The organism is Streptomyces sp. NBC_00388 (assembly GCF_036061255.1).
GTDB lineage: Bacteria > Actinomycetota > Actinomycetes > Streptomycetales > Streptomycetaceae > Streptomyces.
Genome location: NZ_CP107948.1, coordinates 341,279 through 453,610, shown reverse-complemented (window position 1 = coordinate 453,610; position 112,332 = coordinate 341,279). Strand labels below are relative to the sequence as shown.

General features: G+C 70.1%; 105 protein-coding genes, 4 pseudogenes and 1 riboswitch (1 of these 110 running past the window's edge). Of the genes and pseudogenes, 50 read left to right on the top strand and 59 right to left on the bottom strand.

All coding sequences use genetic code 11. From position 1 onward, the window contains the following. Positions 1–9: 9 nt before the first annotated feature. The 9 genes from OG917_RS02160 (at position 10) to OG917_RS02120 (ending at position 11,080) form a co-directional block, all read left to right on the top strand. The gene (locus tag OG917_RS02160) at positions 10–1,902 is read left to right on the top strand and encodes a hypothetical protein (RefSeq protein WP_328315772.1); all 1,893 of its coding nucleotides are present in this window, start codon (positions 10–12) and stop codon (positions 1,900–1,902) included. A 62-nt stretch (positions 1,903–1,964) separates the two neighbouring features. After that, the gene (locus tag OG917_RS02155; RefSeq protein ID WP_328315771.1) at positions 1,965–2,963 is read left to right on the top strand and encodes an aldo/keto reductase; all 999 of its coding nucleotides are present in this window, start codon (positions 1,965–1,967) and stop codon (positions 2,961–2,963) included. Positions 2,964–3,021: 58 nt separating this feature from the next. After that, positions 3,022–4,041 carry an HAD-IIA family hydrolase gene (locus tag OG917_RS02150; protein WP_443059051.1) on the top strand — a complete coding sequence of 340 codons (1,020 nt, stop codon included), beginning with the start codon at positions 3,022–3,024 and terminating at the stop codon, positions 4,039–4,041. Positions 4,042–4,218: 177 nt separating this feature from the next. Continuing rightward, positions 4,219–4,794: a hypothetical protein gene (locus OG917_RS02145; RefSeq protein WP_328315769.1), complete on the top strand. Its 576-nt coding sequence runs from the start codon at positions 4,219–4,221 to the stop codon at positions 4,792–4,794. Between the two features lie 247 nt (positions 4,795–5,041). Continuing rightward, complete coding sequence (locus OG917_RS02140) at positions 5,042–5,806, top strand: (5-formylfuran-3-yl)methyl phosphate synthase (protein ID WP_328315768.1); 765 nt, start codon at positions 5,042–5,044, stop codon at positions 5,804–5,806. A gap of 8 nt (positions 5,807–5,814) precedes the next feature. Next, entirely contained in the window at positions 5,815–7,224 is a 1,410-nt protein-coding gene (locus OG917_RS02135) for an aldehyde dehydrogenase family protein (RefSeq protein WP_328315767.1), read from the top strand. Continuing rightward, positions 7,221–8,315 carry an NAD(P)-dependent alcohol dehydrogenase gene (locus OG917_RS02130; RefSeq protein WP_328315766.1) on the top strand — a complete coding sequence of 365 codons (1,095 nt, stop codon included), beginning with the start codon at positions 7,221–7,223 and terminating at the stop codon, positions 8,313–8,315. The genes OG917_RS02135 and OG917_RS02130 overlap by 4 nt, the downstream gene beginning before the upstream one ends. 176 nt (positions 8,316–8,491) lie before the next feature. Next, complete coding sequence (locus tag OG917_RS02125; RefSeq protein ID WP_328315765.1) at positions 8,492–9,397, top strand: class I SAM-dependent methyltransferase; 906 nt, start codon at positions 8,492–8,494, stop codon at positions 9,395–9,397. Between the two features lie 196 nt (positions 9,398–9,593). Beyond that, positions 9,594–9,688: riboswitch (TPP riboswitch) on the top strand. Positions 9,689–9,745: 57 nt separating this feature from the next. Further along, complete coding sequence (locus OG917_RS02120) at positions 9,746–11,080, top strand: purine-cytosine permease family protein (protein ID WP_328315764.1); 1,335 nt, start codon at positions 9,746–9,748, stop codon at positions 11,078–11,080. A 66-nt stretch (positions 11,081–11,146) separates the two neighbouring features. Here OG917_RS02120 and OG917_RS02115 read toward each other — a convergent pair whose 3' ends face one another. From OG917_RS02115 to OG917_RS02090, 6 genes and pseudogenes are all read right to left on the bottom strand, one after another. Next, complete coding sequence (locus tag OG917_RS02115; RefSeq protein ID WP_328315763.1) at positions 11,147–11,506, bottom strand: STAS domain-containing protein; 360 nt, start codon at positions 11,504–11,506, stop codon at positions 11,147–11,149. Further along, on the bottom strand, positions 11,503–12,759 hold the full coding sequence (locus OG917_RS02110; protein WP_328315762.1) for a PP2C family protein-serine/threonine phosphatase: 1,257 nt from the start codon (positions 12,757–12,759) through the stop codon (positions 11,503–11,505). Before OG917_RS02110 ends, OG917_RS02115 begins: the two co-directional genes overlap by 4 nt. After that, positions 12,759–13,568, bottom strand: coding sequence for an alpha/beta fold hydrolase (locus OG917_RS02105; protein ID WP_328321601.1), 810 nt, complete (start codon positions 13,566–13,568; stop codon positions 12,759–12,761). Before OG917_RS02105 ends, OG917_RS02110 begins: the two co-directional genes overlap by 1 nt. Positions 13,569–13,790: 222 nt before the next feature. Then, entirely contained in the window at positions 13,791–14,828 is a 1,038-nt protein-coding gene (locus OG917_RS02100; protein ID WP_443059050.1) for an iron-containing redox enzyme family protein, read from the bottom strand. 113 nt (positions 14,829–14,941) lie between these two features. After that, a pseudogene (locus tag OG917_RS30610) lies at positions 14,942–15,130 on the bottom strand (CDGSH iron-sulfur domain-containing protein); the annotation flags it as partial. Then, on the bottom strand, positions 15,114–15,803 hold the full coding sequence (locus OG917_RS02090; protein WP_328321599.1) for a HemK2/MTQ2 family protein methyltransferase: 690 nt from the start codon (positions 15,801–15,803) through the stop codon (positions 15,114–15,116). The pseudogene OG917_RS30610 and the gene OG917_RS02090, both read right to left, overlap by 17 nt. Positions 15,804–16,189: 386 nt before the next feature. On the opposite strand from OG917_RS02090, the gene OG917_RS02085 reads away from it, so the two are divergent. Next, on the top strand, positions 16,190–16,633 hold the full coding sequence (locus tag OG917_RS02085) for a hypothetical protein (protein WP_328315759.1): 444 nt from the start codon (positions 16,190–16,192) through the stop codon (positions 16,631–16,633). A 262-nt stretch (positions 16,634–16,895) separates the two neighbouring features. Then, positions 16,896–17,441: a hypothetical protein gene (locus OG917_RS02080; RefSeq protein ID WP_328315758.1), complete on the top strand. Its 546-nt coding sequence runs from the start codon at positions 16,896–16,898 to the stop codon at positions 17,439–17,441. Between the two features lie 362 nt (positions 17,442–17,803). Here the strand turns inward: OG917_RS02080 and OG917_RS02075 are convergent, their stop codons facing one another. After that, positions 17,804–18,010: a hypothetical protein gene (locus tag OG917_RS02075; RefSeq protein WP_328315757.1), complete on the bottom strand. Its 207-nt coding sequence runs from the start codon at positions 18,008–18,010 to the stop codon at positions 17,804–17,806. A gap of 587 nt (positions 18,011–18,597) precedes the next feature. On the opposite strand from OG917_RS02075, the gene thpR reads away from it, so the two are divergent. After that, positions 18,598–19,188, top strand: coding sequence for an RNA 2',3'-cyclic phosphodiesterase (thpR, locus tag OG917_RS02070; protein WP_328315756.1), 591 nt, complete (start codon positions 18,598–18,600; stop codon positions 19,186–19,188). Positions 19,189–19,734: 546 nt separating this feature from the next. Here the strand turns inward: thpR and OG917_RS02065 are convergent. Further along, entirely contained in the window at positions 19,735–20,103 is a 369-nt protein-coding gene (locus tag OG917_RS02065; RefSeq protein WP_328315755.1) for a VOC family protein, read from the bottom strand. 63 nt (positions 20,104–20,166) lie between these two features. Between OG917_RS02065 and OG917_RS02060 the strand changes: the two genes are divergently transcribed. Continuing rightward, positions 20,167–20,625, top strand: a complete 459-nt coding sequence (locus tag OG917_RS02060) for a MarR family winged helix-turn-helix transcriptional regulator (protein ID WP_328315754.1) — start codon at positions 20,167–20,169, stop codon at positions 20,623–20,625. 130 nt (positions 20,626–20,755) lie between these two features. Then, positions 20,756–21,406 carry an HAD family hydrolase gene (locus tag OG917_RS02055; protein WP_328315753.1) on the top strand — a complete coding sequence of 217 codons (651 nt, stop codon included), beginning with the start codon at positions 20,756–20,758 and terminating at the stop codon, positions 21,404–21,406. A gap of 129 nt (positions 21,407–21,535) precedes the next feature. Here OG917_RS02055 and OG917_RS02050 read toward each other — a convergent pair whose 3' ends face one another. After that, entirely contained in the window at positions 21,536–22,225 is a 690-nt protein-coding gene (locus tag OG917_RS02050; RefSeq protein ID WP_328315752.1) for a TetR/AcrR family transcriptional regulator, read from the bottom strand. Between the two features lie 180 nt (positions 22,226–22,405). On the opposite strand from OG917_RS02050, the gene OG917_RS02045 reads away from it, so the two are divergent. Beyond that, positions 22,406–23,347 (top strand): MBL fold metallo-hydrolase, encoded by a 942-nt coding sequence (locus OG917_RS02045; protein WP_328315751.1) that lies wholly within the window; start codon positions 22,406–22,408, stop codon positions 23,345–23,347. A gap of 112 nt (positions 23,348–23,459) precedes the next feature. On the opposite strand, the gene OG917_RS02040 is transcribed toward OG917_RS02045, so the two are convergent. Beyond that, entirely contained in the window at positions 23,460–24,584 is a 1,125-nt protein-coding gene (locus OG917_RS02040; RefSeq protein ID WP_328315750.1) for a hypothetical protein, read from the bottom strand. Between the two features lie 304 nt (positions 24,585–24,888). Beyond that, positions 24,889–25,491: a cysteine hydrolase family protein gene (locus OG917_RS02035; protein WP_328315749.1), complete on the bottom strand. Its 603-nt coding sequence runs from the start codon at positions 25,489–25,491 to the stop codon at positions 24,889–24,891. 490 nt (positions 25,492–25,981) lie between these two features. On the opposite strand from OG917_RS02035, the gene OG917_RS02030 reads away from it, so the two are divergent. Continuing rightward, a complete protein-coding gene (locus OG917_RS02030) occupies positions 25,982–26,845 on the top strand; it encodes a MerR family transcriptional regulator (RefSeq protein WP_328315748.1) in 864 nt (287 codons plus the stop codon). 74 nt (positions 26,846–26,919) lie between these two features. On the opposite strand, the gene OG917_RS02025 is transcribed toward OG917_RS02030, so the two are convergent. Further along, the gene (locus OG917_RS02025) at positions 26,920–27,150 is read right to left on the bottom strand and encodes a hypothetical protein (RefSeq protein WP_328315747.1); all 231 of its coding nucleotides are present in this window, start codon (positions 27,148–27,150) and stop codon (positions 26,920–26,922) included. Between the two features lie 277 nt (positions 27,151–27,427). Then, positions 27,428–27,622, bottom strand: a pseudogene (locus OG917_RS02020) (nuclear transport factor 2 family protein); the annotation flags it as partial. Between the two features lie 331 nt (positions 27,623–27,953). Between OG917_RS02020 and OG917_RS02015 the strand changes: the two are divergent. Beyond that, entirely contained in the window at positions 27,954–28,934 is a 981-nt protein-coding gene (locus tag OG917_RS02015) for a hypothetical protein (RefSeq protein WP_328315746.1), read from the top strand. A 169-nt stretch (positions 28,935–29,103) separates the two neighbouring features. Here OG917_RS02015 and OG917_RS02010 read toward each other — a convergent pair whose 3' ends face one another. Continuing rightward, positions 29,104–30,042 (bottom strand): ADP-ribosylglycohydrolase family protein, encoded by a 939-nt coding sequence (locus OG917_RS02010; RefSeq protein WP_328315745.1) that lies wholly within the window; start codon positions 30,040–30,042, stop codon positions 29,104–29,106. 154 nt (positions 30,043–30,196) lie between these two features. Next, positions 30,197–31,777: an FAD-dependent monooxygenase gene (locus tag OG917_RS02005; RefSeq protein WP_328315744.1), complete on the bottom strand. Its 1,581-nt coding sequence runs from the start codon at positions 31,775–31,777 to the stop codon at positions 30,197–30,199. Between the two features lie 56 nt (positions 31,778–31,833). Between OG917_RS02005 and OG917_RS02000 the strand changes: the two genes are divergently transcribed. Together OG917_RS02000 and OG917_RS01995 are read left to right on the top strand one after the other, a co-directional pair. Next, positions 31,834–32,556 carry a TetR/AcrR family transcriptional regulator gene (locus OG917_RS02000; protein ID WP_328315743.1) on the top strand — a complete coding sequence of 241 codons (723 nt, stop codon included), beginning with the start codon at positions 31,834–31,836 and terminating at the stop codon, positions 32,554–32,556. A 237-nt stretch (positions 32,557–32,793) separates the two neighbouring features. Further along, a complete protein-coding gene (locus OG917_RS01995; RefSeq protein ID WP_328315742.1) occupies positions 32,794–33,282 on the top strand; it encodes a hypothetical protein in 489 nt (162 codons plus the stop codon). Positions 33,283–33,697: 415 nt separating this feature from the next. Here OG917_RS01995 and OG917_RS01990 read toward each other — a convergent pair whose 3' ends face one another. The 3 genes from OG917_RS01990 to OG917_RS01980 all read right to left on the bottom strand — a co-directional run bounded on the left by OG917_RS01990 (position 33,698) and on the right by OG917_RS01980 (position 36,501). Beyond that, the gene (locus OG917_RS01990) at positions 33,698–34,381 is read right to left on the bottom strand and encodes a hypothetical protein (protein WP_328315741.1); all 684 of its coding nucleotides are present in this window, start codon (positions 34,379–34,381) and stop codon (positions 33,698–33,700) included. 444 nt (positions 34,382–34,825) lie between these two features. Then, positions 34,826–35,245 carry a rodlin gene (locus OG917_RS01985; RefSeq protein WP_443058897.1) on the bottom strand — a complete coding sequence of 140 codons (420 nt, stop codon included), beginning with the start codon at positions 35,243–35,245 and terminating at the stop codon, positions 34,826–34,828. A gap of 293 nt (positions 35,246–35,538) precedes the next feature. Continuing rightward, positions 35,539–36,501, bottom strand: a complete 963-nt coding sequence (locus tag OG917_RS01980; RefSeq protein WP_328315740.1) for an NADP-dependent oxidoreductase — start codon at positions 36,499–36,501, stop codon at positions 35,539–35,541. A gap of 131 nt (positions 36,502–36,632) precedes the next feature. Here OG917_RS01980 and OG917_RS01975 point away from each other — a divergent pair, with 131 nt between their 5' ends. Both OG917_RS01975 and OG917_RS01970 read left to right on the top strand, forming a co-directional pair. After that, positions 36,633–37,628: a GlxA family transcriptional regulator gene (locus OG917_RS01975; RefSeq protein WP_328315739.1), complete on the top strand. Its 996-nt coding sequence runs from the start codon at positions 36,633–36,635 to the stop codon at positions 37,626–37,628. 208 nt (positions 37,629–37,836) lie between these two features. Beyond that, positions 37,837–38,388 (top strand): EF-hand domain-containing protein, encoded by a 552-nt coding sequence (locus tag OG917_RS01970; protein ID WP_328315738.1) that lies wholly within the window; start codon positions 37,837–37,839, stop codon positions 38,386–38,388. 78 nt (positions 38,389–38,466) lie between these two features. On the opposite strand, the gene OG917_RS01965 is transcribed toward OG917_RS01970, so the two are convergent. Continuing rightward, complete coding sequence (locus OG917_RS01965; protein ID WP_328315737.1) at positions 38,467–38,661, bottom strand: hypothetical protein; 195 nt, start codon at positions 38,659–38,661, stop codon at positions 38,467–38,469. A 943-nt stretch (positions 38,662–39,604) separates the two neighbouring features. On the opposite strand from OG917_RS01965, the gene OG917_RS01960 reads away from it, so the two are divergent. Continuing rightward, positions 39,605–39,937 carry a helix-turn-helix domain-containing protein gene (locus OG917_RS01960; RefSeq protein ID WP_328315736.1) on the top strand — a complete coding sequence of 111 codons (333 nt, stop codon included), beginning with the start codon at positions 39,605–39,607 and terminating at the stop codon, positions 39,935–39,937. A gap of 174 nt (positions 39,938–40,111) precedes the next feature. Here the strand turns inward: OG917_RS01960 and OG917_RS01955 are convergent, their stop codons facing one another. The 12 genes from OG917_RS01955 to OG917_RS01900 all read right to left on the bottom strand — a co-directional run bounded on the left by OG917_RS01955 (position 40,112) and on the right by OG917_RS01900 (position 52,730). Beyond that, positions 40,112–41,323 carry an LLM class flavin-dependent oxidoreductase gene (locus tag OG917_RS01955; protein WP_328315735.1) on the bottom strand — a complete coding sequence of 404 codons (1,212 nt, stop codon included), beginning with the start codon at positions 41,321–41,323 and terminating at the stop codon, positions 40,112–40,114. Continuing rightward, the gene (locus tag OG917_RS01950) at positions 41,320–42,696 is read right to left on the bottom strand and encodes an NtaA/DmoA family FMN-dependent monooxygenase (protein ID WP_328315734.1); all 1,377 of its coding nucleotides are present in this window, start codon (positions 42,694–42,696) and stop codon (positions 41,320–41,322) included. Before OG917_RS01950 ends, OG917_RS01955 begins: the two co-directional genes overlap by 4 nt. 122 nt (positions 42,697–42,818) lie before the next feature. Beyond that, positions 42,819–43,760, bottom strand: coding sequence for a fumarylacetoacetate (FAA) hydrolase (locus tag OG917_RS01945; protein ID WP_328315733.1), 942 nt, complete (start codon positions 43,758–43,760; stop codon positions 42,819–42,821). 109 nt (positions 43,761–43,869) lie between these two features. Next, complete coding sequence (locus tag OG917_RS01940; protein WP_328315732.1) at positions 43,870–45,162, bottom strand: pyridoxal phosphate-dependent aminotransferase; 1,293 nt, start codon at positions 45,160–45,162, stop codon at positions 43,870–43,872. A 45-nt stretch (positions 45,163–45,207) separates the two neighbouring features. Continuing rightward, the gene (locus OG917_RS01935) at positions 45,208–46,857 is read right to left on the bottom strand and encodes an AMP-binding protein (protein ID WP_328315731.1); all 1,650 of its coding nucleotides are present in this window, start codon (positions 46,855–46,857) and stop codon (positions 45,208–45,210) included. Further along, entirely contained in the window at positions 46,857–47,978 is a 1,122-nt protein-coding gene (locus tag OG917_RS01930) for a Glu/Leu/Phe/Val dehydrogenase dimerization domain-containing protein (protein WP_328315730.1), read from the bottom strand. Before OG917_RS01930 ends, OG917_RS01935 begins: the two co-directional genes overlap by 1 nt. Before the next feature lie 48 nt (positions 47,979–48,026). Next, a complete protein-coding gene (locus tag OG917_RS01925) occupies positions 48,027–48,590 on the bottom strand; it encodes a type 1 glutamine amidotransferase (protein ID WP_328315729.1) in 564 nt (187 codons plus the stop codon). Continuing rightward, positions 48,587–49,405: an amino acid kinase family protein gene (locus OG917_RS01920; protein ID WP_328315728.1), complete on the bottom strand. Its 819-nt coding sequence runs from the start codon at positions 49,403–49,405 to the stop codon at positions 48,587–48,589. Before OG917_RS01920 ends, OG917_RS01925 begins: the two co-directional genes overlap by 4 nt. Beyond that, the gene (gene argC / locus OG917_RS01915) at positions 49,402–50,457 is read right to left on the bottom strand and encodes an N-acetyl-gamma-glutamyl-phosphate reductase (protein ID WP_328315727.1); all 1,056 of its coding nucleotides are present in this window, start codon (positions 50,455–50,457) and stop codon (positions 49,402–49,404) included. Before argC ends, OG917_RS01920 begins: the two co-directional genes overlap by 4 nt. Further along, a complete protein-coding gene (locus OG917_RS01910) occupies positions 50,454–51,302 on the bottom strand; it encodes an ATP-grasp domain-containing protein (protein WP_328315726.1) in 849 nt (282 codons plus the stop codon). Before OG917_RS01910 ends, argC begins: the two co-directional genes overlap by 4 nt. 1 nt (position 51,303) lies before the next feature. Continuing rightward, on the bottom strand, positions 51,304–51,489 hold the full coding sequence (locus OG917_RS01905) for a lysine biosynthesis protein LysW (protein WP_328315725.1): 186 nt from the start codon (positions 51,487–51,489) through the stop codon (positions 51,304–51,306). 89 nt (positions 51,490–51,578) lie between these two features. Next, entirely contained in the window at positions 51,579–52,730 is a 1,152-nt protein-coding gene (locus tag OG917_RS01900; RefSeq protein ID WP_328315724.1) for an isopropylmalate synthase, read from the bottom strand. A 261-nt stretch (positions 52,731–52,991) separates the two neighbouring features. Here OG917_RS01900 and OG917_RS01895 point away from each other — a divergent pair, with 261 nt between their 5' ends. Continuing rightward, positions 52,992–53,744, top strand: coding sequence for a maleate cis-trans isomerase family protein (locus tag OG917_RS01895; RefSeq protein WP_328315723.1), 753 nt, complete (start codon positions 52,992–52,994; stop codon positions 53,742–53,744). A 76-nt stretch (positions 53,745–53,820) separates the two neighbouring features. Here the strand turns inward: OG917_RS01895 and OG917_RS01890 are convergent, their stop codons facing one another. The 4 genes from OG917_RS01890 to OG917_RS01875 form a co-directional block, all read right to left on the bottom strand. Next, the gene (locus OG917_RS01890; RefSeq protein ID WP_328315722.1) at positions 53,821–54,510 is read right to left on the bottom strand and encodes a response regulator transcription factor; all 690 of its coding nucleotides are present in this window, start codon (positions 54,508–54,510) and stop codon (positions 53,821–53,823) included. 28 nt (positions 54,511–54,538) lie between these two features. Continuing rightward, positions 54,539–55,747 carry an IS701 family transposase gene (locus tag OG917_RS01885; RefSeq protein ID WP_443058896.1) on the bottom strand — a complete coding sequence of 403 codons (1,209 nt, stop codon included), beginning with the start codon at positions 55,745–55,747 and terminating at the stop codon, positions 54,539–54,541. A 399-nt stretch (positions 55,748–56,146) separates the two neighbouring features. After that, the gene (locus OG917_RS01880) at positions 56,147–57,388 is read right to left on the bottom strand and encodes an MFS transporter (RefSeq protein ID WP_328315720.1); all 1,242 of its coding nucleotides are present in this window, start codon (positions 57,386–57,388) and stop codon (positions 56,147–56,149) included. A gap of 86 nt (positions 57,389–57,474) precedes the next feature. Then, entirely contained in the window at positions 57,475–58,014 is a 540-nt protein-coding gene (locus OG917_RS01875) for an SDR family NAD(P)-dependent oxidoreductase (RefSeq protein WP_328315719.1), read from the bottom strand. A 166-nt stretch (positions 58,015–58,180) separates the two neighbouring features. On the opposite strand from OG917_RS01875, the gene OG917_RS01870 reads away from it, so the two are divergent. Next, complete coding sequence (locus tag OG917_RS01870) at positions 58,181–61,522, top strand: BTAD domain-containing putative transcriptional regulator (RefSeq protein WP_328315718.1); 3,342 nt, start codon at positions 58,181–58,183, stop codon at positions 61,520–61,522. Between the two features lie 108 nt (positions 61,523–61,630). On the opposite strand, the gene OG917_RS01865 is transcribed toward OG917_RS01870, so the two are convergent. From OG917_RS01865 to OG917_RS01855, 3 genes are read right to left on the bottom strand one after another with little or no spacing between them, the layout of a single operon-like run. Then, positions 61,631–62,878 carry an MFS transporter gene (locus tag OG917_RS01865; RefSeq protein WP_328315717.1) on the bottom strand — a complete coding sequence of 416 codons (1,248 nt, stop codon included), beginning with the start codon at positions 62,876–62,878 and terminating at the stop codon, positions 61,631–61,633. A 59-nt stretch (positions 62,879–62,937) separates the two neighbouring features. Then, positions 62,938–64,950: a PEP/pyruvate-binding domain-containing protein gene (locus OG917_RS01860; RefSeq protein ID WP_328315716.1), complete on the bottom strand. Its 2,013-nt coding sequence runs from the start codon at positions 64,948–64,950 to the stop codon at positions 62,938–62,940. Next, positions 64,947–66,311 (bottom strand): ATP-grasp domain-containing protein, encoded by a 1,365-nt coding sequence (locus tag OG917_RS01855; protein WP_328315715.1) that lies wholly within the window; start codon positions 66,309–66,311, stop codon positions 64,947–64,949. Before OG917_RS01855 ends, OG917_RS01860 begins: the two co-directional genes overlap by 4 nt. A 337-nt stretch (positions 66,312–66,648) precedes the next feature. Here OG917_RS01855 and OG917_RS01850 point away from each other — a divergent pair, with 337 nt between their 5' ends. Then, positions 66,649–67,938: a PAS domain S-box protein gene (locus tag OG917_RS01850; RefSeq protein WP_328315714.1), complete on the top strand. Its 1,290-nt coding sequence runs from the start codon at positions 66,649–66,651 to the stop codon at positions 67,936–67,938. Positions 67,939–68,055: 117 nt separating this feature from the next. Here OG917_RS01850 and OG917_RS01845 read toward each other — a convergent pair whose 3' ends face one another. Beyond that, on the bottom strand, positions 68,056–68,781 hold the full coding sequence (locus tag OG917_RS01845; protein WP_328315713.1) for a TetR/AcrR family transcriptional regulator: 726 nt from the start codon (positions 68,779–68,781) through the stop codon (positions 68,056–68,058). Positions 68,782–68,876: 95 nt separating this feature from the next. Here OG917_RS01845 and OG917_RS01840 point away from each other — a divergent pair, with 95 nt between their 5' ends. From OG917_RS01840 to OG917_RS01825, 4 genes are all read left to right on the top strand, one after another. Beyond that, positions 68,877–70,001, top strand: coding sequence for an FAD-dependent oxidoreductase (locus OG917_RS01840; protein WP_328315712.1), 1,125 nt, complete (start codon positions 68,877–68,879; stop codon positions 69,999–70,001). Between the two features lie 232 nt (positions 70,002–70,233). Continuing rightward, the gene (locus OG917_RS01835; RefSeq protein ID WP_328321596.1) at positions 70,234–70,827 is read left to right on the top strand and encodes a TetR/AcrR family transcriptional regulator; all 594 of its coding nucleotides are present in this window, start codon (positions 70,234–70,236) and stop codon (positions 70,825–70,827) included. Next, on the top strand, positions 70,824–71,666 hold the full coding sequence (locus OG917_RS01830) for an alpha/beta fold hydrolase (RefSeq protein WP_328315711.1): 843 nt from the start codon (positions 70,824–70,826) through the stop codon (positions 71,664–71,666). The genes OG917_RS01835 and OG917_RS01830 overlap by 4 nt, the downstream gene beginning before the upstream one ends. Before the next feature lie 582 nt (positions 71,667–72,248). Beyond that, positions 72,249–73,886: an NAD-dependent malic enzyme gene (locus OG917_RS01825; RefSeq protein ID WP_328315710.1), complete on the top strand. Its 1,638-nt coding sequence runs from the start codon at positions 72,249–72,251 to the stop codon at positions 73,884–73,886. Between the two features lie 161 nt (positions 73,887–74,047). Here the strand turns inward: OG917_RS01825 and OG917_RS01820 are convergent, their stop codons facing one another. Next, positions 74,048–74,626 carry a TetR/AcrR family transcriptional regulator gene (locus OG917_RS01820; RefSeq protein ID WP_328315709.1) on the bottom strand — a complete coding sequence of 193 codons (579 nt, stop codon included), beginning with the start codon at positions 74,624–74,626 and terminating at the stop codon, positions 74,048–74,050. A gap of 84 nt (positions 74,627–74,710) precedes the next feature. Between OG917_RS01820 and OG917_RS01815 the strand changes: the two genes are divergently transcribed. Both OG917_RS01815 and OG917_RS01810 read left to right on the top strand, forming a co-directional pair. Then, entirely contained in the window at positions 74,711–75,592 is an 882-nt protein-coding gene (locus OG917_RS01815; protein ID WP_328315708.1) for an SDR family oxidoreductase, read from the top strand. Between the two features lie 217 nt (positions 75,593–75,809). After that, complete coding sequence (locus tag OG917_RS01810; RefSeq protein ID WP_328315707.1) at positions 75,810–78,170, top strand: GH92 family glycosyl hydrolase; 2,361 nt, start codon at positions 75,810–75,812, stop codon at positions 78,168–78,170. A 145-nt stretch (positions 78,171–78,315) separates the two neighbouring features. Here the strand turns inward: OG917_RS01810 and OG917_RS01805 are convergent, their stop codons facing one another. Both OG917_RS01805 and OG917_RS01800 read right to left on the bottom strand, forming a co-directional pair. Continuing rightward, the gene (locus OG917_RS01805) at positions 78,316–79,491 is read right to left on the bottom strand and encodes an anhydro-N-acetylmuramic acid kinase (RefSeq protein ID WP_328315706.1); all 1,176 of its coding nucleotides are present in this window, start codon (positions 79,489–79,491) and stop codon (positions 78,316–78,318) included. Positions 79,492–79,597: 106 nt separating this feature from the next. Next, the gene (locus tag OG917_RS01800) at positions 79,598–81,160 is read right to left on the bottom strand and encodes a sodium:solute symporter (protein ID WP_328315705.1); all 1,563 of its coding nucleotides are present in this window, start codon (positions 81,158–81,160) and stop codon (positions 79,598–79,600) included. Positions 81,161–81,554: 394 nt separating this feature from the next. Between OG917_RS01800 and OG917_RS01795 the strand changes: the two genes are divergently transcribed. Further along, positions 81,555–82,502, top strand: a complete 948-nt coding sequence (locus OG917_RS01795; RefSeq protein WP_328315704.1) for a MurR/RpiR family transcriptional regulator — start codon at positions 81,555–81,557, stop codon at positions 82,500–82,502. A 301-nt stretch (positions 82,503–82,803) separates the two neighbouring features. Here OG917_RS01795 and OG917_RS01790 read toward each other — a convergent pair whose 3' ends face one another. Together OG917_RS01790 and OG917_RS01785 are read right to left on the bottom strand one after the other, a co-directional pair. Continuing rightward, positions 82,804–83,736 (bottom strand): LysR family transcriptional regulator, encoded by a 933-nt coding sequence (locus OG917_RS01790; protein WP_328315703.1) that lies wholly within the window; start codon positions 83,734–83,736, stop codon positions 82,804–82,806. Positions 83,737–84,507: 771 nt separating this feature from the next. Continuing rightward, complete coding sequence (locus OG917_RS01785) at positions 84,508–84,873, bottom strand: MerR family transcriptional regulator (RefSeq protein WP_328321594.1); 366 nt, start codon at positions 84,871–84,873, stop codon at positions 84,508–84,510. A 122-nt stretch (positions 84,874–84,995) separates the two neighbouring features. Between OG917_RS01785 and OG917_RS01780 the strand changes: the two genes are divergently transcribed. From OG917_RS01780 to OG917_RS01770, 3 genes are all read left to right on the top strand, one after another. Then, positions 84,996–85,901 carry an NADP-dependent oxidoreductase gene (locus tag OG917_RS01780; RefSeq protein WP_328315702.1) on the top strand — a complete coding sequence of 302 codons (906 nt, stop codon included), beginning with the start codon at positions 84,996–84,998 and terminating at the stop codon, positions 85,899–85,901. 290 nt (positions 85,902–86,191) lie between these two features. Next, positions 86,192–86,815 (top strand): TetR/AcrR family transcriptional regulator, encoded by a 624-nt coding sequence (locus OG917_RS01775; protein ID WP_328315701.1) that lies wholly within the window; start codon positions 86,192–86,194, stop codon positions 86,813–86,815. A 54-nt stretch (positions 86,816–86,869) separates the two neighbouring features. Then, entirely contained in the window at positions 86,870–87,730 is an 861-nt protein-coding gene (locus tag OG917_RS01770) for an NmrA family NAD(P)-binding protein (RefSeq protein ID WP_328315700.1), read from the top strand. 133 nt (positions 87,731–87,863) lie between these two features. On the opposite strand, the gene OG917_RS01765 is transcribed toward OG917_RS01770, so the two are convergent. Next, the gene (locus tag OG917_RS01765) at positions 87,864–88,607 is read right to left on the bottom strand and encodes a class I SAM-dependent methyltransferase (RefSeq protein WP_328315699.1); all 744 of its coding nucleotides are present in this window, start codon (positions 88,605–88,607) and stop codon (positions 87,864–87,866) included. Between the two features lie 306 nt (positions 88,608–88,913). Between OG917_RS01765 and OG917_RS01760 the strand changes: the two genes are divergently transcribed. The 4 genes from OG917_RS01760 to OG917_RS01745 are packed head-to-tail and all read left to right on the top strand — an operon-like array spanning position 88,914 to position 92,336. Then, positions 88,914–89,354: a MarR family winged helix-turn-helix transcriptional regulator gene (locus OG917_RS01760; RefSeq protein ID WP_328315698.1), complete on the top strand. Its 441-nt coding sequence runs from the start codon at positions 88,914–88,916 to the stop codon at positions 89,352–89,354. Between the two features lie 29 nt (positions 89,355–89,383). Then, entirely contained in the window at positions 89,384–91,141 is a 1,758-nt protein-coding gene (locus tag OG917_RS01755; protein ID WP_328315697.1) for an MFS transporter, read from the top strand. Between the two features lie 59 nt (positions 91,142–91,200). Further along, positions 91,201–91,767 carry an isochorismatase family protein gene (locus OG917_RS01750; protein ID WP_328315696.1) on the top strand — a complete coding sequence of 189 codons (567 nt, stop codon included), beginning with the start codon at positions 91,201–91,203 and terminating at the stop codon, positions 91,765–91,767. A gap of 59 nt (positions 91,768–91,826) precedes the next feature. Beyond that, positions 91,827–92,336: a YbhB/YbcL family Raf kinase inhibitor-like protein gene (locus OG917_RS01745; RefSeq protein ID WP_328315695.1), complete on the top strand. Its 510-nt coding sequence runs from the start codon at positions 91,827–91,829 to the stop codon at positions 92,334–92,336. Positions 92,337–92,794: 458 nt separating this feature from the next. Here OG917_RS01745 and OG917_RS01740 read toward each other — a convergent pair whose 3' ends face one another. The 5 genes from OG917_RS01740 to OG917_RS01720 all read right to left on the bottom strand — a co-directional run bounded on the left by OG917_RS01740 (position 92,795) and on the right by OG917_RS01720 (position 96,183). Beyond that, positions 92,795–93,412: a transglycosylase SLT domain-containing protein gene (locus OG917_RS01740; protein ID WP_328315662.1), complete on the bottom strand. Its 618-nt coding sequence runs from the start codon at positions 93,410–93,412 to the stop codon at positions 92,795–92,797. A gap of 1,315 nt (positions 93,413–94,727) precedes the next feature. After that, positions 94,728–95,036 carry a hypothetical protein gene (locus OG917_RS01735; RefSeq protein WP_328315694.1) on the bottom strand — a complete coding sequence of 103 codons (309 nt, stop codon included), beginning with the start codon at positions 95,034–95,036 and terminating at the stop codon, positions 94,728–94,730. A 171-nt stretch (positions 95,037–95,207) separates the two neighbouring features. Beyond that, positions 95,208–95,537, bottom strand: a complete 330-nt coding sequence (locus OG917_RS01730) for a deoxyxylulose-5-phosphate synthase (RefSeq protein ID WP_328315693.1) — start codon at positions 95,535–95,537, stop codon at positions 95,208–95,210. Between the two features lie 107 nt (positions 95,538–95,644). Continuing rightward, positions 95,645–95,797, bottom strand: coding sequence for a hypothetical protein (locus tag OG917_RS01725; protein WP_328315692.1), 153 nt, complete (start codon positions 95,795–95,797; stop codon positions 95,645–95,647). 14 nt (positions 95,798–95,811) lie between these two features. Beyond that, a complete protein-coding gene (locus OG917_RS01720) occupies positions 95,812–96,183 on the bottom strand; it encodes a winged helix-turn-helix transcriptional regulator (RefSeq protein ID WP_328315691.1) in 372 nt (123 codons plus the stop codon). A gap of 92 nt (positions 96,184–96,275) precedes the next feature. Between OG917_RS01720 and OG917_RS01715 the strand changes: the two genes are divergently transcribed. The 7 genes from OG917_RS01715 to OG917_RS01685 all read left to right on the top strand — a co-directional run bounded on the left by OG917_RS01715 (position 96,276) and on the right by OG917_RS01685 (position 103,672). Continuing rightward, positions 96,276–97,115, top strand: a complete 840-nt coding sequence (locus OG917_RS01715; protein WP_328315690.1) for an SDR family oxidoreductase — start codon at positions 96,276–96,278, stop codon at positions 97,113–97,115. Between the two features lie 333 nt (positions 97,116–97,448). Then, entirely contained in the window at positions 97,449–98,177 is a 729-nt protein-coding gene (locus OG917_RS01710) for a TetR/AcrR family transcriptional regulator (protein WP_328315689.1), read from the top strand. 213 nt (positions 98,178–98,390) lie between these two features. Continuing rightward, a complete protein-coding gene (locus tag OG917_RS01705) occupies positions 98,391–98,585 on the top strand; it encodes a ferredoxin (protein ID WP_328315688.1) in 195 nt (64 codons plus the stop codon). Continuing rightward, positions 98,582–99,820 carry an NAD(P)/FAD-dependent oxidoreductase gene (locus OG917_RS01700; RefSeq protein ID WP_328315687.1) on the top strand — a complete coding sequence of 413 codons (1,239 nt, stop codon included), beginning with the start codon at positions 98,582–98,584 and terminating at the stop codon, positions 99,818–99,820. Before OG917_RS01705 ends, OG917_RS01700 begins: the two co-directional genes overlap by 4 nt. Next, a complete protein-coding gene (locus OG917_RS01695) occupies positions 99,817–101,082 on the top strand; it encodes an NAD(P)-binding domain-containing protein (protein WP_328315686.1) in 1,266 nt (421 codons plus the stop codon). The genes OG917_RS01700 and OG917_RS01695 overlap by 4 nt, the downstream gene beginning before the upstream one ends. 124 nt (positions 101,083–101,206) lie before the next feature. Then, positions 101,207–102,433 carry a cytochrome P450 gene (locus tag OG917_RS01690; protein WP_328315685.1) on the top strand — a complete coding sequence of 409 codons (1,227 nt, stop codon included), beginning with the start codon at positions 101,207–101,209 and terminating at the stop codon, positions 102,431–102,433. Positions 102,434–102,706: 273 nt separating this feature from the next. Further along, the gene (locus OG917_RS01685; RefSeq protein WP_328315683.1) at positions 102,707–103,672 is read left to right on the top strand and encodes a phosphatidylinositol-specific phospholipase C; all 966 of its coding nucleotides are present in this window, start codon (positions 102,707–102,709) and stop codon (positions 103,670–103,672) included. A gap of 33 nt (positions 103,673–103,705) precedes the next feature. On the opposite strand, the pseudogene OG917_RS01680 reads toward OG917_RS01685, so the two are convergent. The 5 genes and pseudogenes from OG917_RS01680 to OG917_RS01660 form a co-directional block, all read right to left on the bottom strand. Then, a pseudogene (locus OG917_RS01680) lies at positions 103,706–104,400 on the bottom strand (IS5 family transposase). A gap of 41 nt (positions 104,401–104,441) precedes the next feature. Further along, on the bottom strand, positions 104,442–104,870 hold the full coding sequence (locus OG917_RS01675; protein WP_328315682.1) for a VOC family protein: 429 nt from the start codon (positions 104,868–104,870) through the stop codon (positions 104,442–104,444). Positions 104,871–105,233: 363 nt separating this feature from the next. Next, complete coding sequence (locus OG917_RS01670) at positions 105,234–106,091, bottom strand: class I SAM-dependent methyltransferase (RefSeq protein ID WP_328315681.1); 858 nt, start codon at positions 106,089–106,091, stop codon at positions 105,234–105,236. A 20-nt stretch (positions 106,092–106,111) separates the two neighbouring features. After that, positions 106,112–106,456, bottom strand: coding sequence for a VOC family protein (locus tag OG917_RS01665; RefSeq protein ID WP_328315680.1), 345 nt, complete (start codon positions 106,454–106,456; stop codon positions 106,112–106,114). Between the two features lies 1 nt (position 106,457). Continuing rightward, positions 106,458–106,637 (bottom strand): CopG family transcriptional regulator, encoded by a 180-nt coding sequence (locus OG917_RS01660; protein ID WP_328315679.1) that lies wholly within the window; start codon positions 106,635–106,637, stop codon positions 106,458–106,460. Between the two features lie 43 nt (positions 106,638–106,680). On the opposite strand from OG917_RS01660, the pseudogene OG917_RS01655 reads away from it, so the two are divergent. After that, positions 106,681–107,667: pseudogene (locus OG917_RS01655) on the top strand (IS5 family transposase). 77 nt (positions 107,668–107,744) lie between these two features. On the opposite strand, the gene OG917_RS01650 reads toward OG917_RS01655, so the two are convergent. The 4 genes from OG917_RS01650 to OG917_RS01635 form a co-directional block, all read right to left on the bottom strand. Beyond that, a complete protein-coding gene (locus OG917_RS01650; protein ID WP_328315678.1) occupies positions 107,745–108,731 on the bottom strand; it encodes a quinone oxidoreductase family protein in 987 nt (328 codons plus the stop codon). A gap of 131 nt (positions 108,732–108,862) precedes the next feature. Beyond that, a complete protein-coding gene (locus OG917_RS01645; protein ID WP_328315677.1) occupies positions 108,863–109,426 on the bottom strand; it encodes a GNAT family N-acetyltransferase in 564 nt (187 codons plus the stop codon). A 162-nt stretch (positions 109,427–109,588) separates the two neighbouring features. Further along, positions 109,589–110,317, bottom strand: a complete 729-nt coding sequence (locus OG917_RS01640; RefSeq protein WP_328315676.1) for an NUDIX domain-containing protein — start codon at positions 110,315–110,317, stop codon at positions 109,589–109,591. Then, positions 110,314–110,697: a DUF4406 domain-containing protein gene (locus tag OG917_RS01635; RefSeq protein WP_328315675.1), complete on the bottom strand. Its 384-nt coding sequence runs from the start codon at positions 110,695–110,697 to the stop codon at positions 110,314–110,316. Before OG917_RS01635 ends, OG917_RS01640 begins: the two co-directional genes overlap by 4 nt. Before the next feature lie 49 nt (positions 110,698–110,746). Between OG917_RS01635 and OG917_RS01630 the strand changes: the two genes are divergently transcribed. The 3 genes from OG917_RS01630 to OG917_RS01620 form a co-directional block, all read left to right on the top strand. Next, a complete protein-coding gene (locus tag OG917_RS01630) occupies positions 110,747–111,505 on the top strand; it encodes a DeoR/GlpR family DNA-binding transcription regulator (protein ID WP_328315674.1) in 759 nt (252 codons plus the stop codon). Positions 111,506–111,925: 420 nt separating this feature from the next. Then, the gene (locus OG917_RS01625) at positions 111,926–112,210 is read left to right on the top strand and encodes a polyprenyl synthetase (protein WP_328315673.1); all 285 of its coding nucleotides are present in this window, start codon (positions 111,926–111,928) and stop codon (positions 112,208–112,210) included. Continuing rightward, on the top strand, positions 112,203–112,332 hold the start of the coding sequence (locus OG917_RS01620) for a polyprenyl synthetase family protein (protein WP_328315672.1). It continues 926 nt past the right edge of the window; the window shows 130 of its 1,056 coding nt (coding positions 1–130); its start codon is at positions 112,203–112,205; its stop codon lies off the right edge, out of view. The genes OG917_RS01625 and OG917_RS01620 overlap by 8 nt, the downstream gene beginning before the upstream one ends.

Here is a 112,332-nt window from a genome sequence, read left to right as displayed (position 1 = left end):
GGTCGAATCATGGACGCAGAGATCACGCCTGTATCTCCCCACGCCTCCTTCACCGCCACCGCGGGCATGCTGCGCCGGGTAGCGCTCATGTTCGTACGGGACAGTGCTGCGCGCGCGTGGGAGGCGCAGAAGAAGCACCAAGCGCGTGACGGGAACAGCGAATACCAGCAGGATCACGGGTATCAGCTGCCCGAAGGGCGTACCGAGACGGACCTGGTTCGGCAGGTCAAGGAGCAGACGCGCATCCTTGCCGAGGAGTTCCCCGACCATGAGGACCTCGCCGCGCGCAGTGTCTCCTATGCCGACGGTTTCGCCGATCCCTCGACCGCTGCCCCCCAGCACTTCGAGAACCTGCAGGCGTTCCTGGAGGACCGCAACCGCGTCGACCCTTCAGCGCACCGGGGGCGTGGTACGGCCGAACTGATCTTCGACGGCGACCGGATCACCATCGACCTGCGCGGCAGCTCCACACGGGGGGACCCGCCGAGGGTGACAGCTCCCGGCTACCTCAGGGAAGTGGCCCGTCTGCTTGCCACTGCCCGGGCCGAGGGCCGCAGCCTGACGCACGCCGAGGAGATAGCCGTCCAGTTCGCCTACCTTCTCCTCGACCAGGGCCAACGGGCCGACGAGGACTACCAGCTGTGGGGCGTGCCCGGCTTCCGTGAGCACCAGACATTCCTGTCGATCACCGATCCCGGTGAGGGGCACATCCAGGGGAGCACCCTCCGCGCGCCCTATCTGGACGGCACGGTCGTGCATGTGGAACACATCGAGCGGGCCGAGAGTGAGGACCGCGACGTCTGTGAGCCCTACCGGCTCCCCTCGATCCGCACGATCGCCCGGGTACGGCTGCACACCGGTGTATCCGCTCCCCTCTCGGTCTATGTGGGCCGGCCCATGTTCGAAGGGGACTTCGACGTCTCGCGCGTGAAGTCCGTGCGGTTCATGGCAGCCGCGTGCTCGACGCTGTTCCAGGCAGGTGCAGCGGAGTGCAAGATCTCCATGGAACACATGACGGCGCGGGAGGCCGTCTGCTTCATGCGCGCCGTGACCGCCGACACCCTCATGAATCCCCACCGCCAGACTCTCTCCGCAGCCTTCAACCTCAACACCCCGTTCACCGACGACCGGGGTCCCGGGAAACCCCGCAGCATCGAGAACCGGCTCGCACTCGGCCGCCTGGGCATCGAACTGACCCGGCGAGGCGGTTTCGGGAAGGTCGCCTGGGACGGCGCCGGGGACTCCCACCCCAGCCGTCCCATCATCGGTCAACTGGGCCACGCCACAGCTGCCACCCTGGTCCACGAGGCCCACAGCGCCGGCCTGCTCACCTACATGTCGGCAGGGATCAGCTTCGACGAGCTGCCGGACGTCGTCCACACCGGTGTCGACGCGGTCGGAATCGGCAGCGCCCTGCACTACAAGGACGCGGATACGGGCTACCACGGCCCGTTCATCGAGGAACGCATCACCCGGCTGCGCAACATCCGCAACGAGGCCGAAGCCTCGGTGCGGGGGCAGGCCGCGCGTCTGCTGGCCCGCCTCGACCGTATGCACTACGAGGGCTCGTTGAGCACCGGCGACCGGGCCCACCGGGCCGAACTGGCCGACGCAGTCATCACCCACACGGCCGGTGACGCCGCGGACGAACGCCTGCGGCATCTGCTGGAACAGCTGGAACACGTAGCGGCGCTGCCCAGCGACACCCGCCACCCCTACCTGAGCTGGACCACGCGCCTCGTGGACGCCGGCGAGACATCGCTCGCCGCCCGCAGCACCGAGGCCGGCTGGAGTGACCAACTCGACCTGCTCGAAAGCCTCGCCGCGCAGGGAGACCTCGAAGAACTCCATGTCCGACTGCGCGAGATCTCCCCCGTCGCAGCTCCCACAGCGGTCTCCTAGTCCCGGCCCCCATTCCCGGTCCACCGGGCCCCTTCCGCCGGACGCATCGAAAGAGGCACGAAATGAAGCACACCGAGACCAGCAAGCTCATCCGCCAGGACGTCGAGATCGGCCGGCTGGGGCTGGGAGGCGTCGCGCTGGGCGGCCTCTACGAGCCCGTCGAGCACGACCAGGCGGTGGCGACCGTCCGTACCGCCCTCGACCGCGGGGTCCGCTACCTCGACGTCGCGCCCCTCTACGGCACGGGACTGGCCGAACTGCGGTACGGCGATGCCCTGCGTGACGCCGACCGCTCTGCCTACACGCTCTCCACCAAGGTCGGACGACGGCTGGAGAAACTCCCCAACGGGGAGCACCGGGACCCGGTCGCCATGTTCGAAGGCAGCACCCCCTACACCTTCACCTGGGACTGGTCGAGCGACGGACTCAAGCGAGGGCTCGAAGGATCCCTCGAACGCCTGGGGACCGACCATGTGGACATCGTCTACTGCCATGACTGCGACTTCTACGAGAAGGAGGAGAACACCACCTTCGACGACCGCACCGCCCACCGGGTGTTCGAGACGCTCGACGACCTGCGTTCTCAAGGCCTGCTCAAAGCCATCGGATTCGGCCTCAACCTGGACGACTTCCTGCTGCGCATGGTCAACAACCTCGACCTCGACGTCATTCTCTGTGCGGGCCGGTACACACTTCTCGAACAGGGCGCTGCCCGCGAACTCCTTCCGGCCTGCGAGGAGCGCGACGTCTCTGTCGTCATCGGCGGCCCCTACAACTCGGGCTTGCTTGCCAACCCCGACGAGAACGTCCACTACGAATACGACGACGCACCTGCCGAAAAGGTCGAGCGTGCTCGCGAACTCGCCGAGATCTGCAAGGGCCACGACGTACCCCTCCAGGCCGCCGCCCTCCAGTTCCCCCTGCGTCACCACCAGATCGCGGGCGTCCTCGTCGGCTGCAAGAGCCCGCAGGAGATCACCGAGAACCTCGACTACTTCAACACCGACATCCCCAGCGCGCTCTGGTCCGAACTGGACGACTTCAATTCCGAAGGCCAGTAGCCCTTCCCGCCACTCCCAGGAGTCTGTCGTGCCCGTCACCACAACTGACGCCCGCGCACTGCTGCCCGCAACCGCCACGCCCGCCACCGTCTACGACTGCGCCTTCCTCGACCTCGACGGCGTTGTCTATACCGGCTCACAGCGCGTGGAAGGAGCCGCCGACGCCCTCACACAGGCCCGCGCTCTCGGTATGCGCCTGGCATTCGTCACCAACAACGCACTGCGTACCCCTGCCCAAGTAGCCGAGAAGCTCGGCAAGGCCGGCGTGGCCGCGCAGCCGCGGGACATCATCACGTCCGCCCAGGCCGTCGCGGCCGTGATCGCGGAGCGCCACGGGCGCGGTGCCCGCGTCCTGATCGTCGGGGGTGAAGGCCTCGCCCAGGCGCTCACCGATGCCGGGCTGCGCACGGTGGAAACGGCCGACGATCACCCGGACGCCGTCGCCCAGGGTTTCGGCGGACCCGACATGCCCTTCAGCCGCTTCACCGAAGCGTGCCTGGCCATCAACGCGGGAGCCCTCTGGTACGCGTCGAATCCAGACCCGACGATCCCCACCGACCGCGGAGCCGCTCCGGGCAACGGCGCCGCCATCGACCTCCTGCGCACCAGCACCGGCTCCGCCCCGGTGATCGCGGGCAAGCCCTATCCGCCCATCCACCAGGCCGCGGTGGACCGCACGCATGCTTCCCGGCCCCTGTGCGTCGGCGACCGGCTGGACACCGACATCGCGGCCGGCCACCAGAACAGCAGCGACACGCTGCTCGTCCTCACCGGTGTCACCGACGCGGCCCAGCTCATCGCGGCACCACCCGCGCAGCGGCCCACGTACATCGCCGAAGACCTCGCGGACGGGCTGCTGCGCGCCCACCCCGCGGCCACGCGAGAAGGCGGCCGAGGGTCCGCGTGCAACGGCTGGCTCGCCCGTATCGACGCGGGCACGCTACGCCTCGAAGGCGAGGGCAGCCGTACGGACGCTCTGAGAGCTCTGTGCCATGCCGCATGGACGGCTGACGGAGACAGCCCGAGTACGGTCCGGGCCGATGAGGCTCTGGACTCCGTCCGCATGTCGGCCACATAGGCCGGTACGGATCCGAACCGGCCGGGCCGCCGACCGGTTCGGGCCGAGATATGCCGGGCGGGCGCAACTCCGGCGACCGCGGAGTTCTCCGGCGGGGTTACACGGCCTCGTCCTCCTTTCGGGGGATGGGAGATGCGGCTGGGACCCGTCCCGGCGTGGGCGGGGTTGGCTGTGCGCATGACCCACCTTTCGTCCGTCGTCCCAGCCCGCCCCCAGGCGCCCGCCCGGAGTGTCGCGCGGGCTCCCTTCGCCCGCGCCGCGCTGTTCGCGGCCGTGGCCGCCGCCCTCGTGTCGTGCGGGTCCGGCGCGTCAGCCGGCCGTTCCGATGACGCGGGCCGCACGCCGGAGCCTTCGCTCTCCCGTACGCACTCCGCAGCCGCGCCCACGTCTCCCGGCCCGGCGCTGTCCGGTCCTGCGGACGGTACGAGGACGGAGCGGTGCCGGGACGGGCGCTGCGAGGTCCGTGTGCGGGAGGGGGCCACGGTCCCGGTGCCCGAGCGGTCCGGCGTCGGCCGGCTCACGGTGACCGGGATCGGGGACCGGACAGTCACGATGACCGCACCGCTGGTCCAGTCGCAGTTCTCGTCCGACGGCGGGTGCGAGATGGGCGTCACGGGCCCGTCGGTGGACTCGCCCGGCTTCATGAACCTGACCTGCGAGGAGGGTTCCAGGGGCGGCGTCAACAAGCTGCGCGTCCAGGTGCTCGGCGTCGCGGGGGGAGCCGCTGTACTCCGCATCGGCCTCTCGGCCTGAACCCACGTCACCCGGGAGGTCCGGTTCCGGTCACTGGTGGCCGGCCGCGGGATCCGGCGGTGCGGAAGGCGGCGAGTGCGAACCGGCGTGCACGGCGCATTCGCCAGGGCGCGGCAGTACCCGTTCGGACTCCGCACGCCCTACCGGTGGTCACGGACCGCCGTAATGATGAGCGGACCGTGAGGGATCCAGACGACACCGCGCACCTGCCACTCGGCCGGTGGATCCGCGGTGGAAGGAGTGCACGTTGTTACTTCTCATCTCCCCGGACAGCGTCGAGGAGGCCCTCGACTGCGCGAAGGCTGCGGCGCATCTCGACATCGTCGATGTCAAGAAGCCCGACGAGGGCTCGCTCGGCGCGAACCACCCGTGGGTCATCAGGGAGATCCGCGACGCGGTCCCGGCGGACAAACCGGTGTCCGCCACCGTGGGAGACGTTCCGTACAAGCCCGGCACGGTGGCCCAGGCGGCACTCGGCGCGGCTGTCTCCGGAGCCACTTACATCAAGGTCGGCCTCTACGGATGCACGACGCCCGACCAGGCCGTCGATGTCATGCGAGGTGTCGTCCGGGCGGTGAAGGACTACCGGCCCGACGCGTTCGTCGTCGCCTCGGGCTACGCCGACGCGCACCGGATCGGCTGCGTCAACCCGCTCGCACTGCCCGACATCGCCCTGCGTTCCGGCTCCGACGCCGCCATGCTGGACACCGCGGTCAAGGACGGGACACGGCTCTTCGACCACGTCCCGCCGGAGGTCTGTGCCGAGTTCGTCCGGCGGTCCCACGAGGCCGGACTGCTCGCCGCCCTCGCGGGGAGCGTGAGGGCGGAGGACCTCGGCGTGCTGACCCGTATCGGTACGGACATCGTGGGGGTGCGCGGTGCCGTCTGCGAGGGGGGCGACCGCACAAGAGGAAGGATCCAGCCGCACTTGGTGGCTGCCTTCCGGGCGGAGATGGACCGGCACGCCCGGGACCACGCGCCCGCTGTCACCGCCGTCGCCACCGCGGGCTGACCGCCGGCATGACTTCACGTCAGCCCCCGTCGTCTCCCGGCGACCGCAAGCCCTTCGCCGTCCTCGACCCGGCAACGGGCGAGGTGTGCGGCGAGGCCCCCGATCAGCACCCTGACGCGTTGGACGCCACCGTCGACCGGGCTCAGGAGGCCTGGCTCAGCTGGCGGGCCGACCCCGTCGCCCGCGCCACCGCTCTGCTCGCGGCAGCCGACGCCGTGGAGGCAGCCGCGGCGGACATGGCTCCGCTGCTCACCCGGGAGCAGGGCAAACCCCTGGCCGAGTCATACGCGGAGGTCGCGCGGACGGCGGCCCGGCTGCGCTACTTCGCCGAGCTGGACGGCCCCCGGCCCCAGCCGATCCCGGACGGCCGTCCGGTGCGCAGCGAGATCCGCTGGCGCTCGCTCGGACCCGTCGCGGCGATCGTCCCGTGGAACTTTCCCCTCCAGCTTGCGTCGGCAAAGCTCGCGCCCGCGCTCGCCGCAGGCAACACCGTGGTGCTCAAGCCGTCCCCGTACACCCCCCTCGCCACCCTGCTGCTGGGGTCCGTCATCTCCACCGCCCTCCCCGCCGACGTACTGACGATCGTCACCGGTAATGAGCCTCTCGGCGCCCGCCTCGCGTCCCATCCGGGGATCCGGCACGTGACCTTCACCGGTTCGGTCCCCACCGGGCGGGCCGTCGCGGAAAGCGCTGCGGCGTCGCTCGCCCGGGTCACCCTGGAGCTGGGCGGCAATGACGCCGCCATCCTGCTGGAGGACGTGGATGTGGAGCGGATCGCCGACCGGCTGTTCTGGGCGGCGTTCCGCAACTGCGGGCAGGTCTGTATGGCAGTCAAGCGCGTCTACGCCCCGGCCAGGCTCTACTCCGACGTGGTCGAGGCCCTCGCGCAGCGTGCGAAGGCCGTCGTTGTCGGCTCCGGCCTCGCCCCCGGCACCCAGCTGGGCCCGGTCAACAACGCCCCCCAGCTCGCCCGGGTCGAGCGCTGGACCGAGGAGGCCCTGGCCGACGGCGCCCGAGCCGTGGCCGGTGGTCACCGGCTGGACCGGCCGGGCTATTTCTTCGCGCCGACGATCCTGGCCGATGTCCCGCCAGGCAGCCCGGTGGTGACGGAGGAGCAGTTCGGCCCCGTCCTGCCGGTGCTCCCGTACGGCAGCATCGACGAAGCCGTCGCGGCGGCCAACGACACCGGCTTCGGGCTCGGTGGCTCGGTGTGGGGGACCGACCTGGACCGGGCCTGGGCCGTGGCCGGCCGGCTGGAGTGCGGGACGGCATGGATCAACCACCACGCCGAACTGTCCCTCGCCCAGCCTTTCGCAGGCATCAAGGAGAGCGGTGTCGGCGTCGCGGGCGGGCCGTGGGGGCTTCACGGGAACCTCAGGCCGTTCGTCGTGCACCGTCCGGATGAGGGGTGGCAATGAGGTTCGGTGCGGCGGTACTGCGCTCGTACGAGAGCCCGTTCGCCATCGAGAAGGTGGTCCTGAACACGGGACCGGCCGACGGCGAGATCCTGGTCAGGATCGCGGGCTGCGGGATGTGCAGGACCGATCTCGCTGTCCGGCGTTCGGCGGGCCGCTCACCGCTGCCTGCCGTGCTCGGCCACGAGGGGGCCGGGGTCGTGGTGGAGACGGGCGGTCCGCACACCGGGCTGAACAAGGGCGACCACGTGGTGCTGAGCTTCGACTCCTGCGGGCACTGCTGGAACTGCCTGAACGCTGCCCCTGCCTACTGCGACTCCTTCGCCTCACTCAACCTCTTCGGAGGGCGCAAGGAGAACGCCGCGCGGTTCACGGATGCGGCCGGGGGCGAACTGGCCCCCCGGTGGTTCGGCCAGTCCTCGTTCGCCGAGTACGCCGTGGTCCCTGCCCGCAACGCGGTGCGTGCCGACCCCGCACTGCCCGTCGAGTTGCTCGGGCCACTCGGCTGCGGCTTCCTCACCGGCGCCGGAGCGGTCTTCCACTCCTTCGGTGTGGGGCCCGGCGACACCATCGCGGTCTTCGGCGCGGGCGCGGTGGGCCTGGCCGCGGTCATGGCGGCCGCCGCCTCGGGGGCGGTGACCGTGGCCGTCGACCGACACCCCGAGCGGCTGGCCCTCGCCGAACGATTCGGTGCGGTCCCGCTGCACGCAGCCTCTCCCGACCTGCCAGGACGTATCCGTCAACTGACCGAAGGAGGTACGCAGTACGCGCTGGACACCACCGCCTCCGCCCAGCTGATCAACGATGCGCTCCGGGGCCTGCGCCCGACCGGACACCTCGGTCTGGTGGCACGGCTCCACACTCCGCTGCCGCTCGAACCGGGAGCACTGGACCGGGGCAGGCGGATTTCCCACATCTGCGAGGGGGACGCGGTGCCGGGTCTGCTGGTACCGAGGCTGACCAGGCTGTGGCAGGCGGGGCGCTTCCCCTTCGACGAACTGATCCGTACGTACCCGCTCGACGCAATCAACGAGGCCGAACGCGACTGCGAGGCGGGCCGGGTGGTCAAACCCGTCCTCGTTCCGGAGGCGTGAGGCGGCCGGGGCGAAGCACGGTACGCCGGCCCCTCGTTCGGCACCGTCGTGCATCCGTCGATGACGTGTTCTTCGTGTCCCTCGCTGTTCGTGGTCGTCATCTACTCCCAGGAGGACATGTGGTCAGCGCAACGCCTCGGAAACCCGACGTGGAAGACGTGGAAGGCGGGGATGGCATGAAGGGCATGGAAGTCGTGCCGGGAGTGGAGGGCGTGGCGGGAGGCGTCGGCCTGACCGCGCTCCTGGTCGCCGCGGCACGGGCGATCGAGACCCACCGGCCCGACTCCCTGGCCCGGGATGTCTACGCGGAGCACTTCGTACTCGCCGCACCGGCCTGCGCGGGCTGGCCCGTGCGCATGGAGCAGGTGGCGGACGGGGACGAGAACCCGCTGTGGGGGAGGTTCGCGCGCTACTTCGGCCTGCGGACGAGGGTGCTCGACGACTTCCTCCTCCAGTCGGTCCTCACCGGCGGGGCCCGCCAAGTCGTGCTGCTGGGAGCGGGATTGGATACGCGTGCGTTCCGGCTCGACTGGCCCCCCGGTTGTGTGATCTTCGAGATCGACAGGGACGGCGTGCTGGCGTTCAAGCGCGACGTGCTGGACGAGCAGGCAGCCACTCCGAACGCAGCACGCGTACCCGTCCCGGTCGATCTGCGGGCCGACTGGGTCGGAGCCCTGGCCGACGCGGGTTTCGACACCGGGGCGCCGAGTGTCTGGCTGGCCGAGGGGTTGCTGTTCTATCTGCCCCCCGCTGCCGAGACCTACCTCATCGATGCGGTGGACCGGCTGACCACGGGAGGGAGTGCGCTGGCGTTCGAGGTCAAGCTCGACAAGGACCTGCTCGAATACCGCGACAGCCCGCTGTACACCTCGACGACGCGTCAGATCGGCATCGATCTGCTCGGCCTGTTCGACAGAGCACCACGGCCCGACTCCGCGGGTGATCTGGCGGGCAAGGGCTGGTCCACGTCCGTCCGCACGCCTTTCGACTTCACCCGCCGCCACGGACGGGGCCCGTTGCCCGAGCAGAACGACGCGCTGGCGGGCAACCGGTGGGTGTTCGCGGAGAAGCCCCGGTCGTAACTGCCGCAGGGAGGCCGGGCTGTCGGCGGCATACGGCGGGCCCGGCCGCATGCACCCCCCTGGCAGCGGCTGAGCTTCATCCCCGGGCAGCCGGATCCGCTCGTACTCTTCCGGTGGGCCGGCGAGGACATCGTGGCTGCTGCCCAGGGTGCACCCCCGGCACGGCCGGCGTGACGCGGCACGTTAGCCTGGCGGCGTACCGGACACGGGGTGCCCCGTCCAGGGGCTGAGATCACACCCGCCGAACCTGAACCAGTTAGCACTGGCGGAGGGATGTCGCACATGTCATTGCCACCTGCTCCCAGCAGCACGCCGGCCACAGAGCCCCGGTCCGTCTTCGACGGCCGGATGCCTGCCCAGCCAGGCGATCTGCGGATCGAGACACGTGGAATAGCGCCGGTCCCCGCGCACCACCGCTACGGCGGGCCGGGGCGGCTTTTCACCGTGTGGTTCGCTCCGAATCTGACCATGACCGGGGTGTTCACCGGTACCGTCGGTATCGGGCTTGGCCTGGATCTGCCCACCGCGCTGGCGGCCGTGGTGCTGGGGACCCTCGTCGGCGCCGTTCCCACCGCGTACCTCGGAACGTGGGGCAGCCGCACCGGGACAGGCCAGCTGCCGCTGGCCCGCCTCGCGTTCGGCCGGTCCGTCGTGGTGCCGGGCCTGTTGCAGTGGCTCTCCTCGGTGGCCTGGGACGCGCTCATCGGGCTGTTCGGCGGGGACGCGCTGGCCCGGCTCTGCGGCTGGCCCTTCTGGCTCGGCGTGCTGGTGATGATGGTGGGGCAAGGGTCGCTCGGAGTCCTGGGCTACGAAGCGATCCACCGGCTGCAGAAGGTGATGACCTTCGTACTCGCTGCGGCTTTCACCGCCCTGGCCTGCAGGCTCCCGGACAGTGTCCATCCCGCGACCACCGGCAGCGTGCACGGCGCCGACCGCGTCGGAGCGTTCGTACTGACCAGTACCATCGCTCTCAGTCTCGCGCTGTCATGGGCCCCGTACGCCAGTGACTTCAGCCGCTATCTGCCGCAGGACGCCTCCCGTCCGCGCATGTTCTGGTACACGCTCCTCGGCGTCAGCGTCTCTTTCGTGGCCGTCCAGGCGCTCGGGCTGTGGGGGGCCTCGGTCTTCACCGACCAGACCGCCCGGGGTGTCGACGAACTGCTGGGTGGTGGAGTCCTCGGCGCGCTGGGGCTGTTGGCCGTGGCGCTGGCTGCCCTGTGCAGCAATGCCATGAACGACTACAGCGGTTCGCTGGCTCTGCAGACCATCGGACTGCGTGTTCCGCGTCCGTTCGCCGCCGGTCTCGCCGCAGTGCTGGGTTTCCCCCTCGTGCTGTGGATGCATGCCGCGGACACCGCGGCCCGCTTCCAGAACGTACTGCTGTTCGTCGGTTACTGGATTCCGGGATTTGTCGCCGTCGTCGCTGTCGACTGGTGGGCCCGTGCCCGCGCGGGTGGACCAGTGGACGCGGCCACCGAGAGCGGCGGCAGGTGGTCGGGGTGGCCCGCCCTGGTGGCGTTCTGCGCTGCCTTCGCCGCGGCGGTCCCCTTCATGAACACCGGCCTCTACACAGGTCCGCTGGCTGCCGCACTGCACGGCGCCGACCTCGCCTACTACGCGGCCTTCCTGGCCGCGCTCGTCGTCTACGCACCTCTCAGGCTGCGCCGTCGCCCGACCGTCTGAGCCGGCCGGGACCGCGACCCGCGCGGGACCGGCCGTCCGGAGCCTGTGGCTGTGCGGTTCCGCGGGTCAGGGAGCCGGCGGCGCCCAGGAAGCTTCGGCTGCCTGCGCGGTGGGACGAGTGGGGAAGACCGTCTCCAGGCCGATGACGCGGAACATACGGCTGACGCGGTCGGGCACCGCCGCCAGAACGAGGGCCGCGTCCGCCGCGAGCGTGTGGTTCCGTGCGGCGATCAGGACCGTGATGCCGCTGGAATCGCAGAAGGTGAGCCGGGCGAGGTCGACGACGAGCTGCTGGCCCGGACCGAGCACGAGGCCGTGGAGCAGCGCCCGTACCTGCGGCGCGCTGTAGTGGTCCAGGTCTCCTGCCAGTTCGATGACCGGACCTGCGGGGGTGGTGCGGGTGTGGACGGTCAGGCCGCGGTTCACTCCTGCTCCTCACTGGCGAGTGGCGACACGTTGAGGGCCAGCACGGCGGTGTCGTCGTCCACGCCCGGGCCGAAGGTGTCGAGGAGGTCCCGGATCGCGGCCACGGCATCGTGCGCGGTGGTGGGTGACAGTGTCTGGGCGAACTCCAGAAGGGCGTCGTCGCCGTAACGGCCTCCCGCACTGGCGGAGTGGGCTTCGGTGAGGCCGTCGGTGTGCAGGAGCAGAGTGTCGCCGGGCCCGAGCCGGATGGTGGTGGTCGCGATGTCGGCGTCGGGCAGAACGCCGATGAGCTGGCCGCCGGGCGTGTACAGGAATTCGGCCCGGCCGTCGGCGCGCATGAGCAGGGCCGGGGGGTGGCCCCCGCTGGCCAGGGTCACCTGGAAACCGCGCTCGTCGCCGATGGGCGTGAGCAGGCCGAAGAGGACGGTGCAGAAGCGCGGGTCGTCGCCGTTGTACTCGTGATTCAGCACCGTGTTGAGATTGGTGAGGACGGCGCGCGGGTCCGCGTCGTAGACAGCGGCGGCGCGCAGTGTGTAGCGGGTCAGGGAGGTGATGGCCGCAGCGGCCGCGCCCTTGCCGCATACGTCACCGAGGAAGAACCCCCACGATCCGGCGGCGAGTGGGAAGAGGTCGTAGAAGTCGCCGCCGACCTCGTCGGTGGAGGCGATGTGGTAGTACGCGGCGACGTCCAGTCCGGGCACGTTCACCAGAGTGGGCGGCAGCAGCGTCTGTTGCAGCGTGGTGTTCAGACGCTTGAGGCGTTCACGTTCGCTGTCCGATTCCTGGCGTGCGCGCAGCAGCTCGGTCTCGTAGGCGCGGCGGTCGCGGGCGTCGAAGACGGTGGTGCGGATCAGCAGCGGCTGCCCGTCGCTGCCGGTACGGACGGTGGAGGTCACCAGGACCGGCAGGCGGCTGCCGTCGGCGGCCTTCAGTTCGAGGGCGATGCCGCTGACCTCGCCCTGCATGTTCAGGAGCGGCGCGAAGTGGGTCTCGTGGTAGAGACGGCCACCGACGGTGAGCAGGTCGGAGAACGTTCTGCGACCCACCAGATCGTCCCGTTCGTAGCCGAGCCAGCCCAGCAGGGTCGTGTTGATCTTCGCGATCCGGCCGTCGAGGAGGGTGGAGAGGAAGCCGCACGGCGCGTGCTCGTACAAGTCCTCGGCGCTGTCTTCCAACAGCGCCGAGAACGCCGCCTCGTCAGCACCGGGAGCTCCCTGGGAAGGGCCCTCGCCGTCGCCATGGGGACTGCACATCATCGGCCGGGTCCGGCGAACGACGCGATCGCGGTGGCGGTCTCCTCCGGGGCAGCGAGCTGGGGGCAGTGGCCCGTGGCGTTCAGCGTCACCAGCCGGCTGCCCGGAATCTGCGCCTGCACGAAGGCGCCCACCTCGCGTGGGGCCAGCACGTCGCTGGAGCACTGCGCGACCAGGGTCGGAACCGTCACCTGTGCGAGATCCCGCCGGTTGTCGGACAGGAAGGTCACGCGGGCGAAGACCCGGGCGATGTCGGGGTCGGTACGGCAGAAGCTGTTGGTCAGCTCCTCGCCCAGTTCCGGACGTTCGGGATTGCCCATGATCACCGGGGCCATGGTGCCCGACCACCCCAGATAGTTCGCATCCAGTGATTCCAGCAGCTCGTCGATGTCCCCGGCGGTGAACCCTCCCCGGTAGCCGGCATCCGGATCATCGACAAAACGCGGGGAAGGAGCCAGCAGTACCAGACCGGCGAAGGCCTCCGGCTCGCGGGCCGCAGCCAGAACGCCCATCATCGCGCTCACCGAGTGCCCCACGAATGTCACCGGGCCGAGCGCCAGCTCACGGCAGATCTCCAGGATGTCCTCGGCATAACCGCCCAGGGTGGAGTAACGCTCCTCGCTCCACGCCGACAGATCGGAACGCCCCGCGCCCACGTGGTCGAAGAGCACCACGGTGAAATCACCCTCCAGCAGCGGCACCACCAGCCGCCACATGTTCTGATCGCATCCGAACCCGTGTGCCAGCATCACCACAGGACCACCGGGCCTGCCGGTCACCGTCACGTGGTTCCTGCTCCGCACATCCATACGATCCATCGTCGCAGACAGTGGCGCTCGCGCGCGGTCCCGCTTCCCGATGTCGGCGACGTGACCCACCCGGAACACGCAGCGGAGACGACGCACGGCGCGTGAGAAAGGGCCCTCGACGGGTGGGCGAGTGGGCGGGCGCCGCCGGGTACAGCTGTGGTGGGTGCGGGGCCGGGCCTTCGCCCGGAGCGGCCCTGTGCGCGCGGGCGCCTCTCGGGGGCCTCATACGGTGCTGGTGGCGGGTGTTCTCAGTGCGGTGGCCCCCTTGCGCCAGGCGGACAGGAGGTGGCCTGCGAGGCGGTCCTCCAGGTGTTCGGTGGTCTGGATGCCGAGGACGATGTCGGGTGCGAGGTGCGGTTCGTCCTTCAGCAGCCCACCGAGCACGTCGCGGCGGACCACTTGTTCGTGCACCGCGTCGGCCTCCACATGTTCGTCGTAGAACCGCTGAGCAGCCTTGCCCGCACCTGCACGGCGCAGGGCCTTGGCCAATCGCCGCGATCCCGGTGACGAAGTCACCTCCACCGTGGTGAACTGCCCGACCAGCGCGCCGCGCAGTGACCGGTGGAGTCCGAACAGCGACATCAGGTTCACCGTGGCCAGGACCTCGGCGGGAGCGAGGTCGAGGTAGGTCCCGTAGGCCGGGTCGAGCCCGAGGTCCGCCATCAGATCGGCGAACAGCCGAGCATGGATGTTCTCCGCCCTGCCCGCGCCGAACTCGTCGAACTCGATGGCCACCATGGCCGCCTTCGCCCTGCCCCTGAGCCTGGGCACGACCCACAGATGCGGATCGGCTTCCTTCAGGTGGTAGAGCGAGCGCAGCACCGCGTACTCACGCAGCTGCCACAGCGCACCCTCGCGCTGCAGATAGTGGCTCACGCTCTGTCCGCCGTCCCCGACCGGCTCCACCAGGAGAGCGTCCACGCTCTGCTGAACGTCGCTGCCGCCGGCGGTGTCCTCCCGCAACGCCCGCAGGAAGACAGCCTCGGCGGCAGCGCGTACCCGCAGCAGACCGGGGTGCCATTCCAGCTCGTCGGCCACGCCCGCGAAGCCGCGGTAATGGAGTTCGTAGAGGGCGTACAGAACAAGCTGCAGGTCGTCGCCGTAGGGGTCGGTACGCCGGATGTCCGCGTCGCTGGGCAGAGTGGACTCCCGGCCGCTGAGAACAGCGACGAGACTGGCAGAGAGGGCCCCCCGTGCCTGCGGAAGGCCGGGGGAGACGGCGGTGCGAGTGGAGTCCACGGCCGGTGGAACGGTCACGATTCGATGCCCTTCGCTGTTGCGTCCGCCCCGCCTGCGCCGCGTGCGACGGTCTCACCTGCGTCCTCGGCGCAGCCCGGGGACGGGCCGCTGGCGCCTGCGGCGGGAGCGGGTCCCCGGCGGCGGTGGCTGGTGTCGCACCAGGGGTAGGTGCGGCTCCGGCAGCAGGTGCAGATGGCCACGACGAAACGCTCGGAGACGACGACGTCCCCCTCGGGGGTGGTGACCTCCACCGGCCCTTCCATCAGGAGCGGGCCGTTGCGGTCCACCGCCACGCGCCGGGGTTCCTCATTCCTTCCGGGCATGAATGATCACCAATTCCTCACTGTCCGTGTCCGCCGGGACGAGGCCGCGGTCTCGCAGCCAGGCCAGCCGTCCGCACGTCACGGGCCCGAAGGGGACGGTCATGCGATGGCTGACCGAGGCGCTCATTCCGGCACGGTTCAGCCGGTGCAGCGTCTTCTCGGGGCAGGCGAGTCCTGACTGGACCATGAATATCTGTCCGCCCGGGCGGAGTGCGCCGGGAGCGGCTTCGCATATCCGGTCGATGAGAATCCGGCCATCGAGCCCGGCATCCCAGGCGCGGCGCGCGCCTCTGCGTGGCACCGAGAGGCTCGGCGCGGGTACGTACGGTGGATTGCTGACCAGTACGTCGAAGGTGCGGCCGGGAAGCGCCGCCATCAGATCTCCCCGCAGTACGGCGACCGGCAGGCGGGCGAGAGCGGCGTTCAGCCTGGCCGATGCCACTGCCCGGCGGCTGATGTCCACGGCGGTGACGCGCGCTCCGAGCCGGGCGGCGTGCAGGGCCACTGCTCCGCTGCCCGTGCACAGGTCCAGAAGGTCGGTTCCAGGACGTATGAGGTCACGGTGCATGGCGGAGGCGAGAAAGGAACTGTCGGCCTGTGCCGCATATACGCCGGGGAGGCGGAGAATTCTGCCTTCCCACGATACTGAGGGTGCGTCCTGCGCCGTGACCATGGTGCCTCCTGAGCTGGACGGCTCCCCTCCCAGGCTCGCCCAGTCGGTGCGGTGGTGCCACTCGTGCATGGCCATCCGTTCTCTGCTGGGCCCGTGAGGTGCAACGATGCGTGAGGTGCAACGATGCGCCCATTCGTACCGACTGCCGGCTTCGTGCGACCTGTGACGGAACCACCTCGGTCGAGCGAGTGCCCCGCCGCACGAGTCCCGCACACCAACCCTGACGCGGACCGGCCGGCCCGGAGCGCTCCGGAACAGCTTCACCGGCAGCGCGCGATGTCACCGGCCCCGGACCCGGCGCGTACCCCGGAGGACATCGGAGCGGCCCGGGAGGCGCGCCCCGCAAACAGTCTCCGAACGGCACAGCGGGATGCAGTATCGGTGGCATGAGCGAACCCACGAAGGACCGGAAGGCGCCCGACGAGCATGTGAGGCCCGACGGTGTCAGTGACGCGACGGTCGAGGCCCTGGGCTCGTTGTCGGAGGCCCTTGAGACGGTGGAGCGGGCCCGGGGGCACCTGTACGCCTTCCACCAGCTGACCGGCGGCGCGGACCTGGCTCTGGACAAGGCGGTTACGCAACTGCGGGCAGCCGGCCACCCCCAGCAGGCAGAGGTCGTGGAGCGGGAGATCATGGGACGCAACGTCATTCCCGGCTGCTGGACGTTCCAGGTCGTCGAGGCGTACAACGCCACCTACTACCAGCCGTTCGTGGATGTCGAGACGCAGATCCGGCAGGAACTCGCCGCAGGCCGCAGGCATCTGTACGAAGCGGAGCTCAAAGAGGCCCGCCGCACACGGAACCACCCCGACCACACCGCCCGCCCTTGAGCGGCACGGCGAACCCATCCCGGAGGGCGGGGCAGTGTCCGGGCGATCGTGTCTCACGGACATGCCCGGAGCGGCCTCTGTGCGGCGCCGGCCCGCTCGCGAATACCGCCGGCCACGTGTGCGGGGGACCCCGCTGACTTGCCTCCCGGCGGCCTCGGCCTGCTGATCTCTCCCGGCCCCGGAATCGGAACGGCACCGCGCCGATACGGGCGGACCCCGCCGCCGGGCCCGGGTATCTGTACGGAGTCGTAGGGTCTCGGGTATGCACGCAGAGAGTTCTCCGGAGCCCCGCGCTCTGCTGATCAACGGCACCGTCGGCGTCGGCAAGACCTCGGTGGCCGAGGCCGTCGGCGGCCTTCTCGCTGACGCCGGGGTGCCCCATGCCGTCATCGACCTGGACGGGCTGAGCCAGTCGTGGCCTGCGCCGGCGGGTGACCGCTTCAATTTCAATGTCGGCATGATGCTGCGGAATCTGCGCGGTGTCGCCGGGAACTATCTCGCTGCCGGCGCGACGCGTCTGGTGATGGCCGGTGTGATGGAGGACGCGGACGGCCGGAAGCGGTGCGGTGATGCCCTCGGTATCGAGTTGTCGGTGTGCCGGCTCCGGGGCGAGTTGCCGGTGATTCATGACCGGCTCGTACGGCGTCACGAGAATGAGCCCGAGGCATTGCGATGGCATCTCGCCAGGGCCGGAGAGCTGGCAGCGATCCTGGACCACGCAGAGGTCGATGACTTCACTGTTGACGTAAGCCTGCGCCCGGTGGGCGAGATCGCCGCCGAAGTCATCGAGAACGCCGGCTGGCTGTGATGCGGCGCCTCATCGGAGGCCGGGCGGCCCCTCTCCGATGACGGTCTCCGCCCGGGCCGCTGGAGAACGCCTCCGCCTGCGACAGCTCGCCCGACGGGTGGTGCGGGCAGCCGCCCGGCACAGGGCGGCGGATCCTCTCCGCGGCCGACGCGGATCCGCCGGGTCGCAGTCCGTGTGATGCCACGCAGGACGGGCGCTCTCCGCACGGCGCGTCAGCGGGCGCATGGGGACTCCAGCGGGTGCATGGAGACTCCGGGCGGCAGAAGCACCCATGGGTCCTCTGCCGCTCGGAGCGGGGTGAATCCGCACGACCCCCTGTCCGTCCTACGGAAGCTCGCCGCCGGGGCTGCCGCTGGACAGGACTACGCCCGGCCCTGCGAGCGCGGTCCCATCGGGTCCGGCAGGAGGAGCGGAGGGGTGTCCTCCTCCTCTGAGTCGGCGAAGTCCTCCGGGAAGGACTGCGGTTCGACGAAAAGGCCGTGGTACTGCGGCTGTACGCCGTGCGCCGTCGCGGATCGCGCGTCACTCCAGGGCCGGGGGGAAGCGGTGTGCTGCGAGTCAGCCTGCATGGAGACCATCCGAAGGGTGAGGGAGCGCCGGGCAACTGCCGCGACACGGTGGGGCGGGCCGTCGGGGTGTACCCGCGGACCACGATGTCAATGGGTGCTGCGTGCCGGCACGGGGGCGGCCGATGTCATGTCTGACCACCCTGCGCGGCGATCGGGCGCTTGCGTACGCGCGCCGTCGCCAACTGACCGGCAGATGTCGATGGTCGCTTCTTGATCACAGATCATCTGGTGCTGCTGTCGAAGAATACGGGACACCTGCCTCTGTGACGTCACGTCGGCCACAGGCGGTTCTGTCGCGTCGGGTGGAGATCCGCGCGGCGCCTCCGGGAACGGCGACAACTTCCCTGTGCATGCGCGTCTCTGCAGACCCCGGCCCCGGATCTCGTGCGCGCTCTCCGGTGCGGTGCTCGCCGGGCGGAACCGGTTCGGCGCGGGCCGGCCCGCGTATCCATCCCGGCCTCGCGTCCCAGCGGCTCGGGCCTGATCCCGCACCCCGGATGTGGCTTCCGCGGTGCGGCGACCGCGCGCCCCTTTCCTGCCGCACCGGGCATTCGCGTCATTCGCCGGGGTGCGGTACGAAGTCGGGTGTGGACGAACAGACTCAGCACGCGACCGTCCGGGTGTTCATCGCCCTCGCCCCTCCTGATGACGCCAAGGACGAACTGGCCCGGGAGCTCCGCCCTGCCTACGACACGCACCCTCATGTGAGGTGGAACCGCGTGGAGGACTGGCACATCACCCTGGCGTTCCTCGGGGAGCTGCCGGTCGAGGCGGTGCCGCTGCTGAGACTGCCGCTGGCCGGCCTCGCCGCCGGCCACCAGCCACTGTCTCTGGCACTGCGCGGCAGCGGCACCTTCGACGACCGGGTGTTGTGGAGCGGACTCGACGGCGACCTGGACGGGCTGCACATGCTCGCCGCCGACGTCCGCACCGCTGTCAAGAGCTGCGGTGTCGTCTTCGAGGACCGGCCTCTGCGGCCTCATCTCACCTTGGCCCGTGCCCGCAGGGGGGATCAGACCTCGGCAGGAGAGATCGCCGGAGGACTCGCACGATTCAGTGGCCGCCGCTGGCCCGCCGAACGCCTTCACCTGGTCGGCAGTAACGCCGGCCGTAGCCGCGGACCGATCCTCTACCGCGACATCGAGGCCTGGACCTTCGGCAGCGGGAGCTCCACGTAGGAGCGCTGGAACTCGGAGTGCCGCAGCACGCGCGGACGGTGCGTTGCTCTCGGAGGGCCTGTCGCCGGGGAGGGGCGAATTCGGGACGTCACAGCATCGCCGTACTCAGCGGCCTGCCTCGTCCGCCCACAAGGATTTACAGGGGGTGGAAGTCGATGCGTTCCCCGGCGATTCGGCTGCGGGTCGAATCTCCGCGGAACAGCGGCTTCCCTTGACGCAACATGCTTGATGGCAGGCCCCGTTGGGGAGATCGGAACGGGTGAGGGTGACGTAGTCGGTCCTCGCGGAAGCCGGTGGCAGCGCCCCGGGGGGCGGCGAGCCGGCCGCGGGCGGCCCCGGCCGGCTGTCGGACGTGCCGGGTCGGTGGAAGCACTCCGGCATGTCGGCGGTGCGTTGTTTCCGTGTTCTGCCGAGTCGACTCGGTCAGGTGCCCCGGCTGCCCCGGCCGTAGCGTGCTCATCGGCGGTGAATACGTGGGTGAGTCAGGCGTGTTGGCGGTCGCTGAGCAATCCGGCGCCGGTGCCCGGCACTCTGGCGTGGGCCGTGTCAGACGCGGTCGTGGAGAGTGACGTGGTAGCCGTCGGGGTCGGCGAAGGTGAACGTCCGGCCGAACGGGCCGTCGATCGGTGCGGAGACGATGGTGTGACCGTCGGCGGCGAGAGCATCGTGGATGGCCTGGACGTCGGTGGCGTGGAGCCAGATCGCGGCACCGACGCCGGGCTGGGGAACGGATGCGAGGTCGGTGCCGGGAACGAGGTCGCGGAGTGCGAACGCGATCGGCTCCGTCTCGAAGACGACGGCGTGCGGAGGTCCGGCCTGCGAGCGGACGAGGCCGAGGTACTGCTCGTAGAACGCCTGCGAAGCGTCGAGGTCGCGCGCCTGGAGCGAGATGAAATCGGGACCGGTGGCGGGCATGATGATGCTCCTCTTCGTTGTGTCAGATTCCTGACATGGATCAACGTATGTCAGAATCCTGACATGAGTCAAAACGGTGCCGGCGTCGACCTGGACAAATCACTGGGCTACCTGCTGAAAGAGGCTTCGAGCGCCCTGCGCGCAGCCATGGATGAGGTGCTGCGGCCACTCGGTATGAGCGTGACGCACTACTCCTGTCTCGAACTGCTGGCTCAACGGCCGGGCTTGTCGAACTCCGAGCTCGCGCGCGGCGCGTTCGTGACACGGCAGTCCATGAACGTGCTGCTCCAGGCCCTGGAACGAGACGGCTACGTGATCAGGCCTGCGGAGGCGCCCGTCGGGAAGGTCCTCCCCGCGCGGCTCACGCCGCGCGGCCGGCAGAGCCTGGAGAAAGCGACCGTAGCGGTCCGGTCCGTCGAGGTCAGAATGCTGGCCGGGATGACCGGGGCCGAGCAGTCAGCCGCGTTCCGGATCCTGCAGAGCATGATCCATTCCCTGCGTGATGGCGACGACGGCGCATAGCTCCTTCCTCGGCGCACGTCTCACCGCGCCCGGACGGGAGTGCGGCCGAGCGTGAAAATCCGTGCGGGCGACCCCGGAACTCCCCACCCGCACCTTCTTGTCGAGTGGCGCGGCCCCGTAGCATGCAGGAGTGATCAAGCCCGTTGAACTCGTGATATTCGACTGTGACGGCGTTCTGGTGGACAGCGAGCGCATCGCCGTACGTGTGGATGCGATGAGCCTGGCGGCGCTGGGCTGGCCACTCGGCGAGGCCGAGGTCGTCGAACGATTCGTCGGCCGCTCGCATGCCGACATGATCAGGGACATCGAGAAGCACCTGGGTCGCCGGCTCCCGGACGGGTGGGAGGCGGAGCAGCGTGAGCTGTACCGCGAGGCCATGGAAGCGGAACTCACCGCGGTCGACGGTGTGGTGGAGGCTCTCGACGAGATCCTGCTGCCCACCTGTGTGGCCTCCAGCAGCGGCCATGACAGCCTTCGCCACACTCTGGGCCTGACCGGGCTGTACTCACGCTTCGAAGGCCGTATCCACAGTGCTGCGGAGGTGGCAGCCGGCAAGCCTGCGCCCGACCTCTTCCTTCACGCGGCACGGAACATGGGGTTCGCCCCCGAGGTCTGCGCCGTGGTCGAGGACAGCCGTTACGGTGTCCAGGCTGCCCGCGCCGCCGGTATGCGTGCCTTCGGCTACTGCGGCGGTCTCACGCCGGCGGAGTGGCTGCAAGGGCCGGGCACCGTGGTCTTCGACGACATGCGTGAGCTGCCGGGTCTGATCTCCAGGGCGTGATCCGCCGCCCTCGGCCGGGCCCGTGAATGCTTGCGCGGTGCGGTCGTGGCACCGGCGCGGCGGGAGTGAGGGAACCAGGTCACCGGCCCATGGCCCGGCCGGGCCCTTCGCGACCTTGCCCGCTGCCGCTCAGCCGTCGGTGCCGGACGGTGCCTCGCCGAGCGCCTTGGCCAGGTCGTCGAGCGTCCCGGTGTTCACAGGCGCCGACCCGGTGAGCGTTCCGAGGAGCGCGCGGGTGAGGACTGTCGCCGAGGTCACCCGCGCGTCTGCGGGCTCGTCGCCCACGGCCCTGCCGATGACGGCGTCACGTACCGAATGAGAGATCCCGGGTCCGCCGAACAGCTCCGGGAAGGACAGCGCCATGAGGCACACGCCCACATTCGCCGCCATGATCGACTGCGCCGCGAGCTCTGCCGCGATACGCAGCCGCCCGGCATCGCGGCAGCGGAGCACCGCGGAGTGCAGGACCGCCTGGGCGTCACCCACCGCCTGGGGTTTGGGCTCGCCCAGAGGCATGAACATCAGCCGGTAGAGGTGCGGGTTCCTCAGCGCGTAGGAGACATGGCTGTCCCACGCCGTACGGAGGTCCGCGACCGGGTCCGCGGTGACCGGGTTCCTCCTCTTGTTCGCGAGGAATCGCTCGAACCCGAGATCCGCCACGGCTGCCAGGAGACCCTGTTTGTCGCCGAACTGCCGGTAGATCTCCGGCATTCCGACGCCTGCCCGCTCGCAGATGGACCGGGTCGAGATGTCCAGGGCGTCCTTCGTGGCGAGGAGATCCGAGGCGGCTTGGAGGATGCGGTCGCGTGCGGCAGGCATGAGTTCACGATAGCGCCGCTCACACCGGCCTTGTCGCGTCACGACCCGTCGGCGCGGGCAGGGGCGGCGTCCACCCCGCTTCTGGAATCAGTGATTACGTGATGTGTTAGCTTTGATTACATCATCGGGGGGATCGCTCCCGATGCCCCGACCCGTCTGACGAAAGCCACTGGTGACCTGATGAACCATGCACAGCTCCGTCGCGCCGCGATCATGGTGGCCGCTGCCGCCGCAGGGGTTGCCGTGCTCGCCGCGTGCGGTGACGACGCCGCCGGTGGCGGAGCGGGCAGGCGTCCGGCGGGCTCGGCGTCCCCGGATGCGAGCGCCGCGGCCCTGTCGTCGCGGCCCTTCACCGTGACGCATATCGGAGGCCCCACCACGATCGTGACGATCGCCGGTTCGCGGATCCTCCTCGACCCGACCTTCGACCCGCCGAAGACGTACAAGAGCGGCCTCGTGAAGACGCAGGGGCCCGCGATCGGGATCGACCGCATCGGGAAGATCGATGCCGTCCTCCTCTCCCACGACCAGCACGACGACAACCTCGACGACTCCGGGCGGAAGCTCCTCAAGGACATCCCTGTTGTGCTCTCCACCCCGGGTGCCCACCGGCGGCTCGGCGCCCATGTGACGGGGCTCAGGAGCTGGGACTCCTACAAACTCAGGACCGGCAGTACGACCATCACGGTGACCGCTGTCCCTGCTCTGCACGGACCTGACGGGGTCGACCGGGGCGCGGACGGGGAGGTGACCGGCTTCGTACTGAGTGGCGCCGGCGTGCCCACCACCTACATCTCCGGGGACAACGCCTCGGTGAAGGTGGCGAAGAAGGCCGGCGAGCGGATCAAGAAGGACATCGGCCCGATCGACACCGCGATCCTCTTCGCGGGAGCCGCGCGCACCCCCGCGATCCTCAACAATGCCCCCCTGACGCTGACTTCCGAGAAGGCGGCGATCGTCGCAAAGGACCTCGACCCGCGCAAGGTCGTGCCGGTGCACACCGACAGCTGGAACATCTACTCGCAGAAGATGCCGACTCTGGTGAGGGCCTTCGCGGACCAGGGCTTGTCCGACCGGCTCGCCGTCCCCGGCGCGGGCGGTACTGCCGAGAACCTGCGCTGACCGACAGCGGGCCCGGGGCGTACTCCGGGCCCGCCCTGCCGCCGGCGGGGGCCACGCTCGCCTGGCTCCGTCGGCGGCAGGTGTCACTCCCAAGAGGCCTTTCGGCCACGCCTCACGCCTGGGCTGCCTGCGCCTTCTGGAACGGGCAGACATCGCCCGACGATGCGGCGGAGGACTGCCGAACGCCGGGAGTCACGGCGCCGAGCTGGTCCAGGATCTCGTCGGAGAGCAGATCCTGCTTCCCCTTGAGTGCGTCGGCGACTTCCTGGTCCACGGGGAATACCATCTCGGCGGCGATATTGTCCTGGACGATCCGGGCAAGGTTGTCCAGAGCGACGAAGATCGGGTCCTTGGGCAATTCGACGGCCGGCAGGTCGATCAGATGGGTATCCACCTTGGCCGGGTTCATGCAGGGCTTGATGATGATCGAGTTCTGGTTCAGGACGGAAGTGGTCCACTGCGACAGGACGACGGTGTACAGGTCCTTCCACCCCTCTTCACCGATCTTGGTCCGCCACTTCTTCATGATGGCCTGGACGCCGGCGATCTGGGCATCCGCGGCGTACTTCATGTTGGTGCGGATGTTGCCGTACACGCTGCCCGAGAAGTCCTCGAACGACTTCATGTCGAAGGACTTGCTCTTCACCGAGACATCGATGAAGTTCAGGGCGGCATCAAGGAGCTTCGTGAACGAAACCACCATCTCCTGGGGCACGTTCGCCTTGTCGAGCTGCTGGCGGGCCGTCGTGAGAGTGGCGCCGAACGCCTGAAGCGGGCTGATCCAGCCGGTGGTGCCGGTCCCCTTGAAGGCGACCATCTTCAAGTCGTGCGGGTCGATGCGCTCGGCGTGGGGCAGGTTCGGCACCTTGTCACTCAGGTAGGGCGCGACGGTCGAGAAGATACCGAGAGGCACGTGACTGATCGACTTCGCCAGCTCGAACACCTCGGAGACCGGATTGACCGATTCCTGTGTCCCGTTGTGGATGAGGGTGAATTTGCCGCCCTTGGCGTCATTCTGAACCACGATGACCGGGCTCAGGTACTTGATCAGATCGGACTTGAGCACGGCGTAGTTCGATCTCATACCGCTGTTGACCGCGAGAATCGCGTCGCGTGCCTGCCGCTCCGGGTTCACCACGGCCGTGGCTGTGTCCGCGGCAGCCGACGGGGGAGCGGCGAGGAGCGTGACGGCGCCGACTGCGGAAGCGGTGCCTATGAACTGTCTACGTGTGGCCATGATCTGTTTCTCCCTGCGGATTCAAAAGATGGGTTTTCCGTCATTCCGTGGGGGAGGTGAAACGCGTTCATTCGGTCACTCCTGGGGGGTGGGAGGGATGGGGGGCCGAAAAGGATGCCGGGAGCCCGGCACGATCCGAACGAAAGGCCCTGGTGCTTCCGCCCGCCATGACGCTCGCCCACGCGAACGGGCAGGGGGCCAGGGGGAAGTGGGGGGGGCGTCCAAGGGCAAGCTGCTCCTGGGGACGAGCGTGGGCCGAGCCCGGCGGCTGGTCTCACCAGCCGCTCCGAACGGCCCGGTGCACTCAGACCAGGGACTTCGCGGAGGTGATGACGGTTCCGTAGAGGTCGGTGATGGTGGCGAGGGCGCTGTGGTGGATCTGGTCGGCGCTCAGGTCGGTGCCGCCCTCGGTGCCGGCGGAGCGGAGCGGGCGGGTGGCGCAGGCGTCGGCGACGACGGTGGGCCGGTTTCCGCGCAGGAAGGCGCCCTGTGCGGTGAAGGTGACGCACATGTGCGTCATGAATCCGGCGATGATGAGGTCCTTGTGTCCTGCGGCGTCGACGTGTTCGCCCAGGTCGGTGTTTACGAAGGCGTCCGGGGCGGTCTTGACGACGATGTGCTCGCCCTCGGCCGGGGCGACGGCGGGGTGGATGCGGCCGATCTCGGCGCGGATGTCGTACGGGGTGCCCTCGCCGCCGTCGTTGATGACGTGGATGACCTTCGTGCCTGCCTGGCGGGCCTTCTCCAGCAGTGCGGCGGCGGAGTCGAGGGCGGCCTGCCAGCCTTCCAGCTCCATCACGCCGCCGACGTAGGTGTTCTGGTAGTCGACGAGGATCAGCGTCGCGTCGGTGAGTGAAGCGGGCGTCTCGTCGAAGCCGTTGAGCTCGCGCAGAGTCGTCGTAGACATGGGGGTACCACCTCGGGATTCTAGCCGGTATTCATGCCGGGGTCCGTGGCCCACCCGCTCGGCGGGCCATGGCTAGAAAGCTACGGGCCGTCAGGGAGCGTCAGCAATGTCATCCAACATGCAGATCCGGACATCGCTGGTGTGGAGCGCACGAGGGTCGCGGATCGGAAGCGACGCCGCGACGGTCTTGTTCGGCCAGGACACCATCCGGACCTGCGCGGGAACCGGGAACGGCCCCCGCGCGGGCCGGTGTTGTCCTGTGCTCCCCTCGCACGCCCGCGTCCGCCTCCGGCCGATTCTCCCGGCAACCGGTCCTGTCGGACCGGCGGTCAGCCAGGCCCGGAAGTCACCGGCTCCCGGCGTCCGGCGGCCTGATCTCGACCGCCGCCGTGATCGCTCGGACGGCACTCGTCCTGGGGTCTGTCGCCTCCAGGCCGCCGCGTAGGGTCTTGACCCTCACACCGTGTCAGGCGGTCAGCTCGGAGACATCATGTTCATCATCGGAGACTTCGCCCGGCACGGCCGTGTCTCGGTCCGGATGCTGCGCCACTACGACGCGACCGGTCTGCTGCGCCCCGCCCATGTCGACCCTTCCAGCGGTTACCGCTACTACACCGCCGCTCAGCTCGCCCGCCTGAACCGGATCATCGCGCTCAAGGACCTCGGATTCACTCTCCAGGAGGTCTGCGACATCGTGGACGAGAAGGTCTGCGCCGGGGAACTGCGCGGGATGCTGCGGCTGCGGCGCGCCGAACTGGAGGCCGCGGTGGCGGCAGCGGGAGCGCGGCTGGTTCAGGTCGAGGCGAGGCTCCGAGCGATCGAGAGCGAGGGCCACATGCCCACGAACGACGTTGTCATCAAGAGCGTCCCCGCCGTCCGGGTGGCGGAGCTGACCGCAATCGCCGCGAGCTTCGAGCCGGAGGCCATCGGCCGGGTCATCGGCCCGCTCTACGACGAGCTGTTCCGGCACCTGGGCGTTGCGGGTATCGCCCCCACGGGCCCCGGTGTCGCCTACTACGAGGATGCACCCGAGGGGGGCGGCAGGATCAGCGTGCACGCTGCTGTCCAGGTGTCCGCGCCGCTCCAGGGCGGAGCCTTCCAGATCCTCGACCTGCCGCCTCTCGACCAGGCGGCGACCATCGTGCACCGCGGATCGATGGACACGGTGCTGCCGACCGCCCAGTTGCTGGCCCGCTGGACGGACGCCAACGGCTACCGGTCCGCCGGGTACCCGCGCGAGATCAACCTGGAGTGCCCCGAGAACCGGGACGGCTGGGTGACGGAACTGCAGGCGCCGGTCACCCGGGCCCAGCCGGACGTCCCTGGTCCGAAGGGTGAAGGGTTCGGACGGTGACGCGTCAGGTCGGCGAACCCGGACCGTGACGGGTCAGGTCGGCGGGAGGCCGTGGGGCTCTCCCGCCGACGGCCTCACTCCACGGCGTTGACGAGATTGAGTACCGGCGCCGCCTGGTCCGTGAGCTGGTGCAACTGGTTCAGCTCGCTCAGGTGGTTCAAGCCGGTCAGCTGGTTCTTCACCTTCGGCAGCTGAGCGGCGTACTTGGCCGGAATGCCGGTCGTGGCGATGGCATCGAGCTCGCCGACAGGGTTCACCTTCGGTCCGGCCTGGCCGGCGGCGTCGGCGGCGTGTGCGGACGTCATGGCGAGGCAGGGGAGGGCGGCAACTAGAGCGAGACAGGTGGCAATTCGTCGCGTTGGAGTCATACTCGTACAAACGCGCCGGGGTGTCGATGGACACGGCGCGTACCCGATCCGGCGCAACGGCGGCCGCCCCGGGGCCCGGCGGCACTGATGTCGCCCCGTCCCTGAGCGCCGGAACGCCCGTGCCCCGGAGCTCCGGCTGAGGCGATCGTACTTCTCCCGCTGTTGTTCGGCGGGGGGGCTGGGCGGTCCCGTTGTGCGGAGGCCCGGAGCGCGCTCAGTCGCCGCTGTCCGGATCGCTACTGTCCGGGAACGAGTGGTGCTCGTGTGCCACGAGCCATCGCCCCTCGTCCTTGCGGAGCCCGCGGGTGAGCCGCAGACGGTTCTCCGGATGGCCGGCGCGCTCCTGCGGCGTCCCGCAACGCAGCAGGGCATGTGCGTAAGCGACGTCGTCGCCGGCGACGACGTCGAGGGGGGGGGACCTCTCACCGTAGAGCGCCGACCGCGCGGGCGCGCGTCTGTGCACCGTCCGTGCGGGGCCCGGGTGGGCCCCAGTGGTATGCACGCCGACGGGGGCCGGCGACCGTGCGCGACCGTGCGGGCAGTGGTCGGCACCGGTTCCGTACCCCGGGACAGGACCGTGTGCTCCCTGGGCGGCCGCAGCAACCCGATCGCCGATTTCCCCTCCTGACAGTTAAAGGGCAAGAGCTGGACAAGATTGTTCGTTTTGATTGACTCGGTGTCCTGTCATGAGCATGGTTTCTGCGTACTCCTTGGCCCCACCCTTGAGAGGAACGCACCTCATGAGACGTCTGACATCCGCCGCGGCAGCTCTCGGCGCGACCACTGTTCTGATCCTGACCTGCGGTCTCGGCAGCGCCTCTGCCACCGCTGCGCCGTCTGCCGGCCGCGGCGGCACCGTGCGGCCACAGGCAGCGAACGTCTGCACCTCCTCAGCCGCCGGGTCCGGCCGCGCAGTTCGCGGGGCGCTCTCCCGCGACCAGGTCCACCACCAGCTCTCAAGCCTGACCGGACAGCACCGTGCGGCCCGCGGCTATCCGGCCGCCGGGATCGCAGGCAAGGGCCCGCTGGGCCGCGATTCCGGCGCCCGCGGACTGCTGACGGACATCCACCCGGCCCAGGGCACCTCCTTCAAAGCGATCGACGGCAGCGACGGCTCCTGTGCCACCCAGTCCGTGTCCACTCAGCTGAACGTCCAGGACGGTTCCACGACGATCTACACCCCCACGATGTACCCGGCCGGCGGCTCGTGCGTCGAACTGGTCACGGTCTACACGACTTCCGGCCCCTCGGTCTCGGCCTGGGACTGGTGCAACAGCGTCGCCTTCGAAGCATCGGTGCCCATCGACAGCACGTTCCTGGGCACCTACACGGACGGTGGCTCCAGCGCGTACACAGGGCGGGTCATCAAGACCGACGCGGCCACCAACTCCTGGACAGCCGCGTTGTACAACTACCGGACGGGGTCCTGGGACACCCTCTTCACCCAGTCCGGACAGAATCAGTCGGGCCGTAACACGGGCTGGGACATCAACGAGCTGTACTCCCAGGTCGGCAGCTCGGGGAGCTCCTACGCATGCGACGCCATGGCGGGCCTGACGTTCGAGTCGAGCAACATATCGGTCCGGATCAACGGGAGTTGGTCTGCGGCGTCATCGAGCAACTCCGACACGACGTACGACTCGCCCAACAGCTCGTTCTACTGCCCTGACCGCACCTACCAGATGGTCAGCGCTTACGACCACTGGAAGACCGTCGGCTGACGGGCCGCCGTCCAGGCTGCACGCGGCCTCGCCCCCGGGCAGAGGCGCGTAACGGGCCTGTGAGCGTTGCGCCGTGCACCTCGGCGCCGACGGCACTTGCTCCGCTGCTCTCGCCGGCGACGATCCTGTCGTCGCCGGCTCCCGGGCCGGGCTCCCGGGGTGGATCGCGTCAGTCCGACTCGCGCCCGAGACGCCGCGCAAGGGTGCTCAGGTCGCCCAGCCGCAACACCCGTCCCCCGAACCCGGGCAGGGGGACGTGCAACGGCTCTGTCCAGCGGGCTGGGATCGCGTCCAGTCCGTAGAGTGCGCCCGCGAGACCTCCGGTGACCGCAGCGACGGTGTCCGTATCGCCGCCGATGTCGATCGCCGCACGGATCGCCTCCTCGAAGGTGTGTGTGGTGCGCAGGGCCCAGACGGCCGATCCAAGACAAGGCCACACGGCCCCGTTGAACTCCGTGGCCCGGCCGGGATGCCAGTCGGGGGCAAGGACGGTGGCATAGCGCCCGCGATGGTCAGGGTGTACGAGTTCCAGAGTGTCCGGGAGGGCGCAGCGGGGATCGGAGCCCGTCAGGGTCCGGCGGATGAGTTCGTGAAACACGGCAGTGCCCTCCCAGGCGGCACGGTCGCCATGGGTGAGAGCGGCGATGCGCCGGGCGGCATCCATGGTGGCCGACTGCCCGGCACGCGCGAAGTGGACGGCAGATGTCGAGGCTCTCATCAGGGAGCCGTTGCCGGCTGCCCGGTGATTGCCCCGGAAGTGATGCGGGGCGGCCAGATCCCACGGCATCCCGTTGGTCAGAACGTCCTCGATCTGCAGGCCGATGTCCTTCGGTTCACCCGCCGCCCACTGCTGGAAGCGGGCGAAGATGTCCGGCAAGTCCAGTGCGCCCCGCTGCAGAAGCGACTCCGCGACCAGAACGGCCATCTGTGTGTCGTCCGTGGCCTCGCCAGGTTCCCAGCCACCGCCTCCGCACATCTCGCCGCCACCCCCTGGTTCCGGGAACCGGGCAGAGAAGTCACCCCGGAGGCCGAACTCGAAAGGGGCTCCCAGAGCATCGCCGACTGCTGAGCCCACAACCGCCGCGATGCCTCGTTCTATGTGCTTCATTGGCGCAGGGTATCGGCGTCACAACACCCGACGCACCAGCACACGAGCCGCTGGCAGCAGGGGCGTTGACCCGATCCGCGTGGCGAGGAGGGGATCGGTGCGAGCAAGGGCGCCCACCTTGTGGGGCAGTTGGAGAAGTGGCACGGTCAGGGGGTCATCCCACCGGCTCGAACCCGGGTGAGCGAGAAGGCGCGCCGGCCCATCGGTGCAGGGCGGCTTCGAGGCCGGTGGCAGCTGTGGTGTCGGTGGTGTCGGAGGCCCAGGCGACCACCCCGTCCGGGCGTACCAGCACCCCGGCGGGCGCCGCGTGGTCGTCGGTCACGCTGCTCACGCGCCCGGCCCAGGCCGTTGCGAGGCGGGCGTACGCACCGTCCGGAGTGCGGTCGAGCAGCAGGAACCCACCGTCGTGACCGTGGTCGGCCAGCCGGGATCCGTCCCTCAGCCAGAGGTCGGGGGCGAACCGGCCGACCAGCGGGTGGTCACCGGGCAGGTCGATGTGCTGGGTGACTCCTGAGATCTTCTTGACCGCGTAGGTCGTGCCCGACCGAGTGCTCAGCAAATCGGCGACAACCTCCCGGAGCGCTGCCGACTTGGCATCTCCTCGCATCACCCCGATCTGCGCACGCGTCCAGTCCAGTACCCAGGCGCCGAGGGGACGGCGCTCCGCGTCGTAGGTGCCGAGCAGCCCCTCCGGCGCCCACCCGGAGACCACGGCGCCGAGCTTCCAGCCGAGGTTCATCGCGTCCCCGAACCCGAGGTTGAGCCCCTGCCCTCCGAATGGCGAGTGGACGTGTGCGGAGTCGCCGGCCAGAAGTACCCGCCCCGACCAGTAGGTCGTGGCCTGACGCGCGTTGTCGCTCCAGCGGGTAGCGGTTCCGCGCAGCGCGGTCAGTGTCACGTCGGTGCCCGAGACCCGGCGCAGACTGGTCTGCAACTCCTCAAGGGTGACCGGCGCCGAGCGGTCGGCGGGCGGACCGTCGAACTCCACGGTCACCACCCGGCCCGGCTGCGGCCCGTAGCGGTATGCCCCCTCGGTCGACCACACCCATCCGCTCGCGAGCTTCTCCGGGTCGGCGATGTCGACGACACCGAGATGGCCGGTGAGTTCGGGGTCGGTGCCGGGGAAGCCGATGCCCGCGAGGCGGCGTACGGTGCTGTGCCCGCCGTCGCACCCGGCCAGCCACCCGGTGCGCACCGGGCCGGCGCTGGTGTCGAGGCGCACGCCGTCGCCGGTGTCCTCGAACGAGGTGACCTCGACACCGCGATGTACCGGAACGCCGAGTCGCACCAGATGGGCGGCCAGCAGCTGCTCCAGCTCACGCTGCGGCACCATCCTCGCCCCCGAGACCGCGGTGTGTGCGGCGAGGTCGGGATCGGAATCGTCCACAAGGCCGGGGTCGAGGACCATGCCCGCGAAATGCCCGGTGAACTGCGGCCTGCGCGGCCGCAGGGCTCCGTCCGGCCGCTGTTTGTCGACCACGGGAACGAACGACCCCACCCGTTCGAGCATCTCTCGTTGTACCTGTTCTGCCGCGGGCAGCAGGCCGCGGCGGTCGAGCGCCTCGGCCGTCGGCACGTTGATGGCCCCGGCTTTCATCGATTCGTCCGGCTCGGCCAGTCGCTCGATCACTTGCACCGTCGCCCCGGAGAGCGCCAGCTCGGCGGCGAGTACGAGGCCCACCGGGCCCGCTCCGACCACCGTTACGTCCACGTCCTGGTTCACATTCATAGTCATTGACACGAACACCGTTCTACGTACGAACGGTGTTCGTGTCAAGTTATAGTGGTGTGGTGAACCCGAGAGAGCGGCGCGCGGCGCGCCATCAGCCACCGGCCCCCGGCGCCCCGGCCGGCCCCACGCCCCGGCGCCGAAGGGCCCCCATCACCGTGGACCAGGTCATCGACACCGCGCTGACCGTCATCGCCGCGGAGGGATACGACGCGCTGACCATGCGCCGGCTGGCCGGCGCGCTCGACACCGGGCCCGCCTCGCTCTACGCCCACGTGGTCAACAAGGCCGACCTCGACGAGCTGCTCATCGGGCGGCTGTGTGCCGGGCTGGTGCTGCCCGAGCCCGATACCGCGGTCTGGCGCGACCAGATCCGCGATGTATGTGCCCAGGTGCGCGATCAGTACCTGAGGTACCCCGGAATCTCCCGCGCAGCGCTCGCCATGGGCCCCACCGACCTGGAGATCGTGCGGGTCAGCGAAGGGATGCTGGGCATCCTCCTCGCCGGCGGTGTCGCCCCGCGGGCTGCCGCCTGGGCCATCGACGCCCTCTTGCTGTACGTGGCCGCCTACTGTCTTGAGGTGTCGATCGTGCGTCAGCGATCAGCGAGTGAGGACGCCGCCTGGGTCTTCGACCGGGACGAACTGCTCCGGCGGTTCGCCGCTCTCCCTGTCGAGGTCTTCCCCCACACGACCAGCCACGCCGCCGAGCTGACCGCCGGCGAGGGCCACGATCGATTCGACTTCACCCTCGGCGTGATGATCGGTGGCCTCACGGCCCGGTAGCTTCTGCCGTCCACCAGGCCTGCCCGTATCGGGGGCCGGGTGAGGGGATGTGTCACGACGGTGCAGGACGACTCTCGTGCGGCACCGCCACCGCCCGACGGAAAGCGCCGGGCGGGAGAGTGTCTCCGCGCCGTGACGATTGTCACTATCCGGTTGCAGCCGGTGGCCCGCTGAAACGCCAGCCTCGCGACCGGTATCTCCCCCGGTGTCCATCGGTCTTCGTAGCAGAGGATGTCCATGAATCACCGTTACGCCTCCGTCGCCGTCGTCCTCGCCTCCGCCGCCGCGCTCGTCGCGACCGCGTGCGGGTCCTCGGGCGCCAGCCCGCGCACGGCGGCAAGTGCCCAGACTGTGTCCAGCGCATCCGGTTCGGCCGGTGACAAGGCCGGTCGTTGGCTGCCGTGTCACCTGCCCGCAGGGTACGAGCACTTCTTCAAGCTGGACTCCGCCAAGACTGTCCGGGGCAACACCGTCGTGCGCGTCACTCCGGAGACGTGCCGCGTGAACTCGAAGAACGACGAAGACGTTGTGTACACCCCTTCGGGAGCGGCCCGGTCGTTGGTCGTTGCCCCGGGTGCCTCCGTCAAGGTCCTCCACGACACCGCGACCCGGAAGGTCACCCCGAAGTGGCTGGTGAACCACAAGCTCGCCAACAGCCCGCACTTCTCCTACCGCGTCGACGGCCAGAGCCGGATCACCGCCATGCAGGAGATCTACCACCCCTGAGTGAGCGGGTGCACCGTGGTCGCGGGCGAACAGGGGCCGTTTGACCCGGTGCTGGACATCCGGGCGCACGCGCTGTGCAGTCCGGCGGTCCGGACGGGGGGCTCATCTCCGAGAGCCCGTTCCACCGGGCATCAAGCATGATCGCCCGTCATGTGACGTCACATCAGATTCCTTACGGTCAGGGGCTGCTGTGGCGTCGCGTGACGGGCGTACACCCGGTGGGTCCTGCCGGGCCGGGCGAGTTCGGGCAGACCCCGGATGCGCAGGGGGCGAGGGCCGCTGGAGCCCCTGGACGCAGAGCACCCCCGGCTCACCTCGACGTGCGCCGGCGAACCAGCCGAGCGCTCGTACGCTTCCCCGGCTGTGGCGGTGGGGCCCGCAGCAGGCAGCCTCACCGCCACAGCCGGGCAGGTGGTCACGCGTGTGCGCTGATGATGCCCCCGTCGCTGAGGACGATGTAGATGCCGTTGGCGTCGAGCCCGACGTCGTGCTGGTTGGTGTTCAGCGTGGCGGCCACGCCGTCGTGGCCGATGATCTGCGCGCGGTACCGCAACTCGCCGAGCTTCGTGACCTTGGCCGTCCAGCCACCTGCGAGCTTGAAGGTGCCCGGTCCCTGGTGGCCGCCGCCCATCCAGGCGTGGACCTCGCCGCCCAGCGTGAGCACCACGAACATGTCGTTGGCGTCGAGCCCGGCGTCGGTGTTGTCCGTCTCCAGCGTGGCCAGGACCGAATCGCGGCTGACGATCTCGGCACGGTAGTGCTGGTCGCCGAGCTTGTAGATCTCGGCCTTGCTGCCGTCCGGCAGGGTCTGGGTGCGGACCGGCGATCCTGCCTTGGCCGAGGTGCTCTGCGCGGCGATGCGGTGCGCGCCGTACGCCACGGTCCGCGAGCTGATCCGGGCCGTGCCTGCGCCGGCGCTGGACGCGCCGGGCGCACCGCCGTCACCGGTGGGACGGGAGGCGGAGACGGAATTCTGCGTGGCCGTTCCTGCGGCTTCCTTGCCCCCGCTCTGGCAGGCGGTCAGCGAGAACGCCGCAGCGGCGGCCACGGCCACCAGACCGGCGGAACGGGCGGTGCGGCGAGCCCGGTGATTGGTCATCATTGAAATCCCCCATGAGTGGTCAGAATGCGGCGCCTCCGCCTTGCTGTCGCAGGACGACCGGCCCGATCCGCTGTTCGCTACACCTCATATGAGGGCGGCCCGGCAGGAATTGTTCACCGGGTTCTGTCCGCACTTGGTAACAAGGGAACCGGGCAGTGCCCCAGGGGGCGTTGGTGTCGAACCACCGTGCGGACCGGACGGGGAGGCGGCGCTCCGGCCCCGGATATCCGCCCCCGCGGAACACTTTGCGCAGCGCCTGCCCAGGCCGCGATCACCGGGTCACGGGGGCGGGGGCGGGGGCGGATGTCAGCACAGTGTTCTCTTTCGCTGATGAGCCGCTGACACTCCGGGCAGTGCGGGTCTGGGCGGCATGCTGCCCAGACCCGCACGTCTCAGGCCGTGGCCCCGTCCCGCTGCTGCCGACGTGACCGGAGACCGGACCTAGTTGTTTCCTGCGCCGTTTCCGGAAAGCACCGGAACATTGTCGACGAGGTGGGACAGCGGCTCGTCGCCCTTGGCCTGGGTGGAGTTCTCGGTGCACTGCTGGTTCTGCGGGGACGACAGGACGGGGATGTCCTGGACGGCGACCGGCACGAGAATGCCCACGAGGGAACCCACGTTCGCCTTGACCGGCACGCCTGCGCACACCTTGTTCAGGGAACCCTGGATCAGGGCCCCCTGCGGGCTCATGTTCCCGTCGGTCGAAGAGTTTCCGAAGGCCTGCTCGGCGCCATTGCCGCTCAGGGAGTGGGTGCCGTCGTTACCGATGGCGGCTGCGTTTCCGGCGGTGCCGGCGATGGCGGCGGCAGCGAGGCCGGCAGCGGTGAGGGCGGTACGGAAGTACATGTCACTCCAGTGCATGTTCTTTGAACAGAGACGTGCCTCAGTAGATCCAGCGATCCGGTGCATCCGGACTGATTCACCTGATCGTCGGTGAGTCGGCGGAGTGGGGTTGCCAGTTGACGGTAAATCAGGTGAATCCGCTCTGCTCGGATTCCTCAACGCCGAAGAGGGGGACGGAGCCCGCGCCTTCATCCTGGATGCGGTGGTCGCCCGTGAGCGGCGCCGGCACGTGAGGAAGGCCCCACGTACCAGCGTCGGGCGACCGGGGAGGCCGCGGGCGCGCCCGCTCCTTTACGTCGTCGGCGACGGCGTCAGCCGGCGACTTCCAGCACGAGCTTGCCCCGGGTGCGGTTCGCCTCACCGAGCCGATGTGCCTCGGAGGCGCGTTCCAGGGCGAAGGAACGCTCCACCTCGACGCGGACCGCGCCGGAGTCGACCAGGTCGGCGATGGACTTCAGCGCCGAGGCATCCGGCTCCACCAGCAGCGGGCTGGTGCGCACGCCCGCCTGCCCGGCCGCTGCGGACAGCGCGTCCGAGACCCCGCCCGGGACGGAGATGACCAGGCCGCCCGGCCGGGTCGCCGAAACCGATCGCACATCGGTGCTGTCTGCCGTGCCGATCAGATCGATGACGACGTCGACCTCCCCGACGGCCTCCTCGAACCGCTGACGGGTGTAGTCGATCGTCTGGTCCGCCCCCAGTTCCTTCAGCCAGCCGTGCCGGGGTTCGCGAGCGGTCGCGATCACCTCGGCGCCGAGGTGCTTGGCGATCTGCACTGCCAGGTGCCCCACACCTCCGGCCGCGGCGTGTACCAGGACCCGCTGTCCGCTGGACACACGCGCCGTGTCGACCAGCGCCTGCCAGGCAGTGAGCGCCGCGAGGGGCAGTGCCGCGGCCTCGATGTGCGAGAGCGAGGCCGGCTTACGGGCGAACTGGCGGGACGGCGCCGTGACGTACTCGGCGTACGCGCCGGCCGGGCGGGGGAACCACGGCATGGCGTAGACCTCGTCGCCCGGTGCGAGCGTGGTGACACCGAAGCCGACTTCCTCGACGACGCCGGAGACGTCCCAGCCGAGGATCAGCGGCAGGGTCTGCAACCCGGCCATGCCCTGGCCCGCGCGGGTCTTCCAGTCCACCGGGTTGATTCCGGCGGCGTGCACCCGCACCAGTACTTCCGTCGGGAGCGGCTCGGGGCGTGCGACCCGGCCGACGGTCAGCACGTCCGGGCCGCCGAACTCCTTGATGGTGACGGCACGCATCGTCTGCTCGCTCATGCTTTCCTCGTTCGTATCCGTGATGACGTCTCTTCGGTCCGGAGCCAGGGGCTCCGGTAGGTGTCCAGCCTCGTTGACGCCCGGCGGTCCCCGTGAATGGCTGGACAGCCATCTGTCGTACCATTCCAGCCATGCCGCATCGTGTTGCCGTTCTCGCCCTGGACAGGGTCGTACCGATGGACCTGGGTATCGCCGCCCGGGTGTTCAACGAAGCCCTCGACCCGTCCGGGTCACGGCTCTATTCGGTGACGACGTGCTCGCTCGGCGGTCGGCCTGTTCGTACGAACGAGGGCTTCCGGATCGTCGTGGACGAGGACGAATCGCTCCTGGAGAGCGCGGACACCGTGGTGATCGCCACCCAGGAGCCCGATGAACAGTTGCTGGCCACCGGCGAACTGCCCGCCCCTGTCGCCGCCGCCTTCGCCCTCATCCGTCCCGGCACCCGGATCGTCAGCCTGTGCACGTCGGCATTCCTGGTGGCGGCGGCCGGCCTGCTGGACGGCCAGCGAGCCACCACTCACTGGGCGCTGTGCCGCCGGTTCACCGAGTTGTTCCCCAGCGTCGAGGTCGATCAGGACGTGCTCTTCGTGGACAACGGGCGCATCCTGACGGCGGCCGGCGGAGCGGCCGGCATCGACCTCTTCCTCCACCTGGTCCGCAGGGACCACGGCGCCACCGTGGCCGGCTCCGCGGCGCGCCACTGCGTGGTGGCCCCCTGGCGCGAAGGCGGACAGGCGCAGTTCATCGAGCACCCCGTACCGAGGGACGCCGGTCGCTCCACCTCGGACACCCGCCAGTGGGTCCTGAGCCGGCTCTCCGAACCGCTCACGCTGCAGGACATGGCCGGCCATGCCCACATGAGCGAGCGCACATTCACCCGCCGGTTCCGTGCCGAGGTGGGGACAAGCCCTCTCCAATGGCTGGTTCAGAGCCGGTTGACCCAGGCGCGCGGCCTCCTGGAGTCCAGCGAGCTGACCGTCGCGCGGATCGCTACCGCGTGCGGCTTCGGCGATCCGGTCGCGCTGCGCAAGCACTTCCAGACCCACCTCGGCCTGTCCCCACTGGCGTACCGCCGCGCTCACCACGCCCCGGAACCGGCCCTGACCGAGCCGTCCCCGGTGTCCTGAGCGTGTGCGAACCGATCGCTGGTCCAGGCCGGCTGCAACGGCAGGCCGGCCTGCGCGGCCGGGCCGCTGCGGCGAGACGTGTGGCAGACCGGCCGCGAGGGACCCGATCACCACATCGGGTGGCATGAACGTGGTTTCGGTACTCCTGGAGCCGGCCGCGCTCCATCCTGAGGAAGCCGCACGACAGGACCACAGAAGGGTTCGGGCCATGACCACAACAGCGCAGGATGTCATCACCGCCAAGTACGAGCGGGCATTCGACACCATGGACGCCAACCGCGACGGCTTTCTGGACTGGACGGACTACCAGAGGCTCGCCGACCGCTACATCGAGGCCTACCGGCTCGGCAAGGACGACCGCAGGGCCAGGGCGCTTCAGTCCTTCTCCCAGATCTACTGGCTGGAGCTGCTGCGTCACTCGGGTGTGGACGGGGACCGGCTCACGAAGGGCGAGTTCGTCACGGCCAACCGGCTCGCAGCCATCGACACCAGCCGGCTCAACGTGACCGAGGGCGCCGGCCATGCGATCTTCGATGTCATCGACGTCAATGGTGACAACGAGATCAGCAAGGACGAGTTCGCCCGCGCGCTGCGGGATGTGTGGAGGATCGACGCGCCCGACGCGATGGACTCGTTCATGAGGCTGGACACCGACGGGGACGGTGCGATCTCGCGCCAGGAATTCATCCGCGCGATCCGCGAGCACTTCCTCTCGAACGACCCCGACGCGCCGGGCAGCCTGTTCTTCGGGCACGTCTGACCCGACCGTGCCAGGCCCCGACCCCTCGGACACCCCGGCGCACCTGTGGTGTGCCGGGGTGTCCGGGAGGTGTGCCGGTCAGGAGTTCCGGGGCGACTCCGCGTCTTCCTGTGCCGCCGAGGACTGCGGCTTCCCGGGAAGACCGAGGTCCTGACGGTCCGCCTCCACTCGCCTTTCGAGCCGGTCCGCGTCGGGGCGGCGTGGCATCCCGCGTCCGTGTTCGTCGTACGGGGCGCCTTCAACTGCCTTGTTCGACTTGTGATGATGGGCCATCACTGCCTCCTTGCCGCGGCGTTTCCGGCTGCGCCCCCACCCTGTCGAGCGCGTACGCCGTAGCCGGCTGATCGCGCGGCTGCCGACTGTGCCAGAGGGCAGCCGACGTGCAGGGAAGGTGTCTCCCGGTGCGGGCTTCCGCCGGAGATCACGGTGCACTTCCAATGAAACGCCTCTTGAAACGATCCGCAATCGGAAGTGGGGCCGCAACGTTTTACGGGGGTGTTCGTGCGCGCCGGCGGAAACCGCTCCGTGTGGCCTGCGGCTGTGATCGCGCCGCGGAGGCGGGACGCCTGCGACGGGAAGGGGTTCCCGGGCGAGGAGGTCGCTGAACAGGAGTGGGCCACGTCCTTACCTGTGGCTGCGGTGCAGTTTTCTCATCGCACCCAGAGCAGAAGACGACCCTGGGGCCCTTCGAAAATCTGCCGTGACGGAAGTAGACATTCGCCCGGTGTGGAGTTAACGTTTTCCTTGTAGCCAAGAGATCGAGAAGGGCGCGGCAGGGACGAACTGCCGCGTGGGCAGGACCGCGGTAGTGCAGGCAGGACCGCGGTAGCAGGTGGCACGACGGTGGAGTGGCGGGGCCGGAAGGCTCTCGGGGTCTCGTCGCTGACTGTCGGGCCGGCGGCTCGTGAGGGGCCGCGCGTTACGCAGGACCGAAGTGGCAGGCAGTTGAGGTGCAGGAAAGACAGGAGAAGGAGGCAGACGCCATCAGGATCGCCCGGGCGCGAGCAGTCGGCCCGGGTACCGAAGGCCCCGGAACGGAAGGTGGTCCCACGGTCACGCATCCGCGATCCCCGCGCACGTCCCAGCCCTCTCGGAGACGGTGCGGATCAACAAGGCCGGCGTTGCCATAGGCCGGCAGGTGGTGTTCAAATCCCTCGGGGCCCTGGTGCCGTACGGCGCCAGGGCCCCTCGACGCGTTCTTCGAACCGAGGTGCAAGTGACCGCAGAAAACCCGCTCGGCCGTCTCGACGACGACGACTATCCCGCCTACACCATGGGGCGGGCCGCCGACATGCTCGGCACCACCCCGGCATTCCTGCGGGCGATCGGTGAAGCCCGCCTGATCACCCCGCTGCGCTCCGACGGCGGCCACCGCCGGTACTCCCGCTACCAGCTGCGGATCGCCGCCCGCGCCCGTGAACTCGTCGACCAGGGGACCCCGGTCGAGGCCGCCTGCCGCATCGTGATCCTTGAGGACCAGCTCGAAGAGGCCAAGCGCATCAACGAGGACCACCGCCGATCCGCTGCGGAGCCCCGCTCCGACACCTGACCAACAGCGGCCTGACCACCGGCGGCCTGACCACCGGCGGCCCGCCCCACGGCACCGGACCGAGGGCGGCCTGCCCCACGGTGCCACCCGCCAACGGCCCGCCAGCCGCCCGCCTCCGGCACTTCACCGCCGGGCGGCTCCTCGTACCTGAGGGGCGGCAGGCGAAGCCCGAAGTCAACCCGCGTTCGCGTACATGCTCCGGGGGCGGGAGAGCCGCAGATGACCGCGCAGGGTGGTGGCGTCGTAAGCGGTGCGGAAGGCGCCGCGCCGTTGCAGCTCCGGAACCAGGCCGCGGGTGATCGCCGTCAGGTCGTGCGGGAGCGTGCCCGGCCGCAGCCGGAAGCCGTCGAGACCGGCTGCGCGCCAGTCGAGCAGCAGATCGGCGAGGTCCTCGGGCGTGCCGGTGAAGACCTTGGCGTCGGAGCCGAGTTCAGCGCCGTCCAGTCCGTCCAGACGGGCCTTGCGGTGTGCGGCGGCACCCGGTTCCGCGTCCAGGAAGACGAGGAGTTCGGCGAATGTCCGCAGAGGCCTTTCCCGCAGGTCCCGGCCGGTGCTCGCCACGGCCTCGGCGACCTGCGCGAGAATCGTCCCGGTACCCGCGCGGTCGTGCGGCGTGATGTGGACGATGTCGGAGCTGCGTGCGGCGAATTCGTACGGGGTGGACGCATGCGCGAGGCTGGCGACGAGCGGCCGGCCCTGTGGCGGGCGCGGGGTGATCGACGGGCTTCGCACGCTGAAGCAGGGGCCCTCGAAGGCGATGTGGTGCAGCTTGTCGCGGTCGATGAACCGGCCTGTTGCCGCGTCCCGTATCTCCGCGTCGTCCTCCCAGCTGTCCCACAGCCGGCGCGCCACCTCCACCACGTCGGTGGCCTCGTCGAACAGCGGACGCAGCCGCTTGGCGATCAGCTCGGAGTCGCGTACGTCGTCGTCGGTGAGCTGCGGTGTCGTGCGGCGGCCGAAGTGGGCGGCGTCCGCGGCCCGGGCCGATATCTGCGGGCGCCATCCCGCGCGTCCCCTGCTGGCGTGATCGAGTGTGGCGATGCCGATGGCGAGGTGGAACGGCTCGGTGTGAGTGACATTCGTGGTCGGGACCAGGCCGATGCGGGTGGTGAGAGGCGCGAGGCGGGCGGCGAGCAGGACCGCGTCCAGGCTGCCCCTGATCTGGTCGGTGCGGTCGTCGGGCCGGTGGAAGGCGGCGGACTGCTGGCCGAGGGCGTCCTCGAAGGTGACGAAGTCCAGCAGCCCGCGCTCTGCCTCGGTGACCAGGCCGGCCCAGTAGGCGGCGGTGAACAGTTCGCGGGGCCGGGCGCCCTCGGCCCGCCAGGCCGCCGGATGCCAGCCCGCACCGTCGAGCGCGACGGCGAGGTGCAGCGGGGTGCCGGTCATGATGTCTCCTCATCGCCGGGTACGAGCGCGGTGGCGGGCCGGGGTGCGCCCAGCCCCAGGTGGTCGCGGAGCGTCGTGCCCGCGTACTCCGTGCGGAACACACCCTTCTCCTGCAGCAGGGGCACCACCCGGTCCACCAGGTCGTCCAGTCCGCCGGGTGTCAGATGGGGGACGAAGACGAAGCCGTCGGCGCCGTCGCTCTGCACGAAGTGGTCGATGGCGTCCGCGACGGTGCGCGGACTGCCGACGAAGGTCTGGCCGCCGCTGACCTCGATGACCAACTCGCGGATGCTCAGGCCGCGTTCACCGGCAAGCTTGCGCCACTGCCGCGCTGTCTCACCGCGCCCCTTGCGGTACGTCGAATGCCCTTTGAGGAGCAGGGAGTCGGCCTCGGGTTCGATGCCGGGCAGTGGTCCGTCCGGGTCGTACGCGGACAGGTCGCGGCCCCAGACGGCTTCGAGGTGAGCGATCGCGGTCTGCGGGCTCACCAGGGAGCGGGTGATCTCGGCGGCGCGCGCGGCGGCCTCCTCGTCGGTGTCGGCGACGACGGCGGTCGCGGTAGGAATGATCTTCAGCTCGTCCCGGGTGCGTCCGTGGCCGGACAGGCGCCCTTTCACGTCCCGGTAGAAGGCGCGGGCCTCGTCGAGCCGGTTGTACTTGCTGAAGACGACATCGGCGCCGGACGCGGCGAACTCGCGCCCCGCATCGGACTCGCCCGCCTGGATGACCACCGGGTGCCCCTGCGGGCCACGCGGTGTGGTGAACGCTCCCGAGATGTCGAAGTGCCGGTCGCGCCGGGCGAACCGGCCTGCCCCCGCCCGTACGAACTCACCCCCGGCCACGTCCGCGCGGATGTCCCCGTCGTCCCAGCTGTCCCACAACGCGCGGGCGGTGCTGAGGAAGTCGGCGGCCCGCGCGTAGCGGTCGCTCTCCGCCAGGAAGCCGCCGCGGCGGAAGTTCTCGCCGGTGAAGGCGTCGAAGCTGGTGACCACGTTCCAGGCGGTCCGCCCCTCGCTGAGGTGGTCGAGGGTGGCGAGCCTGCGCGCCACCTCGTACGGCTCGTTGAACGTGGCGTTGACGGTCGCGGCCAGACCCAGGCGTGTCGTGACCGCGGCAAGGGCGCTCAGCATCGTGAGGTTCTCCGGGCGCCCCACCACGTCCAGGTCGTAGACATGGCCCTTGTGCTCGCGCGGCCGGAGGCCCTCGGCGAGGAAGAAGAAGTCGAACTTGCCGCGTTCGGCGGTCTGCGCGAGCCGTATGAAGGAGTCGACGGCTATCTGGCTCCCGGACCGGGGATCGGACCAGAGGGTCACGTTGTCGATTCCGGGCAGCTGCGCCGCGAGGTGCACCTGCTTCTTTCCGATTGCGGGCACGGTGCCATCTCCTCCTGAGGAATACCGTCTGCGGTCCGGGCCGCGGCGGGGGACCGGCTCCCAAGAGCCTGCCTGCGACGGTCTGAGCGTGCACAGGCTCCCGGGCCGGTTTCATGAGCTGTTCACGCGGTGGAGACGGTGGCCGCGGAGCCCGGCAGTGGAGCGGGGGAGACGTACCGCACCTGGTTCTCGAAGGTCACGCCGTGACTCTTCACGTCGATGCCGATGCGGTCGCCGTCGGCGATCCGGAAACCGTCGTGGAAGCTGGCCTCGTCCGCGCCCAGGAGTACGTAGTTGACCAGACCGGGCCGCCGCACCGCGGGGAACGAGAACAGGTGCTCAGCCATCTCCCGCACCCGGTAGTACAGGTCGTCCGCACCGCAGTCGAAGGTGCCCTCCCAGGCCGTCGCACCGTCCCGCACGATCGTGACCCGCCCGCTCGCCGTGCGCGGTGGCGCGCCGAGGAACAGCCAGGGGGTGAGGGCGGTGTCGCACAGCTTGCAGTACGGGTTGTAGCCGGGGTTCTCGCGGTGCAGGCCGATATCGCACAGGTCGTTGCCGAAGGTGTATCCCGCGTAGTGCGGGGTGCCGTCCTCGTCGTTGACATAGACGAGTGCGACCTCAGGCTCCTCGATGAGCGCCACCGGTCGCGCCGGTACGTTCAGTGTCTCGCCGGGCAGCCGCACCCAGTCGCCGAACCCCTTGAAGAACCACTTCGGCGGAGTGAACCCGGCGCCCAGCGGAGCGGTTTCACCGCCCCACTTCTTCTTGTGGGTGCCCATGAAACCGCTCAGCAGCGCGTTCCCGGTGGCCGTCGGCAGCAACGGGGGCAGCAGGCGCACCTCAGGGTCGCCGACGGTGACGGTGACCGTCTCCGCGCCCTCGGCGAGAGCGGCACGCAGGGCGGCTTCCGAGCCGTCGGTGGCCACGAATGCGGCTGCGACCTGACCGTCCTGCACCCGGTAAAGGGTCTGGCGCGCGCCGGGCCCGGGCCTGCCGAAGCCGACATGGCGCGCGCTGCGGTACGTCGCCTCGAACAGGACGGGCAGAGGGGACACAGACATGGTGAGGGCTCCTTCTACGGCTTACTTCTACGGTTTCTGCGGTGCAGGGCTTCCACGTCTTCTGAGACAGCGCGTGTCCGGGCTCCGAGGCGTGGGCGGGGCCGGCGGTTCAGGGTTGTGAGGCGTCGGCGCAGGCGCCGGTGATGTCGGCCAGGGCCTCCCCGATGCGCTCGACCGTCGAGCGGATCCAGGGCAGCTCGACCGGGTCCGGCGCTGCGAGTGCGGCCGTGCGTTGCGCGGGGGAGTCGCCGTAGAGCCGGCTGGTGGCCGCGCGGATGCGCAGGGGGCGCCCGGTCTCCCCGAATGCGCTCGCCGGCAGGACACCGACTCCGTGGCGTTCGAGGAGGAGCCGGGTCAGATCGTCGCCGTCCCGCACGCCCTGCGTCCGCGCCAGCCGCTCCCGCAGCGGCTCGAAGTCCGGGTAGAGGTAACAGGTCGCGCGGACGGGGGCCAGAACCGCCCCCGCGGCGCTGAAGCGGGCGGCGACCGCGCGCACCACCGCTTCGTGCAGCCTGCGGCTCGCCGCAATGTGTTCGGTGATCTCCGGCGGCTCCCCGAAGGCGTACGCGGCGGCCGCCTGTACCGGCGCCGTCGGACTGGACCAGATCTGGCTCGCGACCGAGACCAGACGGGTGTGGAGGGCCTGTCCGATGTCGCTGTCCGGCAGCCGGGCCACCCCCGTGCGCCAGCCGCCCAGCGCCAGGTTCTTGGTGAGTCCGGTCGTCACGACGGTGCGCTCGGGCGCGTGCGCGGCCGGGGACACGGCCGGCGCCGACGCCGGGTAGACCAGGTCGCGGTAGATCTCGTCGGAGACGATGACCAGGTCCAGCTCGCGGGCCGCTTCCGCGAGACGCCGGACGGTGCCGGGCGCAGCGATGGTGCCGGTCGGGTTGTCCGGCACGGTCACCACCACGGATCGCGGGTTCTTCCCGGCGGCACGTGCGGCGGTGACCGCCTCGCGCAGCCGGTCCGGGTCCGGCACCCCGCCCTGCCCCGGCTGGATCGGCACCGGGAGGGGACGCGCTCCGACGAGCCTGGCCTGCGCCGCGTAGCTGACCCAGCCGGGGACGGGCACGATCACGTCGCCGCCGATGGCGAGCAGCAGAGCGAACAGCAGCGGCTTGCTGCCCGGCCCGGCCACGACCAGGCCGGGGTCGGTGCCGATGCCACGGCGCTCCCAGTATCCGGCGGCCGCGGTACGCAGTTCCCCGCTCCCGGCGACGGGACCGTACGCGTTCTCGTGCACCGCTGCGGCGAGCCGGCCGGCCAGCACGGGGTGGACGGGCAGGCCGATCTCGCCGCTCGTCATCGGTACGACCCGCTCCCCGGCCTGGCGCCTGCGGGCCATGACCTCGTCGGCCGCGAGGGTGGCTGACATGGGGACAGGTACGGGTTCGGGCATGGAGGCTCCATCGGTCGGGGGCGGCCGTGCGGGGTGCGGGCGTACTCAGGTCGCCGTGGTGGCGTACCGCTGCCGCAGCTCCGCCTTGCGGACCTTGCCGGTCAGGGTCTTCGGGAGCGCGGCGAGCAGCTCCACCCGGTCCGGCAGGAAGCGGGGGTCGTGCCCCGAATCGCCGAGGTGGGAGCGGAGTTCGTCGAGTGAGGGACCGGCCGGTCCGCCGGGGACCACGACGGCGCAGATCACGGCTGCGGGCGCGCCTTCCGCTGACGGCAGGCCCACCAGCGCGGCCTCGGCCGCTTTCGGGTGGCTGCCGATGGCCGCCTCCAGCTCCGTCATGGGCACGACCAGACCGTCGCGGAGGATCGCGTCGCGGGCCCGCCCGATGATGCGCACGCCGCCGCGGCCGTCGTCCCGCGCCAGGTCGCCGGTGTCGAACCAGCCGTCGGCCGTCAGTTCGGCGGCGAACACGTCGTCGCGCTTGTAGTAGCCGAGTGCGAGTGACGCGCCGCGTACCTGGAGGCGCCCGGCCCCGCCCGGGCCGCCATCGGCGCCGGACGGGGCGATGCGGATCTCCATGGAATCGATGACGCGCCCGTTGCTGTGCGCGGCCCACTCCTGCGGGTCGTCCGGCCGTGTCGTGGTCACCGGGCCCGCCTCGGACATGCCCCACAGCGAGTACGTGCGGGCGCCGAGCGTCTCGTGGACGTCGTCGGCGAGCTCCCTGAGCACCTGGGCCGAGCCGATCACCACATGCCGCAGGGTTCCTGTTCCCCGCTGTCCTGCCCGCTGCGAAGCGGCCACGTCGGCGAGTGTGGCCGGCGGCCCGTACAGGAGCGTGGCGCCGTAGCGCTCCACCAGGTCGAGCAACACCTCGTTCCTGCGTACGTCCTGGAAGGTGACGGTGCCGCCGAGCAGGACGCCGGCGAGAACGCCCTGTGCGAAGCCCGAGTAGTGGACGAGCGGGGTGGACACGGCGGCCACCCAGTCGTCACCGAGCCCGAAGGCGTCGGTGTATCCGCGCACGGCGGAGTGGACGGTGTTCTGGCTGTGCAACACGCCCTTGGACTCTCCGGTGGTGCCGGAGGTGAACAGGACCACGAACGGCTCGTCGGCCGACAGAGCCAGGCCCTCCAGCCGGGCGCCCCCGTCCTCTTCCCGCCCGGCGGCCACGAAGTGGTCGTGGAAGGAGAGCGCACCGGCCGGCGGCGGCCCGTCCACGACCAGCACGTGTTCGAGCGAGGAGAGTTCGTCCCTGAGCCCGGTGGCGATCAGGGCCAGCGGGTCGCCCGACCACTCGGCGAGCGTGACGCACACCCGGGCCCCGGTGAGCCCCAGCCGGTGGCGCAGCTCGTCCTCGGGGCAGACGGGGGAGATCGGGCAGATGACGGCGCCGACCCGCATACAGGCGAACATCAAGGGCACCATCTCCCACCGGTTGGGGAGCTGTACGGCCACGAAGTCACCCCGGCGGACGCCGAGACCGAGCAGCGCGTGGGCGAACCGGTCGGTCAGCCGGGCCAGTTCGGCGTAGTCGAGTGTGTCCGTGTGCGACTCGGTGACGCGGCGGCCCGCGACGGCGAGCCGGTGCGGGTGCGCACGCGCCTGCCGGAGCAGGTCGTCGAGGAAGGTCTCGTCCCGCCACCAGCCCCGGCGACGGTACTCGGCCGCGCGGCTGTCCTTTCCGGTCGATCCCATCAGCGCCGCCCCTTTCCGCGCGCCGCGAGCAGCTGCGGCAGCGGGTCACCCGCGCTCGACGCGGCGATCTCCAGGAGATCCCTGGTGTTGTCGCGGACCCGGCTTCCGACCCAGTCGAAAACCCATTCCTTGCGCTTGGCGGCCGACAGGTCGAAGGGGACGAGCCGGGCGATGGCGAGTCCGGCCGCGGCCGCACCGCCCACGTTGGCGACGACATCGGGCACCAGCGTGGCGCCGGACGCGGCGATCTTCTGCTTGGCCTCCGCGCTGGACGTGAGATTGCCGCCCTCGACGACGAGTCCCGCGCGCAGCCGGTGCGCGTTCTCGGCGTTGAGCGCGTCCTTCTGCGCCGCGAGGACCAGCAGGTCGGCATCGACGCCGAGCCAGGCGTCCTGCTCGGGGTCCACGGTGACCTGCTGCGGCAGCCGTGCCCGGTCGATCCTTCCGAGCGAGTCGGTGACGGCTACGAGGTCCGCCACCGACAGTCCCTCGCTGCTGCTGATGGTCCCCTCCACGTCGGCGACGCCGACGATGAGGTGCCCGCGCTCCTCCAGGAACCCCGCGACCGCCCGGCCGACCGCACCGAAGCCCTGCACCACGACGCGGGCCGGCCCCTGGTGCCCGCTCGCCTCCAGGGCCGTGACCGCGGCGACCCCGACGCCGTGCCCGGTGCCGTCGATCAGCGGTTCGTAGTAGGTGCGCCAGTCGATCGGCATGTCCACGGCGCGGGCCCGGCGGCGCGGGTCGTAACCGGCCTCGGCGAAGAACACCGCGCGGTCGGCGGGTGTGACGCCCAGGTCGATGCCGAGGTGAATGCCCCCGTGCAGCAGTGGCTTGACGGTACGGCCGAAGGTGCGGAAGGTCTCCTTGCGGTTGGTGCCGTCCGAGACGATGCCGGCCTTCGCGCCGCCGATGGGCAGGCCGACGAGTGCGAGCTTCTCGGTCATGCCGCGCGCCAGGCCGCGTACTTCCTCCTCGGTGACCCCTGTGGTCATCCGCACACCGCCCATGCCCAGGCCGTCGACGAGCGTGTCGACGACCACCCAGCCCTTGACGGTGCCGCCGCTGCCGTTCAGGTGGACCGTGAACGCGGGCTCCTGCGGGCCTTCATGAACACTCATTGCCAAGCCTCCGTGAGGTGGTTGAACAGGTGGGTGGACCGGCGGTGGTCACCGGTAGAGCTGTGCGAAGCCCCGCAGGATCTCCAGGCCGTCGCCGCGGAACTCCAAGTGGGCCTGCGAGCCGAGGATCCGGCCGTCGTCCGAGCTCAGGAACTCGACCGGCGCGTGCTCGGAGCGGCCGATGGAGCGGAAGCCCGCCGGGGCCTCCTGGAGGTAGAGGGTGTGGCGGTGGAAGACCGTCACGGTCGGCTTCACATAGCTGAACAGCGGCTCCTCCGTATCGACCCGTACGTCGTAGCCGCCGACCCGCTGGGGACCCTCAGCCAGACGTCCGCCTGCCGCGACCGCGAGGATCTGCATCCCACCGCAGATTCCGAGTACGGGGACACCGGCCCCCATGACGAGGTCGACGAGCGGCCGGTAGTACGCGCGGTCGTAGGCCCGCACCTTGGTGCCGCTCAGCACGACGGCCCGATAGCGGCTGCCGAGCCGGGCGGGTACGGACGCGGCGTCCACCACTTCGGTCTCGGACCCCAACTCCTCAAGTCGGCTGCGCAGTTGCCTCAGCGACAGGGTTCCGTTGTTGACGACCAGCACACGGGGTTGCGTCACGACTCTGCTCCTGACGTTCGCGTGATGACGGTGCCGGTGCGGGCGGCGAGCAGCTCCGTGACAGGTGCGCTGCCGATGACCACCCGGCCTGCCCCGCCTTCCAGGGCCTCGCCCGCAGCCCGCAGTTTCTTGCGCATGCCACCGGTGGCCCCCTTGTCGCGGAACGCGGCAGCGGCCTCCGCGGTGATCCGGCGCACCGGCTCCCCGTCGATCAGCAGATGGGCGACATCGGTGACCAGGACCAGAGCGGTGGCGCCGATGGCTCCGGCCACGGCGGCCGCGGCCCGGTCCGCGTCGGTGTTCACCTCCTGGCCGGCGGCGTTCCGGGCGAGCGGGGTGACGAGACTGGTGTGGCCCGCCCGGAGATTCCTCAGCACAGCCGGATCGACCCCGGTGATCGGGCCTACGAGGTTCTCCAGCTCGACGAGTTCCTTCCCCTGCCACCACCACCGCTCGGCCTCGCCCGCACGGACCAGGCCGTCGCTGCCGACCAGCCGCTCCGTGGTCACACCGCGCCGTTCGAGCCGGCCGGTGACCGTCTCCGTCAGCTCTGCGCTGACGGTCCGGATGTCGCCGATGACGTCGGGCGTGGTCCAGCGGCTCTGGTTGCCGTACCGGTCGCGCAGGATCGCGGACGGTTCGCCGTGGCGCGGGCTGAACTCCCTCAGCGGCTTCGACCAGCCGTGTACGAGGACCAGCGGGCGCTCCTGCGCCAGCCGGGCCAGATCGTCCCACCAGTCGCCGTCGAGCGAGTCGAGGCAGCTGCCGCCCAGTTTCACGACGGCAGGGGCCGGGCTGTCCGGCTCCCCGCTCATGCGGGCATCAGCGGCTGCATGGTCAGGCCCGCCTCCTCGGCCAGCCCGAACCGCAGATTCGCCGCCTGCACGGCCTGCCCTGCGGCGCCCTTGACGAGGTTGTCGAGGGCGGCGAGGACGACGATGCGGCCACCCTCCTCGTCGAGCAGGACGGTCACATCGCAGAAGTTGGACCCGAGTACGGCCTGCGGATCGGGTACCGGGATCAGTGTCTCGGCGTGCCGCCGCACCCGTACGAAGCGGTGTCCCTTGTAGAAGCGCAGATAGGCCCGCTGGAGCTCGCGCTGGCTGATGGCGTCGTTCGTGAACACGTACGAGCTGGTGAGGAGGCCCCGCACATGCGAGACGCCGTATGCGGACATGCTGAGCGAGCCGATGGAGCCGGGTTTGCTGCGTCCCAGGAAGTCCCCGACCTCGGCGGCGTGCCGGTGCCCGGTCGGGGCGTACGGGGCGATGGCCCCGCTGCGGAACGGATGCAGGTCGGCGGTGCGCAGCGTCAGGCCTCCGCCGCTGGATCCGCTCTTCCCGTCCACCACCACGGTCCGCAGCTCCAGGCCGAGGCCGAGAGTCAGTGGCGCGAGGCCCAGCGTGATCGCGGTCGCGTAACACCCCGGCAGCGAGATCAGAGCGGCGTCCGGCAGTTGTTCGGCGACCAGTTCCGGCACGCCGTAGACAAAGCGGTCGGCGAGATCCGCGCGCCGCTTCACCTTCGGGTACCAGCGGTCGTGCAGCTCCGGGGTACGGATACGGAACGCGCCGCTGAGGTCGACGATGGCCGGGACCCGGTCGGCGAGCAGCGCGGCCAGGTCCGCCGAGACGGGGGCCGGTGTGGCCAGGAAGACGACATCGACCAGGTCCGCGATGTCCTCGGTGACGGGCTGCACGGTCAGTCCCGGGTCGATTCGCAGACCCGGGTGCAGCTCGGCCGGGCGGCTGCCGATGTGGGACGAGCCGCCGAGGAAGGTGAGTTCCAGGTCGGGGTGCTGGGTGATCAGCCTGATGAGTTCACCGCCGGCGAGCCCGGAGGCGCCGACGATTCCTGCGCGGATCATGCGAGCAGCTCCTGCACGTGACGGCCGATGGCCGATGGGACGTCCGCTCCGGTCGCCGAGGCCAGCGCCCGGAATCCCGGGGCGTGATTGACCTCGTTGACGACGTAGCCATCGGGGGTGCGGAATAGGTCGACTCCGTAGATGCCGTCGCCGAGTTCGGCCACGACACCGTCGACGATCTTCTGTACGGCGGGGTCGTGGGCGACAGCGCGGTTCCTGTTGCCGAGCGCGGCGTTGTTGCGCCAGTCGGTGCCGCCGCTCTCGAATTCGGCGGCGCCGACCAGCTCGCGCCCGGCGACGAGGCAGCGCAACGAGGTACCGCCCAGGTAGGGCTCCACCAGGCAGGCCTGCTCGAAGGCGTGGCCGAGGTCCTCGACGTAGTCGTACACGGAGTGGGCGGTGTCGGCGTCCCGGATCAGGGTCACCCGTTTGCCCATGCCGCCGAAGACGGGCTTGAGTACCAGTGGCAGCTCCAGCTCCTCCAGGGCCTTGCCGAAGTCCTTGCGGGAGAGCACGAGCCGGAAGTCCGGAACGGGGATGCCCGCGGAGCGCAGCCGGGTACGCAGCGCTGCTTTGTTCTCACAGGCGTGGATGGCACGCGCGGTGTTCAGGACGGGTACGCCTGCCCCCTCGGCCAGACCCGCGATCAGTCCGCCTCGGGTATAGCTGCGGCTGCGCACCAGCACCGCGTCGTAGTCCCTGACCGACGGGGCGTCGGGGTGGCCGAGGCACAGGGACTCGTCATTGACCCAGTCGAGCTGCAGGCCGAGCGCCGGACCGGCTTCGATGAGCCGGCGTTCCTCCCAGGCGATGCGATCCGCGACGACGGCGATTCTGCTGCCCATGTCACTGGCCCCAGTCGCGCAGCTGCACTTCGATCATCTGCAGCGTCAACTGGCCGTCCGCGATGGACTCGACGCGCAGCGTGAGCAGGCACTCGGGGCAGGAGAGGGTCTCGCCCCGCCCGATCGGCGGCACGGTGAGGTCGGTCTCGCACTCGGGGCAGATGCCGGTGTGCGTGGCGGTTGACATGGGACAACTCCGTTGGTTGCGGGTGAATGTCGAGGCGCGGTACGAGGGCGGGCGGACCCGGTGCCGGAGGGGTGCTCCGCGACCCCGGGTCAGGCGGGCTGAAAATCGGTGGCGGCCTTGCGGATCGCGTCCCGGTCGAGCAGCGGGCTCCCGTTCCGCTCCTGCCGCTCGATGAGCCAGGGTGTGAAGGAGTCGGCGTCGACATCGACGCCCGAGTCGGCGAGCGCCCACCTGACGAGGGCCGGGGTGAGCCGGGACCGCACGCGCAGCTCCCGCTCGTTCCCGACCAGTTCGGCGGGCAGCGTCTCGTAGGCCTCGGGGTTGACGAGCTGCCCGGGCAGCTCGTACGCGAAGGCGTGCGGGGTGGTCGGCCCCGACTGGAACGCGTCGCCGAGGCCGGAGCCCCGCAGAGCGACCCGGGAGAGCTCGGTGAGATGGGTCAGGTCGAAGCGGGTGTCACCGTGGACGACGCGCAGCGAGGTGAGCAGTTCGGCCAGCGGCGCATTGCCGCCGCGCTCGCCGATACCGCCGACGGTCGCGGAGACCCACTGGGCTCCCGCGCGGACCGCGGCGAGGGAGTTGGCGACGGCCATGCCCAGCATGTTGTGCGAGTGGATCTCGATCTCGGATCCTTCGATCGCGGTGAGGTCCGCGATCACCTCCTGCATCTGCCAGGGCGACAGGCAGGCGACAGTCTCCGCGAGCCGGAACCGGTCGGCGCCCGCCTCGAATCCCGCGGCGACGTAGGGGACGAGGCGCTCCCTGGGCGTGCGGGCGCCGTCCTCGCCGCTGAACGTGGTGTGGAATCCGCGCTCCTTGGCCTGCGAGATCGCCGAACGGGCCAGTGACTGGAGGAACTTGGGACTGTCCGAGCCGAGCTTCAGCCTGGCGTGCTGCTCGGACGTGGGGATGGAGTACATGATGTGGCGCACGCCGAGGCGCTCGGCCTCGTCCAGCGCCCTGGCGACCTGCCGGCGGTCCCGGACGACGACGAGCGTCATACTGCGCTCGGGGCCGACGGCCTCGTGGGTGGCGAGGACGAGATCGGCGTCCTTCGACTGCGGGCCGGACACCATCCCCACCTCGACCAGGTCCACGCCGGTCCGCACCAGCAGGCCCGCGATGACCGCGGCGTCCCCGGGGCCGAACTCGACGCCCGCCATGTGCGCGGAGTCGCGCAGGGTCGCGTCGGATATGCGGGGCTGCCCCGGTTTCCTCTCCGGGCTTTCTGCTGCTGTCATTTCCTTCACTCCTTCTTCCGGGCAGGGTGGTGGTCCGCTGCATCCGGACACATGTTGTGCACCGGAATCAAAGGGCTGGGGTGGGCGCTGCTCATAGCTTTCCTTTCATGAGTGGAGCGGACAAGATCTCTCCGGTCAGGGATCCGTGGAGAACTGTCAGAGAATGTCAGGAAGGGAAAGCAGTGCAAGGCCGCTGTGTACCGCACGACAAATCCGTTACCGGACGGCTCCGTTGATGCTTCTGCGGCCTACTGTGCGGTCATGGAACCTATTTCGCTGCCCAGGGTCGGGGTTGTCGTCCCCCCGGAGAACCCCACCGTGGAACCGGAACTGAACCAGTTGCTCGGTACCGGAACGCATGTGTACGCGGCCCGGTTTCCCGTCACGCCCGGGGCGGGCCTCAGGGAGATGCTGGATACCTACAACGACGTACTGCCCGACACGCTCGGCGACTTCGGGGGCTTGCGCCTGGACGCCGCCGTGGTGGCGTGCAGCGCCTCTCACTACCTGCTCGGCCCCGGTGGCGACCGTGCCTTCTGCGCCGAGCTGTCCGCGCGGGCGGGCTTTCCGGTCCTGTCGTCCACGCAGGCGATTCTCGCGGCGTGCGAGGCACTCGGGGTGAGCCGGCTGACGCTCGTCTCGCCGTATCAGCCGTGGCTCACCCACACCTCCCGTACCTTCTGGGAGGAGGCGGGCCTCACCGTCGAAAGTGTGGTGCTGGTCCCGGCCGCGTCCGATCCTGCCGGTGGTGACCACTACGATCCGTACGAAGTGACGACCGGGACGATCCTCCGGCGTATACGGGAGCACGGGATCGCCGAGGGCACGGCCCTCCTCTTCACCGGCACGGGCATGGGAACCCTGCCCGCTCTCGGCCGGCTCGCCCGCGATGAGCCGCACCGCACCCTGCTGACGTCGAACCTGGCGTCCGCCTGGTGGGCGCGGCGCGCGGTGGGAGCCCGTGAGGCCGGCACGCATCCCCTGCTGCGGCGCCTGGAGCGGGCGGTGGTGTGACGTCGCACCGGGAGGCCGCCGGGCGGGGCGCAGACCCCGGCCCCGCCCGGCAGCGGCCCGGAGCGGGGCGCGCGGTTCAGCCCGCCGACACCTCGGGCAGGCGCCGGGCGTGCCCCATCCGGTAGCCGACGCCGCGGACCGTGAGAATCCAGCCGCTGGATCCGAGTTTCCCCCGCAGGCTGCTCACATGGGTGTCAATGGTGCGGCTGGTGCTTGCCCAGTTGCTTCCCCATACCTTCGCCATCAGTTCTTTCCTGGACACCACCATTTCGGGATTGGCGGCCAGGGTGTAGAGCAGCTCGAATTCTTTTGACGTGACGTCGACGATGCGGTTGTGCACCCGTACCTCTCGCGTACGGACATCGATGTGCAGCGGGCTCAGCGAAATCCATTCCGGGATATCCGTTCTGGGCCGGGACCGGCGCAGAACTGCTTCGATACGCGCCCCGATCTCCCGGAATCCCCAGGTCCTCACGACGCAGTCGTCCGCACCCGCTTTCAGGGCGAGGACCCGTTCGAGCTCATTGTCGTGTTCCGCGACAGCGATGAGGGGAATCGTCCCGGCTCTCCGCAAGGAGCGGCACACTTCGAGGCCGTCGATATCGGGCAGCTCCAGGGAGAGCAGCACCAGGTCCGCGTCCCCGTACGCCCGCAGCGTGTGTGCTCCGGTGCCCACGCTGCGGGCCGTGTACCCGTGCCTCCTGAGGTGTCCCATCATGGCTTCGGCCACAGCGGTGTCCCGCTCCACCACGAGTATGTTCGTCATCTGCCTGCCCCTGCCTTCCGGCCGCCTGTCAGCTCGCGGCCTCGGTGAGTTCGGCGGACGGTGGGGCCGGGGCCTGCGGTACGGCGCCGGGCGCACCGTACAAGTACCGGTAGACGTACGCGGCGCATGCCATGGTCATGTGGTGGTGCCAGCCGGGGAACGAACGGCCTTCGAAGTCGAGTACACCGAACCGTTCCCGCAGGGTGCCGATCGTTGTCAGTGCGGCGGCGCGGGCGCGTACCAGCCCGAGGATCTCCTCCACGCGGCGGTCGGTGAGGCTGGTGATCCAGTACCGGGCGGCCTGCCGGCCTTCCGGGTCGGGCCGCTCCAGGACGCGGTAGGTGCGGGACCCGCTCGTGTCGTCGGTGCCGGGACCCGGCAGCCGTACCGTCCCCGCGTACGCGTAGACCGGGACCCGCCCGGCCCGCCCGTCCAGGCTCTGCCGGACCACCCCCTGTGGCCGGCGTGCGTGCCGCACCTCCATGAGCTCGCCCACGGGTATCGCGGTGGGGGAGTGGGTGCTGGTGAGCACCACCTGGCCTTGGTCGATCTCGCACACCACGTCGAGCCGCAGCCGGGCGAGTCCGGCGAGGACGGCGGCCGCGTCGTCATCACGCGTCAAGTCAAGTACCCAGGGTGCGTTCGGGAGTTGAGCCTCCCCGGCGATCCCGGCAGCGTGGTCGAGTACATGGCTGCCGACAGGCTGCGCGGTCTCCGGCTCCGGAATACGGGCACGCCGTCTGAGCTGCCGGTCCTCTTCCCAGGGGCCGCTGAGCACCAGACTCCAGTCCACCGGGAAGCAGTACGTACCGGTGACGAGGAAGAGCCCCACGGCGCGCTGGCCGTTGACGGTGCGCCCGGACGCGGCGTCGGGCCAGGGGTGCACGCCCACCGAGTGCTTGCCGCTCTTGGGAATCACGAGCTCTGCGACGGTCCAGGCGAACGGCGCAGCGCTCGCGGAGGCGCGCAGCGCGAGGGTGCGGCGCACCGGCTCCCACGCCCACGGGCTGGCGTTGATGAACCAGTGCAGTCCGTGGGCGGCGGCCGGGGGTAACTCCTCCGCCCTCGCGAGCCGCCGTGTCGTCTTCTTGCCGGGGACATGGAGAAGCGCCCACAAGTACGCGCGGGCCCAGCGGTGTTGTTCAGGCCGGTCGAGGGTCCTGAATATCTCGCTCGTGAATTTCTGCAACCGCGCGCTGTCGCCAGCCACTGCCGCACGCACATCGCTTGACGACATGTAACGCTACGCTCCCCGTGTTCGTATCGCTCGCACGCGAGTCGGTACATGGCACACCTGTACGAGCCACAAAAGTACCGCCCGGAGCCGGAATGTCAGGGGCTGCCTCTTTACTTTGCAACGTCACGGCCTGAACTGCGGAAACGCGACCCGGCGGGGTGCGCGCGGGAAGCGTTTCAGGCGGTGGAAGGCCTGCTGGGGCCCGGGTTGGAGCGATGTGGCACAGGGGGCGGGGCAAGTGTCAACAGCTCATGAACAACCCGGGGAAGGGGCCGGGCGGGTGGCCGCCGAAGGGCGGGGGATGTGCCTTCGGCGGCCGGTTCCGATGACCTGCGCCCGTCCGCTGGGCGGTCCGGCAGAGGGGCGGTCCGGCAGAGGGGCCCGATCCGGCCGGCGGGCCTACGCTTCGGCCCGCTTGGCGGGGAACCCGTGACCGCGGGCGACGAGGACGACCACGAGCACCGGGAGCAGGAGCAGCAGGACGGTCCACGGGAAGGAGTCGCTGCCGGCCAGATCGAGCAGGACACCGCCTGCGATACCGCCCGCCGCCATCGCGACGTTCCAGAGCGTGACGAGCATCGCCTGGGCCGCGTCCGCGGAGTCCCCGCCCGCATCGCCGGCCGCGGTCTGCAGCAGCGTGGGGACGCCGCCCCAGCCCAGACCCCACAGCACGGCCGCGATGTAGACGAAGGCGGTGTGGTCGGAGAGGAGCGCCAGAACCGCCGCGGCCACGGCCACCAACAGGGCACTCGCCACGGTGAGACTGCGCAGCCGGCGGTGGATGCGGGCACCTACGATCCAGATGCTCACCAGCGAGGCGACGCCGAAGACCAGCAGGACCAGGTCGGTGTTGTCCTTCATCCCCAGATCGTCGAGGAAGGTCGCGATGTAGGCGTACAGGATGGTGTGGGCCAGGACGAAGACCAGGGTGACGAACAGGACCGGGGCCACGCCCGGGATGCGCAGGGTGCGCAGCATCCGCGGCTGCTCGCCGCGTTCCTGGCCCGGGTGGTCCGGCACCGTCGCCACGATCCACAGCAGGAGCAGGACCGTCAGCGCGGTCATCGCGAAGAAGGAGAGACGCCATCCGCAGGCCTTGCCCAGCAGGGTCCCCGCGGGCACGCCGAGCGACAGCGCGAGCGGGATTCCCGCCATGGCGATGGCGATGGCCTTGCCCTGCAGATGGACGGGCGCCATGCGCCGGGCGTAGCCGGCCAGCAGCGCCCAGGCCAGACCGGCGGCGACGCCGGCGACGAACCGCGCCACCATCGTCAGTCCGTAGGCGGACGACACGGCGGTGACCGTATTGGCGAGGGCGAAGCCCCCCATGGCGGTCAGCAGCAGTCGCTTGCGGCGCCAGCCCGCAGTGGCGGCCGTGAGCGGGATCGCGGTCAGGGCGGTACCGATCGCGTAGATCGTCACGGTCTGGCCGGTCGCCGACTCGCTGGAGTGCAGGTCGTTGCTCATCGCGGGCAGCAGGCCGGCGGGCAGGGTCTCGGTGAGACTGGTGATGAAGACGGCGGTCGCGAGGGCGAGGAGAGCGAGGAGCGGGAGCTTCTGTCGCTCCTCGCCCGTGCCCTTCGTGCCCGGGGTGCCGGTATCCGCGGCGGACGACGCCGCGGTGTCGGGTGCGGTACTCATGCGGTGTGCTCCGGTTCTTCTGGGGACGTGGTGGATCTGTGGTTTCCGCGCGGGCCCCCGGAAGCGGGTCCCGCGCTGCCTGCGGGTCAGGGACCGGTCAGGCCGCCGTCGACGGGGAGCCGTGCGCCTGTCGTGAACGTCGCCTCCGTGGCCAGGAAGAGTGCGGCGCGTGCGACCTCCTCGGCGGCGCCGAGACGGCCCAGCGGCGGCAGCGCCGAACCACCATCCGGGGCCTCGATACAGCCCGGCGCCACCGCGTTGACGCGGATCCCGCGCGGGACGAGTTCGGCGGCGAGCGCCCGCACGGCGGCGGAGGTCGGGGCGGGTGCGGTGAGTACGACCGCACCGCCGGCCCGGATCCGGGACAGCAGAGGCCTCGCGGTGGCCACGGCGTCGGCGAACAGAAGATCGACGCCGTTTCCGGGGCCGAGAGCCCCCTGGAGCGCTGCCGGGTCGACGACGCGTGCGGCGGAGCCCAGCTCGGCGACGGCCCGGAGCCGCTCCTGCGGGGCAGGAGCGGTCAGCAGGACCGTCGCACCGCCTTCCACGAGACGCTTCGCGATGGCCAGCGCGATGCCGGTGGCCTCACCGGTCACCACAGCCGTCCGTCCCGCGTACCTGGTCATGTCCCCCGCTCTCTCCCGCGTGTGCTGTTCCCGGACGGGGTGTGGCGCACCACCCGGGAAGGACTGTGCGCGGGGCCGCTTCGGAGAACCTTCGGGAAAGCTGACGGCCGACTGCCGGGTCTACCGTTCCCCTGGACGAATCCCCTTTACCTGTACGGTGGTTCGCATGCGGTTTGGCGTGCTCGGGCCCCTGGCGGTGTGGGATGACGAGGGTGGGACGGTCACGGTTCCCGAGGCCAAGGTCCGGGCGCTTCTCGCCGCCCTCCTCGTGCACGACGGGACTCCGGTGTCCGTGGACCGCCTCATCCAGGACCTCTGGGGCGACCGGCCGCCGGGCAAACCGGCGGGCGCGCTGCAGGCCAAGGTCTCCCAGCTCCGGCGGGTGATCGGCCGGGACCGGGTGGTGCGTCAGCCGCCGGGCTACCGGCTGCGGCTCGATGCCGGGGGCGGGGAGGTGGACGCCGCGCGGTTCCGGGCACTGGTGGCCGACGCCCGCTCCGTACCGGACGCGCACGCGCGCGTGGTGCTGCTCACCGAGGCCCTCGGCCTGTGGCGTGGGCCCGCCTACGCGGACTTCGCGGACGAGGAGTTCGCTCAGGGCGCCGCGCACCGCCTCACGGAGCAGCGGCTGTCCGTGCAGGAGGAGCAGGCGGAGGCCCGCCTGGAGGCGGGTGGCCATGTGCTCCTGGACGGGGAACTCGCCGGACTCGTGGCGCGGCACCCGCTGCGGGAACGGCTGCGCGCGGTACAGATCAGGGCCCTCTGCCGGGCCGGGCGCCAGAGCGAGGCCCTCGCGTCGTACGAGGAGCTGAGGGCCCTGCTCGCCCGGGAGCTCGGGGTCGATCCCAGCCCCGCGCTGGCCGCACTGCACGGCGCGGTGCTCCGGCAGGACCCCGCGCTGATGCCGGCGACGGCCACGCCGGGCCCCGGCGGCTCCCCGCCCGCCCGGCCGGCCGCGGCGGGCATCCGGACGAACCTTCCCGTCCCCCTCACCGCTCTCGTCGGTCGCGACTCCGCCGTCTCCCGGCTGTCCCGGCTCCTGAACACCGCACGGCTGGTGACCATCACCGGCCCCGGCGGTGTCGGCAAGACCCGCCTGGCGGTGGCGGCGGCCGCGGGGGAGGGAGCCGGAGCACAGGCCGCCGGACTCCCCGACGGGATCTGGCTCGTCGAGTTCGCCGGTGTCCGCTCCGCCGCTCCCGCCGACCTCGCCCGGATCATCGCCGCCACTCTGGGCATCCAGGACACTCCGTCCACCGCGCCGGGCGCCGGCGTCTCTCCCGCGCACCGCCTCGCCGCCGCCCTGCGGGACCGCCGGGCGCTGCTCGTCCTGGACAACTGCGAGCACGTCGTCGACGCGGCCACCGGACTCGCCGGGCTGCTGCTGCGTACCGCGCCCGGCCTGCGCGTCCTGGCCACCAGCCAGGAGCCGCTCGGCCTCGCGGGCGAAGAAGTGTTCCTGGCCGAGCCCCTGCGGACCGCGGACGCCGTACGGCTCTTCACGGCACGCGCCGCCGCCTCCGCCCCCGGCTTCCCGGCCGACCCGGACCTGGCCGCTCCTGCCGACCGCGACGCCGTCGCCGAGATCTGCCGCCGCCTCGACGGCATCCCGCTCGCCCTTGAGCTCGCCGCCACCCGGGTACGCGCGCTGGGCGTCCGTGAACTGGCGGCCCGTCTCGGCTGCCGCTTCCAGGTGCTGACCTCCGGGCAGCGTGGCGCGCCCGCGCGGCAGCAGACCCTGCGGGCCGTGATCGACTGGAGCTGGGAGCTGCTCAGCGCACCCGAACGCATCGTCCTGCGCCGACTCGCCGTACACAGCGACGGCTGCGATCTGGCCGCGGCCGAAGCGGTGGGAGCGGGCGACGGCGTCGCGGGCGATGAGGTGCTCGACCTCGTGACGCGCCTCGTCGACCGGTCCCTCGTCGCCGTGGTGGACGGCCCCACCGGGCCCCGCTACCGGCTCCTGGAGTCCGTCGCCGCGTATGCCACGGAGCGGCTGCACGAGATGGAGGACCTCGCCGTCGTACGCGACCGCCATCTGCGCCACTACCTCGCGCTCGCCGAACGGGCCGAGCCCGGTCTGCGCGGCGCGGGGCAGCGGTCCTGGCTGGCCCGGCTGGACGCCGAGGCCGGAAACCTGCGCGCCGCCTTCGGCGAAGCGGTGCGCAGGGCCGGCGGGGGAGAGGCGGACGAAGCCCTGCGGCTCGTCACGGCGCTGTCCTGGTGGTGGCTCCTGCGCGGCCGTCTCACCGAGGCGCGCCACAGCCTGGCGGCGGCCCTCGACGCCACGTCGTCATCCCGCGGCGCCGTGCCCGTCGCCGGGGCTGCCACCGCCGAACCAGCCCTGCTGCACGCCGCGTTCACACTCCTCACCGGCGACCACTCCGCAGCTGTCGTCGCCCCGGACGCCGACGCCGTCCCCGACCCCGTGCGCCGCGCCCGGGCGCTCTGGCTGTGTGCGTACGGACTGTTCAGTGCGGGCGCCGCAGCCGACAGCGCCGAACTGAACACCCGTGCCCTGACGTTGTTCGCCGCAGCGGACGACCAGTGGGGCACCGCCGCCGCACTCGGCCTGCGGGCCACCCTCGCGCTGGTCCGCGGTGACCTCGACGGCCTGGGCCGGGACGGGCTGCGGAGCGCCACGCTCTTCCAGGAGCTCGGCGACCGGTGGGGCGAGCTCCAGACCGTCTCACCGCTGGCCGCGCTCGCCGAGGTGAGGGGCGCGTACGAGGAAGCGGCCCGCCGCGGGCGCGAAGGGCTCCGGATGGCAAGGGAGTTGGGCCTGGCGGCCGAGGTCTCCGCCAGGCTCTCCGGACTCGGCAGGCTCGCGCTGCTCGCCCGTGACTGGGACCGCGCCCGCGACCTGCACGAACAGGCACGCCGCAGCGCCGTCGAACAGGGCTACACATACGGGGAGATCCACGCCGGGATGGGCCTCGCGCTCGGTGCGCGCCGCTCCGGCGACCTCGATGCCGCCGAGTCGTATCTGCTGCATCTGCGCGACGGATACGCCGATGTGTCGTCCCAGGCCGGCGAGCATCTGCTCCTGGCCGAACTGGGCTTCATCGCCGAACTCCGCGGCGATCCGCACCAGGCCGCCACCTTCCATCTGCGCGGTCTTGACGTCGCGGGGGCCCTCGGCGAACCGCGAGCCCTGGCGCTGTCCCTGGAGGGCCTCGCGGGCGCGGCAGTCCTGCACGCGGACGTGCGGGCCGCTGTCTGCTCGGCTCTGCTGCTCGGCGCGGCGGACGCGGCCCGGCGCGGCGTGGGCGCCCCGCTGCCTGCCGCCGAGCGTGGGGATGTGGACCGCATCACCGCTGCAGGGCGGGCCGTTCTGGAGAGTGCCGCCTTCGCGGCGGAGTTCGATCGGGGCGCCCGGCTGGGCGCCGACGGTGCGGTCCTCCTGGCCCGTGAGGTACTCGACCGGCCACCGGAGTGTGCGAGTTCGCAGAGTCCTCCGTCGTCCACCCGGATGTGCACGCCCCGTACCCCTGCATCCCGGACCTGAGCCCGGGAGGAGTTCCGCACCTCCGTGGCCGCTGCCGGTACGCCGGTCGGACAGGGGCGGGGAGACCACCGTCCCTGGCCGTGACGTGTCCTGTGGCCGGCGCCGCGCTCAGCTCCCCGCTGTGACGGGCTGTCGGGCGGGGGAGGCCCCGCTGCCCGGGCGGATCTTCCCCCGGCGCAGGATCAGATGGAGGATGACCATCAGCACGCAGGTCACGATCGCGCTGTGCCAGAGCAGCGCGTCCAGCCGCCCCGCCGCCAGACAGGCCCCCACGGCCACCGCCGCCAGAGCGCACACACCGCGGTCCACGATGCTCTCGACGGACAGCAGGGTGGCGCGCGGCGCCTGCGCCGGGATGGCGTCGTTGACCAGCTTCCGCTGGAGCGGGTAAGCGAAACCGGTGCCCGCCGCGAACACGCACAACAGCGCGACCACGGTCCAGGGGCCGCCGAGGGCGATCCCCGCCAGGGCGCCGGCGAGTACGACGCTCAGCAGGGAGACCCACGCCACCGGGGACAGGCGCCGCCCCAGCCACTGGGGGCGCGCCGAGCCGACGGCCTCCGCCACGGTCATGGCCGCGAGCACCCCTCCGTGTGCGTTCTCGCCGATGCCGTGGGCGAGCAGCATGGGCTGGAACAGGTTCACCTGGCAGATACGGGACAGCGTGAACACGGCCACCCCCTGCACCATCACCAGCGCGAGCCACGGGCTCGCCCGCACACAGCGCAGGGCCGTGGCTGCGTCGCGCAGGAAGGCGCCGTAACTGCGTCTCGGCGCGGGCGTCGTGCGAGTGCCGGCAGGCGGCGGGGCGAGCCTCGGCAGCGCGGCGGCGCAGGCGAGGGAGCCTGCCGCTCCTGCCGCGCTGAGCACGTACGGCGCCGCGTGGGCGACCGCCATCACCGGGCCGACCAGGGGCCAGCACAGCACCTTCGCGGCCAGGCCGAGTGCCCGCGCCTGGCCCTCGGCCTTCAGGTAGTGCCCGTCGGCGCCCTCGGCGCGCAGACCGTCGTAGAGGTAGGCGCTGGCGGCGCCGGACGTCAGGGACCGGCCCGCGGCGATGGCCAGGAAGTGGACGAGGAACCCCGTGTAGGAGGGGGCGAACACCGGCGCCAGGTTCGCCGCGACCATCACGACGGCGCCCGCCCGCAGGCAGTTGCGTGCACCGATGCGGTCGGCGACCATCCCGGTGGGGATCTCGAACAGGCAGAACGCCAGGTAGTAGATGCTCTGGATGCCGAAGATCTGCCCGTCGGAGAGCCCCGCCTCACGCTGGTAGGCGTAGAACACCGGCATCCACCACAGCAGGTTGAACAGCAGCTGGAAGCCGTTGTTCAGCCGGAGGATCCGGCGTGCCACCGGGCTGAGGGACGGACCGGCCCCGTGTGTGTCGCCCGGCGCGGTCGTCGGCCGGCGGATCACAGCGCGTACGGACGGATCTGGACCAGGCGGAAGTCCCCCTGATCGGTCATCAGCCATTCGATGTCGAGCGGCTGGTCCACGTCGGTGTCGCTGAAATGGGACTGCAGCAACCGCCCGGCGAGGGCGAGGTCCGCCAGTCGCGCACGGGTCGCCGCCGGGAGGTCTTCGCCGGACGAGCCGAGCGCGACCGTACGGCCGCCGCCCTCGACGGTGTTGTAGAGGTACTGGAGGGGCAGCGTCGTACCGTCCACGACCGCCTCGGGGGAGCCGGGTGAGCAGTTGACGTAGACATTACGGAAGTCCGCCCGTCTGGTCGGGTCGCAGGTCACGAGCACGCCGCCGAGCTCGGCCGGAACGTACCGCTGGATGATCACCCCCATATAGGTGTCGTCGAGGGAGATACCGGCCTGATGGCGCAGCCGTACACCGCGCGGCGACAGCAGGGAGGCCCACACCTGGCGTACTGCGTCGAGGAGCTCTCCGGCGCCGCGGACGGTGGTGAGCGAGTCGTAGATCCCGGCTGCGGAGAACCCGGGCAGGTCCTCGGCGTTGGAGGAGGAGCGCACCACCAGACGGTTGCCCCCGGCCAGGTCGGCCGGCAGGGCCTGGGTGATCTGCCGGGTCACCTCCGCGGGCATGGGGGCGTGCCGGATGAGGTGCTGCAGGTGCAGGCAGAGGGAGTCCAGCACGTCCAGCGCGTCGAGCTCCAGGGCCAGCTTGAGTTTCCCGATGACCTGTTGCAGCGCGGGCGACGAGGTGAGGAAGCGGTGCTGGAGTGCGAAGGGCAGCGCGACTCCGTCGGGTGCGGCGAGGTGGCCGGCGGCGAAGGCGGCCGCCGCCCGGCGCAGGGCGCCGGTGTCCCCCTCGGGTACACCCAGACGGGCCGCGAGATGGCCGTAGAGATCCTGGCGGGGCGGCCGGGGCTGTCCGTGGAAGACGGTGAGGTCGGCGGTGCGGCTGTCGAGGACGTGGTGGAGTTCCCCGAGGTTGGCGGCCTTGGTGCCGTAACGGTCCCGGTCGGCCCGGCGCAGCCGGTGCAGGAACAGCGCCGGTACGTCCTCCAGGAGCGGGGTCTCCAGCCGGATCCGCTGCTGGTGCCACGTCGGAGCGTCGAGTACGGGGGCCTCGGCCAGCGGCACCAGGGTGATCTCGTCGTCCTGCACCCGGTAGCGGACCCAGGAACCGTCCAGCCCGCCGGCTTCGACGATCCGCTCCAGGTCCCGGACGATCGCGTTGGGGATGCCCCAGCCTGCCGCGAGGACATTGGTGTGCGAGAGCGGTGTGATCGGCGCGGTGTTGAGGAAGCCCGCGACGCGCGGCACGTCGTCGGGGAGGCACGGCATCGCGACGATGTCCGACCAGCCGAGCTTTCCGGCGTGCGCCGCGTACTCCTCGTCGGTGCGGAAGTAGCGGAGGCGGCCGGTCGCCTCGCCGGGGTTCAGGGGTGTGCGGGTGCGGTTGCCGAAGAGTTCGTGGCTGAGGATCCGCGGCACCCGGATGTCGCTGACCGTGCCCAGTTCGTGTTCCTGGCCGTGGTTCGCCGGTTTCACCAGGAGCGGCAGCCGGCCGTCCACCCGGTGGCGGGCGAAGGTGTAGAACTCCTCGATCAGGGCGCCGTGCATCGTGTCGGCCTCGGTCGTCTCCAGGACGAGGAAGGGCCGTTCCCGTCCGTCGGTGTCCTCGTCGCTGTGCAGGGAGAGCACGCCCAGCAGGAACCTGCGGTCCGGGTCCATGTAGACCGAGGTGTTGAACGCGTCGAGGCGGGCGTCCAGCGTGTCCAGCCCGATCCCGAGGATCCGGGTGGCGATGTAGTTGACGTGGAACGGGTGGGCGGCGGTGTCGAGGAGATGCCAGGTGTCCTCGGCGCGGTCGACGACCACCTTCAGGTAGGGGTGGCCCGCCAGTACACCGGAGAGCGTGCGGAACAGCGGCAGTGACAGGTTCTCGCCGACGACGGTGCGGTCCCTGCCGGGGACCGGAGTGCCTGCGGGCAGCGTGGCGGTGGTCATGCCGGGCTCCCGGCGGGGGGCAGGATCTGCGGCAGGGCGTCCACCAGGGTCCGGAAGTCCCGGATCACGGTCTCGGGGTCGGCTGCGGAGAGCAGACAGAGCGCCGCCATGGTGTTGGCGCCCGCGGCCGGGTCGTACACGGGCACCGGGGTGCCGTCGGCGACCGAGCTCTCGGCCACCACCGACAGCCGGCTGCCCGGACTCACCGCGACGGCCTTGTCCACCGTCGGGAAGTCCCAGAGCCGCCGGTCCGGCCAGGCGTCGCCCGCCCCGTCCACGGCCAGTACGACCAGCGAACCGGACGCACCGTGTGCCTCGTCGGGCGTGCGGGCCCGCTCGGGCCAGGAGACCGGGCGCCCCAGGAGGTGATCGACGAGCATCCCGATGAGGTCCAGGCCGAAGACCTCCTCGATCTGCGGGACGGTCATCGCGCCACCGAACCGTGCGGCTGTCTCGATCACCCACATCCGGCCGTCCGCGCCCAGTTTGATCTCGGTATGGGTCCCGCAGTTCTCCAGGCCGAGCGCGTCGACGGCGGCACGGGCGAGGGCGACGACGCGCTCCTGGGCGTCGCGCGGCAGTGAGGCCGGGGTGATTCCGGCGCGCTCGGTGAACGGATCGACCGTCGGCATACGGCCGCTGAGGCAGACCGGGCGGAAGTCGCCGTCCACGACGACGCCTTCGACGCTGACATAGTCACCCCACCCGGGCTGCCCGAACCACTCCCCGGGGGAGCCCTGCACGATCTCCTCGACCAGGAAGTCCGCTCCGGCGTCCGCCACATGGAGTTCCGCGTACCCCAGCAGGGCGGATTCGGCCATGACCTGGCGCGCCCGCTCCCAGGCCGCTCGTGCCTGCGGTGCGGAGCGGATGATCTGATGCGCGGTGGAACCGGCGCTCCAGGCAGCCTTCAGGAGCAGCGGAAACGTGAGGGCCCCGGTCGCGTCGGTCAGATCCTGCTCCGACGCAACCGGTCGGCACCGCGGCTGGGAGATGCCGCGCTCGTCCCAGGCGCGACGCATCAACCGCTTGTCGCGGGCCAGCACACAGGAGCTCCCTGCTCCCGCAAGGCCGAGCTCCTCGCAGGCTTCGGCGACCGCCACGACCGCGTACTCGGAGAACGTCACCACCGCGTCCGCGTCCACCGCACGCGCGTGGGCCGCTATCAGGGACACCAGGTCGTGCCGGTCAGGACCGGAGGGGACCAGGACCGAGGCACACAGGCGCTCCGCCGCCTCGGCGGCGGTGGGCGGAAGCGCACTGAGTGCCAGCAGGTGCACTGTCGACCTGGCGGCGACCCGTGACAGGGCATACCCCAACGGCGGTCCGCCCTTGGCATGCACAAACAGCACCTTGCTCACGGAAATCCGACTCCTTCTGATACGGGAACGGGGCAGTGGAACGGGCAGGAACGGGCGGACATTTCCGCCTCTGGCCCTCCCCTCAAGCGAACCAGCAGGGCGGGGTCCCGGCGCGCCACGGAGAGGGGTGCAGGATCAGGCAAACGCCAGAGTTGTCGGACTCGTACGGGTGGTGTGAAGGTTTCGGGCTCACGCGGGGCCGGTGCCGTGCGGTAAAAGCCTCCGAACGCCCCGCAGGGTGGCCGATAACCGGGCATACGCGGGAGCCGTACGGGATACCCATGGCCATGACACGCTGAGCAACCTTGTGGAAACCCTTCGTGACAGAAAGGCCGTCGTGGACGAGACCGGACTCAAAGCGCTGCTGGAACACCTCCCTGTGTCCTGGTGGGAGGCCGACGCGGAGATGCGGGTCGTGGAGAGCGGCGGGGGTGCCTTCGGTGACCCGGGGACGGCGCAGCGGTTCCTCGACACCGTGCGGCAGGACTGCGCCACGCCACGGCATCCGCCCGAAGTCCGTCACTGGCAGGCGCGGTTCGACGGCCGGGTCTTCGACGTCAGCCAGTCCCTCGACGACGTCCACGACCACGGCGGGGCCCGCGGACTGGCCGTGGAGATCGGCGCGCCGGACGCCGTCGCGGCGCGCAGGTTCGACGCGTTCGCCGACTTCGCCCCCGCCGCCGCTTTCATCCGGGACGGGGAGGGCCACTACCTCTGGACCAATCACGCCTACGCCCATCTGTACGGCACCACGCCCGAGCGGCTCGTCGGACGCAATGTGCGGGACTTCAACTCCGCAGCCGACACAGCGCAGTTCCTGGCACTCGACCGGGACATCCTGTCCCGCGGCAAACCGGTCAGGCACACCATCGGCTACCACCGTTCCGACGGCAGCGCCGGCCACGCGGCCGGTCACCGCTTCCCCGTCCGCGAGCAGGGCCAGGTCTGCGTCGCGGGCATCTACGTGGACATCACCGACTACACCCACGCGCTGCAGCAGCGCCGGGAGGCCGAGGACCATCTGCACGCGCTGCGCGACCACAGCGGGCTGCCCTGCGCACTGATCTCCGCAGGCGGCCGGATCCGGCAGGCGAGCGCCGCCGCCGCCGAACTGCTCCAGACCAGGCTGTCGGACCTCATCGGCCGGCCCGCCCACACCGTGCTGGCGCCCGCCCCCGAACTCGCGGTGCTGCACGGCAGATGGAAGGACCTCATAGCCCGGCGCAGCAGGCGGGCAGAGACGTCCGCCGTGCTGGTGGACGGCCTTGGCCGGCAACGGCGGGCCCGGCTCCAACTGACGACGGTGGGCCGGAGTTCGGCCCGCGCCGCCAGTGTCTGGGCGGTCGTCACGCAGCAGGCACTCGCGCACGAGGCGTATCCGCCGCTGACCGCCAGCCAGGTACGCATCCTGTCCTTGCTCGCGGGGGGTCGCAGCAATGGGGAGATCGCCGCCTCGCTGCGGCTGTCCCGGCAGACCGTCGACTATCACCTCAGCAGGCTGCGGGACATCCTGGGCGCCGCCACCCGCCCTGCCCTGGTGGCCCGCGCGTACGTCCTGGGCATCCTCGCCCCGCAGGCCTGGCCACCACGCTCCGCCACGGCCCCCCACCCGCAGAGCGCCACCTGAGGGGTCGGGGCCCCGAAGAAACCCCCGAGAGCTTGCCGCTCCCACCGGAGACCAGTACACGGCCCATGATGCGACCTGGGATCGTCTCGGCGCCTGGGGTCACCGGCACGCCACAGGTCAACCGGATGCCGGCCGCAGATTGTTCATGAGCAGGCCGAGGGTGAACTCGAAGCGGTCGTGTCCGGTGCCGGAGATCAGCTCGGCCGCATGGCGTCGAGTCTGCGGGAATTCCTCGGCAGGCAGTGCGGTGAAGCGGTCCAGCAACTCCTCATCGCTGAGCACCCATTCCTGATCCGGGTGCCGGCGCCGTTGGCGGACCAGCGACTGCTCCAGCGCATAGGCGCTGACGTAGAGGGAGAGCGCGTCGCGGGCCCATCCGGCCGTCCTGGGTTCGATTCCGCCGGCGAGCAGGATCGCCAGGATTCCTTCGCCGACCCGCAGCGTTTCCAGGTGGGTCGGCACCATGGCCAGCGCGGCGCGCGAGACTCCGGGGTATTCCAGGTACAGGTCGCGGATCTGTGTGTACACCCCGAGCAACTGCTCGCGCCAGGCAGCCGGGTCCGGTTCGGGGAGCACGACCTCGGCGTAGAGCCTGCCGATCAGCAGATCGTCGATGTCGTCCTTGTTGACGATGTGCGCGTACAGCGACGACGGACCGGTGCCGAGCACGGCGGCGACCCGGCGGATGGTCAGCGCGTCGTACCCCTCGGTGGCGACGACCTCCAGGGCGGCGTCCGTGATCCGTCCGACGGTGATCGGTTTTTTGCGCGGTGCGGGCGGTGCGGACTCCGCTGCGGGCTGGGCGTGACGAGCTGAGCGGCGTTGGCGGGGATCGGCGGTCATGCCGTCCACTATAACTTGACACGAACTAAGTTCGTTAAGTAGAACTTAGATCATCTGAGCGAACTAAGTTCGTGCCAATTTCCCGGAGGTGTGTGATGCGGGTTTCCGTTGTCGGAGCAGGTCTGGGCGGCCTGGCTCTCGCGCAGGGTCTGCGTGGTGCCGGGATCGAGGCCGACGTGTTCGAGCGCGACCCGGCGATCGACGCACGGTTCCAGGGCTACCGGCTGGTGCTGGACCCGATCGGTTTCCGGTCGGTGCGCGACTGCCTGCCGGCGCGCTGGCACCCGCTGCTGGACGAGATCGTCATGGATGCCTCCGCCGAGCAGGTGATCCTGGACCCGCGGCTGAACAGGATCGGCAGGCTCGGCGCGGGCCGGACCGGCATCGTGGTCGACCGGCAGGTGCTGCGCCACCTGTTGCTGACCGGCCTCACCCTGCACACCGATGCCGCGCTGACCGGCTACCACGTGCTGGCCGACGGCAATGTGCAGGCCCGCTTCGCCCGCCGTGCCCCGGCCACCGCGGACCTGCTCGTCGGCGCGGACGGTGTCACCTCCGCGGTCCGCGGGGTGTTGTCGCCGCAGACCACCCCGACCGACACCGGCGTCCGGTTCGTCATCGGCCGCACCCCGCTGACCGACGAGTTCGCCGGCCTGTCCACGGCCTACGGCTCGAAGATCACGGACGACCGCGTCAGCCTGCTGCTCGGCGCGATGCGCTTCCGTACCCCGCCCAAGCAGGCCGCCGAGCAACTGGCCCCCGAAGTCACACTGCCCGACATCGGCGACTACGTGCGATGGGCCATGATCCTGCCGCCGAACGGCTCGCTGGGAGATCTGACGGCGCAGGAGGCCGTGCTTTCCAGGATGCAAGGGTGGCACCCGGGGCTGCGCGCGCTGATCGAGCAGGCAGATCCGGACAACAGCACCCTGCTGTCCATCCGGGCCGTCAAGCCCGGCGAGCGGTGGGCGCCAGGACCGGTCACGCTGCTCGGCGACGCGATCCACGCCACCTCCCCGACCGGCGGCAACGGCGCGAACACCGCGCTGCGCGACGCCGACCTGCTGCGCCGCTGCCTGATCGCGGCAGGCGAAGGCCGCCAGGAGCTGCTCAGCGCCGTCGACGACTACGAGCGGCAGATGTTCGAGTACGGCGCCGAGGCCGTGCGCAGCAGTCTGGAGAAGCTGCCCGCCTTCGCCCCCGGAGCGAACCTGTCCTGAGGTCGAGGTCCGCCCTGTGCGATCGACCGGCCCCGCCCGCACGTGCACATACCCCTTCGTGCAGCGACCCCGTCCTCGTACTCTTCGCGGTCCGCGGCTACCGGTTCTTCTTCAGGACCGCGGACACCTGCGACGTGACAGCGCCGCCCGCGCGCGAACGGGATTCCTCTTGCCCTTCCTTGGGGCTCTAGGTTAAACCTAGGGCCCCTAGGAAGACATGAAGGGTGGCGACATGGTGCGTGCAGGGCTGACAGCGGAGCGGGTCACGCTCGCGGGCGCCGATCTGGCGGACGAGGTAGGACTCGACCAGGTGACCATGTCGCAGGTGGCGCGGCGGCTCGGCGTCAGGGATGCGAGCCTCTACACCCACGTGCGCGGTCTGGAGGATCTGCGCGGACGGATCGCCCTCCTCGCGGCGGACGAGAAGACCGTCCGGATCGCAGAGGCGACAGCCGGATACGCGGGCCGGGACGCACTGGTCGCGTTCGCCGACAGCTGGCGGGAGTACGCGCACCGGCACCCCGGCCGCTACATGGCGACGCAGACCCCGATCGCGATCGATCCGGAGCTGGCCGCAGCCGCTCCGGGGCCGCGACGCGCGGTCGAGCTGACCTACGGCATGCTGCGCGGGTACGGCCTGGCCGAGCCCGACCTGACCGACGCGGTCCGGTTGCTGCGCAGCACCTTTCACGGATTCGTCGCCCTGGAGGCCGCGGGCGCGTTCGCCCACCAGCGTTCCCCGCAGCACTCCTGGCTCCGCGCCCTCGACGCCCTGCACACCCTTCTGGAGCACTGGCCACCGTCCCGGGAAGGAAACCCCTCATGACCGCCCCGACCCCCGGCAGTCTGCGCGTGAACGGTGCGACTCTGCACTACGAAGTACGCGGCCACGGCCCTCTGCTGCTCCTGATCCCCGGAGGGACGGGCGGTGCGGCCTCGTTCGACCACATCGCCGACGACCTCGCGGCCGAGTACACGGTCGCCACCTACGACCCGCGCGGCATGTCCCGGAGCACACTGGACGACCCCGGGGCCGAGCAGCGCGTGTCCGAACACGCCGACGACGCGTTCCGCCTACTGGACCTGCTGTCGCCCGGTGAGCCCGCGCGGGTCTTCGGCACCAGCTCCGGGGCGATCACCGCCCTGTACCTGCTCACCGCCCAGCCCGGGCGGGTCGAGCGCGTAGTGGCCCACGAGCCCCCGGTGGTCATGGTCCTGCCGGACGCCGCAGCCCATCGCGAGCTCATCGTGCGTGTGCAGGAGACATTCCGTACGCGAGGGCTCATGCCGGCGATGAGCGTGTTCGCGGCGGGCCTGAGGCGGGACGGTGACACCACCGAACCGGAGAAAGAGGTCAGGCTTCCGCCACAGGCGGCGGCGAGGGCCGAACAGACGATGGCCGACCTGCCGTACTTCGTCGGGCGCATCGTTCCCGTCTTCATGTCCTGCACTCCGGACATCGACCGGCTTGAGGAGCTTTCGCACCAGCTCGTGCTCGCGGGCGGCCAGGAGTCGCGCGGTGAACTGGCCTACCGCCCGGCCGCTCTGATCGCGGAGCGCCTCGGCAGGGAACTCCTGCACTTCCCCGGCGGGCACACTGGCCTGACCACGCATGCCACTCCGTTCGGCGAAGCCCTCCGCGAGGCATTCCGCGTCCAGACCTGAATACCGTCGCGGCAGTCCCACCGCAGCGCTCAGGGCCGACCCGGAATGCCACCTCGCCGTCGCGGTCGTCACCGCCTCGATCTCTGATCCGCGCTCCACGCGACTGTCGCCGGACCGTGCCTGGGCGCGGACAGCGACGGGATGTACGGAGTGGGCAGGGGATTTATCGCAACTGTTGTCTGCCAGGACTTCGGTCAATTCGCCACAGCACACGAGGCCGTGGCGGTGGCGGTGCGGCAACTGCGGTCCCCCGGCCCGGCGCCGCGCGGCGGATGATCGGGCCCGGCGCGCGGCCGGCGGCAGCGCGGCAGCCGGCGGGCTCACATGCCGGGGTGCCTTCGGGACTCCGCGCGGGCCCGGGCGATGGCTGCGGACCCGCGCAGCCGGCCACCACCGCAGCGACCGGGCCGGTGCCCCGGCAGGTCTCCCGGGGCCCCCGCACGAAGGTCTCGTTCACCCGCCGTCGTGCATGCCTGCCGTGCAAGCGGTACTCCCTCGCAAGCGGGCACGGAGGCCACGGACGGACGACCCGGGTGGCGTGTTGGGGTGTCATGGCGGCCGGTTCTCCGTGAATATGGTCGTATGAGTGATCTCTCTGGTCCCGGCCTGCTGTCCAACCCTCTGCGTACGAAGGGGACCGCGTTCACCGAGACCGAGCGCGTCGAACAGGGGTTGCGCGGGCTGCTCCCGTACGCGGTCACCACTCTGGACGAGCAGGTCCGCCGGTCCTGGGGCGAAGTCCGCCGACAGGCCGACGATCTCCAGCGCTACGTGTACCTGCGCTCCTTGCAGGACCGCAACGAGAACCTCTTCTACGCCGTGCTCGCCCACGATGTATCGGCCGCACTGCCTCTGGTGTACACCCCGACAGTCGCGGAAGGGTGCAAGCGGTTCTCCGAGCTGTGGCGGCGTCCGCGCGGGCTGTACCTCTCCTGGCCTGACCGTGAGCACCTGGGGGAGATGTTGCGCAACCGTCCGAACGGTGACGTGGACGTCATCGTCGTCACCGACGGCCGGCGCATCCTCGGTATCGGTGACCAAGGCGTCGGGGGGATGGGTATCCCGGTCGGCAAGCTCTCGCTCTACACCCTGATCGGGGGGATCGACCCTGCGCGCACCCTTCCGGTGCTTCTTGATGTCGGTACGGACAACGCGGATCTGCTCGACGACCCGTTCTACCTGGGGTGGCGGCACCGCCGTATCGGCGACGACGAATACTTCGCGTTCGTGGACGCGTTCGTGGAGGCCGTGCAGGCGGAGCTGCCGGAGGTCCTGTTGCAGTGGGAGGACTTCGCCACCCCGTACGCGGCGCCCATCCTCGATCGCTACCGCGACCGGCTGCTCACCTTCAACGACGACATTCAGGGTACGGCTGCCGTTGCCCTCGGCGCACTGCGCGGGGCGACCGAGGTTGCCGGTCTTCCGCTGAAGGAGCAGCAGGTGGTGATGGTCGGCGCCGGGTCAGCGGGCGTCGGGGTGATGGATATGGTGCGTCAGGAGATGGTCGACGAGGGACTTTCGGACGACCAGGCGCGTGCGCGCTGCTGGATCCTCGACGTCGACGGTCTGCTGACAAGCGACCGCGACGACCTTGCCGGGGACCAGCGCGCGTTCGCACGCGATCCTGCCGACACCGAGGACTGGGGTGTCCACGGAGTCGCACAGCTGGCAGACGTCATCGAGAACGTGAAGGTGGGCGTGCTGCTCGGACTCTCCACGGCGCAGGGGGCGTTCACCGAGGGAATCGTCCGCGCCATGGCAGGCAAGGTGGACCGCCCGATCATCTTCCCGCTGTCCAATCCGACCGCGAACTCCGAGGCGCAGCCCGCGGATCTGGACCGTTGGACCGACGGCAGGGTCCTGATCGCGACGGGATCGCCGTTCCCACCGCTGCGACGTGACGGCACCGACGTCCCGGTCGCGCAGTGCAACAACGTCTACGTCTTCCCTGCCGTGGGACTGGGGGTGACCGCGGCGCGCGCGACCAGGGTCACCAGCGCGATGATGAGGGCCGCGGCCCGCGCGCTCGGTGACGCCTCGCCCGCGCTGTCGGACGCGATGGCTCCGTTGCTCCCGGCGTGGGCGGATGTTCGCGAAGTGGCCGACGGTATCGCGTTGGCTGTGGCCCGCCAGGCTGTCGCCGACGGCGTCGCCCCGGATGCTACGGACGAAGAGCTGGAGGCCGCGATCCGGGACACCCGCTGGACACCTGGCTACTGAGTGCCGGAAGGCCAGGCAGGACGGGGGCCGGGTCTCATCGGGGGCTGACACCCCCGCGTCGCGCCGAAGCCGGGGGCCGGCGGGCAGGTCATGAGCACCCGCCTCCGGCCGTGCCGGCCCTGGCCGGGGTCCCCGCGAGCGGCGAGAGAGTGGGGGACCGGTCAGCCCAGCGAGGCGCTCGCCGTACGCAACTCGTCCAGGGATGCCAAGGCGTACCCGGCGAGGTCGTCCTTGGCGTCGTGGTCGCCCTCGGACCATTCGGCGTATCCCCGTTTGAACGCCAGGATGCCCAGCTCGCCCGCGACGGCCGCGATCGGCTCGGGTACGCCGCGGGCCACCAGAGCGCTGGTCACCGCGGCCGCGAGGCTGACGCTCTTGAGAGCGTCACGCTCTTGGAGTTCGGCGCTGGCGGCAATGGCAGCCTTGAGCCGGGGGGCGAGCTCGCGGTTCATGGGGCCCATCGCGCTTGAGGCGCGCGCAAGACCCGCAGCGACCGCGTCGAGCGGGCCGGCCTGACCGGGCGCCTCGGCGATCCCCTCGGTCAGCAGCCGGATCAGCGTCTCCTGCCCGGCCGCCAGCAGCTCGCGCTTGTCGGGGAAGTGCCGGAAGAAGGTGCTCTTGGTGACTCCGGCGCGCTCGGCGATCTGCGCGACTGTCGTGGCGTCGTATCCCTGCTCGGTGAACAGATCCACGGCAGCCACGACGAGGCGTTCGCGTGCGCCTGGTTCCCATCGTCCCATGCGGCCATCATATGTGATGGGACTCTTGTCGCATCATCTTGCTAGAGTGATGCGACAAGAGTCCCATCACTTCGGGAGAGTCTCATGCGCGTTTTTGTCACCGGCGGCACCGGTCTGATCGGTTCCGCCGTCGTCGCCGAACTGCTCGGCAACGGCCACACCGTCCTCGCGCTCGCCCGCTCCGACGCTTCTGCGCTGGCTGCCGGGGCGGCGGGGGCCGAGCCGCTCCGCGGAGCTCTCGCCGACCTGGACGTCCTGCGTGCCGGAGCCGAACAGGCCGACGGCGTGATCCACCTGGCGTTCAGTAACGACTTCAGCAGCCCCGATGCCCTCGCCAGGGCGGTTGCCGAGGAAAGTGCCGCCCTCGCCGCCCTCAGTGAGGAACTCGTCGGCAGCGGCCGCCCCTTCGTCACCGTCTCGGGTACCCCCTATGCGCCGGGTCGTGCCTCCACCGAGGCGGACCCGCTGCCCACCGACGGGCCCGTCGGTGGCCGTGGTCGCGCGGTCGCGGCGGCGTTGGATCTGGCTTCGCGCGGAGTCCGGACCACGGCGGTCCGCCTGCCGCGCACAGTGCACCACCAGGGTGGGGGCGGGTTCGCCGGGATGCTGACCGGCATCGCGCGCCGGACCGGAGTCTCCGGGTACCCGGGCGACGGCACGCAGCGCTGGCCGGCCGTCCACGCGCTCGACGCTGCCGTCCTCTTCCGGCTCGCCCTGGAGCAGGCGCCGGCGGGGAGTTCCTGGCACGCCGTGGCCGACGAGGGGGACAAGGTGAGCGACATCGCCGCGGTGATCGGCCGACGGCTGGGCCTGCCGGTCGAGCCGGTGCCGTCGGAGACCTACGGCCCTCTCGGTCCGATCTTCGCGACGGACCAGCCCTCGTCCAGCACCACCACCCGGGGGGCGCTCGGCTGGGAACCGAAGCAGCCCAGCCTTCTGGAGGACCTGGAGAACATCCAGCCCTGACGTGTGTCCGGGAGGGCGGGCGGACCGACTGCCGGCAGCGGGTCCGCCTGTCCGCGTCACCCGTGGTCGGCGGTCCCGGCACGGTCCTCCTCGCCGGGCTCGACGGGGAGTTGGCGTCGAAGCCGGGCAAATCGGCTCCTGCGGCCAACTGGATTGACGGAGCGGTGCCTGGAAGGGAAGATCGCCTGCTGACAACGTTGTCACAGGAAGGATCGCGATGAGAGCGTGGAAACGCGTGTTCGCCACCGTGTTGCTCGCCACCACGGTGGCCGCGGCATCCGCCACCTCCGGCGTCGCAGACGCCAGGGGGCGGGGACCGCAGTTCGCCGATGACCCCACCACGCTGGTCGACACGTCGATCGGCAACAACGGTGACGGGACTACTTTTCCGGGCGCCTCCGTCCCGTTCGGCATGGTGCAGCTGAGTCCGGACACGCAGCTCAACCAGTACGCCTCTTACGACTACAAGCAGGACACGATCCTCGGCTTCAGCCATACGCACCTCTCGGGCGTCGGCTGCCAGACGATGGGCAACTTCCGGTTCATGCCGACGACGGGTCCTGTCACGTCGTCCGACCCGGCGCAGTACGCCGCGAAGTTCAGTCACGACAACGAGACCCGCGCGCCGGGGTACTACGGGGTGAAGCTCGACAACGGTATCCAGGCCGAGCTCTCCGCGACGCAGCGAACCGGCCAGCACCGCTACACGTACCCCGCCGGATCAGGCTCCGAGAACGTGCTCATCGAGACCGGTGAGAGCAATGGCAGTACCTATGCCGGCGACGTCCACGTGGTCGGCAAGGACACCGTCGAAGGCTGGCTCCAGGGCGGCAACTTCTGCGGTGAGACCGGGAAGGAGCGCTACCGGATCTATTTCAGTGCCAAGTTCGACCGGAAGTTCTCCAGCTTCGGCACCTGGACCGACGGCACCCTCACCCCGAACCAGCGCGACGCGTCCCGCGGGACCAAGCGCGCCGGTGCGTGGGTGACGTTCGACCCGGCCAAGGGCGCCAAGGTCGGTACGTCGGTGGGGCTCTCCTACACCTCGATCGGCGGCGCGCGCCTCAACCGCAAGGCGGAGCAGCCGAAGTCGTTCGACAAGGCCCGCACCGCCGCGCACCACACCTGGCAGGAGGAGCTGAACCGGATGCGTGTGGCCGGCGGCAGCACCGCCGATCAGCGCACGTACTACAGCGCGCTCTACCACTCGCTGCTGCATCCGTCGGTCGGATCCGATGTGGACAACCGCTACCGCGGTTTCGACGACCGGGTGCACCGCGCGGATTCCACGTACTACCAGATGTTCTCGCTGTGGGACACCTACCGCTCGCAGAACCAGCTCGTGGACCTGCTGAACCCGGACAAGGCCACTGATATGGCCAAATCCGTTCTGCACATCTACCAGGACGGTGGCTGGCTGCCCCGCTGGGCGCTCGGCAACAGCGAGACGAACGTGATGAGCGGTGACCCCGTCACTCCGTGGATCGTCGACATCTACAACCGCGGCCTGCTCGACAAACGCACCGCGCGCGGGCTCTTCGGCGCGCTGTGGAAGAACGCCGGGGAAGTCCCCGCGGACCAGTCGCTCTTCCGTGGCCGTGACGGCAACCCCTCGTACGTCAAGAACGGCTGGGTCGGCTACCAGAACCTGCCCGGCTACAAGTACGGCGACAGCCGCCAGGCGGGCTCGGCCACGCTTGAGTACACGCTCGCCGACTGCGCGCTGTCCACGATGGCCGGCGGCCTCGGCTACAAGGACAAGGCCGCCACGCTCGCCTCGCGCTGCGACAACTTCACCAAGCTGTGGGACCCCACCGTCACTTCGCAGGGATTCTCCGGATTCCCGGTCACGAGGAACACGGACGGCACTGTCGCCGGTGACCCCGATCCCGCACAGGCCGGCGCGTTCCACGAGGGCACCGCGTGGCAGTACGAATGGCTCGCGCAGCAGGACCCGCAGACCCTCTTCGGACTCATGGGCGGCACGTCACAGGCCGAGCAGCGGCTCGACAAGTTCTTCGACATGCCGACCGTGCTCACCGATCCGGCGAAGGCCGCTTCGGACTCGTGGGTGACCGGCGCGTACGACTATCACAACAACTTCGCCTTCAACCCCAACAACGAGCCCGACTTCCACGCGCCGTGGATGTACACATGGACGGGCGCGCCGTGGAAGACCTCCGCCGTGCTGCGCGCGATGCGCACGCTGTTCACGGACAACGTGTACGGGATGCCCGGCAACGACGACCTCGGTGCCACCTCGTCGCTGCTCGTCTTCGCCATGGCCGGCATCTTCGAGCCCCAGCCCGGCTCCGCCACGTACGTGATCACCGCGCCCATGTTCGAGAAGGTCGAGATCCGGCCCGAACACGGCCGGACGATCAGCATCGTCGCCCCGGGCGCCGACGCGTCGAAGCTCCAGTACGTGTCCTCCGTGGACACCGGCAAGGGCAAGCTGCGCCAGAGCTGGCTGTCCCACGCTTCCCTGCTCCACTCCGGCACGATCAGGATCAAACTGGCCGACAAGCCGACGAGTTGGGGCGTCGACGCGGCCCCGCCCGCGATGGCCAGGCCCTGAGGCCGGGGGTGCGGCCTCTCTCGCGAGGGGCCGCACCCCGTTGAAGCCCGGTCAGGTGCGTCTCCTGGCCGACGGCACAGGCCGGGGCCGGACGGGGGCGTTGTCCCCCGGCCTCGTCGCCCTCGGCGCGGGGGAGCGCCGGGGGTCAGCCGGCGGTGTGGGTGATGCGCATCAAGTGCGGCGCCTGCGCGGCCGGTTCGGGCAGGCGCAGCGGCGAGAGGCCCGGGGTGATGCTGCCCAGCAGCGTGGCCCGGCGTGCGCCGGTGCCCGACGGGAGGGTGCCAGGCAGACCGTTGACGGTGAGGAAGCCCAGTACGGCGAAGGCGAGGGCCTCCTTGGCGTCGGAGGGCAGCCCCAGATCATCACTGAGCTGTACGGGCACGCCGGACAGTTCCTCGGCGATCATGCGCATCAGTACGGGGTTGCGGGTTCCGCCTCCGGAGACGACGAGACTGGTGACCCCGTAGGCGCGGCAGGGGTCGGCCACGGTGACGGCGGTCAGTCTGGCCAGGGTGGCCAGGACGTCGTCGGCGGGCGTGGGGACCGCGTCCAGCGCCCGTTGCAGGTAGGGAAGGTGGAAGTGCTCCTTACCCGTGCTCTTGGGGGCGGGCCTGCGGTAGTAGGCGTCGTCCAGGAGCACCCGGAGCAGCTCGGGGCTGGTCCGGCCGGCCGCGGCCCTGCGTCCGTCCTCGTCATAGGCGGCGGCGCCGCCGGTGAAGTGCCGCACCGCCGCGTCCAGCAGCGCGTTGGCCGGGCCGGTGTCGAAGGCCAGCGTCTGCGCGCCGGGCACGAGGACGGTGACGTTGGCGATGCCACCGAGGTTCAGTGCCGCGGGTGTGCCGGGCAGGGCGCGCAGCAGCAGGGTGTCGGTCATGCCCACCAGCGGGGCCCCCTGTCCGCCGGCGGCCACGTCCCGGCTGCGAAGGTCGGAGACGACAGGGACACCGGTGGCCTCGGCGATCCAGGCCGGCTGACCGAGTTGGAGTGTGCCGCGGACAGCTCCGTCCTCGACCCAGTGGTGCATGGTCTGGCCGTGCGAGACCACCAGGTCCGCCACGCCGTCGCACAGCTCGCCCAGAGCGCGCTCGGCCGCGGCGGCGAATGCCTGGCCGATTCCCGTGTCCAGGGCGCAGATGGCCTCCGCGGTCGTGGCGGCGGGTGGCAGGGTGGCGGCGATCAGGTCCCGCAGATCCTCCGGGTAGGGGATCGAGAGGTGGCCCAGGTGGCGCAGGACCAGGGTGTCGCCGTCCAGGCGGAGGTCGGCGGCGGCGGCCTCGATGGCGTCGTACGAGGTGCCTGACATCAAGCCGATCACACGCATGGTGCCTCCCGGTCCGCATTCCGCGACGTGAGCAGGGCTGGCTGGAGCTGTGGCATGTCTTCTTTCCGGGGGAGCTTTCGGTCGGGGAGGGCGGGTACGTCTTCCGTCACTCCCCGCCCACGGGCGCCTCGACACGGTCGGTACGGGGCTCCGGCGTGGGGTCGGTCTGCGTGGACGCCGGGGGGCGGTGGAACAGGCTCATCAGGGCGCCGACGGCCAGGGTGACCACCACGCCCGCCGGCACCAGCCACTGGGCTGCGACCGCCGTCGGGACGGTGACGCCGCCCACAGTCACATCGATCTTCACACCGCGGACGATGTACGTCATGACGCCGAGCGTCACCAGGAAGGCCACGATGGAGTCGGTCTCGTTGGCGCGCCGGACGATCCGCCCGAGCAGGAAGGCACCGAGCAGCGCGCCGTAGGTGTACCCCGCGATGGTCAGGCCGGTGAGGTAGACGTTCCCTGTGCTGGTGCTGAAGACACAGGCGAAGACCGCCATCAGCACCGCCCACACCAAGGTCATCAGCCGGGCGAGCCTGAGCAGGAACTCCTCGGAAGGAGTGCTGCGGAAGAAGCTGTGGATGATGTCGGCGACGGTCGAGTTCGACATGGAGTTCAGTGCCGACGAGAGCGAGCCCATGGCGGCTCCGATGATCCCGGCGACGAGCAGGCCGGAGATCACCACGGGCAGGCCGTGCAGGATGAAACTCGGGTAGAGGTTGTCGGAGCTGCTGAGGCCGAGCTGCTGGAAGCTCTTGCCCCGGTTGTAGGACCACAGCAGGGCGCCGACAAGGGAGAAGGCGGCGAACTGCACGGTGACGAAGACACCGGAGGCGATCATGGCCTTCTGGCCGTCTCGCAGTGACCGGGTGGCCAGGATGCGCTGGACGATCAGCTGGTCGGAACCGTGGCTGGCCATCGCGAAGATGGCGCCGCCGATGATCGCGGTCGGCAGTGCGAACGGACTCGTGAGGATGTGTGCCAGGTCGAAGTCCGTGTCGAAGAGCTTGAAGTGACCCGTGTGCAGGGCGCGTGAGAAGCCGTTGCCCCCGACGTGTGCGGACAGCACGACGATGGCGAGGATGGCGCCGCCCAGGTACAGGCCCATCTGGATGGTGTCGGTCCAGATGACGGCCTTGATGCCGCCGAGGTAGGTGTAGACGACGGTGATCACCGTGAGCACGATGATGATGGTGCGGAAGCTCGTGTGCATGCCGAGCTCGTCGAGCAGCAGCTTGATGGGGATCGCGGAGGCGAACAGCCTGACCCCCTCGGCGAGAAGCCGCGTGAAGACGAAGGTGACCGAGGCGAGACCCTGCAGTTTCAGCCCGAAACGGCTTCCCAGGTACTGGTAGGCGCTGACGAAGCCGCCACGTTTGTACAGGGGGATCAGCACGGTGGCCACGACAACCCGGCCGATCACATAGCCGATGGCCAGTTCGACGTTGCCGAAGCCCTGACCGCTGTACGCGCCACCGGGCACGCTGATGACGGTGAGCACACTGGTCTCGGTGGCCACCACGGAGAACGAGACTGTCCACCACGGCATGTGGCTGTCACCGACGAAGTAGTCCTTCGCCGATCTCTGCCTGCCTGCCAGGCGCAGTCCGATCGCGGAGATCGCCACCAGGTAGATGACGATCACCACGAGGTCGAGTTGGCGCACGCTCACTCCTAGGCGAGGGCCGGCGATGACACCGGCGGGGTGGGGTCCGTGGGGAGACTGTCGTCAGGGTGCGGACGGCGTGGGGTTCCGGGCCGGGTCCGCAGTGCCGCGTCGCCCGGCGTGCGGGTTCGCGGCATCCGGTGCGTGCCGGGCCCCGTCACCGCCACTGTTGCTGTCATACGGCACCACACCCTCGTGTCTCCGGGATCCGTTGGACGGGACGGTCACAGGACGGCCGAAAGGGCGGTGACCGGCGCAGATCTCGGTGCAGCGAGTATCGGAAGGCGAGGCTCCACATGTCAATAAGTAACGTAGAGAAAGTTGGTGGGTAAATTTTTGACGCGCCGTCGAGTGGTGGCTACCGTGTCACCCACCTGCTCAGGAGGGACGGCCCATGGCCCGCCATGAACCACCGCGCACGCCCCCTCGTCCGGCGGAGGACGCCTCCTCCGCCGACACGCTGGCGCGCATCCGTGCGGCGCTGCCGTCCCTTGCGCCTTCGGAGCGGCGCGTGGCCGAGGCTGTCCTGGCCGATCCCGCACAGGCCTCGGAGCTGTCCATCGGCGTGCTCGGCGAGCGGGCCAACACCTCGGTGGCGACCGTCATGCGCTTCTGCCGGACCCTGGGGATCGGCAGCTACCCCCAGCTGCGCCTCGCGTTGGCCGCTGCCGCGGCCCGGGAGCGCGCCCTCGGGGGCGAACGCCCGGCGCCGGGCACCGACATCAGCGCGACCGACAGCCTCGACGAGATCGTCAGCAAGATCATCTACAACGAAGTGCGCGCCCTGGAGGACTCGGCGGCCGGTCTGGACGTGGAGATGCTGGGCCGTGCGGTGGACGCAGTGGCGGGGGCCCGGCGGATCGACATCTTCGGCGTGGGCGCCAGCGCCTTCGTCGGCCAGGACATGCACCAGAAGTTGCACCGTATCGGCCACATGGCGTTCATCTGGACCGACCGGCACGCAGCCCTGACCGCGGCGGCCCTGCTCGGGCCGGGTGACGTGGCCCTGGCCATCTCCCACTCCGGCGAGACCGAGGACACCGTGGAGCCCCTGCAGGCCGCCGGGGAGCGGGGCGCCATCACGATCGCCCTGACCAACGATCCGCGCTCCACCCTCGCCGAGAACGCCGGCCTCGTCCTGACGACCTGCGCTCGGGAGACCCCCTTCCGGTCCGGGGCGACCGTCAGCCGTATCGCCCAACTCGCCATCGTAGACTGTCTGTTCGTCGGTGTGGCTCAGCGTTCTTTCGACGCCACGACCGTGGCGCTCCAGGAGACCTACGGGGTGGTCCAGCGCCGCAGGCACCGGCACCCGCAGCGCCGCACGCAGGCCGACGACTGACGGCCGCCGGCTCCGTTCCTCCCCGCACTGTCCGAAGGAGCAGCCGCGCCGTGGCGGCTCGGCGCTCTCGGCCAGGACCCGTGCCGGCCAGGACCCGTGCCGGCCAGGACCTGTGCCGGCCAGGACCTGTGCCGATCAGAGCCCGTGCCGACCAGGACAAGGACCAGTGCCGATCGGACCACCGAAACAGCGTCGCCTGTCAGGCCCCCCGGACCGTTCCCGGTCGATGAGCGTGCGGCCGCCCGGGGTGGCATTCCCACGTCGGGCCGTCCGTTCATCTTGCTCAGGGGTACGGCGGTGCTCAGCCCCGGGTCACCCAGTCCGGCACCCAAGTCCCGGCGGCGTCGTGCGCGGCCGTCGTGGCGAGGTAGGCCCGCAGGGTGGCCAGCGCTGGGTGGGGGTTGTCTCGGTGCCAGACGAGTGAGTGCGGATAGACGGGCGTCGGGTCGGTCACCGGGATGCGGCGCAGCCCGTGGCCGGCGGGCCAGACGAGGCGGGTCTGCTTGCCCATGAAGGTGGCCAGGGCCGGGGTGTCGGCGATGGTGTCGAGAAGCGCGTCGGAGCCGAAGTTGGGGCCGGTCGCCTCGATGGAGAGGCCGAATTCCGCGACGAGGTCGTCGTAGTAGGCGGCCCACTCGGTACCGGGGACAATGCCGGGCATCCAGATCCGGTGCCCGGCGAGCTGGGCGAGGGGCACCGACCGTGCGCTCGCCAGCGCGTGGGCGGGGCCGGTGAGGAGCTGGAGCGGTTCGTCGAGCACCCGGACGGACTCGACGTCCGCTGGAAGGGGGCGGCCGGGTTCGGCGACGGCACGGAAGGACGCGTCGATGGCGCTGGACCGGATGGCGGCGACGGCCGTCTCGATGTCGAACAGCATCACCACGTCGAGGTCGACCTCGGGGTGTGCGCGGTGGAATCCGCGGAGCAGACCGGCCGCGGCGCCCCGCGATGCGATCACGTCGACGCGGAGCGGCCGGCGGCCGGCGTGCACGGACGCCACCGCGCGCTCGGCGACGCGCAACAGTTCGCGCGCGTGGGGCAGGAAGGCCTGCCCGTCGATCGTGACCTCGACGCCGCGCGCGGTGCGGGTGAACAGCCGCACGCCGAGACTGCGTTCCAGCGCGGCGATCCGTTTGGAGACGGCCTGCTGGGTGACCGCCAGCTGGGCGGCAGCCTCCTGGAACTGCCCCGTGTCAGCGGCGGCGATGAAGGTCCGGACGGTGTCGAGGTCCATGCCGACACTCTAGGGGAACAACTGTTGGTTGTGGCCGGGATGGTCTTGCGCCTGCCTGATCACCAGGGCGTAGCACCCAGGGCGATGCCCTGGGTCCCGTACCGGTTGTGCGGATCGGTGGCCAGGGGCGCTGGGCAGCGGCCAAGCGGACAGCCGGTCGGGTGCTGGCAGGGGCAGGGGCAGGGGCAGCCGATCGGACTCTGCTGGGCCGGGCCGGCGTGCCCGGCCCAGTGGCTCATCCGCTTTGACGCATACCGGTTGAGCGCCGGGAGAGCGCGCTTCGCCTCCGGTCCGGACCGCCACTGCCGCAGATCTCCGGGGCGCTGTCCCCCTCGGTCCGCACCCTCTTCTTCACCCTCCTGCGACCACGTCCGGATGGTTCGGCCCACCGATGCCGACCCGCCCTCTGCCTCGGTCAGCTGCCGGTGGCAGGAAGTGGCCGCCCATCCAGCGTCGCGGCCAGGGCCTGTCTCCTCGATCGGAGCGGCCAGTCCGGCGCCATCACTCACGCATGCTGACCCGGACCGTACCGGGGAGGCGTACTCCGTGCCGCAACCCGGAACGGCCTTCCGGCTCTGGCCGCACTGTGCGTGGCCCGTGCCCTCTTCGAGCGGTCCGGCTCCGTCGCCGATGTTCCGGCCGGTTTCCCGGAGCCTCCTGCGGGGCTGCCGGCTCCTGACAGCAGCGAGACGGTGTGCTCGTGTCCGGCTGGCCGCAGCAGCGCGGACAGCGAGCCCTTGACTGTCATGCCAGTTTCCGCGCCGGCTTCGCTCACTGCCCGTGAGCGCAGTCAGGGCCTGGGTTCCGCGCGACACCGATGACGTCGTCGAGCCGGTCGCGCACGGCGAGCAGGTCGGTGATCCGCTGGTCGATGAGTGCGCGTTCGGCCGTCAGCCGGTCCAGCAGGCCGGGGGGTACCGCGCCCGTGTCCACGCACGGCAGGACCTCACGGACTGTGGTGCTTGCCAGGCCCGCGGCGTACAGCTGCTGGATGAGCCTGACACGTTCGACGGCGGAGTCGGGGTAGTGCCGCTGGCCGCCGGCGCTGCGGTCGGCGGGGAGCAACTGCTGTTCCCCGTAGTAGCGCAGGGCTCTCACGCTCACTCCCGCTCGCTCGGCAACCTCACCGATCCGCACCTGTCCTCCTTCGGCCGCGTGTTCCGGCTTGTCGATTTGCACCTCACGTCAACGTCAGGTTCTAGAGTAGCGGGCACCGAAGGAACACGTCATTTCGGCCAACAAAGGTAAGGCAGGACACTATGCGTGCAGTTCGCTTCCACGAGTACGGCGGCGTGGACAACCTGGTGATCGAGCATGCGCCCGATCCTCATCCCGGTCCTGGCGAGATCCGTGTCCGGGTCGCGGCGGCCGGCGTCAACCCCATCGACTGGAAGCTGCGCGCCGGCGCCCTGCGCCAGTTCCTTCCTCTGGAGTTGCCTGCCATTCCCGGTCGTGACGCCGTTGGCGTCGTCGACGAGATCGGTGACGGCGTGGCGGGAGTGAGCACCGGTGACCGTGTCTTCGGGCTGACTGGTGTCACCGGGGCCACCGCCGAGCTGGTCGTTCTCTCGGCCTGGGCCCCCGCCCCCGCCCAGTGGAGCGATGAGCAGGCCGCAGGGGCTGGTCTCGCTTCGGTGACCGCGATGGGTGGACTGAGCGCGCTCGGCTCTCTTGAGGGGCGCACCCTGCTCATCGAGGGCGCGGCCGGAGGCGTGGGCAGTGCCGCTGTCGAGATCGCTGTGGCGCAGGGAGCCACTGTGATCGGGACAGCGAGCGAACGCAACCACGATTTCCTCACCTCGCTGGGCGCCACCCCCACGACGTACGGCCCGGGACTCGCACAGCGCCTCGCCGCGCTGGCTCCGCGCGGCGTCGACATCGTCCTCGACACCGCGGCCTCCGGCTCCCTGGACGACCTCGTCGCGATCACGGGCGACCCGACGCGGGTCGCGACAGTCGCCGACCACGCGCGGGGGGAGCGTCTGGGCACGCATGTGGTCAACGCGGAGAACGACTCGGCCCTCCTGTCCGCAGCGGCAGAACTGGGCCGGGAAGGCCGCTACACACCCCGCATCGAAGAGAGCTACCCCCTGGAGAGGCTCGCCGACGCCCACACGCAGGCTGAGCGTGGCCGCACACGCGGCAAGATCGTCATCTCCATCTGAAGCGAACGTGCGGCCCGGATACGTCAATCACCACGTGTACCGGGGGTTGAACGCGGCTTCGGCGTCGGGCGCCGCCAGGAACTCGAAGGCACACCGCCGAGGTCCGCTTCGCCGGCTCTCTCCCCGCCGGCCAGGTCACCCCGGTCGCCATCGCGGGCCATGGCCGAAGCCGGTATCGACGTCACCGCCGCCGCCCCGGGTCCACCGGCCGGAAGCGCTCGCCTTGTGTCCGGCCTCATTCCGCGTTACTTTCGATACGCAACCGTAGCGTAGCGAAAGTGGGGGTCGGAGTGGCAAGCGCATCCAGTGGCTCGCGGGCCGAGGACACAGGCGGGCTGTCCGTCATGGGGCGGCCGCGTGACACCAGCCGTGGCCTGGCCATCCTTGAGGCGACACTGTCGCTGCTGACCGAGGTGGGTTACGAGCAGCTGTCCATGGAGGCGGTCGCGAGTCGCTCCGGGTCGGCGAAGACGACGATCTACCGGCGCTACCGCGACAAGGCCGCGCTGGTCGCCGCCGCGGTCGAGCACCGCGCCCGCACAACGCCGCCCGCGCTCGCTGCGGACACCCTTCGGGAGAACCTGCTCGGGCTCGTCTCCTGGCTGGCCCGGCAGATCGCCGAGCAGGAGGTGGGCCTGCTCGGGGCGCTGTTCGCCGGGATGCGCAGCGACGCGCGGCTCGCGGAGGAGATGCGCCGCATCCTGCGCCGCGACGAGGCCGCGATGACCGACGAGCCACTGCGCAGGGCGATCCGGCATGGAGAGCGGCTGGCCCCCCGCGCCGCGGAGCTCTTCGCCGAGGTTGCCCCGGCGGTGATCGTGCACCGCATCGTGATCGCGGGGGAGTCGTGCGACGAATCGTTCGTCGAACACCTCGTCGACGACATCCTGCTGCCGCTCCTGCACACCCACTGACCCCAGCCCGCACCCACGCGCCGAGCGCGCGGCGGGAACGAAAGGACCCCCCTCATGATCGTCGTCACCGGTGCGACCGGCGCACTCAACGGCGCCACCGTCGAACACCTCCTGAAGCGCATGCCCGCCGAGCAGATCGGAGTCAGCGTCCGCGACACCGCCAGGGCGCGGCACTTCGCCGACCGCGGGGTACGGGTGCGCCAGGGTTCCTACGAGGATCCGGCCGCCCTGTGGCACTCCTTCGAGGGCGCCGAGCAGGTCCTGCTCGTCTCCTCCAACGATCCGCACGCCGACGCGGTCGCGCTGCACCGCGCCGGTATTGACGCCGCCGTCGCAGCGGGAGCCCGGCGCATCCTCTACACCAGCCACCAGGGGGCCGGCGCGGACAGCCCCTTCCGCCCGGCACGCGACCATGCCGCCACCGAGCAGCTCCTCGCCGACTCCGGTGTCGCCTGGACCGCGATGCGCAACGGCTTCTACGCCCACAGCCTGGGCTGGCTGCTGGGCCCCTGGCAGCAGGCCGGCACCATCACCGCCCCGGCCGACGGCCCCGTCTCGTGGACCGACCGCGCGGATGCCGCCGAAGCGGCAGCCGTCATCCTCGCAGGTGACCGCGGCTTCGACGGACCGGTCACGCTGACGGCCCGCCAGGCCGTGACGTTCGACGACGTCGCCGCCCTGGCCTCCAAGACGACCGGCCGTGACATCACGCGCAGCACGCTGGACGACGAGGAGTGGATCGCGGCCAAGGTCGCCGCCGGAACCCCGGAAGCGATGGCGCGGATGACGCTCACCACCTTCCTGGCCGCCCGCGAGGGCCGCTTCGCCGGAGTCGAGCCGTTGCTCGCTGATCTCCTCGGCCGCGCGCCCCGGACCGTCGCCGACCAGCTCGCGGCGGACACCGACGCCGCCTGAACGAGGGGGCTGAGGTCGCGTTCATCAGCAGGTGGGCTTCACCGATGACGAGTGGCGGCGCCGAAGCTGCTGCTCCCCGCAAGCAACGCTCGTGCATGACGTTGCGGACACCGCCTACGACGGCTCCGGCCGGTCAGGCACGGCAGCGCAGCATCTCCAGCGGTGGGCTCGCGAGGAGGTCCGCCCAGAAGTCCTCACCGAACTCGCGGATGCCGGCTTCGGACACCTGTAGCGGGACCCACTCCACCTCACCGAACCCGGCGGCCCGCAGACACTCCTCGTACACCTCGCGGCGCGGGACCGCGCTGACGATGCTGATCGGCTGCGGGTCGAGGAGCGCCGTGACCCGTGCCAGCGGTCCCGTCCCGGATTCCTCCTCGGTCGGCTCGCAACGGAAGCCGTACTTGTCCAGGGACGGACAGTCGAACCGGTAGTCGGGCTTCTGGGCGAGTACGAAGAACTCGCCGCCTGGCAGCAGGTTTTGGTGGATGTTGCGGCACATCCGCTCCATCGCTGCGATGCTCTCCGCGTAGTTGAGGCACTGCACGCCCACTGCGATGTCGAAGCGCCGGTCGAGGAGCTCCAGTTCGGCCACATCTCCGACCTCGTAGCGCACACCCAGCGGGTCACGCTGTTCGATCTCCCGCGCGGCGGCGATCATCTCGCCGGAGATGTCGACACCGAAGACATCCGCGGCGGCGCGCCGTTTTAACTCCCGGCTGTAGAAGCCAGTGCCGCACGCGACGTCGAGTACCGACTTGCCGCTCACGTCCCCGAGCATGCCCAGAAAGCTCGGCACCTCCCCGTAACGCATCAGTGGCAGGGACTTGAAGCCCTCGAATGCTTCGCCGATCGCGTCGTACTGCTGCACGCTCATGTGCTGCCCTTCCTGCGTGTTGTTCCGCGTACGGCCACGGCGGCCCTCCGGGTTGAGAGGCCCGCCGGGTCGCTGTCGTCGTGACAGGAAGTCTCCTCGCACTCCGTCCAGGATCCGTACTGGCGAATTGACCAAAGAAGCCGGGCGGTGACGCTCCTATCAGCCAATGACCGCTCTCATTGCGATCGAGGCATTCGCTCGGCGGACCCAGCCGTTCGGCCCGCCGCCTCGGCGAAGTCGCCGGCGCTTCCTCGCTCAGGCGCGAGGGAAATTCGCTAAGCCCACCTGATAAGGTAGGCTTAGTATATGAACGACGATCTGGATCCCAGTGGAGTCGCCACAGCCCTGCTGGCGAGTCTCGGCGTGCTGCTGCGACGCGTGCGCCAGGTGCCCACCGGCGGTGGATTGACGATGCCCGAGCGGACCGCCCTGTCACGTCTGGAGCGCTCGGGCCCCACCACTTCCTCGGCGCTGGCGCGAGAGGTGCAGATCACCGCACAGGCCATGGGGGCGACGCTCGGTGCGCTGCGGGACCGCGGCCTGGTCGAACGCCGTCCGGACCCGAACGACGGCAGGCGCGTGGTGCTGACGGTGACCGATGCCGGTCTGCAGGCGCTGAAGAACAAGCGCAACGCACGGGCCGAGCTCCTTGCCCAGGCGCTGACCAGCGGAACGTTCACCCCTGCGGAGCTGAAGCAGCTCGCAACGGCCGCGGCGCTGCTGGAGCGGCTGGCACAGAACATCTGATGCCGACGGAACCATGAGGAAGCAAGCGGATGACGGATCCTCCCCGGAAGAGCGCACCCGACGGCCCGGTCGCCGACGACCGGTACAAGTGGACGGCGTTGACGAATACGACTGCCGCGGTCTTCATGTCCGCGCTGGACGGCTCCATCGTGCTGATCGCCCTGCCGGCGATCTTCCGGGGCGTGCACCTGGACCCACTCGCTCCGGGCAACATCGCCTATCTGCTGTGGATGATCATGGGATACCGGCTGGTGCAGGCCGTCCTGGTGGTCACGGTGGGGCGTCTGGGCGACATGTACGGCCGGGTCCGGATCTACAACTCCGGGTTCGCGGTCTTCACCTTCGCCTCGATCCTCCTCTCCTTCGACCCCTTCGACGGCAGCCGGGGAGCGATGTGGCTGATCGCCTGGCGGGTGGTGCAGGCCGTCGGCGGATCGATGCTGACCGCGAACTCGGCCGCGATCCTGACTGACGCCTTCCCCAAGGAGCAGCGTGGCTTCGCGCTGGGCATCAATCAGGTCGCGGGCCTGGGCGGGATGTTCATCGGCCTGGTCGCCGGGGGACTGCTGTCGGCCTGGGACTGGCGGGCGGTGTTCTGGGTGAATGTGCCCATCGGTGTGTTCTTCACGCTGTGGGCCTACCGCACCCTGCGCGAGACGGGAAAGCGTGAAGGCGGCCGGATCGACTGGTGGGGCAATGTCACCTTCGCGGTGGGGCTGAGCGCCGTCCTGATCGCGGTCACCTTCGGCCTGCAGCCCTACGGCGGACACACCATGGGCTGGACCAACCCGCTGGTCGACGGGCTGATCGCCGGCGGACTCGTGCTCCTGGCAGCCTTCGTCGTCATCGAGAACCGTGTCTCCGCGCCGATGATCCAGCTGAGTCTCTTCCGCCTGCGGGCCTTCACCTTCGGCAACCTGGCGGGCCTGGCCATCTCTATCGGCCGCGGCGGGATGCAGTTCGTGCTGATCATCTGGCTGCAGGGCATCTGGCTGCCGCTGCACGGCTACGACTACAGCGACACACCACTGTGGGCCGGTATCTTCATGCTGCCGCTGACCGCAGGATTCCTCGCCGCAGGGCCCGTCTCCGGGTACCTGTCCGACCGGCTCGGTTCGCGGGGGCTGGCCACCGGGGGCGCGCTGCTGTTCGGCGCGAGCTTCCTGGGCCTGATGCTCCTGCCGATAGACTTCAGTTACTGGATCTTCGCCGTGCTGATCGCGCTCAACGGGATCGCCAGCGGCATGTTCGCCTCACCCAACTCCTCCTCGATCATGGGCAGCGTGCCCGCGCGGTTGCGCGGTGTCGCCTCCGGCATGCGCGCCACCTTCCAGAACTCCGGCACCGCCGTCTCCATCGGTGTGTTCTTCTCGCTCATGATCGCCGGGCTGGCCGGCAGTCTCCCGCACACCCTCACCAGCGGACTGCAACAGCAGGGGGTACCGGCCCACGTCGCCGCTCACGTCGGCAGCCTGCCCCCGGTGTCGTCCCTGTTCGCCGCCCAACTCGGCGTCAATCCGATCCAGCATCTGCTCCAGCCCAGCGGCGTCCTGACCCATCTGACGGCAGCGCAGCAACAGGCGCTGACCGGACGGGAGTTCTTCCCGGCCCTGATCTCCGGGCCCTTCCACTCCGGCCTGGTCATCGTGTTCGCCTTCGGCGCCACCCTCGCCCTCCTCGCCGCGATCGCCTCCCTCCTGCGTGGCGCGAGCCCCTCCGCCAAGGCCCCTGGACCGCAGGAGGCAGAGGCCCTCGCGCGACCGGACAGGCACCACACCAGCGGATGAGGGCGTCTCACAGCCCGGCCCCGGCAATGAGCCGACAGACACAGGAGAGAGCAGACACCATGACACTGACAACCATCGACCCCACCTCCGCGCTGGTCGTGATCGACTTGCAGAAGGGCATAGTCTCCGCGCACACCGGCCCAACGGTCACCGCCGCGGTCAGCCAGGCGACCCGCCTGGCCACCGCATTCCGGCGGCATGGCCTCCCTGTGATCCTGGTCAACGTCACGGGACGCGCCCAGGGGCGCACCGAGGCCGGGTCGGCCGGCGGAATGACCACGCTGCCGCCCGGCTGGGCCGACCTCATCGACGAACTCGACGTCCAGCCGACCGACCACCTGGTCACCAAGCGGCGCCGCAGCGCATTCCATGACACCGGCCTCGACACTCTCCTGCGGGACCTGGGCGCCACTCAGATCGTGCTCGCCGGTATTGCGACCAGCTCGGGCGTCGAGTCGACGGCCCGCTCGGCGTCCGACTTCGGCTATCACGTCGTTCTGGCCACCGACGCCATGAGCGACCCCGACGCCGATGCCCACCGGCACAGCGTCGAGCGGATCTTCCCCAAGCTCGGCGAGACCGCCTCGACCGCCGAGGTCATCGACATGGTGGTGGCAACGCGATGAGCCTCCTCGGCCGACTTCTGAAGAACCGCCGAGCAGGCGACACCCACACGGCGTGGAACATGCCCAACCTGCAAGGCCCCGAGGCGCTGGCTCTCACCAGCCAGGACTTCGGGCACGGCGATGTCATGCCACTGGTGCACGGCGCGAAGCCCGTCGGCGGCGAGGAACTCTCCCCCCAGCTGGCGTGGACCGCGCCACCGCCCGGCACTGCCCAACTCCTCCTGGTCGTCGAGGACATCGATGTCCCCATCGCCAAGCCCGCCGTTCACTGCGTCGCCCTGATCGACCCGGCGCTGGGGCATCTCGACCCGGGCGCTCTCGACGCGCGGCAGCCCTCCGCCGGGGTACAGGTACTCCGTGCCAGCCTCGGACGGGGCTATCGCGGCCCCGCGCCCATCAAAGGCCATGGGCCACACCGCTACATCTTCCAGATGTTCGCCCTCTCGGCCCCGGTCGACGGTGCCCCCGGCGCCACGCGAGTGGACCGGACGCGGCCCCGCGCTCTTCTGGCCACTATCACCGCACCCGTCCTCGGCCGAGGACGGATGACCGGCGTCTTCGAACGCTGACCCCAGGCCCCGAGGTGCAGCGTGCCCGGGGCTGCCCGGTCTCCGGGGCCGACCGGAGACCGAGCAGCCCCGGGCACAAGCAATGACGGGGGCAGGGCCAGTTTCTTAGCGTTGCATGACGGGCGCCCGCCCCTTGGCCTCGCAGCGCCGGACCGGACCCGCAGATGGGCATGGTGTCTGCTTCTCGTCGGGCTGATGCAGCAGACAGATGCTCGTCGCTTCCGCGGTCGGTACCTTCCGCGGTCGGTACTCGGATACGGCGGTGCAGCCATGGCCGGTGCGGTGTTGAACGTACTCAACCAACAGGCGTCGCGAGGGGGTTGCTCGGCGGATCGCCGTGGTGGAGCCCTATGCGAGGAGTATCTCCGGTGTGGCGGCTGCCGCGTCGATGTTCAGGGCAGCGGCCACTCCGGCGCTCTCCGTGGGGTGTTTGGTCAACTGTCCGGTCAACTGGTTGGTCAGTATGCGGAGTTGACGTTGTCCATGGAGCCGTATTTGTCGGCGGCGTAGTTGGCTGCGGCGACGATGTTTGCGACGGGGTCGGTGAGGCTGTTTTTGGTGCCCTTGACGTGGTAGGTGTCGAAGGTGGGCTGGATGACCTGGAGGAGTCCCTTGGAGGGGATGCCGTTCTGGGCGTTGACGTCCCAGTTGTTCTGGGCGTGGGGGTTGCCGCTGGATTCGCGCATGATGTTGCGGTGGAGGCCTTCGTAGCTTCCGGGGATGTGCTTGGCCTTCATGATGGCCAGTGATTCCTTGATCCAGCCGTCGAGGTTGTTGCTGTATTTGGTGTTCTTGACGATGGCGGCGACGGTGTCGACGTGCTTCGTCTTGGCTGCCTTGGTCTTGGCTGCCTTGGTCTTGGTGGTGTGCTGGGCGGTCTTTTCCGCGTGGTGGGCCTGCTTGGCGATCTGCGCGGTGGTGATGGCGGCGGCCGAGGCGGGTGTGCTGGTCGCGGGCTCTGCGGCGTGGGCCGTGTGGGGGGCCAGGGAGAGCGCGACGGCGGCTGCGCCGGCGGCGGCGATGCCGGTGACGGTGGTCTTGCGGAAGTTCAGGGTGTGGCGGGTGGTGGCAGTCATGGGTGTGTACCTCTCCGGTGGGGGACGTTCGTGGGGAGGCCGACTGGGGGGTCGGTGACACGGTTACGGCGTGGTGGGCCGTGGTGTGTGTCGTGGGGCCGGTGTCTGGGTGGCGGGCGTGGTGCGGTGCCCGGTCCGGCGTGCGGCTCCCCGGTATGTCCCACACCTTGCGAGAGGGTCCGGGTCGTTGGCAATCATGTGACCTACGACGATATTTAGTTAGAAAACGGACAGGGGTGGATGGAGGCCTGGGAGAGAGGGGCGGGCGCTGTCGTGGGTCTACTAGGCGGGGTCCTGTGTGACGTGGCCCCTATGCCCGGGCTCACACATCAACGGCCCCAGCGCCCCCGATCGGACACTCTCTGTCACGGTCCGTATGCGACTCGAAGCAGGGATTGCCGGTTCCGCACCCCTGCGGCGCGGTCACTGGTGGGTCGGTCGGCGGGGGTCTCGGGCCGGAGGGCGGGAGGCCCCCGTTCGATGAGGCCCTGGCCTGCTGCCGTGGGGGGTTGACGCGTAAGAGGGGGCAGGCTCGGGTCGACAGGCGCACTGCTCCGTTCGGCTGCACACTGAGGAACAGGACAAGGTGGTCCCTACTACCTCCGTGAGGGCTCCATGGTGTTCATAGCTGTATGTCTTCCTGGGCTCATGATGCTGCTGATGCTCGGGATGGACGCCTTCGAGAACTTCATCTCCCGACCGTCCCCGTCGCCGGTGGAACCCGGCAGCGATCTCCCGGCCCAACAGCAGCAGCAGCTGGACTGACAAGGAACCACGATGGCCGCAGGAATCCCTGCGGCCATCGTGGTTCCTTGTCAGTCCAGCGATTCCTGCCGCGCCCTCGCCGGCTGACCTGCGACGGCTGTATCCGGTCACCTGAACGGCGGCAACCGGCGCGGCACCCGTATGGCTCAGTCGGCCTCCCTCGGGTGTTCACTCCGGAGGGATGAGGGCTGCGGGGTAGTAGCGGCCGGCGATGCGGTGGCTGATGTGGAAGGCGGACGACCGGCGCATCCCGGACCTGCGGGCGGGTTGGTGCCGGGCCGGTCGGCTACGGCCTGGAGGGGGTGGTGTGGGGGTGTGGCTGCTCTCCAGGCTGTATGCGATGCCGCCGGATGTTGCTCTTCGTTCTGGCATTCCCTTCCAATTCATTGCAACGGAAAAGGGGTCGTTGTTGCATTTGAATCAGAGCCCTTACAGTGAAGATCCGCCCTTGAACTAAATAGATGCCTTTCGGGCAAACATATTGCCTGGAGCGTGAATGCAACGTAGCGTTTCTCGCATCAGAAACAACGGGCCGAAAGGGCGCCCGGTGTCAGTCATCGGCTCCGTGGCTGCGGGTGGTGATGTGGATGTACTGGACGTCGAGTTGGTTGGCGATGTTGTCCAAAGCATCGGCGAGGGAGCGGACGGTCACGGGTTCAAGGCTGACGTCCGGGCCGGCTTCCGTGGAGAGTACGGGCACCCCGCTGCGGGTGCTGGCCTGCCAGGTGCGGGCGATGGACCGCAAGAGCTCCGTGACATGTTGCGCGGGGACGGTCAGTCGTCCGTCGGCCTCGACGCTGACCTCGGGCGCCGCGAGCTGCGGATCGTGTCCTTCGTCCTCGGGATTCATCGTGCCCATTTCGGTTGGTCCGGTGCGTCGCGTATCCATGAGAGCCCACGCTCAGGCGTACGGCTTGGTCGCACTGTAAACGGCCGCGCCTTCACCCGCGCTCGGTCCGCAGCCGGTGTGACTGAGCGCTTCAGTCGGCCGGTGAGTATTCGATCCGGCCGGCCGGCTGAGCGATCACGGTCAGGGCACGTCACTTCGCACGAGCGCCTTGACGGCTGGTTCGCCACTGCGCCGGGCGTAGGCCATCCGTTCACGCACCTCTCGTGGAGTCCGGGGCCGGTACCCGGGCCCACCGCAGCAGCTCTTGTGAAAGCCCACGCCGGCGTTCAGTAGTACGGCGAGGGTCCGCCACCCTGCGAGGTCCCGACGCCGGGGCGCGGCGAAAGCCGACCCTGCATGAAGCATCGGCTCCGCACAGCGCGGACAGATCCGCTGCCTCGTACGGTCGTAGGGCTGCTTGTACGAGACCCGGCATGCGAGGCAGGCGTACGAGGTCTTCCCATGGGTCATGCGCCCACCTTAGGGATCGCCTCACAAGCGGACCAGGCAGTATTTCTTGCTTCAGGGTGCGTGCGGGGCCGAACCGTCCTGCTCGACTGCCTGACTCAAACGCTCAGTCACAGCTCCGGCCGGGTCCACAGGATGTCGGCCACTTCCTGCGAGGGCTGAGTCTGGAGGTCGTGCAACATGTTCAGGGTGGCCGGAGGGCGTTGTTGGAGCAGGGTGCCGGCCTGGCTCAGCAGGTCGGCCATCGCGTCGCGGCTGTGCATCAGCCGCTGTCACGCTATGCCGCGCTGTGGGACGAAAGCCGCCGGGTGATCCGGTCGAACAGCTCCGTCAACGGCTCGCCGATGTCCCGGCCGAACTCGGTCAGCCCGTAGGTGACCTGAGGTGGTGTCGTCGGCTCGACCTCCCGCCAGATCAGGCCGTCCTGAACCAGTGCGCGCAGAGTCTGGGCGAGCATCTTCTCGCTGATGCCCTGGATGCTCTCGCGCAGCTCGTAGAACCGGAGGTTGTTGCTGCGCAAGGCGATCAGTACCCAGATGCCCCACCTGCTGGTCACATGGTCGACCACATCGCGCGCGAGGCAGTCGGTGTGAAACACGTCATACCGCTTCCCCGTCTCGGCCTGTCCAGCCTGCGAGCCTTCCGTCATGTCATGAACTTACCTCAAGGTATGTCCTTACCAAAAGTTAGCCCACGCTCCTAACGTGACGGCCACGGTGGACATCCGACAAGGAGCTGATCATGATCGTGGTAACCGGGGCTACCGGAAATATCGGCCGGCCGTTGACGCAGGCACTGGCCGAGGCCGGCCGGCAGGTGACAGCGGTGTCACGGCACACGGCGGCGGTGCCCAGCGGCGCCCGCCACATGGTGGCCGACCTGGCCGAACCGGCCGGTCTCAAGCAGGCGCTGGCCGGGGCGAGGGCGCTGTTCCTGCTGCTCTCCGGCGACCTGCACGCCGCCGGGGCCAACCCTGCCGACATCATCGGCGAAGCGGCGGCCGCCGGGGTCCGCCGGGTGGTCCTGCTCTCCACGCAGGGCGTGGCGACCAGACCCTCCGGGCACACGCGGATCGCGATGCGCGCACTGGAGGACACGCTGCGGAACTCCGGCCTGGAGTGGGCCGTCCTGCGGCCGGGTGGCTTCGCCTCCAACGCCCTGTGGTGGGCGGATTCCGTCCGCACCCAACGGGCCGTCGCCGCACCCTTCGGTGATGTCGGGGTGCCGGTCATCGACCCGGCGGACATTGCCGCGGTCGCGGCAGCCTGCCTGCTGGACGACCGGCACGCAGGCGGCGTCTACGAGCTGACCGGGCCGGAGGTGATCAGTCCCCGCGGGCAGGCGGAGGCCATCGCCGCCGCGCTGGGCTCGCCGGTGAAATTCCACGAGCTCACCCGGGACGAGGCCAAGACCGCCATGACCCGGAGCATGCCGGCGGAACTCGCCGACGACACTCTGGACATCCTCGGTTCCCCGAGCCCCGCGGAGCTGCGCGTCAGCCCGGACGTCCAGCGGGTCCTCGGCCGCGCCCCGCGCTCCTTCGCCGACTGGGCCGCCCGCAATGCCGCCGCGTTCCGCTGAGACCGGTCAGCGCCGCGGGAACTAACTGCTCTCGTGCCCGGCGACCGACTGCTGAGCGGTCCACTGCTTGACCGTCGAGGAGCCTGACCCCGAGCTGACGCCGGCGCGGCCCCCTGCCGGGTTGGAACGGACGCCGCCGCCGCAGTGAATCGCCGTGCGGCCGATCCGTCGGCCGTGGGACCGTGGGGGCGTTGCCCGGATCCGGTGCCGCGCCCGGTCACGGTTCGCCCCGGTGGGGTCAGGACTCAAGCCGGCCGTCCCGGCGTATGGGGCCCGCCCGGCCTGCCACGACTGCCGGATTATTGTTTCCGGTACTAACGGGAAGAGGGTGAGATGGCCAAGGACGCGGGCGGCAGCGGGCGGCGGGAGCGGAGTCCGCGAGGTCAGGGGGAACAGCTGCGCCGGGAGATCCTGGACGCGGTGGCGCGGCTGCTGGACGAATGGGGCGGCGCGGAAAAGCTGACCATGCGGGCGGTGGCGCGGGAGGCAGGCGTCGCCGCGCCCAGCATCTATTTGCACTTCTCGGACAAGGCCGACTTGGTGTGGGCGGCCCTGGAGGACAAGTACGCGGATCTGGCGGCCCGGATGCGCGCCGCGGACGCACGGACCGCAGCGGCGGAGCTCTCCGCAAGGGAGCGCTTGGAGGCCCAGGCCCGCGAGTACTGCCGGTTCGCGCGCGAACTCCCGGGACACTACCGCCTGATGTACGAGACCCGGCAGCCACAGGTGACCGTGAGCCGGCTGCACCGGCACCCCTCCCGCCATATCAGCCAGTCGCTGCGGGAGGGGTTCGCGCGCTGTCGCGCGGCCGGCCATCCTGTGTCGCTGCCGGACGAGCAGGCGGCCCAGACGCTCTGGGCGGGCCTGCACGGGTCGATCGCCCTGCATCACGCGCTGATGGCGGACGAGGGTTCAGGGGCCCTGACCGATGAGCTGGCGGCAGGGCTGGTCGATTCCCTGGTCCCGCAGGCGGTGGAGGGCGCTCCCTGCCCTCCGGCGACCGACACGGAAGCGGCACGAATGATCCGCTCGATCCTCACGGGTGGCGGCCCCGAGGAGTAGCGCTCCCTGCCGCTCCCTGCAACAGGGCTTCTGGTCAGGTCTGTTGGCCGGGTGTCAGCAGTAAGGGAAAACACGCCCCCCGGATTGCACCGCCGATCCGGGGGGTTTAACGTACGTGACTGAACTTAGTTAGGTGACAGGGGAACGTAACTGCTCCGGTGCTCCCGACTGCACGCTGCCCACCCCCCCACGGGGCGTGACGGAGGTATTCCTGTGAACATCCACATCGATTTCGACAAGTGCTGCGGCGCCGGTCAGTGCGTCCTGGCCGCGCCCGACGTCTTCGACCAGCGCGACGACGACGGTGTCGTGGTCCTTCTCGACGCCGACCCGTCCGCAGACCGGCTCGATGCGGTACGCGAGGCCGCAGCCGTCTGCCCGGCCGCGGCCATCGAGGTGGTGGTGTGAGTGACCCCACCGGGCCGGTTGTGGTGGTCGGTGCCTCGGCGGCCGGCCTCGCCGCCGCCGAGGGGCTGCGCCGGGGCGGCTATACCGGCCCGCTCATCCTCGTCGGCGACGAGACTCATCTCCCCTACGACCGCCCCCCGCTCTCCAAGCAGCTCCTCTCCGGGCAGTGGCAGGCCGACCGTCTGGCGCTGCGGACGCCCGAAGCCCTCGACGCACTCGGTCTGGACCTGCGGCTGGGCAGTGCGGCAGTCGCCCTGGACATCCACCGTCGCGAGGTGACTCTGGCCGACGGTGGCCGGATCGGCTACCGGCATCTGGTGGTGGCCACCGGGGCGCGCGCCAGGCACCTCCCGGGCGTGGACGGACTCAGCGGCGTGCACACCCTGCGCACGCTGGAGGACGCCCTCGCCCTGCGCGCCGCGCTGCGGCCCGGAACCCGGCTGGCGATCGTCGGCTCGGGCTTCGTGGGCGCCGAAGCGGCCTCCGTGGCCAGGGGACTGGGCTGCGAGGTGACCATGATCACCGACGCCGCGGCACCGCTCGCCGACAGCCTCGGCGCGGAACTCGGCGCGATGCTGGCGCAGGCGCACCGTGAGAACGGGGTACGGATCGAGCCCGGCGTCCTGGTGCGGGGTGTCCTCCACGACGACGCAGGACGTGCGACCGGCATCCGGCTGGCCGACGGAAGGACCGTGGCGGCGGACGTCGTCCTGGTCGGCATCGGCGCCCGCCCAGGCATCGACTGGCTGAAGGGCAGCGGCGTGCCGGTCGGCAACGGCGTGCTCTGCGACGCCACCTTGCAGGCCGGTGACGGTGTGTGGGCCGCTGGGGACGTGGCCTGCTGGACCCACCCGGTCACCGGCGAGCCCACCCGTGTCGAACACCGCACCCATGCCTCCGAAGCGGGGCTCGCGGTGGCCCGGAACATCCTCGCGGGACCCGGCGGTGCGATGCCGTTCGCGCCGGTGCCCTACGTCTGGTCCGATCAGTACGACCTCAAGATCCAGATCTACGGTGCGACGCGTGACGCCGAAAGCGTCCGGATCGTGGAAGGTTCGACGGCATCGCGCAAGCTGGTCGCCCTGTACGGCAGGAACGGCCGGGTCTGCGGTGTGGCCGGAGTCAACATGAGCCGTGCGGTGAGGAGTTGGCGGAATGCAGTGGTGACCGGTGAACCGCTCGACACGGCAGGCATCGCGCCGGCCGCAACAACAGCGACGGGAAGTACGTCATGACGGCGCAGACGGCCGGTCGGGCCGGAGTGATAGGCCTCGGCATGATCGGCGGCGGGGTCGCCGTCAGTCTCGCCCGCAGCGGCCGCGTCCCGGCGGTCTACGACGTACGCCCCGATGCGGCAGATCCGCTGCCCGGCGTTCCGGACGTCCTGGCCTCACCGGCCGAGGTGGCCGCGACCAGCGACGTGGTGATGGTCGCCGTCGTCGACGCCGACCAGGCCCGACGGGCGATCACCGGCGAGGACGGCCTGCTCACCACCGCCCGCCCCGGCTCCACCGTCGTCCTCCTCTCGACGGTCGCCCTTCCGGTGGTGCGGGAGTTGGCGGCTGCCTGTGCCGGGCACCGCGTGGGTTTTCTCGACTGCGGTGTCACCCCCGGCGACAAGGCCGCAGATCACGGCATGGTGGCCATCGTGGGAGGGGACACCGAGGTGGTCGAAGCCGCTCGTCCGGTCCTGGAGGACTGGTCGAAGAAGGTCGTTCACTGCGGCCCGTCCGGCGCGGGCATGGCCACCAAGATCGCCCGGAACGCGGTCACGTACGGCACCTGGCGCACTGTCCACGAAGCGGCCGCACTCGCCTCGGCGGCGGGCGTCGCCCCCGCCCGGCTGGCCGAGGTGATCGAGACGGCCGATCCGCTGGGGCGCACCCTGCTGCAACTCCTCGGGATGCGCGGTGAGGACGGGAAGCTGCCCGAGGCCGTCGTCCGGCAGATCACGCCGCTGATGACCAAGGATCTCGACGCCGCGCTGGACCTCGCCGAGACCCTGGGGGTTCCCGTTCCGGCCGTCGCAGTCACCCGCGAGCGGGCCGCTGACACCCTGGAACTTCCCTCTGCCGTACCGGATGCGGCGCCGGAGGCACCTGACCACGACCCGGATACGGCTTACCGGCGAGGCCTGGCACTGATGGACCAGGTCTACGGGCCGGGGTTCAGCGATGCCATGCCGGACGCCCCGACCGGGGAGCCCTTCACCGACGCCACCGTCGGCCATCTGTTCGGCGAGGTGTGGTCCCGTGCTGCCCTGTCGGTGCGCGATCGACGCCTGCTGGTGCTCGGCGCCACCGCCGCTCTGGGACGCGGCGACCTGATCCGGATCCAGACGGAGGGCGCACTCATCAACGGCGAGCTCGATGCCCGGCAACTGCGCGAAGCCACGCTCCACTTGGCACTCTACGTCGGCTGGGGCAACGCCACAGCCGTCAGGACCGGCATAGAGGAAGCCATCGCGGCCAGAACCGACGCCCCGCCACGCGCCTGAGCCCGGGTCGACCCGGACCGTTCGGGCGTCGACCGAGCCACGACACCGGCGCACCCCGCGCCTGCCCCCAGCCCACCCCCACCGCGCGGTTCCGTCCTCGGAGACCGCAGCCTTTGGAGCGCCCATGACTTCCCGGACCCACACGGGCGAGGCACTGCCCGCCATGCCCGTCATCCGTACCTCCCTGCTCGACCCGCCGGCCGAGTACACCGCGCTGCGCGAGGACCAGCCGATCCTCAAGGTCCGTTTTCCCAACGGGACTTCGGGGTGGCTGGTGACGCGCTTCGATGAGGGGAGCGAGGTCTTCGGCCACCCGAAGATGTCCGCACGCCGCCCTCGCCACGACACGCCCGAGGGCGAGGCGGCGGAAGCCGGCCACGACGCGCCGTTCAACCCGACGTTCGTGATGATGGACGAACCCGACCACGGTCAGTACCGGCGGCTGCTGTCCGGGCGCTTCACTCCCAAGTCGGTGGCGAGGAATCTCCAGCCGTACATCGACAGGATCGTGGACGAGCACCTGGACGCGATCGAGGCCGGCCCTGCCACCTTCGACCTGATCCAGGCCCTCGCTCTGCCGATCCCCTGCCTGGTGATCTGCGAGCTGCTCGGCGTTCCCTACGCGGACCGCGACGGCTTCCACGAGGCGACCGAGCAGCTCATGGACATGAGCAGGCCCCGTGCGGAGCGGGACGCGGGCGCGCACTGGCTCGTCGACTACATCACCAAACTGGTCGCCGAGAAGCGCCGGACGAAGGTCCAGGACGGCATTCTGTCCGAACTGATCGGGCACGCGGACTCCGATGACGGGTTCCTGACCGACGACGAGGTCATCGGGATGGGGGTGCTGCTGCTCTTCGCCGGCCACGACACCACGGCCAGCATGCTGGGCCTCTCCTCACTGACCCTCCTCACCCACCCCGAGCAGCGCCTCGACCTGGTGGAGCACCCGGAGAAGACGGGACCGGCGGTCGAAGAGCTGCTGCGCTACCTCACCATCGTGCAGTTCGGCCTCGGCCGGGTGGCGCTTGAGGAGGTGGAGATCGCAGGGCAGACCATCGCGGCCGGCGACCTGGTGGTGGTGGCGATGCCCGCCGCCAACCGTGATCCGCGGATCTTCACCGACCCCGACATCCCGGACTTCGACCGCAAGATGACCCGCCACCTGGCCTTCGGCTACGGCGTTCACCAGTGCCTCGGCCAGAACATCGCCCGCGCCGAGCTGAAGACGGTTCTGCCGCGGCTGTTCAACCGCTTCCCCGGCCTCCGGCTCGCGGTCCCGGTCGACGAGATACCGATGGACGTACTCGGAACCAACTACGCGGTGAAGCAGCTCATGGTCACCCGCTGACCCTTCGGGCCGGCAGTCTGCGGCGTCCCGGTTTCGCCTCGCAGGCGGAACCTGGGCCCGTGCGAACCCGCATGCCCCGCAAGGCGTCCGCGGGGGCATGCGGGGGCGCCGGGTGGTGAGCCTCCAGGCGGGCTCGCCCAGGTGCGCTCAGCCCATGCCGGTACGTCCGCCCGGCCGTCATCCGGTACCGGTTGCGGCCGGCCCCGGCCACCCGCCGCAGCCATTCCGGCGACAGATGTTGCGAACGGCCTCTGGTGGGGCAGTAACCGCCTCATGACACTGACCCGTCGATCCCTCATACACTCGGTCGCCGCTGTTACGGCCACGGCTCTCGTCGCCGGTGGCGGCACCGCGCGGGCCGCCACCCCACTGCGTACGGCCGCCACCACCGGCAGCGCGATACCCGCCGACTGGATGGGCGCGCTTCCTGACGCGCTGTCCCTGCTGCGGATGACCATCCCCGGCACTCACGACTCCTGCTGTACCGACCCCGCCAACGGCACCGAGTGGTCGCACACGCAGAACTGGGGCATCACCGAGCAGCTCCAGCGCGGCGTTCGGTTCCTGGACATCCGAGCCAACGGTCTCCAGGGGCATCCCGACGACTCGTTCGGGATCTACCACGCAGCGTTCTACCAAGGCATCACCTTCGACGAGGTGCTCGCGCAGTGCAGCGACTTCCTGGGGCAGCATCCGGGCGAAACGATCGTGATGCGGCTGAAGAAGGAGAACGGCACGGACAACGACGTCGGTGCGCGCTTCAAGGACATCCTGAACGTCTACCTCGACACCAAGGGCTGGCGCTCCCGGTTCCTCCTCACCGACCGGGCGCCGACGCTCGGTGAGGCGCGCGGCCGGATCGTCCTGATCGCCCAGTTCGACAATGACTGGCCGGTCCTGCAATGGCCCGCGGGGGACAACGACTTCCTGTCCAACCAGTGGTTCTCGCTCCAGGACATCTACCAGGGGTTGTCCCGCCCGTCCCTGAAGACCGCGAAGGTGACCCAGCAGTTCGACAACGTCACCGGCGACCAGGGCTCGGCGCTGATGTACATCAACTTCACCAGTTACGCGGGCGGAGGCTGGCCCAAGGTCAACGCTGACGCGATCATGCCCGGGGTCCAGAGCTATCTGAACGCCCGGTCGTCGGACCGTACGCACCTCGGGATCGTCCCCATGGATTTCCCGGACTTCCACTCCGACGCGCTGCGTTCCCTCATCGACTGGAACTGGCACTGACGCCACGGGCCCCTAGGGTCTGTCTTCAAAGGGTCATATCCACATCAGGATTGACGCGATGGTGAGTGCCGCTTCGTATGATTCGCGGGTTTTGTCGTAGCGGGTGGCGATGGCCCGGTACTGCTTTAACGCGTTGAAGCAGCGCTCGACGACGTTGCGCTGTTCGTAGCGCTCCTTGTCGAAAGCGGGTGGCCTGCCGCCGTTGTTGCCGCGACGGCGGCGGTTCGTCTGTTGATCCGACCGTTCCGGGATGGTATGCGGGATACCCCGTTTCCGCAGCTACTTGCGTATGCCTCGACTGTCGCAGGCGAGGTGCATCTTGGCAGTCAGTCCGCCACGGGATCGTCCGAGGGCGCGAGCGTGCGCCGTTTCTGCGGGACCTGCCCTTTTTTACGGGCGCCGGCCGCGTGCTGATGAGCGCGGGTGATCGTGGAGTCCACCGATACCAGCCAGTCAACGTCTCCAGCTGCATCCTTCTGAGCCTGAACGGCCTCAAGCATCCGCGTGAACGTGCCATCGAGCGCCCACCTGCGGAAACGTGCGTACAGCGCCTGCCAAGACCCGTACCTCTCCGGCACATCACGCCAGGCCGAACCGGTTGGCAGCTTCCACACGATCCCGTTCAGCACCACCCGGTCGTCCCGCTGGGGCCGCCCCGTGTCCGTCCGCGGAAGCAGCCCCGACAGAACGTCCCACTCTTCGTCCGAGAGCTCATGTCGGCGCACCAGGCGTCATGTGATGCCCCACCAACAGCCCTTGAAGACAGGCCCTAGGGGCGGGCGTAAGGCCGAGTCATGACCTCCATGTTGTGACCGTCCGGGTCGTCGAAGTAGGCGCCGCGTCCCCCGAACAGAGTGTTGATCCGTCCGGGTTCGGTGTGGCTGGGGTCGGCGTAGTAGGTGACCCCGAGCGCCTCCAGACGAGTGATCACGCCGTCCAACTGCTCGTCACGAACGAGGAACGCGTAGTGCTGCGACTGGATCGGCTCGTCCCTCTTCTCGTAGTAGTCGAGCGTCACGCCGTTGCCGAGGTCGACGGGCAAGAACGGCCCGAACGGGGCGGCGACCTTCAGGCCCAGGATCACGGCGAGGAACTCGGCAGACCGGTATCGGTCGCTTGCGTAGACAGCCGTGTGGTTCAGCTGGACGCCAGCCGTCGGCAGCTCGGATTCATGCGGGTACTGCTGGTCATAGGGCATCAGTGGTGTATCTCCGGTCTAGGGATCCGCTGGAACGGGGCGCCGGATGCGGGCGCCGGGGCCAAGACGCGGAGAAGGGTGGCGGGCCTCTTGCCCGCCTCGTGCTCACGCCGAGGCCGGGAACCTCACTCGTGCGTGGCCCATGGCCGACCCGGCAGTCACCCGGCCGACCATAGCGACCATCACAGGCGGGGACAACACCGTTTATCGGCCGTGCTCCGGCCGTCGGTTGAGCCGCCATTGGAATCCGCCGCATCGCGGTCACGAGTGGAACCAGACAATGAGAGCAGCTGCGGTGATAGTGCCGAGGGAGACGTATCCGCGCTTGTCACAGCGGGTCGGAACAGACGGCGTTGACGAGGGTCAGGTGGTGGCCAGCAGCAGGTCCTCTCCGCTTGACGGGCGAAGGCCGTCGGTGCGATCGGCGAAGTAGCGATCGACGAGCAAGGCTCCCGGCACATGTCGGGAGCCTTTGAAGCCGGCTTCGCTGGCCAGTGCCAGCATTTCCTGCGGGGTGTAGAAGCTGATGAACGGCGTCCCGGATGTTCGTGCCCCGTCTCCACTCGCCCGGAGGCCGGGGCGGTCGGCGGCATCGACCAGTTCGGTCGGCAGTAGGAAGGTCATGGCGAGCGTTGAGCCGGGTGCAAGCCCGGCAATCCGGCGCAGGGTGGCAGCGGTGGTGTCTTTGGTGAGGTACATGGTGACGCCGGTGGAGACGATGACCGCTGGCTGGCCGGGATCGAAGCCGGCAGTGGACAGCTGCTCGGACCAAGACGCGCCGGCCTCGAAGTCGACCGGCACCAGGTGCAGCCAGTCGGGGATGCCGTAGCCGAGTTCGACCAGGCGGTGGCGCTTGAAGGCTTGGGTGCCGGGCTGGTCGACCTCGAAGATCTGAAGGCGGGAGGCGAGATCCGGCTTGCGCTGGGCAAAGGTGTCCAGACCGGCTCCCAGAATGACGTACTGGGTCACGCCCCGGTCGGCCTGCTCGGCGATCAGGTCCTCGATGAAACGAGCGCGGGCCACGATGGCCGCCCGGAACCCGCTGGTGGCCTGAGGATCCATGTCGGGTCGGTTGCGCCAGCCGTCGCCGGGGGCCGCCAGACGCAGTCCGATCTCGTCCTCAACCACGTGCGGGGGTGGGTCGACCTGGAGGTGCATGGCCCGCCACAGGGCGGTCCGCACCGCCGTGTTGTCCGGTGCCTCGATCTGCTCGTGCGCCACGGTGTTCCCCTTCGTCGCAGTCAGCTCTTGGCGGGAGCCTGGAGGCTCCACAGGCGCCCGTCGGGGTCGCGGACGGTCATCTCCTTGGTCCCGTAATGGGTGTCCTCGAACGGCTTGACCACCTCCACGACAGGATCGGGACGGAACGCGTCTGCGTCCGGCGCCGCCAGCACGATCCGTGTCTGGGGCTCTTGGTCCTGGGGAACCTCGGCGATGAACACGTAGGGACCGTCGCCGTTGCGGAGCTGGCCGGAGTTGTGGTCCGTCGCGAACTCCAGCTCGTAGCCCAGCGCCTGGAAGAACTTCGCCGCCTTGCCCCAGTTGTGCGTCGTCAGGAAAACGGCCTCGATACCTTCGGTCGTCATGTCAGGTCTCCTTCTCGGGCGATTGCTGATCGTTCCCTTGGGCGTCGTCGAGGTAGGCGCGCAGCGCGTCAGCGACGAGTGCTGACAACGACATGCCCGATTCGATGGCGCGGTACTTGACCTGCTTGATCAGTCCGATCGGCAGGTACACGTTGAATTGCTTGACTTCCTCATCACCCACACACGCAATGCTAGCATTCTAGGATGCTAGCAAGCGTGCGCAACTGACGTACGAGGGGTGGGGGTTCGTCGAGCCGTATCTGCCGATCGGTGAGTACGGCCCGTATCCCGAGCGGCTGCGGCAGCAGTTCGAGGGCGTGATCCGGAAGTTCCGCTCGGGAGCGCAGTGGCGGGCGATGCCGGAGCGGTTCCGTGCCTGGTCCACCGTGCACAACCGGTTCCGGCAGTGGCGGGACGCCGGGGTCTTCGAGGCTCTGCTGGACGGGATGATCGCCGAGGCGGCCGGGCGGGGCGGGGTGGACCTGTCGCTGGTGAGCGTGGCTCTACAACTGCCCGGGCCCACCACGACGCGGCCGGGATGCACCTGGAGGAAGGCGTCCTGGACGCGTCGGAGTAGGCCGCGGCGGAGGCGGAGGCGGCCCGGCAAAAGGGGGCGGCACGGAGGAACAAGACGGACAGGACGACGTCCCCGATCCCGCCCGGGTCGAACGGCGGCGCGTCCGGCGACGGCACAAACTCCGCTTGAGAACCGCTCTGCTCGGGCGCTCGCGAGGCGGACGGACCAGCAAGATCCACCTGGCTGCCGACCGCCGCTGCCGGCCTCTGGCCTGCTCCTGGCCGCCGGACAGGCCGCGGACAGCCCGCAGTTCATCCCCGTGCTCGCCGAAGTGCGCGTCCGCGGGCTCGTCGGGCGTCCCCGCACCCGGCCGGACGTGGTCGCCGCGGACAATGCCTACTCTTCTCGCGGCAACCGTGCTCACCTGCGCGAACGCGGGATCAAGGCAGTCATCCCGGAGAAGAAGGACCAGGTCACCAACCGGAAGAGGAAGGGCCGACACGGCGGCTGGCCCGTCACCCATGACACCGGGCTCTACCAAGAGCGCAACACCGTCGAGCGCCTGATCAACAAGCTCAAGGCATGGCGCGGGATCGCCACCCGCTACGACAAAACCCCCGAGAGCTACCTCGTCGGACTCCACCTCCGCGCCTCCATGATCTGGATCAAGGACCTCACCCGGACAACTCAATGATCACGACTCCATACAGGCCCTGGTCCTGCCTCCGCGTGATGAGGCCGGATGCCGGGGAGGCTGGGGCAGGCCGCGGGTCACGACGCCGCGACCTCAAGGACGAGTTTGCCCGTGGTCGTACCGGATTCGATACGGCGGTGGGCGTCGACGGCCTGCTCCAGCGGCATGGTCTCGACCTGCACCCGCAAGTCCCCTGCAGCCGCGGCGAGTACAGCGCGGCGCAGCGCCCGGCCCACCTCCTCGGGGAAGGCTGCGGCGAAGGCCGCCAGGTTGAAGCCGGAAACGGTCTTGTTGGTGAACCACAGTTCATTGGCAGGGATACCGATGTCCTCGGCGCCCGAGGCATTACCCATCACGACCAGACGTCCCATCGGGGCAAGCCGGTCGAGACTGGCGCGCCGGGTGGGCCCGCCGACCATGTCGACGACGATGTCGAACTCGCCGGCGCCGGCGATCTCATCGCGCAGGAACACCTCGTCGTAGCCGAAACTCTTTGCGGCATCGATCTTGGTCCTGCTGCCCACGCTGCCGACCACACGACTGGCGCCCAGGAGGTGAGCGACCTGGCCGAGCTGGCTGCCGACACCGCCTGCCGCCGCATGGACCAGAACGCTCTCTCCGGGCTCGATCCGGGCCACCCGGTCAAGCACCAGAAACGCGGTGGTGCTGTTGGAGGGCAGCGCTGCGGCGAGGCTCATTTCGATGCCGGGACCATCCAGTGGAGCGACCAGGTCCGCTGAGGTCACTACCACTTCGGCGTAACCACCACTGTCGACGATCGTGAGCGCCGCCACCGGCTGTCCGATGCTCAAGCCCTCCACGCCCCTGCCGACGGCCCGGATCCGGCCCGCCACTTCGATGCCGGGCACGAAGGGGAGCGGCACGTCCACCACACCCCGCCGGTAGAGGACCTCGGCGAAGTTGGCGCCCGCGTACTCCACATCGATCGCGACCTGCCCCGGCCCCGGCTCGGGGACCGGCCGGGTGGCGAGGCGAAGTACGTCTGCCTCGCCGAACTCGGGGATCGTCACTGCCTTCATCAGGGTGCTGCCGTTGTCGTTCATGAGACCGATACTGCATGCAGCGGAGCGCGGCGGACAGTGTCCTCTCATCCTGGGTGTGGCACCACCAGGCTGCGGGGTATCAGCGCTCCGGCCGGATACCGCGGGGCGCGGAACGACCTCTCCTGCCGCGGCTACTGCTGCCCCCACTGCTCCGCGGTGATCTCGTACCGCACGCCTCCGTGCTCGGATCCCTCGACCATCTCCATGTCGGAGGGGGTGGGGATGGTGTCCGCGAGCGTCATGTCGAGCTTCTCCATGATGTTGCGCGAACCGTGGTTCACGGACATGGTCTCAGCCCAGGCCATGCGCACACCGAGCTCAGCGAACGCCTTGTCCAGCAAGGCGCGCGAGCCCTCGGTGGCGTAACCCCTGCCCCAGGCCGCCTGCCGCAGCCGGTAGCCCAGTTCGACTTCGTCCAGCGGGCCCTCCGGCTCGGGTCGCAGGATGAACCAGCCGATGAACGCGCCGCCGTCCTTCTCGTGCGCGGCGAACAGTCCGAGGTCGCCGCCCCACTTCTCGTAGCCGGCGAGGATGTTCGGCAGGTGGCGCTCGCGTACGACCTCCGGCGCGGTCGGGCTGCCACCCGTCAGGTAGCGCATCACCGCCGGGTCGCTGTCCAGCTCGATCAGCAGGTCCGCGTCGTCGGCAGTGAAGTGACGCAGGGTCAGGCGCTCGGTCTCCAGGAAGGTGTCCACGATTCGATCATGCCTGAAGCAGGCCCGGCAGCCCAACGGGTTTCCCTCCGCAGTGCGCGGGCGCTCTGCCATGACGCCGCAGGAGGGGGAGCCGGACGATGCGGCCGGCCGGTCCTGTTCGCCGGGCTGGAGGTTGCCGAGGTCAGGGCGCCCGTCCGTGGGTTACGGGGGGCAGGCGGCAGGCCGTCCGGCGCTGGGGGCGGGAGCGGCATGGCCCGCGGGTGCGCGCTGCGGGGCGAAGGGGCCGTCCAGGGCTGCCCATTGCAGGAGGAGGATGGTCTTGCCGTCGGTGATGCGTCCGTCGCGGGTCATGGCGAGGGCTTCGGTAAAGGGGACTTCGAGGACCTCGATGTCCTCGCCGTCCTCTTCCAGACCGCCACCGGTTCCGGTCCGGTCGGCCGGAGTGTAGGGGGCGGCGAAGAAATGGAGCCGTTCGGTGACGGAGCCGGGACTCATGTAGGCATCGAGGACGTGGGTGAGCTGCCCCAGGGTGACGCCGAGTTCCTCGGCGCTCTCGCGCCGGATGGCGGTGGGCGGATCGTCCGCGTCGAGCAGCCCTGCGGCGGCTTCGATGAGCATGCCGTCGGGGTGGTCGTTGACGTACGCCGGGTAGCGGAACTGGCGGGTGAGCAGGACGCGGCAGCGACCGGTGTCGTAGGGCAGGACGACGGCACCGTTGCCGCGGTCGTAGGTCTCGCGCTGCTGCGTCTCCCAACGCCCGTCGCGGCGGCGGTAGTCGAAGGTGGTGCGGCGCAGGACGTGCCAGCCCTGGGACGTGAGCTCGACGTCACGGATCGTGACGTCGGGGTTGCGGTCCAGACCGCGGCCTGCCCGGTCCAGGCCGGTGCGTCCGCGGTGGTCGGGGGTGTCGGTGCCGGGGCGACTCTTCACGCGCTCTCCTGCGGGGTGCGATGAGGGACCTCGGACACGTCGTGGTGGACGGGCAGTTCGCGGCGGCGGGCGGTGGCGACGTTCTGGTCGGCTCCGGCGGATTCGCCGGGCAGGCGCAGCACGGCGTGGCAGTGGGCGAGCAGGCGGTCGGCGGCCGGATGGAGCACCTGGTCGGCGAGGGGGCCGGTAGGGCCCGCGCCGGCGGAGCGCAGGACAGGCAGGGCTGTCCATTCCCTGATCACGGGGAGATGGCCGGCGGCAAATACGGGCCAGGCGGCCGCTTCGAGACGGGCGAGGTTGGCGGCCATGGCCTGCGGGTCGCCGCCGCTGCCCGAGCGGTAGGGGCCTGCGATCAGGATCAGCATGGGCTTGTCGGTCATGGGGCGCTACGATACATGCAGAAACGTGCAAGAACAGGAGAGAGTGTGCATGCTGGCTGCTGAACGACGTGCCCACCTGCTGGGTCTGCTCGCTCGCGAGGGCAAGATCGTCGCCAAGGACGTCGCCGCCGGACTGGGAATCTCCGAGGACAGCGTGCGGCGCGACCTGCGCGATCTGGCCGCCGAGGGCCTCTGCCAGCGGGTCTACGGTGGCGCGCTGCCCCTGTCGCCGGCGGTGGCGGACTACGCCGCCCGGCAGGGTGTCGCCCCCGACGGCAAACAACGGGTCGCCTCGGTGGCCGCCGGACTGGTGCGTCCTGGCAGTGCGCTGATCCTCGACGGCGGAACCACCGCCCTCGCGGTCGCCCGTGCGCTGCCGGAGGACCTGGCCTGCACCGTGATCACCCACAGTCCGACGATCGCCGCGGCCCTGCTCGACCATCCGCAGGCCGAGCTCTTCCTGCTCGGGGGGCGCATCTTCAAGCACTCGGCGGTCGCCTGCGGTGCCGCCGCGGTCGAGGCGGCGCAGAACGTCACCGCCGACTTGTGCCTGCTCGGCGTCACTGGTGTGCACCCGGAGGCCGGACTGACCACGGGCGACGCCGAGGAGGCCGCGATGAAGCGAGCCCTGGCTGCACGGGCCGCGGAAACCTACATCCTCGCGTCCTCCGAGAAGATCGGGACGGCTTCGCGGTTCCGCGTGCTGCCCTGGGAGAAGGTCAGCGGACTGATCACCGACACCGACACTCACGATGCGGTCGTGGAGCAGCTCAGGGCGCTCGGCGTGGAGGTCATGGCAGCCGGCTGAAGCACGCGGGCGGCACGCCTGACCGCCGGCCGCGATGCGCATCGGCCAGAGCCCTCCGCGGCCACCGGGCGAGCGTCGTACCGCAGCCGAGGCCGTGCTTCCCGTTGCTGGACGGCGGCCGTGCCGCAACTGTGCCGCCGTCCCGGTGCTGGACGGCGGCCGTGCCGCGCCAGTGCCGCCTGCGCCCATTCGCCGGGCCGGCTGTTGAGCCGGGTCCGCGGGGGGACCGGCTCGCCTCGCTGTCGGCTCCCGCGGCTGTAGCAGTCGTCGGGGCTCGCCGTTCCGTTCCCCGGCCCGGTCACTCCATCAGGTGGTCAAAGTGCCGCATCCCCCGGAGAGCCCGCCCGTGTTGCGAACCTGGAGGTCCGCATGGTGTGGGGGCCGAGTGCCAGGCCTGTGCTGATGGGGGAGGACGCATTGGTGTCTGATGACGGCAGTGGTTCGAAGGGGTCGGATCGTGGGGCGGATGCGGCCTATCTCGTCGCCGGAGTCGTCGATCTCGCCCTGAGTGGTGCGGCGTCGGCTCTGCGCGGCGTGCGGGGTCTCCTGGGGCGGTCCGACCTCGCTGAGCTGGCCCAGGACGGTGAGGAAGACCTGAAGGCGCGTGGCCGGCTGGCGGTCGAGCGGTACGCGGCCGTGCCGGAGCCGCATCTTGAGCTGCTGGCCCGCCGTGCGGCCGTCCGCCTCGGTACCTGCGATGGCTGAACACGGCAGTGAGGGGGTCGCGTTCAAGGCCCGGGTCGACCGGATACTCGCCTCGTTCGTGGACCAGGAAGTCGGCCAGCTGACAGCCATCGACGAACAACTGACCCCGCTGGCAACCCAGT

Bases quoted from the DNA above. Each gene is read 5' to 3' on its own strand.
- OG917_RS02130 (WP_328315766.1), top strand. From the start codon at position 7,221: ATGAGGTTCGGTGCGGCGGTACTGCGCTCGTACGAGAGCCCGTTCGCC.
- OG917_RS01765 (WP_328315699.1), bottom strand. From the start codon at position 88,607: ATGAGCGTGCAGCAGTACGACGCGATCGGCGAAGCATTCGAGGGCTTC.
- OG917_RS02120 (WP_328315764.1), top strand. From the start codon at position 9,746: ATGCCTGCCCAGCCAGGCGATCTGCGGATCGAGACACGTGGAATAGCG.
- OG917_RS02075 (WP_328315757.1), bottom strand. From the start codon at position 18,010: ATGCAGGCTGACTCGCAGCACACCGCTTCCCCCCGGCCCTGGAGTGAC.
- OG917_RS01715 (WP_328315690.1), top strand. From the start codon at position 96,276: ATGATCGTGGTAACCGGGGCTACCGGAAATATCGGCCGGCCGTTGACG.
- OG917_RS01650 (WP_328315678.1), bottom strand. From the start codon at position 108,731: ATGAACGACAACGGCAGCACCCTGATGAAGGCAGTGACGATCCCCGAG.
- OG917_RS01675 (WP_328315682.1), bottom strand. From the start codon at position 104,870: ATGCCCTATGACCAGCAGTACCCGCATGAATCCGAGCTGCCGACGGCT.
- OG917_RS01730 (WP_328315693.1), bottom strand. From the start codon at position 95,537: ATGACCCATGGGAAGACCTCGTACGCCTGCCTCGCATGCCGGGTCTCG.
- OG917_RS01990 (WP_328315741.1), bottom strand. From the start codon at position 34,381: ATGACCAATCACCGGGCTCGCCGCACCGCCCGTTCCGCCGGTCTGGTG.
- OG917_RS01860 (WP_328315716.1), bottom strand. From the start codon at position 64,950: ATGACCACCGCCACGCTGCCCGCAGGCACTCCGGTCCCCGGCAGGGAC.
- OG917_RS02050 (WP_328315752.1), bottom strand. From the start codon at position 22,225: ATGCCTGCCGCACGCGACCGCATCCTCCAAGCCGCCTCGGATCTCCTC.
- OG917_RS02105 (WP_328321601.1), bottom strand. From the start codon at position 13,568: ATGGATGTGCGGAGCAGGAACCACGTGACGGTGACCGGCAGGCCCGGT.
- OG917_RS01870 (WP_328315718.1), top strand. From the start codon at position 58,181: ATGCGGTTTGGCGTGCTCGGGCCCCTGGCGGTGTGGGATGACGAGGGT.
- OG917_RS01830 (WP_328315711.1), top strand. From the start codon at position 70,824: ATGACCGCCCCGACCCCCGGCAGTCTGCGCGTGAACGGTGCGACTCTG.
- OG917_RS01840 (WP_328315712.1), top strand. From the start codon at position 68,877: ATGCGGGTTTCCGTTGTCGGAGCAGGTCTGGGCGGCCTGGCTCTCGCG.
- OG917_RS01845 (WP_328315713.1), bottom strand. From the start codon at position 68,781: ATGACCGCCGATCCCCGCCAACGCCGCTCAGCTCGTCACGCCCAGCCC.
- OG917_RS02110 (WP_328315762.1), bottom strand. From the start codon at position 12,759: ATGTGCAGTCCCCATGGCGACGGCGAGGGCCCTTCCCAGGGAGCTCCC.
- OG917_RS01720 (WP_328315691.1), bottom strand. From the start codon at position 96,183: ATGACGGAAGGCTCGCAGGCTGGACAGGCCGAGACGGGGAAGCGGTAT.
- OG917_RS01740 (WP_328315662.1), bottom strand. From the start codon at position 93,412: ATGACTGCCACCACCCGCCACACCCTGAACTTCCGCAAGACCACCGTC.
- OG917_RS01685 (WP_328315683.1), top strand. From the start codon at position 102,707: ATGACACTGACCCGTCGATCCCTCATACACTCGGTCGCCGCTGTTACG.
- OG917_RS02015 (WP_328315746.1), top strand. From the start codon at position 27,954: ATGAGACGTCTGACATCCGCCGCGGCAGCTCTCGGCGCGACCACTGTT.
- argC (WP_328315727.1), bottom strand. From the start codon at position 50,457: ATGATCCGCGCAGGAATCGTCGGCGCCTCCGGGCTCGCCGGCGGTGAA.
- OG917_RS02040 (WP_328315750.1), bottom strand. From the start codon at position 24,584: ATGGCCACACGTAGACAGTTCATAGGCACCGCTTCCGCAGTCGGCGCC.
- OG917_RS02035 (WP_328315749.1), bottom strand. From the start codon at position 25,491: ATGTCTACGACGACTCTGCGCGAGCTCAACGGCTTCGACGAGACGCCC.
- OG917_RS02145 (WP_328315769.1), top strand. From the start codon at position 4,219: ATGACCCACCTTTCGTCCGTCGTCCCAGCCCGCCCCCAGGCGCCCGCC.
- OG917_RS01905 (WP_328315725.1), bottom strand. From the start codon at position 51,489: ATGTCAACCGCCACGCACACCGGCATCTGCCCCGAGTGCGAGACCGAC.
- OG917_RS01810 (WP_328315707.1), top strand. From the start codon at position 75,810: ATGAGAGCGTGGAAACGCGTGTTCGCCACCGTGTTGCTCGCCACCACG.
- OG917_RS01815 (WP_328315708.1), top strand. From the start codon at position 74,711: ATGCGCGTTTTTGTCACCGGCGGCACCGGTCTGATCGGTTCCGCCGTC.
- OG917_RS01795 (WP_328315704.1), top strand. From the start codon at position 81,555: ATGGCCCGCCATGAACCACCGCGCACGCCCCCTCGTCCGGCGGAGGAC.
- OG917_RS01955 (WP_328315735.1), bottom strand. From the start codon at position 41,323: ATGACCGGCACCCCGCTGCACCTCGCCGTCGCGCTCGACGGTGCGGGC.
- OG917_RS01910 (WP_328315726.1), bottom strand. From the start codon at position 51,302: ATGGGCAGCAGAATCGCCGTCGTCGCGGATCGCATCGCCTGGGAGGAA.
- OG917_RS01885 (WP_443058896.1), bottom strand. From the start codon at position 55,747: ATGTCGTCAAGCGATGTGCGTGCGGCAGTGGCTGGCGACAGCGCGCGG.
- OG917_RS01825 (WP_328315710.1), top strand. From the start codon at position 72,249: ATGAGTGATCTCTCTGGTCCCGGCCTGCTGTCCAACCCTCTGCGTACG.
- OG917_RS02085 (WP_328315759.1), top strand. From the start codon at position 16,190: ATGAGCGAACCCACGAAGGACCGGAAGGCGCCCGACGAGCATGTGAGG.
- OG917_RS02045 (WP_328315751.1), top strand. From the start codon at position 22,406: ATGAACCATGCACAGCTCCGTCGCGCCGCGATCATGGTGGCCGCTGCC.
- OG917_RS01930 (WP_328315730.1), bottom strand. From the start codon at position 47,978: ATGAGTGTTCATGAAGGCCCGCAGGAGCCCGCGTTCACGGTCCACCTG.
- OG917_RS01835 (WP_328321596.1), top strand. From the start codon at position 70,234: ATGGTGCGTGCAGGGCTGACAGCGGAGCGGGTCACGCTCGCGGGCGCC.
- OG917_RS01790 (WP_328315703.1), bottom strand. From the start codon at position 83,736: ATGGACCTCGACACCGTCCGGACCTTCATCGCCGCCGCTGACACGGGG.
- OG917_RS01945 (WP_328315733.1), bottom strand. From the start codon at position 43,760: ATGTCTGTGTCCCCTCTGCCCGTCCTGTTCGAGGCGACGTACCGCAGC.
- OG917_RS02160 (WP_328315772.1), top strand. From the start codon at position 10: ATGGACGCAGAGATCACGCCTGTATCTCCCCACGCCTCCTTCACCGCC.
- OG917_RS02005 (WP_328315744.1), bottom strand. From the start codon at position 31,777: ATGACTATGAATGTGAACCAGGACGTGGACGTAACGGTGGTCGGAGCG.
- OG917_RS01820 (WP_328315709.1), bottom strand. From the start codon at position 74,626: ATGGGACGATGGGAACCAGGCGCACGCGAACGCCTCGTCGTGGCTGCC.
- OG917_RS02065 (WP_328315755.1), bottom strand. From the start codon at position 20,103: ATGCCCGCCACCGGTCCCGATTTCATCTCGCTCCAGGCGCGCGACCTC.
- OG917_RS02060 (WP_328315754.1), top strand. From the start codon at position 20,167: ATGAGTCAAAACGGTGCCGGCGTCGACCTGGACAAATCACTGGGCTAC.
- OG917_RS02080 (WP_328315758.1), top strand. From the start codon at position 16,896: ATGCACGCAGAGAGTTCTCCGGAGCCCCGCGCTCTGCTGATCAACGGC.
- OG917_RS01635 (WP_328315675.1), bottom strand. From the start codon at position 110,697: ATGACCGACAAGCCCATGCTGATCCTGATCGCAGGCCCCTACCGCTCG.
- OG917_RS01875 (WP_328315719.1), bottom strand. From the start codon at position 58,014: ATGACCAGGTACGCGGGACGGACGGCTGTGGTGACCGGTGAGGCCACC.
- OG917_RS01995 (WP_328315742.1), top strand. From the start codon at position 32,794: ATGAATCACCGTTACGCCTCCGTCGCCGTCGTCCTCGCCTCCGCCGCC.
- OG917_RS01980 (WP_328315740.1), bottom strand. From the start codon at position 36,501: ATGAGCGAGCAGACGATGCGTGCCGTCACCATCAAGGAGTTCGGCGGC.
- OG917_RS01745 (WP_328315695.1), top strand. From the start codon at position 91,827: ATGCCCAACCTGCAAGGCCCCGAGGCGCTGGCTCTCACCAGCCAGGAC.
- OG917_RS01710 (WP_328315689.1), top strand. From the start codon at position 97,449: ATGGCCAAGGACGCGGGCGGCAGCGGGCGGCGGGAGCGGAGTCCGCGA.
- OG917_RS01985 (WP_443058897.1), bottom strand. From the start codon at position 35,245: ATGCACTGGAGTGACATGTACTTCCGTACCGCCCTCACCGCTGCCGGC.
- OG917_RS01970 (WP_328315738.1), top strand. From the start codon at position 37,837: ATGACCACAACAGCGCAGGATGTCATCACCGCCAAGTACGAGCGGGCA.
- OG917_RS01780 (WP_328315702.1), top strand. From the start codon at position 84,996: ATGCGTGCAGTTCGCTTCCACGAGTACGGCGGCGTGGACAACCTGGTG.
- OG917_RS01750 (WP_328315696.1), top strand. From the start codon at position 91,201: ATGACACTGACAACCATCGACCCCACCTCCGCGCTGGTCGTGATCGAC.
- OG917_RS02025 (WP_328315747.1), bottom strand. From the start codon at position 27,150: ATGACGTCCGCACACGCCGCCGACGCCGCCGGCCAGGCCGGACCGAAG.
- OG917_RS01975 (WP_328315739.1), top strand. From the start codon at position 36,633: ATGCCGCATCGTGTTGCCGTTCTCGCCCTGGACAGGGTCGTACCGATG.
- OG917_RS01665 (WP_328315680.1), bottom strand. From the start codon at position 106,456: ATGACGACCGAAGGTATCGAGGCCGTTTTCCTGACGACGCACAACTGG.
- OG917_RS01760 (WP_328315698.1), top strand. From the start codon at position 88,914: ATGAACGACGATCTGGATCCCAGTGGAGTCGCCACAGCCCTGCTGGCG.
- OG917_RS01755 (WP_328315697.1), top strand. From the start codon at position 89,384: ATGACGGATCCTCCCCGGAAGAGCGCACCCGACGGCCCGGTCGCCGAC.
- OG917_RS01735 (WP_328315694.1), bottom strand. From the start codon at position 95,036: ATGGGCACGATGAATCCCGAGGACGAAGGACACGATCCGCAGCTCGCG.
- OG917_RS01965 (WP_328315737.1), bottom strand. From the start codon at position 38,661: ATGGCCCATCATCACAAGTCGAACAAGGCAGTTGAAGGCGCCCCGTAC.
- OG917_RS02010 (WP_328315745.1), bottom strand. From the start codon at position 30,042: ATGAAGCACATAGAACGAGGCATCGCGGCGGTTGTGGGCTCAGCAGTC.
- OG917_RS01695 (WP_328315686.1), top strand. From the start codon at position 99,817: ATGACGGCGCAGACGGCCGGTCGGGCCGGAGTGATAGGCCTCGGCATG.
- OG917_RS01900 (WP_328315724.1), bottom strand. From the start codon at position 52,730: ATGACAGCAGCAGAAAGCCCGGAGAGGAAACCGGGGCAGCCCCGCATA.
- OG917_RS01880 (WP_328315720.1), bottom strand. From the start codon at position 57,388: ATGAGTACCGCACCCGACACCGCGGCGTCGTCCGCCGCGGATACCGGC.
- OG917_RS02155 (WP_328315771.1), top strand. From the start codon at position 1,965: ATGAAGCACACCGAGACCAGCAAGCTCATCCGCCAGGACGTCGAGATC.
- OG917_RS01920 (WP_328315728.1), bottom strand. From the start codon at position 49,405: ATGAGCGGGGAGCCGGACAGCCCGGCCCCTGCCGTCGTGAAACTGGGC.
- OG917_RS02125 (WP_328315765.1), top strand. From the start codon at position 8,492: ATGAAGGGCATGGAAGTCGTGCCGGGAGTGGAGGGCGTGGCGGGAGGC.
- OG917_RS01935 (WP_328315731.1), bottom strand. From the start codon at position 46,857: ATGGGATCGACCGGAAAGGACAGCCGCGCGGCCGAGTACCGTCGCCGG.
- OG917_RS01940 (WP_328315732.1), bottom strand. From the start codon at position 45,162: ATGCCCGAACCCGTACCTGTCCCCATGTCAGCCACCCTCGCGGCCGAC.
- OG917_RS01805 (WP_328315706.1), bottom strand. From the start codon at position 79,491: ATGCGTGTGATCGGCTTGATGTCAGGCACCTCGTACGACGCCATCGAG.
- OG917_RS02090 (WP_328321599.1), bottom strand. From the start codon at position 15,803: ATGGTCACGGCGCAGGACGCACCCTCAGTATCGTGGGAAGGCAGAATT.
- OG917_RS01630 (WP_328315674.1), top strand. From the start codon at position 110,747: ATGCTGGCTGCTGAACGACGTGCCCACCTGCTGGGTCTGCTCGCTCGC.
- OG917_RS02135 (WP_328315767.1), top strand. From the start codon at position 5,815: ATGACTTCACGTCAGCCCCCGTCGTCTCCCGGCGACCGCAAGCCCTTC.
- OG917_RS01890 (WP_328315722.1), bottom strand. From the start codon at position 54,510: ATGACGAACATACTCGTGGTGGAGCGGGACACCGCTGTGGCCGAAGCC.
- OG917_RS01895 (WP_328315723.1), top strand. From the start codon at position 52,992: ATGGAACCTATTTCGCTGCCCAGGGTCGGGGTTGTCGTCCCCCCGGAG.
- OG917_RS01770 (WP_328315700.1), top strand. From the start codon at position 86,870: ATGATCGTCGTCACCGGTGCGACCGGCGCACTCAACGGCGCCACCGTC.
- OG917_RS01690 (WP_328315685.1), top strand. From the start codon at position 101,207: ATGACTTCCCGGACCCACACGGGCGAGGCACTGCCCGCCATGCCCGTC.
- OG917_RS01725 (WP_328315692.1), bottom strand. From the start codon at position 95,797: ATGCACAGCCGCGACGCGATGGCCGACCTGCTGAGCCAGGCCGGCACC.
- OG917_RS02030 (WP_328315748.1), top strand. From the start codon at position 25,982: ATGTTCATCATCGGAGACTTCGCCCGGCACGGCCGTGTCTCGGTCCGG.